Annotated in this window: 110 protein-coding genes (2 of these 110 only partly in view); 68 read left to right on the top strand and 42 right to left on the bottom strand. The window is 41.5% G+C overall.

The window, feature by feature from the left end; all coding sequences use genetic code 11:
• From mnmG to ybeY, 3 genes are all read right to left on the bottom strand, one after another.
• A protein-coding gene (gene mnmG / locus ACH3Z1_RS04905) for a tRNA uridine-5-carboxymethylaminomethyl(34) synthesis enzyme MnmG (RefSeq protein WP_490820744.1) crosses the window boundary here: on the bottom strand, nt 1–362 show its start. 1,507 nt of this gene lie to the left of the window's left edge; only the first 362 of its 1,869 coding nucleotides appear in the window; it begins with the start codon at nt 360–362; the stop codon falls past the left edge of the window.
• A gap of 30 nt (nt 363–392) precedes the next feature.
• A complete protein-coding gene (locus tag ACH3Z1_RS04900) occupies nt 393–1,007 on the bottom strand; it encodes a hypothetical protein (protein WP_490820743.1) in 615 nt (204 codons plus the stop codon).
• A 355-nt stretch (nt 1,008–1,362) separates the two neighbouring features.
• Nucleotides 1,363–1,797, bottom strand: coding sequence for an rRNA maturation RNase YbeY (ybeY, locus tag ACH3Z1_RS04895; RefSeq protein ID WP_490820742.1), 435 nt, complete (start codon nt 1,795–1,797; stop codon nt 1,363–1,365).
• An 82-nt stretch (nt 1,798–1,879) separates the two neighbouring features.
• On the opposite strand from ybeY, the gene ACH3Z1_RS04890 reads away from it, so the two are divergent.
• The 3 genes from ACH3Z1_RS04890 (at nt 1,880) to ACH3Z1_RS04880 (ending at nt 5,275) form a co-directional block, all read left to right on the top strand.
• Complete coding sequence (locus ACH3Z1_RS04890) at nt 1,880–2,107, top strand: FeoA family protein (RefSeq protein WP_490820741.1); 228 nt, start codon at nt 1,880–1,882, stop codon at nt 2,105–2,107.
• A 29-nt stretch (nt 2,108–2,136) separates the two neighbouring features.
• Entirely contained in the window at nt 2,137–2,712 is a 576-nt protein-coding gene (nadD, locus tag ACH3Z1_RS04885; protein ID WP_490820740.1) for a nicotinate (nicotinamide) nucleotide adenylyltransferase, read from the top strand.
• 115 nt (nt 2,713–2,827) lie between these two features.
• On the top strand, nt 2,828–5,275 hold the full coding sequence (locus ACH3Z1_RS04880; protein WP_490820739.1) for a S9 family peptidase: 2,448 nt from the start codon (nt 2,828–2,830) through the stop codon (nt 5,273–5,275).
• A 60-nt stretch (nt 5,276–5,335) separates the two neighbouring features.
• On the opposite strand, the gene ACH3Z1_RS04875 is transcribed toward ACH3Z1_RS04880, so the two are convergent.
• Both ACH3Z1_RS04875 and ACH3Z1_RS04870 read right to left on the bottom strand, forming a co-directional pair.
• Nucleotides 5,336–5,842, bottom strand: a complete 507-nt coding sequence (locus tag ACH3Z1_RS04875; protein ID WP_490820738.1) for a DUF2480 family protein — start codon at nt 5,840–5,842, stop codon at nt 5,336–5,338.
• Nucleotides 5,843–6,019: 177 nt separating this feature from the next.
• Complete coding sequence (locus tag ACH3Z1_RS04870) at nt 6,020–8,107, bottom strand: peptidylprolyl isomerase (protein WP_490820737.1); 2,088 nt, start codon at nt 8,105–8,107, stop codon at nt 6,020–6,022.
• A 638-nt stretch (nt 8,108–8,745) separates the two neighbouring features.
• Between ACH3Z1_RS04870 and nadA the strand changes: the two genes are divergently transcribed.
• The 27 genes from nadA (at nt 8,746) to ACH3Z1_RS04735 (ending at nt 35,035) form a co-directional block, all read left to right on the top strand.
• Nucleotides 8,746–9,753, top strand: a complete 1,008-nt coding sequence (gene nadA, locus ACH3Z1_RS04865; RefSeq protein WP_490820736.1) for a quinolinate synthase NadA — start codon at nt 8,746–8,748, stop codon at nt 9,751–9,753.
• A 101-nt stretch (nt 9,754–9,854) separates the two neighbouring features.
• A complete protein-coding gene (locus tag ACH3Z1_RS04860; RefSeq protein WP_490820735.1) occupies nt 9,855–10,685 on the top strand; it encodes a maleylpyruvate isomerase N-terminal domain-containing protein in 831 nt (276 codons plus the stop codon).
• 218 nt (nt 10,686–10,903) lie between these two features.
• Nucleotides 10,904–12,790 carry a gamma-glutamyltransferase family protein gene (locus ACH3Z1_RS04855; RefSeq protein ID WP_490820734.1) on the top strand — a complete coding sequence of 629 codons (1,887 nt, stop codon included), beginning with the start codon at nt 10,904–10,906 and terminating at the stop codon, nt 12,788–12,790.
• A 56-nt stretch (nt 12,791–12,846) separates the two neighbouring features.
• A complete protein-coding gene (locus ACH3Z1_RS04850) occupies nt 12,847–13,434 on the top strand; it encodes a Crp/Fnr family transcriptional regulator (protein WP_490820733.1) in 588 nt (195 codons plus the stop codon).
• 88 nt (nt 13,435–13,522) lie between these two features.
• Complete coding sequence (locus ACH3Z1_RS04845; protein WP_490820732.1) at nt 13,523–14,284, top strand: alpha/beta hydrolase; 762 nt, start codon at nt 13,523–13,525, stop codon at nt 14,282–14,284.
• 111 nt (nt 14,285–14,395) lie between these two features.
• Nucleotides 14,396–15,127: an HNH endonuclease gene (locus ACH3Z1_RS04840; protein WP_490820731.1), complete on the top strand. Its 732-nt coding sequence runs from the start codon at nt 14,396–14,398 to the stop codon at nt 15,125–15,127.
• A 350-nt stretch (nt 15,128–15,477) separates the two neighbouring features.
• Complete coding sequence (locus ACH3Z1_RS04835) at nt 15,478–16,782, top strand: hypothetical protein (RefSeq protein ID WP_490820730.1); 1,305 nt, start codon at nt 15,478–15,480, stop codon at nt 16,780–16,782.
• A 96-nt stretch (nt 16,783–16,878) separates the two neighbouring features.
• A complete protein-coding gene (locus tag ACH3Z1_RS04830; RefSeq protein ID WP_490820729.1) occupies nt 16,879–17,730 on the top strand; it encodes a ChaN family lipoprotein in 852 nt (283 codons plus the stop codon).
• Between the two features lie 397 nt (nt 17,731–18,127).
• Nucleotides 18,128–19,138 carry a recombinase RecA gene (recA, locus tag ACH3Z1_RS04825; RefSeq protein WP_490820728.1) on the top strand — a complete coding sequence of 337 codons (1,011 nt, stop codon included), beginning with the start codon at nt 18,128–18,130 and terminating at the stop codon, nt 19,136–19,138.
• A gap of 199 nt (nt 19,139–19,337) precedes the next feature.
• Entirely contained in the window at nt 19,338–20,273 is a 936-nt protein-coding gene (locus ACH3Z1_RS04820; RefSeq protein WP_490820727.1) for a 1-acyl-sn-glycerol-3-phosphate acyltransferase, read from the top strand.
• Between the two features lie 50 nt (nt 20,274–20,323).
• Nucleotides 20,324–20,791 carry a methylglyoxal synthase gene (locus ACH3Z1_RS04815; protein ID WP_490820726.1) on the top strand — a complete coding sequence of 156 codons (468 nt, stop codon included), beginning with the start codon at nt 20,324–20,326 and terminating at the stop codon, nt 20,789–20,791.
• Nucleotides 20,784–21,290 carry a GNAT family N-acetyltransferase gene (locus ACH3Z1_RS04810; RefSeq protein WP_490820725.1) on the top strand — a complete coding sequence of 169 codons (507 nt, stop codon included), beginning with the start codon at nt 20,784–20,786 and terminating at the stop codon, nt 21,288–21,290. The genes ACH3Z1_RS04815 and ACH3Z1_RS04810 overlap by 8 nt, the downstream gene beginning before the upstream one ends.
• A 20-nt stretch (nt 21,291–21,310) precedes the next feature.
• Complete coding sequence (ypfJ, locus tag ACH3Z1_RS04805; RefSeq protein ID WP_490820724.1) at nt 21,311–22,153, top strand: KPN_02809 family neutral zinc metallopeptidase; 843 nt, start codon at nt 21,311–21,313, stop codon at nt 22,151–22,153.
• 128 nt (nt 22,154–22,281) lie between these two features.
• Nucleotides 22,282–23,934 (top strand): amidase, encoded by a 1,653-nt coding sequence (locus tag ACH3Z1_RS04800; RefSeq protein WP_490820723.1) that lies wholly within the window; start codon nt 22,282–22,284, stop codon nt 23,932–23,934.
• 71 nt (nt 23,935–24,005) lie between these two features.
• Nucleotides 24,006–25,859, top strand: coding sequence for a sensor histidine kinase (locus tag ACH3Z1_RS04795; protein ID WP_490820722.1), 1,854 nt, complete (start codon nt 24,006–24,008; stop codon nt 25,857–25,859).
• Nucleotides 25,856–26,464, top strand: coding sequence for a response regulator transcription factor (locus ACH3Z1_RS04790; protein WP_490820721.1), 609 nt, complete (start codon nt 25,856–25,858; stop codon nt 26,462–26,464). Before ACH3Z1_RS04795 ends, ACH3Z1_RS04790 begins: the two co-directional genes overlap by 4 nt.
• Before the next feature lie 51 nt (nt 26,465–26,515).
• Entirely contained in the window at nt 26,516–27,304 is a 789-nt protein-coding gene (locus ACH3Z1_RS04785; protein ID WP_490820720.1) for a carboxylesterase family protein, read from the top strand.
• 100 nt (nt 27,305–27,404) lie between these two features.
• On the top strand, nt 27,405–28,541 hold the full coding sequence (locus ACH3Z1_RS04780; RefSeq protein WP_490820719.1) for an esterase-like activity of phytase family protein: 1,137 nt from the start codon (nt 27,405–27,407) through the stop codon (nt 28,539–28,541).
• 2 nt (nt 28,542–28,543) lie between these two features.
• Nucleotides 28,544–29,134: a peptidylprolyl isomerase gene (locus ACH3Z1_RS04775; protein WP_490820718.1), complete on the top strand. Its 591-nt coding sequence runs from the start codon at nt 28,544–28,546 to the stop codon at nt 29,132–29,134.
• A gap of 261 nt (nt 29,135–29,395) precedes the next feature.
• Entirely contained in the window at nt 29,396–29,833 is a 438-nt protein-coding gene (locus ACH3Z1_RS04770) for a hypothetical protein (RefSeq protein ID WP_490820717.1), read from the top strand.
• A complete protein-coding gene (locus ACH3Z1_RS04765) occupies nt 29,817–30,206 on the top strand; it encodes a hypothetical protein (protein ID WP_490820716.1) in 390 nt (129 codons plus the stop codon). The genes ACH3Z1_RS04770 and ACH3Z1_RS04765 overlap by 17 nt, the downstream gene beginning before the upstream one ends.
• Nucleotides 30,203–30,988, top strand: a complete 786-nt coding sequence (locus tag ACH3Z1_RS04760; RefSeq protein ID WP_490820715.1) for a hypothetical protein — start codon at nt 30,203–30,205, stop codon at nt 30,986–30,988. Before ACH3Z1_RS04765 ends, ACH3Z1_RS04760 begins: the two co-directional genes overlap by 4 nt.
• Before the next feature lie 168 nt (nt 30,989–31,156).
• Entirely contained in the window at nt 31,157–31,711 is a 555-nt protein-coding gene (locus ACH3Z1_RS04755) for an RNA polymerase sigma factor (RefSeq protein ID WP_490820714.1), read from the top strand.
• Nucleotides 31,708–32,481, top strand: coding sequence for a HEAT repeat domain-containing protein (locus ACH3Z1_RS04750; protein WP_490820713.1), 774 nt, complete (start codon nt 31,708–31,710; stop codon nt 32,479–32,481). The genes ACH3Z1_RS04755 and ACH3Z1_RS04750 overlap by 4 nt, the downstream gene beginning before the upstream one ends.
• A 94-nt stretch (nt 32,482–32,575) precedes the next feature.
• A complete protein-coding gene (locus ACH3Z1_RS04745; protein ID WP_490820712.1) occupies nt 32,576–33,349 on the top strand; it encodes a DUF4097 family beta strand repeat-containing protein in 774 nt (257 codons plus the stop codon).
• Nucleotides 33,350–33,369: 20 nt separating this feature from the next.
• A complete protein-coding gene (locus ACH3Z1_RS04740) occupies nt 33,370–34,104 on the top strand; it encodes a hypothetical protein (protein WP_490820711.1) in 735 nt (244 codons plus the stop codon).
• Between the two features lie 349 nt (nt 34,105–34,453).
• Nucleotides 34,454–35,035 carry a DUF4136 domain-containing protein gene (locus ACH3Z1_RS04735; protein WP_490820710.1) on the top strand — a complete coding sequence of 194 codons (582 nt, stop codon included), beginning with the start codon at nt 34,454–34,456 and terminating at the stop codon, nt 35,033–35,035.
• A gap of 19 nt (nt 35,036–35,054) precedes the next feature.
• On the opposite strand, the gene ACH3Z1_RS04730 is transcribed toward ACH3Z1_RS04735, so the two are convergent.
• The 5 genes from ACH3Z1_RS04730 to ACH3Z1_RS04710 form a co-directional block, all read right to left on the bottom strand.
• Nucleotides 35,055–36,320 carry an RNA polymerase sigma factor gene (locus tag ACH3Z1_RS04730; RefSeq protein ID WP_490820708.1) on the bottom strand — a complete coding sequence of 422 codons (1,266 nt, stop codon included), beginning with the start codon at nt 36,318–36,320 and terminating at the stop codon, nt 35,055–35,057.
• Complete coding sequence (locus ACH3Z1_RS04725; protein ID WP_490820707.1) at nt 36,317–36,655, bottom strand: YciI family protein; 339 nt, start codon at nt 36,653–36,655, stop codon at nt 36,317–36,319. The genes ACH3Z1_RS04730 and ACH3Z1_RS04725 overlap by 4 nt, the downstream gene beginning before the upstream one ends.
• Before the next feature lie 124 nt (nt 36,656–36,779).
• A complete protein-coding gene (locus tag ACH3Z1_RS04720; RefSeq protein ID WP_490820706.1) occupies nt 36,780–37,946 on the bottom strand; it encodes a hypothetical protein in 1,167 nt (388 codons plus the stop codon).
• A gap of 129 nt (nt 37,947–38,075) precedes the next feature.
• Nucleotides 38,076–38,888, bottom strand: coding sequence for an energy transducer TonB (locus ACH3Z1_RS04715; RefSeq protein ID WP_490820705.1), 813 nt, complete (start codon nt 38,886–38,888; stop codon nt 38,076–38,078).
• A gap of 15 nt (nt 38,889–38,903) precedes the next feature.
• Nucleotides 38,904–40,004, bottom strand: a complete 1,101-nt coding sequence (locus ACH3Z1_RS04710; protein ID WP_490820704.1) for a PAS domain-containing sensor histidine kinase — start codon at nt 40,002–40,004, stop codon at nt 38,904–38,906.
• Nucleotides 40,005–40,136: 132 nt separating this feature from the next.
• Here ACH3Z1_RS04710 and uvrB point away from each other — a divergent pair, with 132 nt between their 5' ends.
• The 4 genes from uvrB to ACH3Z1_RS04690 all read left to right on the top strand — a co-directional run bounded on the left by uvrB (nt 40,137) and on the right by ACH3Z1_RS04690 (nt 45,630).
• Nucleotides 40,137–42,176 carry an excinuclease ABC subunit UvrB gene (uvrB, locus tag ACH3Z1_RS04705; protein WP_490820703.1) on the top strand — a complete coding sequence of 680 codons (2,040 nt, stop codon included), beginning with the start codon at nt 40,137–40,139 and terminating at the stop codon, nt 42,174–42,176.
• 132 nt (nt 42,177–42,308) lie between these two features.
• Nucleotides 42,309–42,881, top strand: coding sequence for a 1-acyl-sn-glycerol-3-phosphate acyltransferase (locus ACH3Z1_RS04700; RefSeq protein ID WP_490820702.1), 573 nt, complete (start codon nt 42,309–42,311; stop codon nt 42,879–42,881).
• Between the two features lie 14 nt (nt 42,882–42,895).
• Nucleotides 42,896–44,536, top strand: a complete 1,641-nt coding sequence (locus tag ACH3Z1_RS04695) for an AMP-binding protein (RefSeq protein WP_490820701.1) — start codon at nt 42,896–42,898, stop codon at nt 44,534–44,536.
• 182 nt (nt 44,537–44,718) lie between these two features.
• On the top strand, nt 44,719–45,630 hold the full coding sequence (locus ACH3Z1_RS04690) for an OmpA family protein (protein WP_490820700.1): 912 nt from the start codon (nt 44,719–44,721) through the stop codon (nt 45,628–45,630).
• An 84-nt stretch (nt 45,631–45,714) separates the two neighbouring features.
• Here ACH3Z1_RS04690 and ACH3Z1_RS04685 read toward each other — a convergent pair whose 3' ends face one another.
• Nucleotides 45,715–46,398 (bottom strand): hemerythrin domain-containing protein, encoded by a 684-nt coding sequence (locus ACH3Z1_RS04685; protein ID WP_490820699.1) that lies wholly within the window; start codon nt 46,396–46,398, stop codon nt 45,715–45,717.
• Nucleotides 46,399–46,639: 241 nt separating this feature from the next.
• Here ACH3Z1_RS04685 and ACH3Z1_RS04680 point away from each other — a divergent pair, with 241 nt between their 5' ends.
• Nucleotides 46,640–49,030, top strand: coding sequence for an ATP-binding protein (locus ACH3Z1_RS04680; protein ID WP_490820698.1), 2,391 nt, complete (start codon nt 46,640–46,642; stop codon nt 49,028–49,030).
• Here the strand turns inward: ACH3Z1_RS04680 and ACH3Z1_RS04675 are convergent.
• Nucleotides 49,001–49,699 (bottom strand): alpha/beta fold hydrolase, encoded by a 699-nt coding sequence (locus ACH3Z1_RS04675; protein WP_490820697.1) that lies wholly within the window; start codon nt 49,697–49,699, stop codon nt 49,001–49,003. The genes ACH3Z1_RS04680 and ACH3Z1_RS04675 overlap by 30 nt on opposite strands.
• A 215-nt stretch (nt 49,700–49,914) precedes the next feature.
• Between ACH3Z1_RS04675 and ACH3Z1_RS04670 the strand changes: the two genes are divergently transcribed.
• Nucleotides 49,915–52,377, top strand: coding sequence for an outer membrane beta-barrel protein (locus tag ACH3Z1_RS04670; RefSeq protein ID WP_490820696.1), 2,463 nt, complete (start codon nt 49,915–49,917; stop codon nt 52,375–52,377).
• A gap of 68 nt (nt 52,378–52,445) precedes the next feature.
• On the opposite strand, the gene ACH3Z1_RS04665 is transcribed toward ACH3Z1_RS04670, so the two are convergent.
• The 3 genes from ACH3Z1_RS04665 to ACH3Z1_RS04655 form a co-directional block, all read right to left on the bottom strand.
• A complete protein-coding gene (locus tag ACH3Z1_RS04665; protein WP_490820695.1) occupies nt 52,446–53,324 on the bottom strand; it encodes a helix-turn-helix domain-containing protein in 879 nt (292 codons plus the stop codon).
• A 71-nt stretch (nt 53,325–53,395) separates the two neighbouring features.
• Complete coding sequence (locus ACH3Z1_RS04660; RefSeq protein WP_490820694.1) at nt 53,396–54,127, bottom strand: murein L,D-transpeptidase catalytic domain family protein; 732 nt, start codon at nt 54,125–54,127, stop codon at nt 53,396–53,398.
• A 185-nt stretch (nt 54,128–54,312) separates the two neighbouring features.
• The gene (locus ACH3Z1_RS04655) at nt 54,313–54,891 is read right to left on the bottom strand and encodes an adenylate kinase (protein WP_490820693.1); all 579 of its coding nucleotides are present in this window, start codon (nt 54,889–54,891) and stop codon (nt 54,313–54,315) included.
• A 179-nt stretch (nt 54,892–55,070) separates the two neighbouring features.
• On the opposite strand from ACH3Z1_RS04655, the gene msrB reads away from it, so the two are divergent.
• Nucleotides 55,071–55,640 carry a peptide-methionine (R)-S-oxide reductase MsrB gene (msrB, locus tag ACH3Z1_RS04650; RefSeq protein WP_490820692.1) on the top strand — a complete coding sequence of 190 codons (570 nt, stop codon included), beginning with the start codon at nt 55,071–55,073 and terminating at the stop codon, nt 55,638–55,640.
• Between the two features lie 78 nt (nt 55,641–55,718).
• Here msrB and ACH3Z1_RS04645 read toward each other — a convergent pair whose 3' ends face one another.
• The 6 genes from ACH3Z1_RS04645 to ACH3Z1_RS04620 form a co-directional block, all read right to left on the bottom strand.
• Nucleotides 55,719–56,060, bottom strand: coding sequence for a hypothetical protein (locus ACH3Z1_RS04645; protein ID WP_490820691.1), 342 nt, complete (start codon nt 56,058–56,060; stop codon nt 55,719–55,721).
• Complete coding sequence (locus tag ACH3Z1_RS04640) at nt 56,047–56,412, bottom strand: hypothetical protein (protein WP_490820690.1); 366 nt, start codon at nt 56,410–56,412, stop codon at nt 56,047–56,049. The genes ACH3Z1_RS04645 and ACH3Z1_RS04640 overlap by 14 nt, the downstream gene beginning before the upstream one ends.
• Nucleotides 56,413–56,501: 89 nt before the next feature.
• Nucleotides 56,502–56,780, bottom strand: coding sequence for a YtxH domain-containing protein (locus tag ACH3Z1_RS04635; RefSeq protein WP_490820689.1), 279 nt, complete (start codon nt 56,778–56,780; stop codon nt 56,502–56,504).
• A 103-nt stretch (nt 56,781–56,883) separates the two neighbouring features.
• Nucleotides 56,884–57,579, bottom strand: coding sequence for an FAD-binding oxidoreductase (locus ACH3Z1_RS04630; RefSeq protein ID WP_490820688.1), 696 nt, complete (start codon nt 57,577–57,579; stop codon nt 56,884–56,886).
• 259 nt (nt 57,580–57,838) lie between these two features.
• Entirely contained in the window at nt 57,839–59,014 is a 1,176-nt protein-coding gene (locus ACH3Z1_RS04625) for a threonine aldolase family protein (RefSeq protein ID WP_490820687.1), read from the bottom strand.
• Nucleotides 59,015–59,058: 44 nt separating this feature from the next.
• On the bottom strand, nt 59,059–60,315 hold the full coding sequence (locus ACH3Z1_RS04620) for a DUF5690 family protein (RefSeq protein ID WP_490820686.1): 1,257 nt from the start codon (nt 60,313–60,315) through the stop codon (nt 59,059–59,061).
• Between the two features lie 310 nt (nt 60,316–60,625).
• Between ACH3Z1_RS04620 and ACH3Z1_RS04615 the strand changes: the two genes are divergently transcribed.
• Both ACH3Z1_RS04615 and ACH3Z1_RS04610 read left to right on the top strand, forming a co-directional pair.
• On the top strand, nt 60,626–63,829 hold the full coding sequence (locus tag ACH3Z1_RS04615; RefSeq protein WP_490820685.1) for a WD40/YVTN/BNR-like repeat-containing protein: 3,204 nt from the start codon (nt 60,626–60,628) through the stop codon (nt 63,827–63,829).
• A 263-nt stretch (nt 63,830–64,092) separates the two neighbouring features.
• A complete protein-coding gene (locus tag ACH3Z1_RS04610) occupies nt 64,093–65,358 on the top strand; it encodes a pyridoxal phosphate-dependent aminotransferase (RefSeq protein WP_490820684.1) in 1,266 nt (421 codons plus the stop codon).
• Nucleotides 65,359–65,438: 80 nt separating this feature from the next.
• Here the strand turns inward: ACH3Z1_RS04610 and ACH3Z1_RS04605 are convergent, their stop codons facing one another.
• Complete coding sequence (locus ACH3Z1_RS04605) at nt 65,439–65,639, bottom strand: hypothetical protein (protein ID WP_490820683.1); 201 nt, start codon at nt 65,637–65,639, stop codon at nt 65,439–65,441.
• A gap of 244 nt (nt 65,640–65,883) precedes the next feature.
• Between ACH3Z1_RS04605 and ACH3Z1_RS04600 the strand changes: the two genes are divergently transcribed.
• Both ACH3Z1_RS04600 and ACH3Z1_RS04595 read left to right on the top strand, forming a co-directional pair.
• Complete coding sequence (locus tag ACH3Z1_RS04600) at nt 65,884–66,999, top strand: glycosyltransferase (protein ID WP_490820682.1); 1,116 nt, start codon at nt 65,884–65,886, stop codon at nt 66,997–66,999.
• 23 nt (nt 67,000–67,022) lie between these two features.
• Nucleotides 67,023–67,904, top strand: a complete 882-nt coding sequence (locus ACH3Z1_RS04595) for a DMT family transporter (RefSeq protein WP_490820681.1) — start codon at nt 67,023–67,025, stop codon at nt 67,902–67,904.
• A gap of 63 nt (nt 67,905–67,967) precedes the next feature.
• On the opposite strand, the gene ACH3Z1_RS04590 is transcribed toward ACH3Z1_RS04595, so the two are convergent.
• On the bottom strand, nt 67,968–68,462 hold the full coding sequence (locus ACH3Z1_RS04590; protein ID WP_490820680.1) for a SixA phosphatase family protein: 495 nt from the start codon (nt 68,460–68,462) through the stop codon (nt 67,968–67,970).
• 39 nt (nt 68,463–68,501) lie between these two features.
• Between ACH3Z1_RS04590 and mnmH the strand changes: the two genes are divergently transcribed.
• Complete coding sequence (gene mnmH / locus ACH3Z1_RS04585) at nt 68,502–69,602, top strand: tRNA 2-selenouridine(34) synthase MnmH (protein ID WP_490820679.1); 1,101 nt, start codon at nt 68,502–68,504, stop codon at nt 69,600–69,602.
• Here mnmH and ACH3Z1_RS04580 read toward each other — a convergent pair.
• From ACH3Z1_RS04580 to ACH3Z1_RS04560, 5 genes are all read right to left on the bottom strand, one after another.
• Nucleotides 69,583–70,758 carry an NRAMP family divalent metal transporter gene (locus ACH3Z1_RS04580; protein WP_490820678.1) on the bottom strand — a complete coding sequence of 392 codons (1,176 nt, stop codon included), beginning with the start codon at nt 70,756–70,758 and terminating at the stop codon, nt 69,583–69,585. The two genes, mnmH and ACH3Z1_RS04580, sit on opposite strands and share 20 nt — an antisense overlap.
• A complete protein-coding gene (locus tag ACH3Z1_RS04575) occupies nt 70,755–71,498 on the bottom strand; it encodes a 5-oxoprolinase subunit PxpA (RefSeq protein WP_490820677.1) in 744 nt (247 codons plus the stop codon). The genes ACH3Z1_RS04580 and ACH3Z1_RS04575 overlap by 4 nt, the downstream gene beginning before the upstream one ends.
• Nucleotides 71,499–71,542: 44 nt before the next feature.
• A complete protein-coding gene (locus ACH3Z1_RS04570) occupies nt 71,543–72,523 on the bottom strand; it encodes a 5-oxoprolinase subunit C family protein (protein WP_490820676.1) in 981 nt (326 codons plus the stop codon).
• Complete coding sequence (gene pxpB, locus ACH3Z1_RS04565; protein ID WP_490820675.1) at nt 72,520–73,221, bottom strand: 5-oxoprolinase subunit PxpB; 702 nt, start codon at nt 73,219–73,221, stop codon at nt 72,520–72,522. The genes ACH3Z1_RS04570 and pxpB overlap by 4 nt, the downstream gene beginning before the upstream one ends.
• A gap of 104 nt (nt 73,222–73,325) precedes the next feature.
• Entirely contained in the window at nt 73,326–73,829 is a 504-nt protein-coding gene (locus ACH3Z1_RS04560) for a hypothetical protein (RefSeq protein ID WP_490820674.1), read from the bottom strand.
• 229 nt (nt 73,830–74,058) lie between these two features.
• On the opposite strand from ACH3Z1_RS04560, the gene ACH3Z1_RS04555 reads away from it, so the two are divergent.
• Both ACH3Z1_RS04555 and ACH3Z1_RS04550 read left to right on the top strand, forming a co-directional pair.
• Complete coding sequence (locus ACH3Z1_RS04555) at nt 74,059–74,670, top strand: hypothetical protein (RefSeq protein ID WP_490820673.1); 612 nt, start codon at nt 74,059–74,061, stop codon at nt 74,668–74,670.
• A gap of 68 nt (nt 74,671–74,738) precedes the next feature.
• On the top strand, nt 74,739–75,581 hold the full coding sequence (locus tag ACH3Z1_RS04550; RefSeq protein ID WP_490820672.1) for a hypothetical protein: 843 nt from the start codon (nt 74,739–74,741) through the stop codon (nt 75,579–75,581).
• Between the two features lie 242 nt (nt 75,582–75,823).
• Here the strand turns inward: ACH3Z1_RS04550 and ACH3Z1_RS04545 are convergent, their stop codons facing one another.
• Nucleotides 75,824–76,621 carry a Cif family virulence factor gene (locus ACH3Z1_RS04545; protein WP_490820671.1) on the bottom strand — a complete coding sequence of 266 codons (798 nt, stop codon included), beginning with the start codon at nt 76,619–76,621 and terminating at the stop codon, nt 75,824–75,826.
• A gap of 257 nt (nt 76,622–76,878) precedes the next feature.
• The gene (locus ACH3Z1_RS04540) at nt 76,879–77,001 is read right to left on the bottom strand and encodes a hypothetical protein (RefSeq protein ID WP_490820670.1); all 123 of its coding nucleotides are present in this window, start codon (nt 76,999–77,001) and stop codon (nt 76,879–76,881) included.
• Between the two features lie 486 nt (nt 77,002–77,487).
• Here ACH3Z1_RS04540 and ACH3Z1_RS04535 point away from each other — a divergent pair, with 486 nt between their 5' ends.
• The 9 genes from ACH3Z1_RS04535 (at nt 77,488) to ACH3Z1_RS04495 (ending at nt 83,875) form a co-directional block, all read left to right on the top strand.
• Nucleotides 77,488–78,120 (top strand): response regulator, encoded by a 633-nt coding sequence (locus tag ACH3Z1_RS04535; protein WP_490820669.1) that lies wholly within the window; start codon nt 77,488–77,490, stop codon nt 78,118–78,120.
• Between the two features lie 292 nt (nt 78,121–78,412).
• Nucleotides 78,413–79,045: a c-type cytochrome gene (locus ACH3Z1_RS04530; RefSeq protein WP_490820668.1), complete on the top strand. Its 633-nt coding sequence runs from the start codon at nt 78,413–78,415 to the stop codon at nt 79,043–79,045.
• Between the two features lie 10 nt (nt 79,046–79,055).
• On the top strand, nt 79,056–79,877 hold the full coding sequence (locus ACH3Z1_RS04525) for a hypothetical protein (RefSeq protein ID WP_490820667.1): 822 nt from the start codon (nt 79,056–79,058) through the stop codon (nt 79,875–79,877).
• A 214-nt stretch (nt 79,878–80,091) separates the two neighbouring features.
• Nucleotides 80,092–80,277: a hypothetical protein gene (locus ACH3Z1_RS04520; protein WP_490820666.1), complete on the top strand. Its 186-nt coding sequence runs from the start codon at nt 80,092–80,094 to the stop codon at nt 80,275–80,277.
• A gap of 128 nt (nt 80,278–80,405) precedes the next feature.
• Nucleotides 80,406–81,005, top strand: a complete 600-nt coding sequence (locus ACH3Z1_RS04515) for a NifU family protein (RefSeq protein WP_490820665.1) — start codon at nt 80,406–80,408, stop codon at nt 81,003–81,005.
• Between the two features lie 177 nt (nt 81,006–81,182).
• Nucleotides 81,183–81,716, top strand: coding sequence for a DinB family protein (locus tag ACH3Z1_RS04510; protein WP_490820664.1), 534 nt, complete (start codon nt 81,183–81,185; stop codon nt 81,714–81,716).
• Between the two features lie 121 nt (nt 81,717–81,837).
• Entirely contained in the window at nt 81,838–82,509 is a 672-nt protein-coding gene (locus ACH3Z1_RS04505; RefSeq protein ID WP_490820663.1) for a DUF4377 domain-containing protein, read from the top strand.
• Nucleotides 82,510–82,568: 59 nt separating this feature from the next.
• The gene (gene pnuC / locus ACH3Z1_RS04500) at nt 82,569–83,201 is read left to right on the top strand and encodes a nicotinamide riboside transporter PnuC (RefSeq protein ID WP_490820662.1); all 633 of its coding nucleotides are present in this window, start codon (nt 82,569–82,571) and stop codon (nt 83,199–83,201) included.
• Nucleotides 83,202–83,281: 80 nt separating this feature from the next.
• A complete protein-coding gene (locus tag ACH3Z1_RS04495; protein ID WP_490820661.1) occupies nt 83,282–83,875 on the top strand; it encodes an AAA family ATPase in 594 nt (197 codons plus the stop codon).
• A 1-nt stretch (nt 83,876) separates the two neighbouring features.
• On the opposite strand, the gene mtgA is transcribed toward ACH3Z1_RS04495, so the two are convergent.
• The 6 genes from mtgA to ACH3Z1_RS04465 all read right to left on the bottom strand — a co-directional run bounded on the left by mtgA (nt 83,877) and on the right by ACH3Z1_RS04465 (nt 89,355).
• On the bottom strand, nt 83,877–84,602 hold the full coding sequence (gene mtgA, locus ACH3Z1_RS04490) for a monofunctional biosynthetic peptidoglycan transglycosylase (protein WP_490820660.1): 726 nt from the start codon (nt 84,600–84,602) through the stop codon (nt 83,877–83,879).
• Between the two features lie 18 nt (nt 84,603–84,620).
• The gene (locus ACH3Z1_RS04485) at nt 84,621–85,181 is read right to left on the bottom strand and encodes a hypothetical protein (RefSeq protein ID WP_490820659.1); all 561 of its coding nucleotides are present in this window, start codon (nt 85,179–85,181) and stop codon (nt 84,621–84,623) included.
• A 53-nt stretch (nt 85,182–85,234) separates the two neighbouring features.
• A complete protein-coding gene (locus ACH3Z1_RS04480; RefSeq protein WP_490820658.1) occupies nt 85,235–85,882 on the bottom strand; it encodes a LysE family translocator in 648 nt (215 codons plus the stop codon).
• Nucleotides 85,883–85,963: 81 nt separating this feature from the next.
• The gene (locus tag ACH3Z1_RS04475; protein ID WP_490820657.1) at nt 85,964–86,584 is read right to left on the bottom strand and encodes a peptidylprolyl isomerase; all 621 of its coding nucleotides are present in this window, start codon (nt 86,582–86,584) and stop codon (nt 85,964–85,966) included.
• Nucleotides 86,584–88,116 carry a GH3 family acyl-acid amido synthetase gene (locus tag ACH3Z1_RS04470; RefSeq protein ID WP_490820656.1) on the bottom strand — a complete coding sequence of 511 codons (1,533 nt, stop codon included), beginning with the start codon at nt 88,114–88,116 and terminating at the stop codon, nt 86,584–86,586. The genes ACH3Z1_RS04475 and ACH3Z1_RS04470 overlap by 1 nt, the downstream gene beginning before the upstream one ends.
• 60 nt (nt 88,117–88,176) lie before the next feature.
• A complete protein-coding gene (locus ACH3Z1_RS04465; protein WP_490820655.1) occupies nt 88,177–89,355 on the bottom strand; it encodes a glycosyltransferase family 2 protein in 1,179 nt (392 codons plus the stop codon).
• A gap of 89 nt (nt 89,356–89,444) precedes the next feature.
• On the opposite strand from ACH3Z1_RS04465, the gene ACH3Z1_RS04460 reads away from it, so the two are divergent.
• The 4 genes from ACH3Z1_RS04460 (at nt 89,445) to ACH3Z1_RS04445 (ending at nt 93,561) form a co-directional block, all read left to right on the top strand.
• Complete coding sequence (locus ACH3Z1_RS04460) at nt 89,445–90,227, top strand: inositol monophosphatase family protein (protein ID WP_490820654.1); 783 nt, start codon at nt 89,445–89,447, stop codon at nt 90,225–90,227.
• Between the two features lie 203 nt (nt 90,228–90,430).
• On the top strand, nt 90,431–91,465 hold the full coding sequence (gene thiL, locus ACH3Z1_RS04455) for a thiamine-phosphate kinase (RefSeq protein WP_490820653.1): 1,035 nt from the start codon (nt 90,431–90,433) through the stop codon (nt 91,463–91,465).
• Nucleotides 91,466–91,470: 5 nt separating this feature from the next.
• Nucleotides 91,471–92,949 carry a S41 family peptidase gene (locus ACH3Z1_RS04450; protein WP_490820652.1) on the top strand — a complete coding sequence of 493 codons (1,479 nt, stop codon included), beginning with the start codon at nt 91,471–91,473 and terminating at the stop codon, nt 92,947–92,949.
• 153 nt (nt 92,950–93,102) lie between these two features.
• Nucleotides 93,103–93,561 (top strand): SRPBCC domain-containing protein, encoded by a 459-nt coding sequence (locus ACH3Z1_RS04445; RefSeq protein ID WP_490820651.1) that lies wholly within the window; start codon nt 93,103–93,105, stop codon nt 93,559–93,561.
• 38 nt (nt 93,562–93,599) lie between these two features.
• Here the strand turns inward: ACH3Z1_RS04445 and nagA are convergent, their stop codons facing one another.
• The 4 genes from nagA to ACH3Z1_RS04425 all read right to left on the bottom strand — a co-directional run bounded on the left by nagA (nt 93,600) and on the right by ACH3Z1_RS04425 (nt 97,276).
• Complete coding sequence (gene nagA / locus ACH3Z1_RS04440) at nt 93,600–94,697, bottom strand: N-acetylglucosamine-6-phosphate deacetylase (RefSeq protein ID WP_490820650.1); 1,098 nt, start codon at nt 94,695–94,697, stop codon at nt 93,600–93,602.
• Between the two features lie 317 nt (nt 94,698–95,014).
• Nucleotides 95,015–95,809, bottom strand: coding sequence for an amidohydrolase (locus ACH3Z1_RS04435; RefSeq protein WP_490820649.1), 795 nt, complete (start codon nt 95,807–95,809; stop codon nt 95,015–95,017).
• Nucleotides 95,810–95,823: 14 nt separating this feature from the next.
• Nucleotides 95,824–96,759, bottom strand: coding sequence for a lipid A deacylase LpxR family protein (locus tag ACH3Z1_RS04430; protein WP_490820648.1), 936 nt, complete (start codon nt 96,757–96,759; stop codon nt 95,824–95,826).
• A 31-nt stretch (nt 96,760–96,790) separates the two neighbouring features.
• Nucleotides 96,791–97,276, bottom strand: a complete 486-nt coding sequence (locus tag ACH3Z1_RS04425; protein ID WP_490820647.1) for a regulatory protein RecX — start codon at nt 97,274–97,276, stop codon at nt 96,791–96,793.
• Between the two features lie 59 nt (nt 97,277–97,335).
• On the opposite strand from ACH3Z1_RS04425, the gene ACH3Z1_RS04420 reads away from it, so the two are divergent.
• From ACH3Z1_RS04420 to ACH3Z1_RS04385, 8 genes are all read left to right on the top strand, one after another.
• Nucleotides 97,336–97,752 carry a response regulator gene (locus ACH3Z1_RS04420; protein WP_490820646.1) on the top strand — a complete coding sequence of 139 codons (417 nt, stop codon included), beginning with the start codon at nt 97,336–97,338 and terminating at the stop codon, nt 97,750–97,752.
• Nucleotides 97,753–97,865: 113 nt separating this feature from the next.
• Entirely contained in the window at nt 97,866–98,981 is a 1,116-nt protein-coding gene (gene dnaN, locus ACH3Z1_RS04415) for a DNA polymerase III subunit beta (RefSeq protein ID WP_490820645.1), read from the top strand.
• 277 nt (nt 98,982–99,258) lie between these two features.
• Nucleotides 99,259–100,080 (top strand): sterol desaturase family protein, encoded by an 822-nt coding sequence (locus ACH3Z1_RS04410; protein WP_490820644.1) that lies wholly within the window; start codon nt 99,259–99,261, stop codon nt 100,078–100,080.
• 145 nt (nt 100,081–100,225) lie between these two features.
• A complete protein-coding gene (kdsB, locus tag ACH3Z1_RS04405; protein WP_490820643.1) occupies nt 100,226–100,954 on the top strand; it encodes a 3-deoxy-manno-octulosonate cytidylyltransferase in 729 nt (242 codons plus the stop codon).
• Nucleotides 100,955–101,036: 82 nt separating this feature from the next.
• Nucleotides 101,037–104,015, top strand: a complete 2,979-nt coding sequence (locus ACH3Z1_RS04400) for a PAS domain S-box protein (protein WP_490820642.1) — start codon at nt 101,037–101,039, stop codon at nt 104,013–104,015.
• A gap of 49 nt (nt 104,016–104,064) precedes the next feature.
• Nucleotides 104,065–104,436 carry a response regulator transcription factor gene (locus tag ACH3Z1_RS04395; RefSeq protein ID WP_490820641.1) on the top strand — a complete coding sequence of 124 codons (372 nt, stop codon included), beginning with the start codon at nt 104,065–104,067 and terminating at the stop codon, nt 104,434–104,436.
• Between the two features lie 25 nt (nt 104,437–104,461).
• Nucleotides 104,462–105,724 carry a YaiO family outer membrane beta-barrel protein gene (locus ACH3Z1_RS04390; protein WP_490820640.1) on the top strand — a complete coding sequence of 421 codons (1,263 nt, stop codon included), beginning with the start codon at nt 104,462–104,464 and terminating at the stop codon, nt 105,722–105,724.
• Nucleotides 105,706–106,902, top strand: coding sequence for a hypothetical protein (locus ACH3Z1_RS04385; protein ID WP_490820639.1), 1,197 nt, complete (start codon nt 105,706–105,708; stop codon nt 106,900–106,902). The genes ACH3Z1_RS04390 and ACH3Z1_RS04385 overlap by 19 nt, the downstream gene beginning before the upstream one ends.
• On the opposite strand, the gene ACH3Z1_RS04380 is transcribed toward ACH3Z1_RS04385, so the two are convergent.
• Together ACH3Z1_RS04380 and ACH3Z1_RS04375 are read right to left on the bottom strand one after the other, a co-directional pair.
• The gene (locus tag ACH3Z1_RS04380; protein ID WP_490820638.1) at nt 106,903–110,478 is read right to left on the bottom strand and encodes a sulfatase-like hydrolase/transferase; all 3,576 of its coding nucleotides are present in this window, start codon (nt 110,476–110,478) and stop codon (nt 106,903–106,905) included.
• On the bottom strand, nt 110,475–111,608 hold the full coding sequence (locus ACH3Z1_RS04375) for a HEAT repeat domain-containing protein (protein WP_490820637.1): 1,134 nt from the start codon (nt 111,606–111,608) through the stop codon (nt 110,475–110,477). Before ACH3Z1_RS04375 ends, ACH3Z1_RS04380 begins: the two co-directional genes overlap by 4 nt.
• Before the next feature lie 186 nt (nt 111,609–111,794).
• Between ACH3Z1_RS04375 and ACH3Z1_RS04370 the strand changes: the two genes are divergently transcribed.
• From ACH3Z1_RS04370 to ACH3Z1_RS04360, 3 genes are all read left to right on the top strand, one after another.
• Nucleotides 111,795–112,868 carry an iron-containing alcohol dehydrogenase family protein gene (locus ACH3Z1_RS04370; RefSeq protein WP_490820636.1) on the top strand — a complete coding sequence of 358 codons (1,074 nt, stop codon included), beginning with the start codon at nt 111,795–111,797 and terminating at the stop codon, nt 112,866–112,868.
• Nucleotides 112,869–112,942: 74 nt separating this feature from the next.
• Nucleotides 112,943–113,245, top strand: coding sequence for a hypothetical protein (locus ACH3Z1_RS04365; RefSeq protein WP_490820635.1), 303 nt, complete (start codon nt 112,943–112,945; stop codon nt 113,243–113,245).
• Between the two features lie 46 nt (nt 113,246–113,291).
• Nucleotides 113,292–115,343: the 5' portion of a TonB-dependent receptor gene (locus ACH3Z1_RS04360; protein ID WP_490820634.1), read on the top strand. The gene runs 99 nt beyond the window's last position; only the first 2,052 of its 2,151 coding nucleotides appear in the window; its start codon is at nt 113,292–113,294; the stop codon falls past the right edge of the window.

The following is a 115,343-nucleotide window of genomic DNA, read 5'->3' as shown; positions in this document are numbered from 1 at the left end:
TCCTGGTAGAAATCTACATTGGGCGTGTTCTCCAACATTTCCCTCCACTTGGAAGCAAAGAGCATACGGTCGTTCTGGGTACGCGGGCTCCACATAGCCGGACCCTTACTCCTGTTCAGCATACGGAACTGTATGGTGCTAAGGTCAGACACGATACCACTATAACCACCGAGGGCATCTATTTCGCGAACGATTTGTCCTTTGGCAATACCACCCATGGCCGGGTTACAGCTCATCTGGGCGATGGTTTGCATATTCATGGTAACCAATAATACCTTACTGCCCAGGTTGGCAGCCGAGGCGGCCGCTTCACAGCCAGCATGACCGGCACCCACTACAATTACATCATATTGCGGAAACATAGTTTGCAAAGATAGTTCAGGCCATAGGCATTAGCTGAACTTTTTGAGGATTTCGCGTTCAAGAAGGATTTCGGATAATTTCATTCCAGCATTATACCGGCCAAACTCTTCTGGCGAGAGATCGGCAATTTGTTCCAGCCAGTCTTTGTTCTCTATTATAAAATGCTCAATTGAGGCATTGCTTTCAATGTTGGATATTTCCAGTGTTGCTATTTTCTCTAACATCTTGAGGCAGAGGGAGAAAGAGGTCTTGTTGTATAGGTCCTGAAAATAAGGACGTACAGAAATAATGTCAACCCGGTTTCCCCTATTCTTGTTTTGTTCTATTCTCTCGGCCCGGATATTTATAAAGCTCCAGCATAGTTTTAGGTCCTCTTCAATAGAATAGTCGAAATAAGTGGCCGGAACAATATGATCAAACTGCCAACTGGTTCCGAAGTTTTCCCAGTTAAGGTCGTCGGAGAATTGTATTTCAAACCATTTTCTAAGAGATTGGGCGTCTAATCCAAAATAAGGGGCATATACTTCGCTTGGTGCGCCCTCTATTACATATCGACGATACGCTAGTTGCCACTTTCTCTTTTCGCGGAAACGAAGCAAAGAGTCGGTAACTTCTTCCTGCGGTGTCCATCTTTTTCTTGCCATACCTCAAAACTAAGTAATGTTTCAGGATGAAACTGGGATTCGTGGAACAAATCTCATTTTAATGTTTCATCCCGAAACTGTGTTTTGTGGAACATTCGCGGGAATCGTAAGGGATTGGTTTTTATAGCCATTAATAATATTTGCTTCAATTTCAATACGCTCAGCAAAACCAACCCGTGTAGTCTTTTTCCGAAGAGAACGAGAAGAAACAAGGTTTACGCAGAGGAGTGAAACCGACGGGTGTAAACTATTTAGCATTGCTTATTGCCGAAGACCGGAGAAGCATCCAAAATAAAAGCACTTCGACATTGGCTATTCAATATTCCTCTGTTCTTCTGTTTGCTTCGAGCAGCTCCTATATCTTTTTAGAACTGAATGCCCGGAGATAATCGTCTTCTTTCTTTCTCATAAGGAGCACATCCGCTCTTTTCTTATCCTTGTACCCACACAAATGCAAAGCGCCGTGAAAGATGACCCTCAACATTTCATCACGGAAGGACACACCCACCTGTTGGGCATTATCCTTTACGCGGTCTGTGCTGATATAGATTTCAGCCTCTATCGGCTCACCGGGCTCCGATAAGCCAAATGTGATAATATCGGTATAATAATCGTGCTGCAAAAAGCTACGGTTAATGTTCAGGAGATATTCATCAGAGCAGAAAACATAATTAATCCCGGCGATCTTTTTCTTCTCTTTCCGGAACAGGGTTTCAACAAATGCACGGACAGCTGTTTTCTGTGGTAGGCTCAACTGCCGGTCTGCGTAACGAAATATAATCCTGTTCATAATCCTGTCTTCTAATACTCCAAAATTCGTAACAAAAAGGCATCACAGCGTCCTACCTTTATAAAATATTTATAACCAGGCGATGAAACGATTGTCAGATTTAGAAGCAGGACAGAGAGCGGTGATCAGTTCTTTTGAAAAAGACGAGATCTTTATCAAACTCATGGAAATGGGTTGTGTTCCCGGCGAACTGGTACAGGTAGAACAAGTGGCCCCTATGGGAGATCCCATCTCCATCTCAGTAGCCGGTTATCACCTCAGTCTCAGGTTAAGTGAAGCCAGAAGTATATTTGTGGAGGATGCGAAATAGTCATAACAAATTGACATTCAATTAATTAGATGAATATCGGACTCTATTTTGGCTCTTTTAATCCCGTCCATACCGGACACCTTATCATTGCCTCACATGTAGTGAACCAAACCGATATTCAGCAGGTATGGCTGGTGGTCTCCCCACAAAATCCTTTTAAAAATGCTACAGGCTTGCTCAATGAATATGACCGGCTTCACCTGGTAAACCTCGCCATCGATGATGAAACACGTATCCGGGCTTCAGATGTTGAATTCAAATTACCAAGACCCTCTTATACCATCGATACACTTACTTATCTGCGTGAAAAATATCCGCAACACCGTTTCAGCATTATCATGGGCAGCGACGGTTTTCAGAACCTGCCTAAATGGAAGAACGCCGATTTGCTGATTCGCGAATACTCCTTTGTTATATATAAACGTCCGGGCTTTGATATTACTGAAACATGGAATGCTTCAGTAGAAATACTCGATGCACCAATGCTTGACATTTCTGCCACACTTATCCGAAACAATATCCGCGAAGGAAAATCGATCCGCTATTTGGTGCCGGATAAAGTGAGAGAAGAGATGGAGAGAAACAACTACTACAAACTTGGATAGGCCGGATAGACTTTGATTATTCTCCTCCAATCATACCCATCCCAGTTCACCCTTCTATAAAATTCATTTTCTCATCCGCTTCTCATACAATAGATTTATCCGATAAACCAGACGAATGAAAAATAAACTGCTGCTCGTCGGCTTGCTACTGGCCGGCATCTCTGCTTCTGCTCAATTGACTGTTGAGAAAATCATGCGCGATCCGAAATGGATTGGCTCTTCTCCCTCCAATGCTTTCTGGAGTGCCGACAGTAAAAAAATCTATTTCAGTTGGAACCCCGATAAAAAAATGTCGGACTCTACGTATGTGTTTACACTTGGTGCTGCTGCTCCGGTAAAAGCATCTTTACAGGAAGTTCAGTTGGCACAAGCCACCAACAACGCGGTATATAATGACAAGCGTACAAAAATGCTGTACGCCTTACGCGGTGATTTGTATATAGTCGATATTGCTTCCAAAAAAACAACACGTATTACCCAAACCCAGGAACAGGAGTTTGCACCCCGTTTTATTCTGAATGATGAATGGGTTGTTTATAACCGCAACCAGAATTTGTATGGCTGGAATACCCAATCAGGCATAACACTTCAGTTAACAAATATTGTAAGAGGAACAGAAACTGTTGTGCCATCTGCGGGATTGGCTGGTGCAGGTCGTGCTGGTTTTGGCGGCGGTGGGGCTGGTCAGTCAAGACCAACACCGGCAAGTTCTGGTACGCTTACCCAAACTCAGGAACCCTGGTTGCGTCAGCAGCAACTGGACATCTTTGAAGTATTAAAAGAAAGAAAAGAAAGAAGAGATGCCCGTGCTGATTTTCTCCGCGCCAATCGCGATACCGATACACTCAAATTAATCGGCATTGGTGAAAAACAATTACAGAACTTATTGATCAGTCCCGATGGACGATTTGTAACCTATCGTTTGTACACCGCTCCTGCTTCTGGTAAAAGCACCATCGTTCCCGATTATGTTACAGAAACCGGTTTTACTACCGATATTCCGGCGCGTACAAAAGTGGGCGCTCCGCTGGGTCGTTATGAGTTTTTTGTTTTTGATAAAACAAAGGACAAACTACTTTCCGTTGTGGCCGACTCAGCTTCTATTCCGGGTATTATGGATCAGCCCGATTATGTGAAAGACTATCCCAAACAATTTGGTAACCGCCGTCCACCTGTTCGTGGGGTAATGATCAATGGTCCATACTGGAACAATTCGGGGTCTGTTGCAATTGTTGATATCCGCTCACAGGATAATAAAGACCGCTGGATTATGCAGCTCGATGCAGAAACAGGAAAACTGAAATTGCTCGACCGCCAGCGCGATGAAGCCTGGATTGGTGGACCCGGTGTTAGTGGCTTTGGCGCAACGCTGGGCTGGATGGATGATGCACAATTTTATTATCAAAGTGAAGCCACGGGCTACTCACACTTATATGTATACGATGTAAAGAGTAACACGAAAAAAGCACTGACTTCCGGAAAATACGAAGTTCAGTCTGTGTCGCTCAGCAATAATAACCAATATTTCTACCTGCTTACCAATGAAGAACATCCCGGTAAATTAAACTGGTACCGCATTAATAAAGATGGCAGCAGCAAAGAAAAAATTACAGATAAAACCGGTGGTTATGAAGTAAGCATGTCGCCCGATGAAAAATGGATTGCTTACCGATATTCTTACAGCAATAAACCATGGGAGTTATTTGTACAGGAAAACAGCGCGGGCAAACAGTCAACACAAATAACCAATAAAGCGGTTTCCGATGAATTCAAATCATACGCCTGGAGAGATCCGCAGATGATTACCATTCCTGCCAGAGATGGCCAGCAGATCTATGCAAGATTATATGAGCCTGCGAAAGCGAAAAAGAATAAAGCAGCCGTAATATTTGTACATGGTGCCGGTTACCTGCAGAATGTACACTATTGGTGGAGTTCTTATTTCCGTGAATACATGTTCCATAATTTATTGGCAGATCAGGGTTATACTGTTATTGATATTGACTACCGCGCGAGCAGCGGTTATGGCCGCGACTGGAGAACCGGTATCTACCGTCATATGGGTGGAAAAGACCTGGATGACCATGTAGACGCAGCAAAAATGCTGACAGAGAAATATGGCATCGATGCGGGGAAAATCGGAATCTATGGAGGAAGTTATGGTGGCTTTATTACGCTGATGGGACTGTTCACCACACCAGATGTATTCAAAGCGGGTGCTGCATTAAGACCTGTAACAGACTGGGCCCATTACAACCATGGTTATACATCGAATATCCTGAACGAACCATTCAACGACAGCATTGCCTATGCAAAATCTTCTCCTATCAATTTTGCGAATGGCCTGAAGAACAACTTGCTGATATGTCATGGTATGGTCGATGTGAATGTTCATTTCCAGGATGTGGTACGTTTATCACAAAAGCTGATTGAAATAGGAAAAGACAATTGGGAGCTTGCCGTGTATCCGATGGAAGATCATGGTTTTGTAGAACCCAGTAGCTGGACCGATGAATACAAGAGAATACTAAAACTCTTTAATGAAAAGCTCTTAAAGAAATAGCTTATTGAAATAAAAGAGCCGCTGAAAATTTCAGCGGCTCTTTTATTTATACACTCACTTTTATTTTTTCTTGAAAATTGGAACCGTACTGCAAGGCTCTCCATACATAATACTTTTAGCAACCGGGCGGAGCTTTTTGGTGATGGCAACATAAGCCGCTTCGGGAATGGCAATATCACCACAGCCTTTCACTACAATTCGTTGATCTGCAAATTCGCTGGCATCAATCGCATCAATATTTTTTAGTAATTCCTGATTAATCAGTTCCTGCTCTGTGCCAACAATTACGGTATGCGCTACTGGTTCAAGATAACTGGCTACCAGCATATAGGCCCACATGGGGATAATGGCATCCGCCGAACAGGTTATCGCCACATCAGCACCCTTATAGTCGTTCCAGTCAATCTGTAAAAGAGCGGCCCGGAAATCTTTTTCTTTTAAAATCAAACCCATGAACAAATGATCTTTAAGGTCAAATACTTTTCTGGGTGATGCGGGATAATATTTTTCCAGGTCGAAACTGATCAGTCCGCTTTCTGCCACTTTATTAACAATCACATCTGCCATACACTCAATTTGAGTATAAAATTAGGATATCCTGCCAATATCGGTTTTCGCTTTACGAAAACCTTGTACCCCATCTCTTCTCTACTTGTTGCCCCGGAATTAATTCCGGGGCAACAAGTAGAGAAATAAAAAGCCCCGGCTCACTTGCCGGGGCTTTACATATGTTTTCAGTTACGATTAATAAAACTTGAATCGGTTGTCTTTAATAACCGCTGCACTTCTCAAAGCCTGCACGCCACGGAAAACAGCAACGCGGTTGCCCTGCATCAGTGTTTGTCTGATGGTTTCTGTATCCATCATTCCGGCACGAGCGCTGTTGCTTTCCACTTTAACAGCAAATACACCTGTTAAACCGGCAATCGGTGCACTTGTTTTACCCTGCAGTGATTTATTGAAAGCAGCACCTACAATTTTAGGCTCGCTTCCCACATTCGGGAGGAATGGCGTAGAGAAACTCAGACTGTCAGCGCGCAGCACCGGAGAACCAATAGCAGCAGAAATCGCTTCCAGTGAATTACCCTTGAATTTACCCTCAAGTATTTGTTTTGCTTTTTTCTCATTGCGTACAAATCCCTCCACCAATGGTCTTGCTTCAGCAGGTGACATGGTTCCGGCAGGATTAATACCAGATACAATGGCTACCACATAGCGGTCTCCAACTTCAATGGGTTCCGATACATCACCTGTTTTATTTTCATACACCCAACGAACAAGTGTGCGACTCTGTCCAATACCATTCACGTTAAAATCATTCTGTTTAATATCAGCGGCGGTAAGCACTGTCAGATTAGATTTCAATGCGGCAGCATCAAATTCTTTTTTGCCTTTTGACGCCGAAGCAAACTGTGCAGCAGCCGTGCTGGCAGCACTAATGGTTTCACCACTTGATAAAATTGGTTTTGATAAATAAGCAATTTTATAGGCAGGGTTGAAATTTTTCTGACCCAGTACTTCTATATAATGGTAACCAAATTCGGTTTTCACTACACCTTTTGATCCTACTGGTTTATCGAAAGAAAAATCATTGAAAGTGCCAACCATTTTTCCCTGTTCAAAATAATCATATACACCACCGGTGTTCTTGGTTCCGTCGTCAGAATATTTAGCACACAATGCAACAAAGTCTGCACCGCCCTTGATTGCTGTTTCGATACTATCGATCAATTTTTTAGCCAGTGTATCGGGTCTGATTACCTGGTTGGTTTGCGGGTTAAAAGTAGAAACTAGGATATGACGTACTCTTGCGCTATCTGGCCAGTTCTTAATTCCCACCATTTTTGCAATGGTAAAATTACCCCCATCCTGGTAAGGACCATATAAAGCACCAACCGGTGTTCTGGTAATAGAATCTTTATTGGGCTGCTGCATTTTAGATTTGCTGAAATAGCTGTCGTAGTAAGGTAATTCCGTACCCGCTTTGGTTAAGAAAGCACTTACATCAGAAGTGGTAGCAAATTCTTCTCTCAGACTCATCAACTGGTTCAGTGTATTCAACGTATCAGCTCCGCTTGGAGAAGCATTGAAATAGACATAATTGATAGAACGTGATTCTTCTTCTTTCTGGTATTCTTTACTATGCTTCTTTACATAAGCAGCAATATCCGCATCAGTTACTTTCACGGCGCTGTCAGAAATAGCAGCATAAGGCATATATACATAAGAGATGTTAGCGATGGCATTATTATCTGCCTGCTGTTTTTCTACCAGCCATTTTGGTACATAAGAAGCCTGTTGTAAAAGAGCCAGGTATTTACTTCTCAAGGTTTGTTCAACAGTAGGTTCTATATAGGCTTTGTTCACCATCTCTACCTGTTCTTTATTGGTGCTTTTCTTTAACTGGTTGAAAGCCTGTCTGGCTTCGGCCACTTTAAATTCACCGGTATTAGGATCTGTGAATTCCTGACGTAAAGGAGAGTTGGGTCCGAATAAAATATCGCTCAGTTCTTTAGGGGAAACCTGTAAACCAAGTTTAGCATATTCCTGGGTCAACACCAGTCTTTCCACTTCCTGCATCCATAAAGCACCGATCAGTTGATCGCGTTGTGCTCCCTGTGCTCCATACATACGTTCCTGCATGGCGAGTTTTGATTCGAAATCAAGTCGCTCAATTTTTTCTCCGTTTACTTTACCAATAACAGAAGTATTGGAAAAAGCACTTCCGCCTCTTCCCACACCATCCTGGAGGATAAAAGCAATCAGGGCCAATGCAATAATGGCAAAAACGATCCAGGCACCCTTGTCACGAATTCTTTGAATAACAGACATAAATCAGTTTAATTGGTACAATAAATAAAGCCGCCACATCGGCGGGAGGCAAAAATAGGGGATTAAAGCATTTGAACAAATTGTGGAAAACCTAATTTAATGCAGACAGGACAATGGTTAGGAGAATACAGAATTGGGGAATGAGGTAATTTGAAAATTTGAAAATTAATTTTTGGATCTCAGATGGCAGATGTCTGATGTATATTTCAAATCAGACATCTGCCATCTGAGATCCAAAAATCCACATCCCCTTGTTTATAACCTTCATTTTCGGTGGAAAACTGAGCTTTTTCAGGTTTCAAATGTGGAAACTGCTCGAACAAATACCACTAAATCCGACATCTGACATCCGACATCAGCAATTTTTCCCATTTTGCCCCGTGTTAACGCACAGTGAAATAAACGTGAATATCAAAAATCAGGATATGTGTATTGGTTTATCAACCTATGTGGGTTAATCAGACTTTTCCTGTATTACCGGAATGTTAACCCGTGGAAAAACATGTTAATTAGGGTGGATAAACCACAACAAGTTAACTTTGCTCTCTGGGGATAAGTAAGTTATCCCGAAATCCACAGCCCTAATAGTAATAAGTGATTTATATAAATAAGTATTATTAAATATTATTACCGTGATTATGAACATTTCAGAAGCGAAAGGAAAATTACACGAAAAAGGATTCCTCGATATAGAAATAGATGCCCGTCTGGATATTTTTGCCGAGATTGAGCGACTTAAGAAAGAAAAAAATGCTGTTATACTCGCACACTACTACCAGGAACCAGATATTCAGGACGTGGCAGACTATATTGGAGATAGTCTTGGGCTGGCCCAAAAAGCCCGCGAAACCGATGCCAGCATTATCGTATTTGCCGGCGTACACTTCATGGCCGAAACAGCCAAAATCCTTAATCCAACCAAAAAAGTATTACTCCCCGATCTGAAAGCGGGTTGTTCGCTGGCCGACAGTGCCCCTGCGGGTCCATTTAAGGCCTTCAGAGAAAAACACCCGGATCATATCGTCATCTCCTATATCAACTGCACAGCAGAGATAAAAGCCCTCTCAGACATTATCTGTACCAGCAGTAACGCAGAGAAGATTATTGAAAGTGTTCCAAAAGATCAACCCATCATATTTGCACCGGATAAAAACCTGGGTGCCTACCTGGCTAAAAAAACAGGCCGCGATATGGTATTATGGAACGGAGCCTGTATGGTGCATGAAATATTCAGTCTCGAAAAAATTACCAAACTCAAAATAAGACATCCACAGGCTAAAGTAATTGCACATCCCGAGTGTGAAGAGGCAGTACTGGCGGTGGCAGATTATATTGGCAGCACTACCCAGTTATTAAAGTACTCACAAACAGATAGTACGAAAGAATACATTGTTGCAACAGAAACCGGTATTCTTCACCAGATGCAACAGGCCAGCCCGAATAAAACATTTATACCCGCACCACCTAATAATAATTGTGCCTGTAATGATTGTCCGCACATGAAACTGAATACACTGGAAAAACTGTATTTGTGTATGATGTATGAACAACCCGAAATTCATATGGATGAAACCCTCCGTCTCGCCGCCAAAAAACCCATGGACAGAATGCTGGAAATCAGTAAAGCTGCTGGGTTGATAGGCTAGGAAACAGACGAACAGAGGAATATCCAACTTCCAAGTATTTAGACATTCGAAGTTGGATATTCCTCTGTTTCTCTGTTCGTCTGTTTCATTATCTTCCATTAATGAATATTCCAGGACCAATATTAATTACCGATCGCATTCCTACCCTTGATCAGAAGCTGATTGAATTACTTGAAACCCTTTCTCCTGAAGACTGGAAAAAACAAACCATTGCACCGAAATGGAAAGTGGAAGATGTAGTACTGCATTTACTGGATGGTAATATCAGAACATTATCCATACAACGCGATGGTTATTTTGGTGTACCTCCTGAAAACATAAATAGCTACAACGATTTACTTGCTTATCTCAACCAGCTTAATGCCGATTGGATTAAAGCGGCAAAAAGAATGAGTCCGAAATTGGTCATTGAATTATTAAGAAAAACAAACAAAGAAGTTGCCGATTATCTGCAAAGCATAGATCCGTTTGCACCAGCAATATTTTCTGTAGCCTGGGCAGGAGAAGAACAATCGGCCAACTGGTTTCACTGGGCGAGAGAGTATACAGAGAAATGGCATCACCAGCAACAGATCAGACTGGCGGTTGGAAAAGAAAAAGAATTGTATACAAGAGAATGGTATCATCCGCATCTTGAAACATCTATGCGGGCATTGCCATATCACTACAGAAATTTTCCTGGAAAGAAAGACGAAGTATTGTCATTTGAAATTACCGGAGAAGCTGGCGATATCTGGCATTTATACCATAATGGAAATAAATGGAAGCAGGTAGAAAATGTAGAACCAGGAGAAAATATGATAAGTATTGATGGAGAAATTGCCTGGCGCTTATTCACCAAAGGAATATCAAAAGAAGCAGCAGGAATTAGGGTACAAGGAAACAAGCCAGCAGGAGAACATCTGCTTTCTATGCTTGCTGTAATGGCGTGATAAACTGGAGAACAAAATAGTGTCTCCGAAAGAAGGTTGTTTTCATTTAAGACCTCCGTGTAACTCTGTGCCTTACTCTGTGAAACTCCGTGGTAAAAAACACAGAGGTAAAGGAGTAAGGCACAGAGTTACACGGAGGTTTTGTTATTAATAGTATCTTCTTTCGGTCTCCCAGACTCCGGACTTTCAGACTTATATTTACACAACAATCCATAGAAATGAAAAAACTCCTCGTTGCATCGCTGTTTATTTCATCATTCACATTCGCACAACAAACACAAAAGCCACCATTACATGGAAAGAACTGGATGGCCATTACAGGTAAACCATTGGCTGCCACAGCAGGCTCAATGATATTTCAGAAAGGAGGCAATGCCGTAGATGCTTCCTGCGCTATGCTGGCTGCAACCTGTACCATGTGGGATGTGTTGAGTTGGGGAGGAGAAACACAGGCGCTCATTTATAATCCCAAAACAAAAAAAGTCATTGCCATCAATGCCATGGGTGTGGCGCCTACCGGAGCAACGCCGGAATTTTTTAAGAGTAAGGGCATGAATTTTCCACCGCAGTATGGTCCGTTAGCTGCAACAACACCGGGTACTCCCGGCGGCATCTGCTATATGCTGGCAGAATATGGAACCATGAGTTTGAAAGAAGTATTGGCACCGGCAATGGATCTGGCAGCGGGTTATCCGATAGAAGCACAAACAGCCAATAGTATAGAAAGAGGAAAGGACCAGATTAAACAATGGCCATACAGTAAACAGGTATTCTTAACACACCAGGGAGAAAAAAGAGAAGCGCCGGAGGCAGGAGAAATTTTTGTACAGAAAGATTTACTGAATACACTCAACAAAATGGTAGAGGCTGAACAAAATGCATTGAAAGCCGGAAAGAACAGAAAAGAAGCCATTTACGCGGCATACGATCGTTTTTATAAAGGAGATATTGCTGATGAGTTTGTAAGAGGTGCGCAGGAACAGGGTGGTCTTATTACCAAAGCAGACCTTGCCAACTGGAAACCCATTGAAGAAGAGCCGATGCAAACAAATTACAAAGGCATTGATGTGTACAAACTGAAACAGTGGACACAGGGTCCCGTTTTATTACAGGCCTTGAACATACTGGAGAATTTTGATCTCAAGAACATGGGATATAATTCTGCCAAATACATACACACTGTTTACCAGGCCATGAACCTGAGTTTTGCGGATCGTGATTTTTATTATGGCGACTCTTACTTTGCTCCGGAAGAACCCATGAAAGGATTGTTGAGTAAAGCCTATGCAAAACAAAGAGCGGCGCAGATTCGTATGGACAGAAACGATGCCAATGCGGGTCCGGGAGACCCATATCCTTTTGAAGGAAAAACAAATCCCTATATCAACTTATTAAAGAGTCGCGGTTATGATGTAAAAGATACCAGCAGCAAAAGAGGTTTTGCACCAACACACGATCAGCGACAAATGGCATCTATTAGCGATGCCGAATACAAGGATGCATTATGGATGGGCACCACATCGGTAGAGGCGGCCGATAAAGAAGGATGGGTCGTGTCTATTACACCCAGTGGTGGCTGGTTACCTGCCTGCATTGCTGGTAAAACGGGCGTGGGTATGAGTCAGCGCATGCAGAGTTTTGTATTAGACTCCAGCATCAATCCATTCAATGTAGTAGCACCCGGAAAAAGACCACGTGTAACGCTTACACCATCACTGGCATTAAAAGACGGAAAACCCTGGCTCTCATTTGCCGTTCAGGGAGGAGACACACAGGACCAGAACCTGCTGCAGTTTTTTTTGAACATGGTTGAATTTGGTATGACGGTGCAGGAAGCAAGTGAAGCCGCGAACATCAATACCAACCAGTTATGGTTATCATTGGGAGGAAATAAAACAGCAGACCGGGCACCGAAAGCGGGAAATCTTTTACTCCATAGTAATACGCCTGATTGGGTACGTAAAGAACTGCGCAGTATGGGTTACACACTAAGTTTTGAAGACCGTACCAGCGGCCCCATCAACGCCATCTGGTTCGACTGGAAACATGGCAGTTTCTGGGGAGGCAGCAGCAATCATGGAGAGGATTATGGTATTGGGTGGTAAAAAAGCTGTGAGCTTCCAGCTACTAGCTTCTAGTTTTTAGTAATAAAAATCATTGTATGACATCCATCGAACAACTGGGAATGGCCGTAAAGCAGTTTGCTGCTTTGGGTGAAGAAGAGTTTGATCTGTCATTGGAATATTGGGAAGAAAAGAGCTATACAAAAGGAGAATACTACAATGAGCAACGCTCTGTTTGTAAATGGCTCGGATTTATAACAGACGGAATTTTCCGCTCTTATATTATTGATGGAAAAACAGGAGAAGAAAAAAATGTTTTTATTTATTCGCAACAGCAATTTATAGCCACATTCAAAAGTTTTGTGCACCAGATACCCTGCGATTATCACACACAGGCTATGACAGATGCGGCGATGTTGCGCATACGTATTGATCACCTGCTTGAACTTTATCAGCAAAGCCATGCCTGGGAAAGGTTTGGCCGACTCCTGGCGCAAGCCGCTTTTACCATTGCGATGGAAAAAACAGAAGGCTTTTTATTCAAGACTCCGGAAGAACGATACCTCGATTTGCTGAACCAGCACCCGGATATTTTTAATGAAGTACCGCTTTATCATATTTCCTCCTACCTGGGCATACAGGGCCCATCGCTAAGCCGTATCAGAAAAAGAATTTCGGGGCGTTGAATCGATTTTAACCTGGGTTAAGAAGATCGTCATGAGCAGTTTGGAGCTTTGTGTTATCAAATCAAACACAAACCAAAAACACAAAATCATGACACACTCAAAAACCATCTTATTTACACACGGACTGTTTGTAAACAACAAAAGCTGGAACCAGTGGAAAGCCTATTTTGAAAGCAAAGGTTACACCGTATATGCTCCGGCCAACCCACACCACGAAGGAGACCCCGCTGACCTCAGAAACAATATTAATCCTGCGCTGGGAAAAGAACGTTTTGAAACGCTGGTAAGAAAGCTGGCAGATTTTATTGATACCCTGCCCGAAAAACCCATCGTTATCGGACACTCCCTGGGCGGACTCACCACCATGAAGCTGGTAGAAATGGGAAAAGCTGCCGCTGCAGTAAGTATTAACGGAGCTCCACCCAAGAACGTATTTGCGCCCTGGCAAACCATTAAAACAGTGTTTCCTGTGCTGAACTTTTTTGCGGGCGATAAAATCTTCCGCACCAATAAAGACTGGTTTCATCATGCATTCGGAAATAATTTAAGTCGCACAGAGAGCGATAAAGTATACAACGAAATCGCAGTACCGGAAAGCAGAACAGTAGCAAGAGATACATTGTTACAATCATTCTCAAAAGTAGATTTCACCCAACCCCACGCGCCCTTGCTTTTTGTTGGCGGAACCAATGACAATATCTTCCCTCCAACGCTCACACAAAAACTGGCAAGGTCATATAAAGACAAAGCCGATGTAAAAATATTCGAGGGACGTAGCCATAATACCGTTGGGGAATACGGCTGGGAAGAAGTAGCGGATTATATTTTGGAGTGGGTGGAGAGGAAGTAAAATAAGTATATAGGTTAATTAAGATACAAAAGCCACCACAAACACTCCGTCTCAGGCGAATTATATTGCCTAACTGTACTATCTTGTAACTAGTGAAATAGCTATCAAGAAATGAGAAATCCTAAATGGCATAGAGACGAAATTATTTTAGCCCTCGATTTGTATTTTGATAAAAATCTTGGTCCGATTGATGCAAGAAACCCCAAAATTGTAGAACTATCAACATTATTAAACAAGCTACCGATCTTTCAACTAAAACCGGATAAAAAAACATTTAGGAATCCCAATGGAGTGAGCTTAAAACTATCTAATTTTAAAGCAATAGACCCAAATTATACAGGGAAAGGAATGGAAGCGTATAGTAAGCTCGATAAAGAAGTTTTTGAAGAATTTAAAACAAATCTAGACAGATTAAAATACGTTGCTCAAGAAATAAGAAAAACGGTAGAAAACGCAGAATTAGCGGCAGAGGTTTCAAAGATAGAAGATGACGAAGAAACGGCCACCGATACCGTAACAGAAGGTCAGGTATTATATAAGCTTCATAAAGTGCGCGAAAGAGAAAGAAAAATTATTGCAGCAAAAAAGAAAAAAGTGTTGAAAGAAACGGGAGCATTAAAATGCGAAGCCTGTGGATTTGACTTCAAAGAAACGTATGGCGAATTGGGCAACGGTTTTATTGAATGCCACCATTTAATCCCACTTTCCAATTTTGAATCATCAAAAGAAACAAAGCTAGAGGATCTTGCTTTATTATGTTCGAATTGTCATAGTATGATCCATAAAGACTTTAGCATTTCCTCTATAACCCAGTTTAGGATGAGGTTAAATGGCCTCCAATAGTTTTCATTTGAATGCGTAAAAAGGATTCTTAAATAAAACGGCCATAAAGAAAGGCGTCATGTTGCTAAAGAATTGCAGGAACCCCGTCCTGATATAAAAAGATTTTCGCGAAGCAATTTAGTTAACGCAAAAAAATTACATCGGGTTTACAAAAATGAAATAGTCTAACAACTTGTTGGACTATTGAATGAGGGGTTTGAAAATAAGTCAATACAACAGCTTGTTACTGGAACAAAGGGAAAAAGAAATAGCAAAGGAAGAGGTCGCCCTGCAGGATAAACAAATAAAAACGGGATAATATGAATCTAAAAATTCAATAAATTCATACGACCAACCACAACCAACATTGTATGACCACGAACACGCAATGGAGCTTCATCCAAAAATTCCTCTTTCGTTTTTTCTTTGTCTATTTCATGATCTCTATTGCCCCGTGGACATGGGTTAGCAGCCTTCCATGGGAATGGGCCGGTTATCTGATTCAACCCTGGCAATGGCTCGAAAACCTGATCGTTGAGTTTGCCAATAAGAATATCTTCAAAGTCTACAAAGAACTGGTTCCACTCAACGGTAGCGGCGACACTTCCTGGGCATGGACACATCTCTGGTTTTTTACACTGTTCTCTTTGTTTGTGGCGATGGTTTGGACGGTGAGCGACAGAAATAAACCCGCCTATCCCAAATGGAATTACCTGCTGGTAACCATTGTTCGATATAATGTTGCCATGACGGCATTTGGTTATGGCATCATCAAAGTGTTTGCCCTGCAAATGTATTTTCCATCGCTAAGCCAGCTGGCCACACCGTTGGGAGAGTTTTTGCCGATGCGTTTTTCCTGGTTATTTATTGGTTACTCCACCCCCTACCAGGTATTTTCCGGTGTAGCCGAAGTAATTGTTGGACTTCTGTTATTCAATCGGAGAACGGCCACTGCCGGGGCTTTGATGGCTTTCGCAGTATTTACCAATGTGATGGTGATGAACCTCGCATACGACATACCGGTAAAATTATTCTCCACACATTTAACCCTGATGTCATTGTTTCTCGTAGTACAGGAACACAAACGCCTTACTGCATTTTTTTTACAAAACCAGCAGGCACCGGCAGGAAGTTTGTATGCACTCACGCTTACAAAGAAATGGCAGCGCATAACCCGTTATGTATTAAAAAGCCTGTTTGTTGTACTGATTATCATCCTTCCTTTTTATAATTCGTATCAACGTTACCAGGATATGCAATCCACCTCCGATCAGAAACCCATTCGTTCCGGTGTGTATGATGTAGCGGATTTTGTTGTAAACAATGATACCATTCCCGCCATCATCGGTGATTCTACACACAGATGGAGTCAGCTCATTTTTCAACCCGGCACAACGGGTAGTATGCTGAGCGCCGATACCATGTTCAGACGTGTATATGGAAGGGCTTATTTCGGATACTTTGTAGATACCATCAAACAACAAATGACATTCCGGTGGGCTGGTCCAAAGTCGGATAGCCTGTTTACGTTGCAATACAGCATACCCGACAGTACAACCATAACACTAAAAGGTCCGGTAAAAGGAGACTCGCTGTTTATAAGATTAAAAAGAACCAATAAACAGTTTCGTCTTGCAGAAAAACAGTTTCATTGGTTGAGTGAGTACAATAGATAAAGCGACAAGCTTCAAGCCGCAAGCTACAAGGGGGAGAAATATTCTTGTAGCTTGCGGCTTGAAGCCTGTAGCTAAAATTCCTTAACATTGCCTGTTATGAAAAAATCAATCCTGTTCCTTTTATTATTTGCAACAGTCTCCGTCCTTGCGCAAAAGAAACAGCCGTATGTACTTTACAATGCAAAAGGAAAAAAAATCAGCTATGAAAAAATGCTGAAGACAATTGCCGATAAAGACATTCTGCTGTTTGGTGAGTTTCATAACAATGCCATCGCTCACTGGTTACAGTTAGAAGTAACCAAAGACCTCAAAGAAAAACGTAACCTGGTACTGGGTGCAGAAATGTTTGAACAGGATAACCAGGAAGCGCTTGATCTATATCTCGCCGGAACCATCAAACAAAAACAACTGGATTCGATGGCGAGACTCTGGAAAAACTACCCGACCGATTATGCACCACTGGTAAACTTCGCCAAAGAAAATAAAATACCATTTGCTGCCAGCAATGTACCACGCCGGTATGCATCGATGGTATCACGCGGCGGATTTGCAGTGTTGGATACTTTATCTGCAAAAGAGAAAGCCTGGATCGCACCATTGCCCATTGCATATGATGCCGAATTACCAGGCTATAAAAAAATGATTGAAATGATGGGCGGACACGGAGGTGAAAATCTTCCCAAAGCACAGGCCATCAAAGACGCAACGATGGCGCATTTTATGTTGAAATATTACCAGCCCGGATCTTTACTCATTCATTATAACGGCGCTTATCATTCTGATTTTTATGATGGGCTTAACTGGTACCTCAAAAGACAAAACCCGGCGCTCAAAATTGTAACGATCAGTACCGTCTCACAAAAAGACATCCACAAACTCAGCGCCGAACACCTCGGCCGGGCAGATTTTATTATTTGTGTGGATGAGGATATGACGAATACTTATTAGCGCCGGAGTCCAGGAGTCCGGAAGACCGCAAGTCGGAAAGTCCGAAAGAGAGTTGATTTAGTAAATCGCCCTCCGTGAAACTCTGTGCCTTACTCCTTTACCTCTGTGGTTAACCACGGAGTTTCACAGAGTACGGCACAGAGTCACACGGAGTTTTTGTTGATGGAAGACGGACTTTCGGACTTTCCGACTTTCGGTCTTCCAGACTTCCCCCAACTATGTGCAAAACTCCCACCCAAATCAGGTATAAATACGGTACCCCGGGAAAAAACAAACCCCTACTTTAGCACAATAAGGACAAACTAAAGTCGTTAGTAAAAAAAATACTAAAAAAATTAGTTTATTTCATTTCCGGGAACTATTTTTACAGTCCCATTAAAATTCAAAACAGCATACCATGAGTAACGCAGAAAAATTAAAGGCCCTCAAGCTGACGATCGATAAGATCGACAAGGATTTCGGAAAAGGCAGTGTGATGATGATGAATGAAAGAAGCCAGGATGCCATGGAAGTAATTTCAACCGGCTCTATTGGTCTTGATACGGCATTGGGCGTAGGCGGTTTACCGAAAGGAAGAATCATCGAAATCTATGGTCCTGAATCATCTGGTAAAACCACGGTTGCTATTCATGTAATTGCTGAAGCGCAGAAGAAAGGTGGCATGTGTGCTATTATAGATGCGGAACACGCATTCGACAGCTCCTATGCACAAAAACTGGGCGTAGATGTAGATAATCTACTGATATCACAACCCGATTATGGTGAACAGGCATTGGAAATAGCCGACCGTCTTATTTTATCTGGTGCACTGGATGTGGTGGTGATTGACTCGGTTGCGGCATTGGTGCCGAAGGGAGAACTGGAAGGAGAAATGGGCGATAGCAAAATGGGTCTGCAGGCTCGTTTGATGAGCCAGGCATTGAGAAAATTAACGGCTACCATCAATAAAACCAATACGGTTTGCATATTCATCAACCAGTTGCGTGAAAAAATCGGCGTAATGTTCGGAAACCCCGAAACAACAACAGGAGGTAATGCGCTGAAATTCTATGCATCTGTCCGACTGGATATTCGTCGTATGTCACAAATCAAAGATGGCGACGAAGCGGTGGGTAACCGTGTAAAAGTAAAAGTGGTAAAAAATAAAGTAGCTCCCCCATTCAGGGCTGCAGAATTCGATATCATCTTTGGAGGTGGTATCAGCAAAGTGGGTGAAATCATCGATATGGGTGTGGAACTGGGTATCGTTCAGAAAAGCGGATCCTGGTTCAGCTACGAAAGCAATAAACTGGGTCAGGGCCGTGATGCAGTAAAACAACTGCTGCACGATAACCCCGAACTGTCGGCCGAGATCGAAGGAAAAATCAGAGCCAAACTGTCAGAAGCCAAAGCCGCCGCAGAAGCATAAACGTTTTTTTGAGATGGGTTAGTAAATATGAACCGCTCCTTGTCTAGGGAGCGGTTTTTTACTGAAATGCCTTGTTCAATCTTCATTATTTAGTGTTGCTGTATAATTAAACAGAAATAAACTAAATAAACCACTGATTATCACGCAAATTGCCTACCAACTCTCTTCAACATACCTTATTTTAGGGAAAATAAAACCATTGATCTACACGCTGTTAAAACTGCCAATTAGACTTGCGCTGCGTATTTTCTGTGTAGACATTGAGTTGGTAAATCCCCATTTCCATAGCGAAAAAGGTCCTCTTTTGCTGGTGGCCAATCACCCCAATTCATTCCTCGATGCCATCATTATTGCTTCCCGCTTCAGCGAGCCAGTCTATTTCCTGGCCCGGGGAGACGCTTTTCGGAAACCCTGGCACCGCTTTTTACTTGGTCTACTTCATATGATTCCGGTCTACCGGTTGTCTGAGGGAAGAGAAAACCTCCACCTGAACGAACACGCGTTTAAAAAATCACAGGAGCTATTGGCACAGCAAAAAATAGTGTTGATTTTTATTGAGGGCATTTGTCTGAATACACATGAATTACAGCCATTTAAAAAAGGTGCAGCCAGAATAGCCATTACGGCTGTCAATCAAAACCTGCCCTTACAAGTAATGCCCGTATCGATCAGTTATAACAGCTTTACCCGAATCGGAAAATCAGTTCGGGTAGCGCTATCAAAACCACTGGTTGCAAGAGACCTGTTGCCTAACGAACAGGAGGCGATCAATATGCAAGATTTTAACCGGGAAATATTTACCCGGTTAAACAGCATGATAAAACTGCCGGAACTATATCAACGAAAATCAACTGTTTTTCTTCATCCACTATCATTACTCGGTTATTTTTTGCACATGCCGGTTTATCGGCTAATTAAAAACCTTGTCAGAACGAAAACAAGAAAAACGGTGTTTTACGATTCTGTTTTGTTTGGTGTTTTGCTGCTCGCATATCCCCTGTATCTGTTATTATTATTGACCTTGATGATTTTTGTTCATCTGCCGTTTTATATCATTCTCACAGTTATTCTCATTCACCCACTAAGTGCATGGACGGCCGTACACAATAAAATAAAACAACAAACAGTATCATAAAGAAAAGAAAACGGTTACCTTACTGTTGTAAAAAGTATTAAGAGAAAAAGATGTCTTCAATAAAAAAATTAGGGATCAGAAAGCGAATTGCGCTGGTGGCACACGACCATAAAAAAAAGGATTTGATGGAGTGGGTGGCGCATAACAGAGAAGTTTTATCTAAACACGAATTGTTTGCCACAGGAACAACGGGAAAGCTGATTGAAGAAAAAATGGATCGCCCGGTAAAAAAACTCATGAGTGGTCCAATGGGTGGCGATCAACAGATTGGCGCCATGATAGCGAACGGAGAAATTGACATGATGTTTTTCTTCTGGGACCCCATGGAAGCACAACCCCACGACAGCGATGTAAAAGCATTGCTGCGTTTATGTGTGTTGTGGAATATTCCGATGGCGTGCGACAGGGCAACAGCCGATTTTCTCATCACATCACCCTTTATGCACCAGGAATATGAATCGCAATTACCCGATTACAGCGATTACCTGAACAGAACAATTAAAAAACAGGATGACTGATCTCATATTACGTCCCTGGCAAAAGCAGGATGCACAGGCACTGGCGGCTATTGCTAACAACAGGAATATCTGGAATAATATGAGGGACTTTTTTCCCAGTCCTTATACAGTTTCAGACGCATTACAATGGATAACAAAAACCGCAGCCGATAATCCTGTACAGCATTTTGCCATATTATGGCAACAGAAAATAGTAGGTGGTTGCGGCTGTATATTGAAAGAAGACGTTTATAGAAAAAATATTGAAGTTGGCTATTATGTTGGAGAACCATATTGGGGAAAAGGAATAGCTACAGAAGCCTGCCGACTTTTATGCGATTATATTGTGGAGCAGAAAGACATGGTGCGCATAGAGGCTAATACGTTTCAACATAACAAAGCATCCATGCGGGTGTTACAAAAAAATGGATTCTACCTGGAAGCCATTAAAAGAAAAGCAGTATTTAAAAACAATGAATTGATGGATGAATACCTCTGGGTAAAAATGCTTCACCGGTAAAACAATAAATAAAAAATACCATGCGTTGGCAAGGCAGAAGACAAAGCGATAATGTAGAAGACAGAAGGGGCAGTAAAGCACCACTGGCAATAGGCGGAGGTCTTGGTGCCATCGTAATGGTGGTACTTTACCTCATCATGGGTGGCGACCCCAATGAAGTGCTGCAACAGGTAGCACAGCAGCCAACAAGCGAAACAACAAAATTTAGTCCACGAGAACAGGAGCTCGCAGAATTTACAAAAGTGATCCTGGCCGATACGGAAGATGTGTGGGATTCAATCTATTTGGCTATGAACGATAGATACGAACAACCACGCCTTGTTTTATTCAGTGGATCAACGTCGTCTGAATGCGGTTTTGCGAGTGCTGCATCTGGCCCCTTTTACTGTCCGCCCGACAAACGTATTTATATAGACCTTTCTTTTTTTGATGAACTCCAGCAAAAATTTGAAGTAGAAGGAGAATTTGCCATGGCCTATGTAATTGCACATGAAGTGGGTCATCATATCCAGCAATTGATGGGAACCACCACCAAGCTGCAACAAATGCGGCAGGGCGTCAGTGAAGTGGCTTATAATAAACTTTCTGTGCAACTGGAATTACAGGCCGATTTCCTGGCAGGTGTATGGGCGCACCATGCACATAAATTAAAGAATATTTTGGAAGAAGGAGATATTGCATCGGCGCTAAGTGCAGCTAATGCCATTGGCGATGACCGTTTGCAACAGTCTGCCGGACGAACCGTAAACCCAGATGCGTTTACCCATGGCACTTCTAAACAAAGGGTGTATTGGTTTAAAAAAGGCTTTGAAACCGGAGATATCAAAGAAGGAAACACATTTGCCTCAACAGAATTGGAATAAAATTGTTATTGAAAAGAACTCTGCGTAACACACGTTTCTCTTATTCTCTGCAGGGAATATTCTAATATGTTCACCGCAGCAGAATGAAGAACGCAGACGGTTCACAGAAAAAAATATCAACCTTAACTATGAGAAATTTTATTACTGCCAGCTTTTTTCTGATGAGCACTATTGCGCAGGCACAGGATACACTGTCTAAAAAAGATATTCCAGCTGCTGCAAGACTCTTCGACCTCAATTTCACACAGAAAGAAATAGATAGCATGTACGCTGGAGTGAAAGAAAATGTAGGCGTATACCAACGCATGCACAAACAAACGCTGGCAAACAATATTGCACCAACACTTTCACATAGTGCAATATTACCCGGAATGGTTTTTAACGAAAAGCAGGAGAAAATAGATTGGAACATCCCTAAAAATGTTGTCTTGCCAGCAGATAAAAACGAACTGGCCTGGTATTCTGTTTCACAACTGGCATCATTACTGAAAAACAAAAAAATCAGTTCTGTTGAACTAGCGAAATTCTTTATTGATAGAATAAAAAAATATGGCGACAGTCTGCAGTGTGTCATCTCGATTACAGAAAGCATTGCTATGGAAGAAGCGGCAAAAGCGGATGCTGAAATAGCAGCAGGAAAATACAAAGGCCCCTTACATGGAATACCCTATGGATTAAAAGACCTCTTTGCCGTAAAAGGAACAAAAACCACCTGGGGTGCCGAGCCATATAAAAACCAGGTAATTGATGAAGATGCTTTTGTGTATAGCAAGCTGAAAGAAGCCGGAGCCGTATTGGTGGCTAAGTTCACGCTTGGAGCGTTGGCTATGGGCGATTATTGGTATGGGGGCAGAACAAAAAATCCATGGAACACCCGTTTTGGTTCATCGGGATCATCGGCCGGTTCAGCATCTGCTACCGTTGCCGGACTTGTACCGTTTGCCATCGGAACAGAAACATGGGGCTCAATTATATCACCCGCATCTACCTGTGGAGCCACGGGTTTAAGACCCACTTTTGGTGCCATCAGCAGAAGTGGCGCCATGACATTAAGCTGGAGTCTTGACAAAATCGGACCCATTTGCAGAAGCGCAGAAGATGCGGCCATTGTTTTTAATTATATCCGCGGAACAGACGGAAAAGACATGAGTGCGGTAAGCAAGCCATTCAATTATAAACCCAATGCCGACATCAAAAAAATGCGGATAGGTTATGCAAAAAATTATTTCGACCGGATAACCGATACCAGCAGAACAGAATGGAAGGTACTCGAAACATATCGCTCCATGGGCGTAGAGCTGATACCAGTTGATTTTCCTGACAGCCTGGTCTATCCATTCAATATTATGGATGTGGTCATCAGCGCCGAATGTGCCGCAGCTTTTGACGACTTCACCCGAAATGATGTAGATGATCTGATGACACGTCAGGGGCTGAACGACTGGCCCAATACTTTCCGCATATCGAGGCTGGTACCTGCAGTAGAATACATCAATGCGAACAGACACCGGTTTATACTCATGCAAAAAATGAATGAAGTCATCAGTCAGTATGATGTGATTATTTGTCCGACAAGAGGAAGTGGTAACCAGTCTGCCATCACGAACCTCACGGGTCACCCGGTTGTATGTGTACCAACGGGTTTTGATAAAAGAACCAACACACCAACCAGCATTTCTTTTATAGGTAAACTGTTTGATGAGGCCAGTATATTGGCGGCAGCAAAATATTACCAGGATAAAACAGGATGGGATGAAATGCACCCACCGGCATATAAATAGAAATCTTTGAAGCAAAAAGCCCGTGATCCGGGCTTTTTTCGTATTGTTACGCTTGGAACGCGTGCTCAGATATGTTATTAAAATCCAATACTAAAATATCATTCCTGATCATAGGATCGATCCTGTTTTTTTTCTTCATGTTATTGGGATCATTTCAGCTTACCAATTTCAGTCGCTATTACAGTAAACCGGTATTTCTCGTAGCACCAGACTCAACAGCTTGCACAGCAGAAACCGCTCAACAAATTTTACTCGCCAGAAACGAAAAAATAGAAGACGGATTTTTCAACGCAGGTTTTACAAGGCATGCATGGTGGGTAATGGTAAAAACAGCAGCGAATGAAAAAAGCTGGTTACAGATTGCAAACCCGCACATCAACGATATCCGCATCTATGAACAGCAATGGGGCAAATGGGAAGAAGTATATAAGTCGGGTGATTATTATCCATACGAACAAAGATTATTGGATGACCCGGATTACTGGTATCCGATAGAGCCATCCTCACATACATACCTGATACGAATTGATAAAAAAGGGGAATCGCTCAATATTCCTTTACGGCTTGTTAAGGAAAGTTCACTTGCGCCTTATTTATCGGACCGCAGTTTCTTTCATGGCATTTTCCTGGGATGGATTATTTTACTTTTATTACTCAACTTATTTCTATGGGCATCTTTAAAAGATAAAATTCATCTCTTTTACAGTCTCTATGTAACATTCGCTGTGCTCTGGATCATAGCACAATGGGGACTTGGTTTTAAAAATTTATGGCCCGAACTGCCATCGTTTACCAGCAAGTCGAGACCCGTTCTTTCAAATATCTCATACCTGTTTTTGCTGGAACTAACGGCACGGTTTTTTACGATACCCAATACACAAAGACATTATACCAAAACCATCCGTGTATTACAAATATTGCTACTCATATCAAGTGTAGGATTATTGCTTACGGATATTCCAACGAGTGGTCCGCTCTTGCGATACGGTTACCTTACAACAATGAATATTATCTGGATGGTTGCACTTGTTATCATCATCCTGTTTATCTGGAAAGGGTATAAAACGCAAAAATTATTATCTGTTTTTTTCCTGGTCGCTTTCTGTTTTTTCGCTGTGTATATTTTGCTGCTTTTGTTATCGCAGTATAATATTGGTGGCGACTGGATGTTTTATGCCAATATGTATGGCTCGCCTGTTGGCTTTTTGGGAGAGAGCACCATTCTTTCATTTGGTTTAACACAGCGTTATAATTTTTATAAAAGTGAAAAAGAACAGGCCATGCAGGCGCTGGAAAAAGAGAAAAGAGCTGCAGCAGATAAAATTATACAGACACAGGAAGAAGAGAGAAACAGGCTGGCAAGAGAATTGCATGATGGTTTAGGAGGTTTATTGGGTGGCATCAGGATGGGAGCACATCATCGTTTGAAACCTTATCCTGCTGAACAGGAATGGATAGCTGAACAACTGGATCTTGCCGTAACCGATCTCCGAAATATTGCACACGACCTGATGCCGGTGCAGTTACAGGAACAGGGACTCGACAGGGTCCTGGAAAAAGCGGTGGCCAGATGGAATATGGGAGAAGAGCTAAATGTAAACTATAACAGTTCCATCCAACACAGGTACCCGTTGCGAACAGAAGCGGCCTTGTACAGGATTGTGTTGGAATTAATGCACAATATCAAAAAACATGCTGCTGCATCGGAAGTAAATATTGAAATTTGGGAGGAAGAGAAAACGCAAAGACTTACTTTACTCGTAGATGACAATGGAAAAGGATTTGAACCGGGAAAAGATGAAGGAATTGGATGGAAAAGTATCAGACAAAGGGTGCAGTACATGGAAGGTAAAATAAACATCGACAGTAGCCACAAGGGCACCACGGTGATCATAGAAATATTCATGGAAAAAGAAAACGCATGAAAAAAATTAGCATTGCTATAGCAGACGATCACAAAATATTTGCCGAAGGCATACAAAGTGTTACAAAAGACATCGGTTGGCTCAACTGGGTAGGACAGGCATATACAGCGAAAGAAGCGATATCGTTATTCAGAGAAAAACGCCCGGATGTACTATTACTGGATTATCACCTGCCCGACGGAAAAGGTGTTGATGTGGCCAAAGAAATACTGAAAGAATACCCATCCGCTATCATACTGATGCTGAGTATGGAGAATGATAACGATATCATTTACCAGTGTAAAACGATTGGTGTAAAAGGATATCTCATTAAAAACCTTTCATCAGACGAATTATTGTCTGCAGTAGAAGACGCCATCTCAGGATCAACCGTATTCATGTGGTCAGCCGAAAAACCGGCACCCAAACCTCAGGCCGATGTGCTGAGTAAAAGGGAAAAAGAAATCATACAGCTCATCAGACAGGGATTAACCAGCCATGAAATAGCGAATCAGTTATTTCTCAGCACCTATACGGTTGACACACACAGGCGAAATATACTCCGTAAGCTGGATCTGAAAAATACGGCGATGATGGTATTGTATGCGCAACAGCATCAGTTGTAAAATTTCATGACAACTAACAGGATGTTTGTATATTTAGTCAAACGATTCCATATGAAAAACAGCCTGTATTTACTGCTGGTTCTCTTGTTTTCGTCACAAGTAAAAGCACAGGACCTCTCGGCCTTTGAATCGAAACAGTTTATTGTAGGAAATGATACGCTTCGTTACCGTATTCTCTATCCCGAAAAATATAAAAAGAACAGGGCCTATCCCTTGGTCATGTTTTTACATGGCGCGGGTGAAAGAGGCAACGATAATGAAGCCCAGCTAAAACACGGAGCTGCTTTGTTCCTGAAACCAGAGAACAGAAAATATTTTAAAAGCATTGTCATCTTCCCGCAATGCCCGACAAACAAATCCTGGTCGAAATTTAAACGTGTTGATGGAAAGTTCGCCGGCAGCGATTCAGAATCGGAGCCGCCGGTTGAACAACAATTGGTAAAAGCACTGATGGACAGCATGTTGCTAAACCGCCATATTCTCGAAAGACAAATCTACCTGGGGGGCTTATCAATGGGCGCATTTGGCAGTTATGATATGCTGATTCGTTATCCTGAATATTTTGCCGCCGCCTTTCCTATTTGCGGCGTAGCCGATATTCCAACGCTTGTTCAAAAAGCAAAAGATGTTCCCATGTGGATTTTTCACGGGGAAAAAGATCCTGTTGTATCACCGGAACCCAATCGTGAATTATATAAAGCATTAATGACAGCGGGTGCAACAGATATTACCTACTCTGAATATCCCGGCGTGGGACATGATAGCTGGACCAATGCTTTTGCCGAACCCAAATTATTACCCTGGGTTTTTTCGCACAAAAAGAAGCTGAAGAAAAAATAGATCTTGGATCGATTTGAATTTTTAAGCCACAGATTCACAGATTATTCCTTTATAATCTGTGAATCTGTGGCTTAAATTGCATCATCACAATCTTAAAATCTTGAAACGATTTCTAATTCCAGCCTTACTGTTACTAATACTTGCCTGTAATACCATTAAAAAAACAGGACGGTTAAATGTTCCGACATCGCTGCAACTAATAGACGTGTACACTATTTCACACGACTTCCGATTTAAAGAAACAACTGTTGGCGGCTTATCGGGTATAGATTATGATGCAATGTCAAATTCCTTTTATACCATCAGCGATGACAGATCTGACCGGCAGCCGGCCCGCTATTATCGTTTTACTGTTTCCTATTCCGCAAAAAAAATTGACACGGTAATTTTTCAGGAGGCCGTTAGTTTATTACAGCCTAATGGAAAAACATATCCATCCATAAAAGAAAATGGCGCCTTAACGCCCGACCCCGAATCTATCCGTTACAACCCTGTAACAAAAGAGCTTGTCTGGACAAGTGAAGGAGAAAGACTGATCAACGCCAAAGACAGTTTAATACAGGACCCCGCTATTCATTTTGTCAATAAAAATGGTAGTCATATCCGAACGCTGCAATTACCTGACCAACTGAAAATGCGAAGAACAGAAAATGGTCCGAGGCGTAACGGTGTTTTAGAAGGGGCGTCTTTTTCGGCAGACTATAAAAAATTATACGTGAGCCTCGAAGAGCCAAGATATGAAGATGGTCCACAGGCGGCACTCATTCCCAATGATGCCTGGATACGTGTTTATGCATTCAATACAAAGGATGGAAAAAACACGGCACAGTATGCCTACAAACTAGATCCCGTTGCTTATGCGCCTAATCCAGCAGGGAGTTTTATGGTAAATGGTATTCCGGATATTTTGTATGCAGGAAAAGATAAACTACTGGTAATGGAAAGATCGTTTTCAACGGGGCGACTAGCCTGCACCATTAAAATATTCAGTGTTGATTTGAAGGATGCACAGGATATAAAAGAGAGTCATTCACTAAAGCGGCAGCCACCAGCTAAACCATTGCAGAAAAAATTATTGCTGAACTTAGACGATCTCGGTATTTATACCGATAATGTGGAGGGCATGAGTTTTGGCCCAACCCTGCCCAACGGCAAAAGAACTTTATGGATGATAGCCGACAATAATTTTTCAGCACTGGAAAAAACACAACTCTTTTTATTTGAAGTGAACGATTAATCATGAAACAGTTTCTTCTGATATTTTTTGTATGTCTATGCTTTTTAAGTTGTAAAGAAAACAGCAACAAAGGAAACCCTGTTGTGGTGATAGAAACAAAATATGGGGAGATAGAAATTGAACTGTATGTTGATAAGGCACCTAAAACGGCAGGGGCATTTTTAAGCTATGTAGATTCAGGATTTTATGAGAACACATCATTCTACCGCGTGTTGAATATGAATAACCAGCCATCCAACGCAACCAAAACAGAAATTTTACAGGGTGGACTATGGCGTACAAAAAATGAGAAGGCAAGAAGTATTCCCGGAATTCCGCATGAAAGTACCGGAACAACGGGAATCAAACACACAGATGGTGTTATATCGGTAGCAAGACTGGCACCCGGAACAGCCAACTGTGAATTTTTTATTTGTATTGATAACCAGTCCGGGCTCGACGAGGGAGGTGAAAATGTAGAAGACAGGCTGGGTTATGCTGCATTCGGGAAAGTAATCAGAGGCATGAGCGTAGTCAGGAAAATATATATGCAAAACGACCGCAACCAATATCTTGATCCGCCGGTGGCTATTTATAATGTCAGGAGGAAGTGAGGAATAGGCTATGAGCCCTGAGCGATGGGCTTCGAGTTTTTTGGGGATGTATTAAAATAACCGAAACAACTTCTATAGGTAATATTTTCTGGCTCACAGCTCGTGGCTCAAGTCTCATAGCTGCTTAGCAAGTTTCCAAAGTTTCCCAGAAAAAAATCTTCATAAACTACTCATTTTCAGGTATTTTTTGTAAGTTAACAGTAGCCTAATTTTACTATAATGCATACAGGGGGATTTCGGCTGCGCTTATTTCTATTCATCATGCTATTTGCGTTGTGCAACGCAGGTCTTTTTGCACAGGAAACCGATACCACAAAGCAGGTCCAGACCGACAACAAGTTTGCCGATACAACAGGGGGTTATGGGTATATGTACCTGTCGACCACCTGTATTGAATGTAATCCAAAGGGTTCCGCGCACTATAAAAAATTTGCCATCATCAGTGGCATTTATAAAGCAAAGGATTTTTATAGTGCTGTAGCAACACGTTCGGTTGGGCATTTCAGGAACAAATTTGAAAAGCTGGGTTATTTCAAAAACAAAGTGACGCAGACCTGGAAATCGCCACGGTTGTTTGCATCGCTTGAAGAGATCCTTGAATATAAAAATGACCTGATTGCTAAACTGAAATCAGAAAACTATGTAGTGGTTTCGTTTGACGATCGCATCAATACCGAGGAGCTTGAACGTGAAGAATAGAACATTTACAAGGGTTGGCTTCATCATAGTACCACTGATGCTTGGAACATGGATCTATCTGAAAGGAAGAAAATATCCTGTGTTGTTTGAAACCTGGTTCTATCAAACCAAAGAAACAAGTTCTTTACCCGGGTCAGGATGGATACCAGATTATTTATGGTGTGTTTCGCTTTGGTCATGCTTTGTATGGCTGTGGAAGGGCTGGAATAATATCCCGGTTTTGTGGAAAGGGTTGTTGTGGCTGTTGATTATGCTGACCGAACTGATGCAATGGACGGGCATATTACAGGGAACGGGCGACTGGATTGACCTGGTGATGTATCAATTGGCATTTTTTACCGTATATATCCTACATAAATCTGAACTGATATGAGAAACAAAACAAACCTGCTGGCATCACTAGTAATTGTGGCTTATGCTGCACTGTATATCGCCAGCTCCGGCCCCAAACAGGCCGAAGCACCACCTGTTCCAACCATTAAAGCGCCGAATTACGATTTTGAACCACCTGAAAAAGCACCTGCCAAATCTGCTCAGGTCGTGTTCCTGCTTGTAGACCCGGCCTACCAGGAGAAATTTGCGTATTCCAACTACAAAATTTTCAGCGACTTCTCAAAAGCCATGGCGGCAGATTACAATGAATCACTGACCGCAAAAGGGTATTCAGTTCGTGGACCTTTTGAATATTACGATCAGGTAGTGTATAACGATAAGAAAGAAAGCGATCTGTTGTTACAGGTGGAAATCGATTTTGATATCAATGGTTCCAATGTAAACTGGAACTCTTTCTCCGAGTATATTTCGGGTAAAGGACGATATGCTACTTACAGAACAGCCTATAAATATGCGGGCTTCTTTATCCTTTCTGGAAAGGTAAACCTGGTAGCGGCAGAACCCCTTACCAAAGAGAAACTCTGGGCAAAAAGTATTCCGCTGAAACAAAAACAGGTGTATATCGCGCCCGTATATAATACCCTCGAAAGAACCTATAATGTTGGTTTCAGCCGCGATCCGGGTGTTATCAACCCTATGATTGAAGCTTTACAGGATTATTATAAGCAGGTATTCAATACTTCCTGGAATCACCTCGATCCCAATGAACTTGCGCCTTTGAAGAAAGAAGTGCTGGAAATCAGGGAGAAGAAAAAGTACTAACCCAACATGCAATATCTTCTTTTGCCCCGGATGTAGATCCGGGGCAGGGATGAGAAGGGCGGTCATTACAGACCGCCCTTTTTTATGGGCAAAAAAAATGCTGGTAATTTGTGTAACATAGAGAAAGATCCTGCGATTAGATAACTACAAGTACTCAGGCAAACAGATTTGGAACAGGTTTTCACAATAAAACACGATGAGGTAGTGGAAAGGTGTAAAAGAGGCGATACGTCTGCTTTCACACAGTTGTACCACCAACATTCAAAGGAAGTGTATAATACCATTTTCCGCCTGGTACCACATACCGGGGAAGCCGAAGACCTGTTACAGGAAGTATTTGTGTCGGCTTTTCAGGCCATACACAAATTTGAAAATACGGGTGGGTTCAGGGCCTGGATCAAAAGAATTGCCATCAACCAGTCCATATCTTGGATCCGCAAACAGAAACTGAGAATGGTAGAACTCGATGACACAAAATCGGTTGTTGCAGAAGAAGAAAGTATTGATGAAGCACAGTTCAGTTTTAAAGTAGAGGAAGTGAAAAAAGCCATTGAAGAGCTACCCGATTCTTACAGAACCATTGTACAACTCTACCTGTTTGAAAATATACCACAGGAAGAAATTGCGACCATGCTGGGTATCTCTTACAATAATGTGCGGATACAATACCACAGGTCGAAACAAAAAATATTGAAAAGCCTTACAAACGGAGCTGAAGCATGAAAACGAAACTGGAAAAATTTATAGAAGACAACAGGTCAGCTTTTGATGACCGTGTTCCAGGTGCTGATGTGTTATCACGCATTCAACAAAGAATGGGTCATACAGCAGCCACTCCAGCCAGAAAAGGAATCGTCATTTCTTTTAAAGCCATTCGGTGGGCGGTTGCGGCATGTGTAATTGTTTTAGCTGGAATAGGTGTCTGGTGGATGAATATCGATACAAAACAGGCAGAACAACAAGTGCTGGCAGGTGTTAAACCGGAAAGCAAAGGAACAGGCATACAGGGCGAAGCGGTGAAAGAACAGCAAACAAGTGAACGGGAGCCAACAATACAACCGTCGGAGACACCTGTCTTTGCGGTATCAAAAGCCGATCAGCGCAAGGAATTGTTGTTTGCAAGTCTTGGTAATATGGAATCGGCGAGCACAAGAATAGCTGCTGCCATGAAAGCATATGATATGAAAAATGCAGACAAAGAAATCGTGGATGCATTATTACATACCATGAACAGCGACCCCAATACCAATGTCCGACTCGCAGCACTGGAAGCGCTGACAAAGTTTCGCCGCGAGCCTTATGTAAAAAAACAGTTGACCGCTTCACTCAAAAAACAAAAAGACCCGATGGTGCAGGTGGAGCTTATTCATGTTCTTACCACCATGAAACAAACAAGTATCCTGAGTGAACTGGAAAAACTGGTAAAAGATGTTAATACCAGTGAAGCGGTAAAAGACAGGGCCTATTCAAGCATACTAACATTAGGATCATAACAATCAACATACAAAGATCCGGGAGCCTGTCGGTTCATGCATGACGATACTATTCCGGAAATCCCCATCTCAAAACATAAAATAAAAACAGAAAATGAAAAAAATCATATTCAGCACAATCGTAGCATTGTTGGTAACAGCTACATCGTTTGCACAGGAATACAAACTGGCAAAGTCAACAGGTAAAATCATCATCACTACACCCGGTGTAACTGTAGAAGGGTATGATGGTAACGAGATTATTTTCACCGGTCGTGAAAAATCTGGTGACGAAGACGAAAGGGCCAAAGGTCTTCGCCCCATCAATGCCTCAGGATTACAGGATAATACCGGTTTGGGTGTTAATGTAGTAGACAAAGGCGCTACCGTAGAAGTAACGCCTGTGGGTAAAAGCAGTAATAAACTGAAAATTAAAATACCCAAGGGGATGTCTGTATCCTACTCGTTCTCCAAGGTAATGGAAAACAGTACCGCATCATTTAAAAATATTGAAGGTGAAATTGAAGTTTCTGTTCAGTATAACAAAGTTGATCTTGAAAATGTTACTGGTCCCTTAACCATCAAAGCAGTATATGGTGGTGTGGATGTGAAGTTTGGTCAGAACATCAAAGGTCCTGTTTCACTGGTATCGGTTTATGGTCATGTGGATGTATCAATGTCGCCTGCAACAAAAGCCAATCTCAAAATGAATACCTCATGGGGTGAAATACTGGCTTCTTCAGATTTCAAGATTGATATTGAAAAATCAGGTTCAGGTGATATGGTAAGCTACAGTGATAACCACATCAAAGGAAAACTGAACGGCGGGGGTGTAGACATGACACTCACATCGAGCTATGGAAAAGTGTACCTCCGTAAATCAAATTAATCACCCCCCAATCAACGGTCATGAAAACAATCATATTGACCCTGTTATGCTGTATTTCATTATACACATTACAGGCACAGCAAACTATTACCAAAACTTATCCGGTTAAACCCGGTCAGGAACTGGAGTTTTCTTTCGACTATCCCAGAATTGTAAAACTAAGCACCTGGGATAAGTCTGAAATATCAGTTACTGCAAGTGTTAGTATCAACAGCGGAGAAAGCAACGATGCATTTCAACTGATTGAAACAACCAACGGTAACACGCTTTCCATCAAGAATATCATCAAGGATATAGACAAGTTACCCAAAAGATATACGGTTATTCATGAAGGCAAAAAAACAGTTTATACTTCCAAAGAAGATTTTAAAACAATGACGGCTGGCATGAAAGGAGCCAGGTCATATTCGGAAGGTGTTGATCTGGAAATAACAATCGAAATTAAAGTGCCGCAAAGTCAACTATCCACTTTTGTAAAAGCCAAATACGGAATTGTGGAACTGGCTAATTATAATGCACCTATAAAAGTTGACGCCACTTACGGGGGTATTGATGCCTCCGTTAATGAAGCTGCAACCGGTAAGTTATCGGCAACAACACATTACGGACAGATTTATTCAAACCTTACCCTGAATATTACTGACAAGGAAGAAAAAGATTTTTATACATCGATTACCACGGCACTTGGTAAAGGTCCCGCATATGCGTTGAAATCAACTTATGGTAATCTCTATCTGAGAAAATCATTGAAATAACTCCATTACCAACTGTTTCTACAGACAGTAATAGTTCTCATGTGTATCCTAAAGCCGCTTTTTAAAGCGGCTTTACTTGTTATATAGTTCAACTACAGAGTAACACGGAGGGTAACCAGTTTGTACGAGTGTTTAAAAAAGGCAATAGAACCTCTGTGTCACCCTGTGTTCAACTCCGTGCAACCCTGTGGTTAAAAAACTTCTCCTCATTTTAAACCTTCAAAAAACCAAGAAATAGAAATTTTTAACGCAGACTTGACAAATATTTAGGTTGTTTTTTGCAATTGCAGGCACGATGTTGGATATATATATCAGTGTAAACAATCCTGATTAATAAAAACAACATCGTATGAAAAAGATACAATGGGTGGCTGTCACCATTATGACCGCCATCGTACTGGTAAGTTGTGGGCGAACAGCGTATGTGCAGAAAGATGCTGATGTTGATTTCAGCAAAATAAAAACATATAGCTGGGTAACTACACAGGCAAATAAAGAGGTTGCATCAACCTCAACACGGAATGATGATCTCACCAACCGGAAAATCCGCCAGTCCATCAATAAAAACCTGGCAGAAAAAGGCTGGAGAGAAGTAAAGAAAAACCCCGACGTATACCTGGTGTATGATGTAATGATTGAAGAAGCAGACAAAACAGTTACTACGCCAGTTTACTCACAATCATTTACACGCTGGTTCTTTAATCCAAGAAACCGTAGATGGGTGCCGGTATTTTATCCATCCCAATTCATGGGTTATGATGAAGACATACAAAAAACAAAAGAAGGAACCTTAACCCTGACATTGATGGATGCTGATACCGATAAAACCATCTGGCAGGGTTGGACTACTTCTGAAGTATCGGGCAGAAAGTTAACAGATAGACAAATAGATAGTAAAGTAAAAGCCATCGTCGCTAAACTGACGAAATAAAAAACGCTGTGCAAAGGAATCAATTATTTGAAACAAGGTCGATACGGGCCTGCAATAATTTTTGTTCTGCCGGCGAGCGTGTTAAGGATTTTGCTTGTTGCAGATATGACAATGCCTTTATGCGGTCGCTCAGTTTCATGTACAGATAGCCTAATACAGAAGCGTATTGGTGATCGGTACGGATTAATTGCTCAATACCCCCGATTGACAATACCTGGGCGATCGCTTTTTCGGTTTCACCGATTTGAGATAATACAATGGCTCTGTTAAGAAAAACTGCCGGTGCGGGGCATGCTTCAGCCAAAAGGTCGTAAAGCGAAAGAATACGCGCCCAGTTAGTAGAAGCAAATTTTTTAGCAATACTATGTTCAGCGGCAATGGCAGCTTCAATATGATATTGGCTGATGACGGGCGCTTCTGATGCACGATTCAGATAACGATATCCCACTTTCATCAGTTCAACATCCCATAAATCACGATCCTGTTCCTCTAATAAAATCAATTCGTTTGAGTCAGACACACGGCTGTCGAAACGAGCCGCATGTAAACAGAGTAATGCAAGTAAGGCATCGTTGATCGGATCTTTGGTAGCTGGATGTTCGGTGATGATTTTTGTACAACGAATGGCTTCCATACAGAGATCCTGCCGGATGATCTCATCTTTTTTGTGAGACAGATATCCTTCGTTGAACAATAAATACAAAATGGTTCTTACGATAGCCAGGCGTTCCAGTAATTGTTTGCCTGAAGGAATTTCAAGTTTGATATTACCCGTCTTCAACTGTTCTTTTGCTCGGATAAGTCTTTTCTGGATGGCAGCATCTGACAGCACAAGGGCCCTGGCAATTTCGCTGACAGAAAAAGAGAACACAAGTTTTAAGGTTAATGCTACCTGGTCTTCTTTTGAGAAGGAAGGGTGACAGCAGGCAAATATCATTCGCAGCTCACTATCGTTCATTTCCTGTTCATGAAAAAAAGAATCAAGTTTATAGGTTGTAACAAGAGTTGTTTCTGACTGAACATATCGTGTATGATAGTTCAACCGGCGAATAAGGTCAATAGCTTTGTTTTTGGCAACACGCATGAGCCATGCAGACGGGTCTTCGGGAACGCCTTTTATTTTCCAGTGCTGCAGGGCACTCATAAAAGTATCCTGTACAAGATCTTCCACTAAGTGAATCTGCTTAAGACCTGCAATATGGCTTAATACAGCAACCATCTTTCCCGACTGGTGCCGGAAAAGATGGTCAATCAATTGTTCTGTATGTTGTGTGGCTTCACTCATTCAAAAACAACCACGTCACGAACTTCTACAGATCCACCGATTTCTAAATCGGGACAGCCTTTGGCTATTTCCAGAGCGGCTTCAAGATTGTCGGCTTTTACTACAAAAAAACCGCCGACCATTTCCTTGCTTTCCATATAGGGTCCGTCTGTAACTACATTGCCTTTGTGCAGGGTTTTCCCTGTAGGCATTAATGCTTCACCAGCTACATAAGTACCCGATGCCTGTAATTGGCCTACCCAGGCAAACCATTTTTCCATGTTTTGCTGCATGGCTTCAGGAGAAGCGGTGAAAGGGTCAAGACCTCCGCGGAAGAGGAACATAAAATTGCTCATAAAAGGTTTTTTAATGATGAAATGAACTGTTTACAGTAATGTGACGAACAGCCGGAAACGGATCAGACAAAAAGATAAAAAAAGTTTTTCCACGAAACCGTGGTAAAGGATGAATGGAAAATACTCAGAAAGGCTTATAGGCGTATACTACTTCATAAGCCTGTTTTTTTAGCGAAGGGAGTAACTGACCAATTTTCAGGTCTTTTTTCTGTGGTGTAGGCTCACAAACCCAGTATGGCTCTCCATTATAAACAATAGGTGTACCCACGGGTTTATCAAACTGAACAGCAACAGTGATATGTGTGGGATACGATAAAACGATCATCGGAAGTCTGTAAATTTCTTTGACCAGGAAAAAGAAAAAAGCAGAACGATCTTCACAATCACTGTATTCATAAAACAGGGTTTGCTCTGCTGATAAACGTTTCTCTTTTCCGTAGGCTTTGGTATCTGTTTCAAACAAAAATGCAGAACGGGTAAAATGCATCAGGTAGTCAACACCCTGTTGCTGATTCATGTTTTTTACCGCATCGCGTAATAAGGGTACCAGTGAATTATAAGTGGTCTGGCTTAATGGAATACCAAACTGTGCGGCATAATCAACAACCGGATAGTTGGTAAAAATTTTCTGTACCTGCTGGTCCAGTAAAACATCGAACTTATATTCTTTGTTTTTATAATCAAACTGTAATTGCTTAACAGTATAATTATTCTTCTTGATCTCTGGCAGTTGTGTAACCTTATACGAAAATCGGTTGGTACCGCCATCGTAAAGAGAAACAGTGGTAAAGGATTTTGCATCAACATCAACCCTGTTATTATAATCATGATAATTGAGACAAACATATTGTTTGTCGTTTACCATATAGAATGGAATATCATAAATATTTTCCTCGCTCCTTACATATAATAAAAGCGTATCGTTCCTGTACCTTAAGGTAGAACTGTAACCCGATTCGTTCAGTAAAAACCATTTGTACAATGTATAACGATGGTAATTGGCTGCTTTCGGGCTTAGTTTCTCTGCCGTTGTTCTGATGAGCTGGTAATAAAACCAGTCGTCCAGCTTTTTATGATCGCGATATTGTAACAGTTGCTGAATGATGGGTTGATAAGCGCTTGTTTTCAGACGGGTATAAAAATCTGTAATCCCGGCTTTTGAAATGGGTTCTTTTAGTTCAACCTGTATAGAAGCGTCTTGCGTTAAAACCAGTGAGTCGCCATAAAAATCCAATACCATATCCTTGCCGGAAACGGCATTTTGTGCATACGCGGTGGAAATGTATAACACAGTGGAGATGAATAATATAGACAGATTTTTTAGCAAATTCAGGTGCTTTAAAGCATCATGAATTTACGAAATGGTAACAATTACTTAATATTAAGTTTTTTAAAAAACACCTAAACCGTTGATTTACAATCAATATGCGTTATGTGTAACACTTTGTTTATGCCGATAAATAACTGGCTGACCGTTCTGGTAGGCGGGGGTCCATTTGGGACTTTCTTTTAATACCCTTAAGGTTTCTATATCAACCGACCATTCAATGGAATGATCAATATATGCGTCAGATACTTTTCCTTCTTTATCAACGGTAAAAACGGCAATAACTTTTCCCCTACCGCCACTACCAACAATATCTCTGAAACGACCCGGCGTATGAAGGTTTTTTTCGAGGTATTTGGTCCAGCCATCGAGTCCGCCTTTAAACTCAGCCGGACGCCCGTCTCTTTGTGCATTAATAGCTGCCATTGAATCTTTATACGCTTTTGAATTAAGGTCTATGATTCTTCCATCGGCATAGGTTGTGATGTTGCTCGCAAAGTTTCTGGTCCATATGCTGCTTCCGTTCTCAAAGAACATACTTATGGCCATAGATCCATCGGGTTTTCTGAATTCCCAATAACCATCTTTTTTGCCATTGCTCACCATGCCCATACTATCGATCGTGCCAGACTGGTTATACCATGCAAAACGACCATGTGGAATTTGAAGATTTTCATCTTTATATGTCTCACATTTTACCATGGGACCCTTGTTCCGGTAAAAGCGACAAACATAAGTCGTGTCATTTTCTTTAACCCGGTGCATAAAATAGGTGGCTGCGTTAATATTATTAATAGGCGACCAGTCTTCACGGAAGGCAAAAAATGCTTCTTTGCTGTTTTGGGTAATACCAGATAATCCGGAAAAAAAGAAAACGAGAAAAAAAAAATATTTTGTGCGCAACATAAAATCAGCAGATAATTAAAATGGTTTTTTAGCAAAACGGATGATAAAGGATGTTCCTTTATCGGGCTCGCTGTTTACTGTTATTGTTCCATCCATAATCGTAACATGATGTTGTACCAGGTATAAACCAATTCCCTTGCTGTCGTTGTGTTCATGAAAACGCTGGTGCATACCAAAAATGCGGTCCTTTACTTTTTCCATATCAAACCCCCGCCCGTTATCTGTAATACTTAATAATAACTCATCGTTTTCTGTCCAGCTATGTAATTCAATAACAGCGGGCCTTCCGGGGAAGGCATATTTAATGGCATTGGTGATCAGGTTCAGGAAAATACTTTCGAGATAAGAGCGGTTGAAATAAACAGCGGGTAGTGAGTCGAAGTCGGTGTGAATGCTCACTTTTGAATCGCTGATAAGTGTTTGTATGGATCGGGTAACTGTTTCAAACACATCAGTAAAAGAAACTTCTTCTTTTTCGATTTTGAGGTGCTGGTTTTTACTTAACAGATCAACATAGTCGTTGAGCGTTACTTTTAGTGTTTCTGTTCCTGATTTAAGGATGGCTAAAAACCGGTGAACTTCTTCGTCTTCAATAGTATGTTTATTGAGGAGGCTAAAAACACTCAGTAGGTTATTCACGGGTGATCGAAGATCATGCGATGTGGTATACGATAATTGCTTGAGATCTGCATTGAGATTACCCAGTTCGGTAATGAGTTTATTACGATCGGCCTCTTCCGATTTTTTATGGGTAATGTTTTTGGCGATGGCATACACCAGTTCTTCTTCCGGAACCGGCATCGAGGTCCAGGAGAGCCATATAATTTCTCCTGTTTTCGTCACATAACGGTTTTCAAAATGAAGAAGGGGCTCTCCGTTGAGCAGTTCATCCCTGTATCGGGCTGTGATGGCCCTGTCATCCGGATGAATAAAGTTGGCAATGGGAACCGCCATCAATTCTTCCCGGGTATATCCCAGTGTTTTTGAAACAGCATTGTTGGTTTTTCTGAAAAAGCCATCGTAACCAGCAATACAAAATAAGTCGGCGGACAGTTCGAAAAAATGTTCGAGATTGAAAGACGGGGGTTTCACGTTTTCATCAAATTCGGCGCGCATAAACCAGAAATATTATTAGAAGGGGTCAATCTATCATAAATATACAAAACGGAAGCTTTCGCTGTTTCACAAGTTTTAGCATTGAAGAAAATATTTACACAGTAACTTTATCGTTTGTTTAAGTGAACAGTTATGCCATTCAAGCTTCATTCCTCCTATCAACCTGCAGGTGATCAACCCTCTGCCATCGCACAACTAACCGATGGTATACTGGATGGCGAACAATACCAGACATTACTCGGCGTAACAGGAAGTGGTAAAACATTTACCATGGCCAATGTGATCAACAATGTACAAAGACCCACACTGGTACTTACACACAATAAAACACTGGTGGCCCAGTTGTATGGCGAGTTTAAACAGTTCTTTCCCGAAAATGCCGTTGGTTATTTTGTAAGCTACTACGACTACTACCAGCCCGAAGCTTATATGCCGGTAAGTGATACCTATATTGAAAAAGACCTCAGCATCAATGAAGAGCTTGACAAACTCCGTTTACAGGCCACATCGCAATTGTTAAGTGGCAGAAGAGATATTATCGTGGTAGCAAGTGTGAGTTGTATCTATGGTATGGGTAACCCCACCGAATATGAAAACGGTATCATCCGTATTCATAAAGGACAGGTGATGTCGCGACAGGGATTTCTGCACCAGTTGGTAAACGCCCTGTACAACAGGAGTCAGGAAGAATTTAAAAGAGGCACATTCAGGGTAAAGGGCGATACAGTAGATATTAACTTACCCTATGTTGACTTTGGCTATCGTATCAGTTTTTTTGGCGATGAAATTGAAGAAATCGAAAGCATTGAAACAGCTACCAATAAACGGATTGGCTTAATGGATACGGCAGCCATCTTCCCCGCCAATCTTTATCTCGCACCCAAAGACATGATTCAGCAGGTAATGAACGAGATACAGGATGAAATGATGGCACAGGTAGAATATTTTAAAAATACCGGGAAGTTCATAGAAGCGCAACGCTTAAAAGAAAGGGTGGAATATGATCTGGAGATGATCCGCGAACTGGGTTATTGTAATGGTATTGAAAACTATTCCCGTTTTTTTGATCGCCGGAAACCCGGTACCCGTCCCTTCTGTTTACTGGATTATTTTCCCAAAGATTTTCTCTGTGTAATTGATGAGAGTCACCAGACCATTCCACAGGTTGCAGGTATGTATGGAGGCGACAGAAGCAGGAAAATGGTATTGGTTGATTATGGTTTCCGCCTGCCCAGCGCCATGGATAACCGCCCTCTGAATTTTCATGAGTTTGAATCGCTTGTGGGGCAAACCGTTTTTGTAAGTGCCACCCCAGGCGATTATGAACTGGAAAAAACAGGAGGTGTAGTGGTGGAACAGGTGGTTCGTCCAACTGGTTTGCTCGATCCTCCGATTGAAATAAGACCCAGTGTAAACCAGATTGATGATTTGCTTGATGAAATTGATAAACGTGTGAAGAAGGGAGACCGGGTACTGGTTACAACACTTACCAAAAGAATGGCTGAGGAGATGGATAAGTATCTCGGACGAATTAATATTAAATCGAAATACATTCACAGTGATGTAGATACACTTGAGCGTGTGGAAATTCTGCGTGACCTTCGTTTGGGTGTTATTGATGTGTTGGTAGGTGTAAACTTGTTAAGAGAAGGACTCGATCTTCCCGAAGTTTCGTTGGTGGCCATTCTGGATGCAGACAAAGAAGGATTTTTGAGAAATGAAAGATCACTCACACAGACTGCAGGCCGTGCAGCAAGAAATGTAGATGGACTGGTTATCTTTTATGCAGATAAGATGACAGAAAGCATGCAACGTACGATTGATGAAACAAGCAGAAGAAGAGAAAAACAGATAGCATACAATATTGCCCATAATATTACACCCACAACGGTCATCAAAAGCAAAGAGCAGGTGTTTGCACAAACATCGGTGCTCGATATTAAAGGATATGATCCTTCCAACCCTTACGCGCTGCAAAAAGATGAACAGCTGGTGTCTGTGGCGGCAGAGGAGCAGGTAGAATATAAAACCATCCCACAAATAGAAAAAGCCATCGCATCAACCAAAAAACAAATGGAAAAAGCCGCCCGCGATCTCGACTTTATCGAAGCCGCGCGTTTACGAGATGAGATGTTTGCTTTGCAGAGGAAATTTGAAAATTTGAAAATTTGACAATGGAGGAATTGGCATCTCCTTTACAACATACCTTAAAAAGAGCCTAAAATGAAGGCCGAAGGCCTCTTATCATTTTCAAATTTTCAAATTCCCGAATTTTCAAATTATCTTGTCTCCAACAGCTTGCCCATGAGACTACTCTGGAAAATCTACCTCTGGATAACAGGATGGAAGGTGCAAACCAATTTCCCCTATCATATTCCTAAATGTGTAGTCATCGTTGCGCCACATACCAGCGCCTGGGATTTTGTCATCGGACTTGCAGTGAGAAGTGTATTGCACTTACAGCACGTAAAATATTTAGGCAAAGCAGAATTATTTGAAGGTCGTTTTGGCTTTTTCTTTCGCCGACTCGGCGGTTATCCGGTCGACAGGTCCAACAAACACCGTATGGTTGATCAGGTAGTAGAACTTTTTAACCAACATGATCGTTTTGTATTGGCTCTTTCCCCTGAAGGCACCAGAAAAAAAGTAGACCGGTTAAAAACCGGATTTTATCATATCGCCAAAAAAGCAGGTGTACCCATTATCATGACGGCATTTGATTTTAAAAGGAAAGAAGTTTATTTCGCCGAGCCTTTTTATACAACGGATGATGAAGCGGCTGATTTCAGAAAAATCATTTCTTTTTATGCCCCTGTACAGGGAAAGAAGCCTGATCAGGGGCTGGCACATTTATTAACCGACACAACGATTCATTGATATAAACCCCCCCTATGTACTACCCGAATATCATTGAAAAATTCTGCCAGTATGAGCAGTCACAACCAGATAAACTTTTTTTAGCGGAACCTGTAAAGGGTGTGTATAAAACCTTTACCTGGCAAGAGGCGGGTAAGCAAATACGCAGCATGGCTGCGGCTTTGAATGCCATGGGCTTTGGTAAAGATGACAAGATTGCTATTCTCAGTAAAAACTGTGCACACTGGATCATGGCAGATCTCGCGATTGGTATGGCTGGTTGTGTATCGGTACCATTGTATCCGAATATCTCCGCCGATACCTTGCAGGAGATCATCATACACAGCGAGAGCAAAGCTATATTTATCGGTAAACTTGATCAGCCCGAACAAATCAGGAAAGGGGTTCCTGATTCACTTTCGCAGATCAGTTTTCCTTTCTATCCCAACAGCGGATGTATGAATTGGGATGAATTGGTTGTACAACACGCACCACTTACGCAAATTCCGAAACTTGATCCACAGGCATTGGCCTGTATTGTTTATACATCAGGCACAACAGGACAATCAAAAGGTGTGATGCACACTTACCACGCGATGGCATTTGCAGTAGAAGCATTCCTTAAAAATTTTCCCGCTATACGAAAAGAAATATTCTTTTCGTATTTACCACTCTGTCATGTAGCAGAACGCATGCTGGTGGAATGTGGAACCATTTTTACAGGGAGCACGGTTTATTTTGTAGAATCGCTGGATACATTTGCAGCTAACCTGGCACATACACAACCAACGGTTTTTCTGGCAGTACCGCGTATCTGGGAAAAAATGCAGGAGGGCGTACTGAAAAAAATGCCGCAGCAAAAACTCAATCGTCTTTTAAAAATTCCATTGGTTTCTGTACTGATTAAAAAAATGATCCGTAAAAAATTAGGACTGGCAAAAGCAAGACACATTTTTACGGGCGCATCACCCATCAATCCAGCTCTATTAAGATGGTATAAACAATTGGGAATAATTATACAGGAAGCGTATGGTATGACTGAAAATGTGGCGCTCTCTCATGTCAATAAAAAAGAGAATGCAAAATTTGGAACCGTGGGCCAACCTTACGCCGGTGTACAGGTACGATTGGGTAAAGACAACGAAGTACAGGTAAAAAGCGATGCATCAATGCTGGGTTATTATAAGGAACCAGCATTATCAGCACAATGTTTTGAAGATGGTTACCTGAAAACAGGAGATGAAGGCTCCATTGATGCAGAAGGATTTCTTACCATCACGGGTCGAATCAAAGACCAGTTTAAAACAGGTAAGGGAAAATATATTACGCCGGCACCCATGGAAAACCAGCTGCTGGCACATCAATTTCTCGGACAGGTTTGTGTGGTAGGATCGGGTCAGCCGGCTGCCATGGTACTTTGTACTCTAACGGAGCAGGCAAGAGATATGGATACGGTAGTTGTGAAAACTGAATTAGCTGAGTTATTGCAAACCGTGAATAGTAAACTTGAACACCATGAGCAACTGGCAAAAATGATTATTTGCAGGGATGAATGGACAATTGTGAATGGACTGCTCACCCCAACACTTAAGATTAAAAGAAAAAATATTGATCTGCAATACGGGGAACGTTATCCCGACTGGTATCGTACTACCGAAATGATTGTTTTTGAGTAGCTTCTCAGCGTATCCTCCCGTTCTCCCCTTCTCCTTGTTTAAAAAGTCCAGCAAATTCGGGACCTACTTTTAGGCAGACGCTATTAACAGGGGGAAGGGGAGAACGAGAGAAGCGGTTTTTAAAACCATACAATATTCTGGTATGGTTTTTCGTTGTATAGCAGGATAAAAAATGTAGAATCATGAGAACCAATCGTTTCATCGTGGCTGTGGCATCGTCTGTGCTGCTGTTTTCCTGTGTAAGTACCAAAAAGTTTAAAGAATCTGAAGCAAAATATACACAGTTAAGTGGCGCTTATCTGGAGATGCAGGGTAAATACCGTGAACTGCAGGATGAGATCAAAGACCTGGAAAACCAGCTTGCCAAATCAAAAGGGCAGAACAGCGATCTCAATACCCGCAAACAGGCACTGGAAGCACAGATAGCAGATTTGAATAAACAGATTGAGTTCCTGAAACAAAACAATACAACTGTTTTAAATCAGTTAAAAGATCTGTCGGTAGTAACGGGAGCACAGGCAGAAAGCATCAAAAAATCGCTGGAGAATATTGGCGCAAAGGATCTTTATATCAGGGATCTGCAAGGCTCTATTGCGCGTAAAGATTCGCTGAATATGGCATTGGTGATGAACCTGAAAGGTGCTATCGGCAATTTGAATGATGAAGACATCAATATTAAGGTAGATAAAGGTGTTGTGTATGTTGATATTTCTGATAAACTACTTTTCAAAAGTGCCAGCTATGAAGTAACCGACCGTGCCAAAGAAGTGTTGGGCAAAGTAGCAAAAGTGTTGAACGCACAACCTGAAATTGAATTTATAGTGGAAGGACATACCGATTCACTTCCTATTAAAACTTCCATAATTCAGGACAACTGGGATCTGAGTGTGAGAAGAGCTACAACAGTAGTACGCATTTTACAGGAAACTTATGGTATTGATCCTAAAAGAATGACTGCGGCAGGAAGAAGCCAGTACATTCCGTTAAAAGACAATGGAACTGCTGATGGAAGAGCAGCCAATCGCAGAACAAGAATTGTGATTCAACCCATGCTCGACCAGTTCTTCAAATTGCTGGAAACAAAACCTCAATAAGGCTTACTTACTAACCGACCATATACCAAAGAAGCCCTCCAGTATGGGGGGCTTCCTGTTTATATAGATGGGTAAGTAGATATTTTATACAAGCTCAACGCTAATGGCTTCCTGAATGGTATTGAATTGTGAGGCAGGTAATGCAGATGCAGCAAGTTCCAACATCTGATCCAACACAAAAGAAGGAGCTGTTGCCTGGATGGCTTTAAACCAGTCAACGATTTCATGTGTTGACAGTCCTTTCAGCATCCAGTAACTGTAACGTGCATTTTTCTCAGGAGGCAGGTTGGCAACAATCTCCATAGTAAGCGCATGCAGTTGTTCATCGGTAAAGTGCTGCCATAAAAGTTCTTTTATGATGACCTCTTCCATATTCATATGGCTCAGGTTAAATGCGGTGAACTCGGCTAATGAAAACTGAAGCTGCCGGCCCGCAAAAATTTTATCAGATGGCTTTCTCGCTTCCTCGTATTGCTCAATACAACCCTGTAAATGAGCGGCCAGCATATGGTCTTTATCATGCTGTTTTTCAAAATCATCAATTGTTTCGGGCGCTATTTTCTGGATAAGACTAAAAACTTTTGTGTCTTCAGTATGTGCGTGACTTTCAAAAAGCCAGATAAGTTCTTTTAGCGAAGCTATGGTTGTGGCAGCGCTGTTATCATCCGAAAAATTGGTGTGTTGTACCTCAAGGGAACAATGATACAGCATGGCGCGCAGCCCCTGGTGTATCTGGTGAAAAGGATTGTAACGTGTTTCGTGATTCATATGTAGTTTTTTATGGAATGGAACACAAAACTGTGATAAAGAATACGGTGCAGAAACCACATAAGAATGTGGTTGATGATCAGTGGTCGAAACAGGAGGAGACCGGCAGAATGACTACAGGAATGAAAGAAAAAAACTTTTGTATGAAAACAGGTTGATTAATTCGATATTTAGCAGAAGTTTTGAGTAAATTTAAAACGGAAGTGCTGATTCCCCCACAGCCACCTTCATAAGCAAGTCGATGAAACTTTATCCAAGATCCGAAAACCGTTATAAACTGGTTTTCATCCTTCTTTTATCCCTATGTTGTTCCGGCTTTTTGCAGGCACAGAAGCCTGTTGCAAAAAATGGACTGATTGATCTGAGAAATACCGATCTCAACAATCAGACAATTGCACTGGATGGTGAATGGGGTATATGCTGGCAACAACTTTGTGAGCCCGGACATACCGAGCAAATGACAGGTATGACTCCATTTCCCAAAAGATGGGATGATACACTAATCAACGGAAAAAAATTAACTGCTAAAGGGTATGCTTCATATGTACTTACAATCCTGCTCCCAAAAAATGCCAGAAATCTCGCGTTGGATGTACCAGATACCTATACTAGCTATAAACTTTTTGTAAACGATGACCTTTTTGTTCAATCGGGCGAACCGGGCACTACACGCGAAACAACCATACCTAAATGGCAACAGTTCACCAGAGAACTTTTTTCGAAATCAGATACCGTAAAATTAATTCTGCAGGTTGCCAATTTCGAACACTCAAAGGGGGGGCCTTATAAATCTCTATTGATTGGTAATAAAGAAACACTTTTTAAGCAAAGGGCAAAAAACAATGCACTCGATTTTATTTTAACGGGAAGTATCATCATGTGCGGCCTCTTCTTTTTTGGCTTGTATTTTTTTGGCCGATACGACAGAACCATACTTTATTTCGCTCTTTTCTGTATCACGTATAGTTATCGGATAGTTGGGGCTTCCCAATATGCACTGCATAGTTTTACAGCGAATGTTCCATGGATTGTAACAGTACACCTTGAATACCTTTCTTTATTTATCAGCGTAATCTTTTTTACACAGTACACCCAGAAACTGTATCCCGAAGACTCCAATAAATATATTACGGCCATTGAAACCTGGGCCTGTATAATTCTTTCGTTGATTACAGTATTCCTTCCACCAGCAATATTCACTACACTGATTAATCCGTTTCTGGTGGTAATGTTTAGTGTAATTGCCTACGCTGTTTATGTTTACATAAAAGCGTATCGGAAAAAACGACTCGGGGCCGGATATGCTTTACTAAGTACGGGTGTGGTAATGATTGTATTCATTATTATCAACCTGCAGTATTTTGGTTTTGTAGCACCACAAAAAGAATTACTCTTTGTTGGATATATTTCTTTCTTTTTTCTTCAGTCACTGATTCTCTCCTACCGGTATTCCTATTTACTCAATAAAGCAAAAAAAGAAGCAGAGCAAGGTCTGGTGGCCAAAAGCGACTTCCTGTCGAACATGTCGCACGAAATCAGAACACCACTTAATTCAGTAATCGGCATATCTCATATTTTGCTGGAGAACAAACCAAGAGAAGACCAGAAAGAACAACTGAATGTGTTGTTATTTTCAGCCAATAATCTTCTCACCATTGTCAATGATATTCTGGATTACAATAAGATAGAAGCCGGTAAAATTAATTTTGAATACATCGATATGGATCTGGTCAAAGTATTTCAGGATCTTTTATCGGGCATTAAAGCAGTAGCTGATGAAAAAGGGATAGACCTGATACTCGAAAAAGATCCTGCATTTAATACACGTATTATCTCCGATCCTACACGTATCAGCCAGGTAGTAGGTAATCTTTTGCAGAATGCCATTAAGTTTACCAGAAAAGGACATATAAAACTGGTGATTCGTCAGGAGAAAAAAAGCAAACAACATGTAACCCTGACCATACGAATAGAAGATACAGGAATTGGTATCGCAGCAGAAAAACAGAAACTTATTTTCGATCGCTTTACCCAGGCAGATACTTCTACCTCAAGAAGTTTTGGTGGCACGGGTCTTGGACTCGCGATCTGTAAAAAAATACTTGAATTACAGGGATCGCAGTTGCAACTGGAAAGCGAACCGGGAACGGGATCAACTTTTTTCTTTACACAAACCTTCCCGGTATCACAGGCATTTAATTTTAGTCAGGAAGAAACGCCGGTGGTAGAAATTGAAAAAGGAAGACCACTCAGTGGTATGTCGATGCTCATGGCGGAAGACAATGAACTGAATGTGCTGGTAGCCAAAACATTCCTTGAAAAATGGGGTGCGAATATTGATGTAGCGGTGAATGGCGAAGAAGCGGTAAAAAAACTAAACCCCGAAAAACACAAGCTGGTACTGATGGATATGCATATGCCAGTGATGGATGGCTATGAAGCGATTTCTGTTATAAGATCAAAAGGAATCGATATACCCATTGTGGCTTTAACGGCGAGTCTGCCATCTGAAGTGGAAGAAAAGGCAAAAGATTTATCCATTAACGCAATTGTTACCAAACCCTTTGAGCCGGAAGAGTTTTTAAAACTGCTGCTGAAAATATTACAAGGCCACACTGAAAAAGAAGGATAATATTTTTCCTGACAGCATCTTAATATCTATCTGTTCAACCGGATGAGCCGTGTTGCTGAGTATTTCTACAGAACCTTTTTGTAGCTGTTGTGCCGTATCGGTGGTTTCTTTCAGCGAAACCATATTGTCTTTATCGCCAATCAGTAACAATACTTCTGAAGAAATTTTTTCTAACTGAGCCCTGTTCAGTAATGGATGATTACCCAGTTGCAAAAGCATATCAGCCGTAGCATGTAACAGGTTTTTCCAATTGGCATCTCCATGTCTTCTGGCCAAAGCTGCCGCGAAAGCAGGAATTTTTTCTTCAATAATTTCAGGACGAAGCATTTTAACTTCTTTTGCCGCTATTTCAGGAGACCATTCGTATTTAGTACCCAGGGTTATGATTTTTTGAATCAATCCGGGATACAGCGCAGAAAGATACATGGCCACATATCCTCCCATACTATAACCAAATACGTAGGGGTTCTTTAATTCGTGGTTATTAATATAGGCTAGTGTTTCTTCCGCAAACAGTTCCATCGAAATGGGTTTACTGATTGATCTGCCATCATGCCCTGAAAAATTAAAACTGTGTACCTCATATTGCAAAGAAGCCAACTGGTCACGCAAAGGGCGTAACTGTTCTTCAGAACCAATGGCACCATGAAGTAAAAGAATCTGTTGCATAAACAAATATAATCAACTCGCCCCGGCCCTCTCCACGGTATAGAGGGGGGGTACATCCCCTTCTTCGCGCAAAGAGAGGGCTGGGGCGAGATCATGTAAATAAACGACACAATCATTTACGAAGCTTTCCGTTGATCAGCCTTCTTTTGCAACTCAACAGAATACAGGGGCAGCGGCTCTTACTGAAACAGATATTTGGTAGACAAACGGAACTCATGAAAAAATTGTACCCCCTGCTATTAGCAGTAGTATTGATTTGTGCATATACGAATACCCAGGCTCAACGCAATGGTAAAATAACAGTAACAATTCAGAACGAGCAGCAACAGGCCATAGAAAATGCAACCGTAGAATTGTTGCGATCAAAAGATTCATCATTGGTAAAAGCAGCCATAACCGATAAAACCGGAGCGGCTTATTTTGATAACCTGGTTTTCGCAGCATACCGTATACGAATATCGGCAGTAAGCTATACTACGAAATATACTTCTCCCATTGAGATAACAGCACAACAAACCGAACAGCAAATAGGAACCATTTCACTGACTGCCAGTGTTGCTGCAGCAAGTGAAGTAACTGTTACCAGCCGTAAACCATTTATCCAAAAGCTAACCGATCGTATTGTTGTGAATGTAGAGAACAGTATTGTAAGTGCAGGAAGTTCGGCACTGGATGTACTGGAAAGAGCACCAGGTGTTACGGTAGACCAGAATGATGCAATTGGCTTGAGAGGAAGACAGGGTGTGATTATTATGATTGATGGAAAACCCTCACCCATGACAGGTCCCGATCTGGCCAATTACCTGCGCGGACTTCCTTCAAACACGATTGAAAGAATTGATATCATCACCAACCCCTCTGCCAAATACGATGCAGCAGGCAATTCTGGCATTATTGATATCAGGATGAAAAAAGACCAGCGCATGGGAACCAATGGTACATTAACCATGGGTTATGGTCAGGGTGTATATCCAAAATCGAACGCAGGTATCACATTCAATCATCGGACAAAAAAAGTAAACCTGTTTGGAAATTATTCATACGGTTATCGTATGAACCTTAACCACCTGATACTGGACAGAAATTTTTACGACAACAATAAAGTATATACAGGAGGCGATTTAAAAGACAACTATACCAAAACCCCTGTTCATTTTAATAATACAAGACTGGGACTCGATTTTTTTCCATCCAAAAAAACCATCATCGGCGCTGTTGTAAGTGCCAACTTTAATAAAATAGGAAGAAGAAATGTAAATGGATCTGACGTGTTGAATGCGCAGAGACAAAAAACATCCACATTTCAAACCCTGGCTACCAACAACGATCATGCAGATAATGTGGTGGCAAATATTAACCTGAAACATTCATTTAATACCAGCGGAAAAGAACTAACTGCTGATATTGATTATGGTGAATACAATTCTGCATCACTTTCGCGTGTAGCCACCAAATATTATAACCTGAGTGGTGGCAGCCTGCAGCCCGATTATATTTTAGATGGCGACCAGGACGGAAAACTGATTTTGAGAACAGCGAAGGTTGATTATGCCAATCCATTAAAAGCAGGTGGTCGTTTTGAAGCAGGAGCCAAAACAAGTTATGTTTCGGCAGACAATGATGCAAAATTTTTCGACGTAAGTACCGGAACACCCCAGGATGATATCAATAAAACCAATCGCTTTAAATACAATGAGTATAACAATGCGGGGTATTTGAATTTCAGCAAAGAGTTTAAAAAATTCAGTCTGCAGTTGGGTCTTCGAGGAGAACATACAAAAATTAACACACACCAGATAAAAGGAGATATACGTTTTGATTCTTCTTATTTTCAGCTATTTCCAAGTGCTTTCTTTAACTATAAACTGAAAGAAGACCAGACACTGGGTATTTCTGTAAGCCGCAGAATCGACCGCCCCGGCTATTCACAACTAAACCCGTTTTTATTCCTGATAGATGTGACTACTTATTCTACAGGCAGACCGGGTTTGCTGCCACAGTTAACCTGGTCGTACGAGTTGAGTTATACCATGAAGAATATCAATTTTACATTGGGCTATAGTCATACCAAACAAAACCAGAATGTAGCCATTGCTCGTTTCAAAGATGTATTTCCGAATATTCCATCAGACGATAATGTTACCGTTCAGATTCCGGTAAACCTGCGTTCGCAGGATTATTATGGCTTAACGGTTTCTGCACCCTTCCGCATCAATAGCTGGTGGAACATGATCAATAATGGAAACGTATTCTACAACCATTTTAACGGAAGACTGGGTGGTACCACGCTCAATAATGGAAAACCCGCTTTTGATGTAAGAACAAATAATAATGTCATTTTAGGTAAGGGCTGGGTGAGCGAGTTCAATGTGAATGTTAATTCGGGCGGTCAGTATGGATTCATGGTCCTCGACCCACAATGGGGTGTAGCATTAGGCATACAGAAAACGATGATGAATAAAAAAGGAACACTTCGTTTTAACATCACAGATATTTTCTGGACCAATCTCCCTAAGGCAGTGATTACTTATAATAACTATATAGAAAAATGGAGGGCTTATCGTGAAACAAGGGTAGCCAATCTCACATTCACTTATCGCTTCGGAAAAAATACGGTGCAGGCTGCCAGAAGAAGGGCCACGGCATCGGAAGAAGAAAGAAGCCGGGCAGGGAACTGATTTAGAATAGTGAGGAGTGAGTAGTCAGTAGTGAGTAAAGGGATATTTCACTCACTACTCACTATCTTCTACCTGCCTACCAGCTCCTCCATCCTATTCTTACTATGCAATTTCTCCAGCAACTTCAGATGAGGCTGTAATTTTTTGAGCGTGTTTTTTTGCAGGAAACTTTTCAGGTGTTTATAGAAATGGCTATGATCGTAATAGCCATAATCGGCACTTTTAAAACTATCGGGTTCATTCACCAGATGTTCGGTGGCTTTGCGTATCCGCATGATCTGTATCGCGGTTTTGGTACTGATGCTGGTGGCCGTTTCAAAATAACGCTGTAATGTACGCGATGAAATACCATACTGTTTCGCAAAATCTTCAACAGGTGTAATAAAATCGCGGCTGTTTTCGCAATGTGCAAGTATTTCAGAAACAATCTGTATGGGCTTTAGTGAACCCGAATATTGCTGAATAATTTTTTCGAAATACTGTGTCAATAACTGCACACGCTCTTCAAAACTATTGGCTTTTTTTACCTGTGAGAGAATACTGGCATCCATGAGATAACTCAATGGGAAAATATATTCCCTGTATTCAGAGAAATTGATCTTCTTTTCAAAAATAACAGGTGATATCTTGAACTTGATGCCAAATAGTTTATTGCCTGGCTGGTGATAACATTCAATGGCGCGGTGACGGGGAAGAAAACCATCCGTCTTCATATCAAATTTTCTGTCGCCAATCTGCATCACAAAGGGTGTTCCCAGGTTGAGCAGATAGGTATAACCGGTATTGGGAAATAAAGCGTCTGAAAATCCTTTGGGATATTGATCCCATAGCGCGTCAAACTCGGTCTCCCAGAAGAAGTCGATAAAATAGGAAATAGACTCACCAGCTTTCTCCCGCCGATAGTTTTGGTTGAAATGTTCGGTATGAAAAAATTCTACGTGTTGCACCTTGTATTAAAGGTAGACAGGCGAACGAGGCAAAAACTTGTTAAAATATGATGTTCGGTTAAAACGAATGATTAAACCAGCTTTGACTGTTTTGAGTAAATAACCGCCGGCGAATAAATGAAGAGGCAGGAACCATTTTGAATGGTTTGAATAAGTTCCTGATGAATTTCCTGGGGTACTGCCGGACAACCCTGGCTTCTCCCGAGATAACCCTGTTGTTGGGCAAACCTTTCACTTGCATAATCGGCGCTGTGAATTACTATGCCTCTTTGCAAAGCCTTGTCATTAATTCCTTTTTCTTTACCGATCAGACGAAGCGACAAACCATGTTTACCGAAATAGGTATTACCAGTGGTGAAAAACCCCAGACTGCTTTGGTAGCTGCTGCTGCGATTGGAAAATTTATTGGCCATCAGTTTGCCGGAATTCTTTCCATGAGATACATATGTGTGGTATAGCAGACTATTACTGCTCATGTCTATCACAAAAAAACGTTTTTGTGTAGAGGGTAAACTAAAATCGATAACAGAAAGAACGGTATTATTCAACAGTTCTCCTTTTTCCTGGAGTTGTCTGTATCCTTTAAGTGCATATAAAAATGCCTTTCGGGAAAGCCCTAACTTTTCAAGATCCAGCGATTCATATAAACTGAGCGCTTCGTTGTTGGGTGTGACAGCGGTAACTGTTTTTTCAATGGTGGTTGATGTAACTTTTTCAGTATGAGCCGTTAATCCAAATAACAGACACATAAGAAGGCCGGAAAAAATAAAGTTGAAAAGGGAGCTTCTTTGTTTGTTCTTCATACACACGTTTTATCCGCACCACAAAAGAAGGGGGGGACGGCAAAAATAGGGTTGATGAACAATCTGAAAACCAAATACACAAAGCTTTAACAAGCTGTTGGCGGATTTGTACATAAAAAATCCCGTCATAAAAGGATATGACGGGATCGCAGTTGGTTGTTGGTTGTCAAACTTATATACAATAATTAAGACAGTCTTTGGTCGATCTCGCTGCGTAAGGATGAAAAAATTTCATCAACTGTACCTTCTCCTTTAATATGCACCACTTTATCGAAACCTGCGTAATAGTTGGCTACTACCATGGTTTTATGCTGGTATTCGGTAATTCGGGCACGAATCACGGTTTCGTTGGTATCATCACTGCGACCGCTTGTTTTACCGCGGTTGAGCAGGCGTTTCACCAGTTCTTCTTCGCTTACATCGAGTGCCAGCACCACACCAATCTCTGTATTCTTGAGTTTCAGCAACTTATCTAATGCTACGCTCTGGGCTTCCGTACGTGGAAATCCGTCAAACAAAAACCCTTTGGCCTGCGGATTTTGGTCGAGGGAAGAGCTGATCATACCAATCACCACTTCATCGGGTACCAGTTGCCCCTTGTCCATAAAAGACTTAGCTTCCAGTCCGAGAGGAGTCTGGGCTGCTATTTCACTACGTAATAAATCGCCGGTAGATAGATGTTTTAATCCGTACGTTGCGATGAGTTTCTCACTTTGCGTACCTTTTCCACTGCCGGGAGGTCCAAACAGAATAATATTAAACATGAACAAACTAACCTTGCGTGAACTACAAATATAAGCGCAACGGCTTAAAAAACATTTAACATCTCATTAAATCATTGAATAAAACCTGTTTGTAAGGAAAAAAACAAGTGTTCGTCAGTAATAAAGCAAACTTTTCGGCCCCTATAAACGTAATTTTAATGTATCAAAAGTTTTAGCATATGAAGTTGTTAGCTATGATTGCCCTGTCAACATTCATTATCCAGGGTTGTTATTCTCAAAATAACCAACATAAACAGACAAAAATGGACAGCACACAGAAAAATAATAACCCGGTATACTCCCGGACCGACAAATCGAAAGTGGTGTTGAAAGAAGAGGAATGGAAAAAAATTCTTTCACCTGAAGTTTATTATATCGCCCGCCAGAAAGGAACCGAGCGCGCCTGGACGAGCAAGTTTGAAAACTTTAAGGAAATAGGAACATACTATTGTGCGGTATGCGGTAATGCCTTGTTTAAAAGCGATACCAAATTCGACAGTGGTTGTGGCTGGCCCAGCTTTTACGAGCCCATTACAAAAAACTCCATTATTTATTTGCCCGACAATACACATGGAATGGTGAGAACAGAAGTACAATGTGGTCGTTGTAAAAGCCATTTAGGACATGTATTTGAAGATGGTCCGCCACCAACAGGTTTGCGTTATTGTATTAATGGAGTGGTGCTGGATTTTGAAAAAGCGGAAGAGGCAAAGAAAAAGTATGATGCTGGGAAAGACAAGAAGGGTTAATAAAAGAAACCTGCAGAGACTATCTGGGAAGAATGTATTATACGGTTTTTCAGAAGGAAGAACTTTAAAAGTATACAATCATTCTTCTTTAGTTATTTTAGGAATTTGCGAGATCAGACTGGTAACACCAAACATGACAATTGTACCAAGAAATTTTTTAAAAACACTTTTCGACCCGGACTCGATGAGTTTTTTGGATAAATAACCTGCGGAAGCGCCGATAAGAATAGTAGCGATGCTGTCTTTTATTTTCCCCGACTCAGCCACATTACTGAGTGTTTCCTTGATGATTTTGATCGGCCTGAAACCATCTACTACATCTTTGAAATGCTGACGTAATTGGATGCCTTCCTGCTTATGTACAGATTCCATTTCAATAATTGTCTGTTGTAACTCTCCAAGAAGATCAGGCTTTTCCATGTTTATTTTTTGAAAATATTTTTTCGATAATCAGATTGGCAAGTGGCCTTTTAATACACTTATGCATAAAGAAATAAGCAAGGATGAACAATATCAGATAAAAACCAGCAACAATAAAAAAACCATAGGATAGCTTGTCTAACAGTTCACCTAAAAAAATGGCGACACTTATTGACAACATCAGAAAAAAGAGAAGTAGTATTAAAATCGTTCCCGAAGCAGCCATAAAACCTGTAAATAATACAATGGCATCCCGAATAATTTTCAGCTTAGACAACTCAAAACTTTTTTTGCCATATAGTTCAATTTTTTCAATCAGCTTTTCAATCGTAATATCAGAATCTGTGGTCATGGTTTTTAAATATTAATGCCTGCTCAACAATCGGCTTAACTTTAGCTGATAAGCTTCCTGTATGTTGCAGGCATATGATTTTATTCGTTTTAATGGATTGCAGCGCGTATCTCGTCTTCTGCTTTTTCGAGTTTTACCTCACCATTGGCAGCCATTTTTTTAGCTTCGGTTTTTATAGACTCTAATTTTTTGCTGATAGCGTCAATAAAACTGTCGAATTTATCGCTCAGTTCATCTGTGTAATCGTTGCCCTTGTCAACAATTTTCTTTCTTGTTGCTGAACCCTTATCGGGAGCAAATAAAATACCCAATGCAGCACCCACCACCGCACCAGCCAAAACGCCCACCAAAACTTTTCCGGTCTTCATAATTTGTGTTTTTGTAATAATGATTAATTAAAGGCAAGGTGGTTATAATTCCCCGATTGTCTCTTACATCATGCATCAAAAGAATTGTATATCTCACAGGTGTTTATTCAAGAATAACCGGATTGCCGAATATCTTTTCAGTAGTAATACAATCTTCGGCCACACCCAGCTTCATTAGTTGTTCCTGAACAGCATCCATCATACCAGGGGGACCACAGACATAGTATTTCCTGTTTTTACCGCCATTATTTGCGCCGATAAAATTTTCGGTGATCTGCCCATTCGCATAGCCCGGTACTTTTTCTTCAGAAAGTATATTGATAAAATTGGTACCAAGTATGGTGCGAAACTCTTTCTCGAGAATAATATCAGCCTTTGTTTTGTTGGCATATATAAGCCTGTTACTTCCAACCTGCTCAATAGCTTTGAGCTGTCTGAAAATGGAGATAAACGGCGTTACTCCGGCTCCTCCTGCTATAAAAACACCCTCACCTGTATACTTCAAGGTTCCAAAAACGCCATGCAGTACAAGGTTGTCGCCCGCTTTAAGGCCGAGTAGTTTTTTAGTAAAACCATTGTGATCAGGATAGGTTTTAATGGTAAACTCGAGCAGGTGTTCTGCAGGTAGAGAAGTAAATGTAAACGGACGCATCTCCGATGTATCTTCAGACTCAGGTATCGAAATATCGGTAGCCTGCCCGGGGAGAAATATAAGATCATGAGGTTTTTGTGTAACAACCCTGATCACATCTGGCGTCAACGGTTCGATGCTAATAATTTTTACAATAGTATCTTTCATAGTTATAATAAAACATTTCACGGTTTCAAGACGAAACGTGCTAGCTTTTCACTATTAAAGATTGGAAAGAAACAGATAGAACAGTTGTAATAGTCAGACAAAGAGTTTCAAAATTCACAGGTTTACTGATTAATCAGAGTGTTTATACACCCAGGCAACAAAATGTGTAAAGAAGGAACATTCTTCTACTCTCTGCAATAAATTGTGAAACCCCATATTTGCACCCACGAAGGAGGCTATACAAATACAGGTGGAATACTTATACCACGGCTTCATTAAACGCCTTTACTATCTCTCCCAAAGACTGGTATAACAATGTTTCATTTACGGAGATGAAAACCTCGTTATTAGCATCGGGTCTCCCCAGTCGTATATTAAATTGTTGATTGAGCTTGCTTTGAAAATTTTTGCCATCAATATTTTTAGCGAGCGATAATCGATAAATATTGGTGCCGTTATCCAGGGGTTTCACCGTAACGTGACCTGTTTTATTCAGCTCAGTAAAAAGTTGTTCGCCTCTTACCTTTGCATCTGTAAATCTTTTTTCAACGCCTTCCATTCTATGCAGTGCCATAGCAGCATTGGTCCAGTTACCGTACATGGAACCACCATGTATTTTAATGAGGTGAGTCATTTGATCAATGACAGCAGCATCACCACAAAGAATAGCACCCGCACTTGCACCAAGGTATTTATACAGTGAAATATAAACGGAATCGAAATACTGACTATACTCTTTAATCGAAACACCCGACCATGCAGCGGCCACATATAAACGTGCACCATCCAGGTGCATGGGTATTTTTTTCTCCAGACAGTATTTTCTGATGCGTTTGATTTCTTCCAGCGGAATCATTCTGCCATCAGCTCTTCTTACCGGGTTTTCAATGGAAACCGCACCGATGCCTGTATTAAAAGCTTCGGCAGTGCTCATTTCATCAATGGCTTTTTGTAATTGTGCAGCAGTAAAACAGGTTTCATCTTTAGCGAGCGGCATCAGTCTTTTCTGAAAGACCGTTTGTCCGGCATCTGCTTCATCGCGATACACATGACTGGTTTCCTGTACAAAAACCTTACTCCTGTTACCACTTAATACAGCAATGGCGAGTTGATTAGCCATGGTGCCGCTGGGCATGAAAATGGCTTTTTCTTTACCGGTAAGCGCCACAAACTTTTTTTCTAAAGCCTCTACTACTCCACCAACACCGTAGCGGTCTTTTACTATGGCAACAGTTTTATCAGCTTCCTGTAATACACGTATATAATCTGAAGGCTCATACATTTCACCATCACCAAAAAATTTTACCACAGGCTTTGCGGGTAAATCGATTTCTGTTTGGTGCTTACTGGCTAATAAACCCGACAATGGTAATACTGCCGGAATGGCAAGACCGCCTGAACTGCGTAGAAAATTTCTTCTGTTGATGAACGACATAAAACTAAAATTGAAATATGGTGAACAGAACACAGATTACTTGCTTATTGCGCTTTCTTTTTCCAGAAATACCATCCCGCATAAATGGTAATCACCACACCTACCACCGATAATATCATTACACTGTTAGAAAAGAAAGCCACCCAGTTCAATTGCACTTTAAAAATTTCTTTGCTGAGCAAAACGCCCACGCTACCTAAATAGCCAAATGAATCGGCGAGATAAATTAAAAAGCCAACGTTACCGGTAAACCGGAAAGCAGCAATCATTCTTTCAAAGAAAACAGAATTGAATGGAATGTATACCATGTAAAGACCAAGTCCAACAAGAATCATCCACCACATGGGTGGTATCATTTCTTTGGTGAAGAGCCATGTGCTTAAGCCAGCCAATACAAATCCCAATGCAATCAACACATGTGCCACCATCAGGGCTTTGAAACTGTCTTTTATCATGACCATGCTGCCGATCAACACCAGTATGATGAGTGTGATGGGGGTTTCTGTTTTGGAGAAAATGGCAGGCTGGTTCAGGTAACCCATTTCCTTCCACATATCGGCACTGAAATTATCGCGGATATCACGAAACAGCGTAGCAAAAGCATAGATTAAAACACAGGCAATAATGCCGGGAAGAAACTGTTTTACAAATGTCTTGCGCTGCTCTGCACTCATGGGTGTGCGGCTCATACGGGCCATTTCATCCTGCGCATCGGGCGGTGGAATACGTTCCATCAGATAAATGAATAACAGCAGTGGTAAGGCAAATACCAGCCCGGTACAAAAAGGAACCCAAAATTCGGAGATGCCGGATTGTATCAACCATCCTCCCACCGACTTTACAAAACCGGAAGAGAAAATAAAACTTACTGCCAATGCAGCGCCAATAAAATCAGTACTTCTTCTTCCCTCTACATAGGAAAACACCACCCCCCATAACATACCCAATGGAAAACCATTGATAAATAAAAACGGAATATTATACGGTGCGGGTATCAGCGCAAAACATAACCAGGCCATCCAGGCAATGCCTACCAGAATGAGTATGATTTTATTGCGTCCGAATCTTTTTAGTTCAGCGATGAATTTGATGCCATAGAATTTGGCTGCGAGGTAACCCAGCATCTGGCTGAGTACGAGAACGGTTTTATAACTGAGGCTTCCGACTGTCATACCATCGAATGTGCAGACGGTAAAAGATTTCCGGAAACCAAAGATCATAGTATAAGTAAGAAAAGCTGCCAATGCCGCATAGAGGCCTACTTGTACAGGAGATCCTTTTACAAAATGGTTTTTATTCAATCGTTGGAGTTGAAGTTTAAATATAAGATGAAAGTCCGAAAGTCGGGGAGACCGAAAGTCGTCAAGATAGTTGATTTACTAAGCCGCCCTCCGTGTAACTCCGTGCCCTACTCTGTGAAACTCAGTGGTAAAAACCACAGAGGTAAAGGAGTTAGGTACGGAGTTACACGGAGGGCTTACTACTAATGTATCTTCTTCCGGACTTACGGACTTGCCGACTCCCGAACTCTTTGCTTTTTCAACCAACCATCCCTCATATTTGGCAAACTGGGCTGCTTTTCGGAAATTCCGAACTCCAAAAACCAATTGAATGAGAAAACTACTGTTTGTTGCAATGCTTTTCAGCACTGCAATATCTTCATTTGCCCAACAGGCAGACCTTTCCAAACACTTTAAAAACCTGAAACCCCGCAGTATTGGTCCGGCCGGTATGAGTGGCCGTGTTACATCTATTGATGCAGTATGGGCCAATCCAAACATCATTTATCTCGGCACAGCCAGTGGTGGTGTATGGAAAACCGAGAATGGTGGTGCCAGTTGGGAATCAATTTTTGATGAGCAACCCATTCTGAATATCGGTGCTGTAGCCATCACACAAAGTAATCCAAGTGTGGTATGGGCAGGTACCGGTGAGGGTAATCCGCGTAACTCCATTAGTCTTGGCGGCGGATTGTATAAAAGTATTGATGCTGGTAAGACCTGGAAAATGGTGGGTCTGGAGAAAACCAGTAATATCCATCGTATCATCATCGACCCAACAAACCCCGATGTAGTATATGTAGGTGTTATTGGTAATCCTTTTGCGGCGCACCCAGAGCGTGGTGTGTATAAAACAACGGATGGTGGTATTACCTGGAATAAAATTCTGTATACCAATGAAACATCTGGTGTGGGCGATATGGTGATGGATCCATCCAACCCCAATAAATTATTTGTAAACATGTACCAGCACCTGCGTACACCCTGGAGTTTACAGGGCGGTGGTAAAGGCAGTGGTTTTTATGTAACATATGATGGTGGTAAAAACTGGACTAAACTGGGTAAGTCCAATGGATTACCTGATGGTGATTATGGCCGTATTGGTATTACCATTGGTCGTAATGATCCCAAGCGTGTATATGCAATGGTAGAAGCTACTAAAAACGGATTGTATAAAAGTGAAGATGGTGGACATAACTGGGAGTTGGTAAATAGTGAAGCCGGGGTTGTAACCAATCGCGCGTTTTATTTTCAGGATATAGCAGTTGATCCAACCAATGAAAACAGGTTGTATAATATCAACCAGATTATTACGGTGAGTGAAGATGCGGGTAAGACTTTCAAAACAGTCATACCCTACGCAGGTATTCACCCCGATCACCATGCATTCTGGATTCACCCTAAAGACGGCAATTTTATTATTGACGGAAACGATGGTGGTATTGCTATTACGCGTGATCGTGGTAAGAACTGGCAGTTTGATGAGAAATTACCACTCGGACAATTCTACCATATCAATGTAGACAATAATATCCCATACAATGTAATGGGTGGTTTACAGGATAACGGAAGCTGGCATGGTCCGGCATATGTATGGAGACAAAGTGGTATACGTAATGCATTCTGGCAGGGTGTAGCAGGTGGTGATGGTTTTGATGTAATGCCCGATGCCGAAGATCCAAACTGGGTATATTGTATGAGCCAGGGTGGAAGTGTGGGTCGTTATAATATTGCAACAGGTGAAAGATGGAGTATACGTCCTCCAACAACGGCAACAGGTATACGCCAGCGTTTTAACTGGAATGCAGCCATTGCACAGGATCCTTTTGATAAGAAGACCATTTATTATGGTAGCCAGTTGTTGAATATGAGTACCGATAAAGGTGCTTCATGGTCGCAGATTTCCGGTGACCTCACCACAAACGACAGCGCAAAAATTGACCAGAGTAACAACGGTGGTTTATCAGTAGATATTACCGGCGCAGAAAACCATTGTACCATATTGGCCATTGAACCATCAGCCAAACAGAAAGGTGTGATCTGGGTAGGAACCGATGATGGCAATGTACAGTTAACAACAGATGGTGGTAAAACCTGGACCAATTTCCGTGGTAAAATTCCCGGAATGCCAACAGGTGCATGGGTGCCACAGATACGTGCATCACGCCACAATGCCGGAGAAGCTTATGTGGTGGTAAATGATTACAGAAGAGGAAACAATAAACCTTATTTATTCCGCACCACTGATTTTGGTAAAACCTGGACCAATCTGGTAGATGAGAAGAAAGTAACCGGTTATACTTTATGCGTAATTCAGGACCCCACAGAACCCAACCTGATTTTTGTAGGAACAGAACAGGGATTGTTTGTGAGCCTGGATTATGGCAACAGTTTCCAGCAGTTTAAAAACGGATATCCTTCTGTATCAACCTATGATATGGTGATACAGGAAAGAGAAGCCGATCTGGTCATTGCCACATTTGGTCGTGCTATTTATATTCTGGATGATATCAATCCGCTTCGTAAGCTGGCTGCTAATAAGGGGCAGGTGTTCAGTAATAAGATCACAGCATTTGCGGCACCACCTGCTTACCAGGCCAAACGTAAACTTGCATCAGGTATTGAATATAGTATCTGGGGAAGTTATGAAGGCGAGAATAAAAGAGCTGGAGCACCTATCAGTTTCTTTGTGAGCAAAACAGCAAGTGATACAGGCAGAAACAGAATAAGTGATACCGTAACCCTTCGTATATATGATTCAAAAAATGAACTGGTGCGTACCCTTCGTACCAGGGCCGATAGTGGATTCAATAAATACTATTGGGGAATGGAAGGAAGAGGTGTGCGCATAGGCGGCGGCGGTGGAGGCGGCGGCCGAGGTGGAGGAGGTGGTGGAAGACCCGGTGGTGCTCCTGGTGGTGGCGGTGGATTCAATGCTGAGCCTGCTGGTTTACCGGTTGACCCGGGAACTTATAAAGTGGTATTGACTTTGGGCAGAAACCTGAGTGATAGTACCATGGTCGTGGTAAACGATGATCCATATGCACCTACACCGAAAGAAGTGCGCGATGCTATTCGTAAAGCCAATGACAGGTTGAATAAAAGTATGATCCGCATGGGCGACTTGAACGACAGGATGGTAGATGCAGAAACGATTCTTAATAAAATAGAAACGGCCTTGCCAAGTCTTGATGCAAAAAGAGCAGATACCATACGTAAAGCCATTAAGCCTATCAGAGATGGCTTAACAGATATTCGTACCATGCTCAATGGTAAACCACAAACCAAACAGGGCTATGGTAATATTCCACAGGTAACTGTAAATGGAATTTTGGGAGAAGCACGCCAGACTGTGATGGGCAAAACAGCAATGCCAGGAGAACAGGAAGACAGATTAATGAAAGTGGCAGAAGATAAAATCACCGAAGTCATCACTAAAGCCAATGAATTGTTTGATGCCAAATGGAAAGCACTGCGTGCCGTGGCAGATACAATTGAATTGAAATTGTTTAAGGATTATAAGACACTGGAGTAATAAATAATCTTTGATTGATTTAAAAGGCCGCAATTTTTTGCGGCCTTTTAAGTTTTCATAAGCCGCAGATTCGCAGATTAATTCAACTAAAAATCTGCGAATCTGCGGCTTTACTATTCTGATTCTGCAGTACCTCACGCAAAGCGGAAAGATGTCAGCTATTCACTTCAACATTCGATATTCAATATTCGCCATTCAATATTTTATCCCTTCACAACCCATCGGAAAAACTTAGTTTTGCGGCCGGATCAAATACTTGAATTATGAGCGCACCGAAACTGAGTCATTTAGCGGAAACACTTTCAGGAAGTGAAATCGTAAAACTGGGTAATGCCATCAGTGAAAGAATCCGTAATGGCGAGAAGATTTATAACCTTACCATCGGTGATTTTGATCCATCCGTTTTTCCTATTCCAACTGAACTGGAAGAGCTGATTATTGACTCCTACCGTAACCGCAATACCAGCTATCCTGCAGCAGAAGGGGTATTGGATCTGCGTAAATCGGTCTCCACATTTATCAAAGAATGGGAAGGACTTGATTTTGACACCAGCGAAATTCAGATTGCATCAGGAGGTCGTCCACTTATTTATACTTTATTCAAAGCCATTGTTGACAAAGGCGATAAAGTAATTTACGGTGTACCATCCTGGAACAATAATCATTATACACACCTGACAGATGCTGAACACTGTGTAATTGATTGTTCACCTGAAAATGATTTTATGCCTACTGTTGAAGATGTGCGTAAACACATTTCAGGAGCCACGCTTATCTGTATTTGTACGCCACAAAATCCAACAGGCACCACGCTGAAAAAGGAAAGCATGGAAGCCATCTGCGATCTTATACTGGAAGAGAATGCCAAAAGAGGTGAAGGACAGAAAAAATGTTACCTGATGTTTGACCAGATGTACTGGACACTCACATTTGGTGATACCATACATTACAATCCACTCGCTCTCAGACCCGCTATGAAAGAGTTTACCATATTTATTGACGGTATCTCTAAAGTGTTTGCTGCAACAGGTGTTCGTGTAGGCTGGGCAATGGGTCCGGCAACAGTGATAGCCAAAATGAAAGCTATACTGAGTCATGTGGGAGCATGGGCACCCATGGCTGAACAAAAAGCGGTGGCGAAATATTTATTGCAGAAAGAAAATATTCAACGGTACCTGCAACATTTCAAAGCAGAAATAGAACTTCGTTTAAGAAATATACATGATGGTTTTAAAGCGCTGCAACAAAAAGGTTATAGTGTAGATGCGATAGCCCCGCAGGCTGCTATTTATCTTACCATCAAACTTGATCTAACCGGTAAAATAACAGTAGAAGGAAAAAAACTGGAAACGCAATCAGATGTCACATCATACATCCTTGCAGAAGCCAAACTTGCTGTTGTTCCCTTCTCAGCCTTTGGTGCCGGCCCCAATAACCCCTGGTATCGACTGAGTGTTGGCACCTGTAAAAAAGAAGAAATTGCGGAAATGATCGGAAAACTGGAAGCGGCGTTGGAGAAACTTAGTTAAGCTGCTAGCTTCCAGCTACTAGCTACTAGTGAATTGTTTATACAAAATCTTCTAGCAGCCAGTAGCTAGAAGCTAAAAGCTCAATTCAAATTATTCACAAACACAAACGCCTTCATCTCCCTTTCCTTTAATATACCCTGCATCAGGTGAGGTTTACTGATGATTTTACGGCGGTTGATATCAAGTATTTCGTGGGCCACACAGAAGTTGGGCCAGCTTTCGGTATGATATAAAATGGTATTCAACAGGTTAACCTGACGATCCAGTTCAGACTGAGTCATGTGGTCGTTTTTACAAAGCAGCCATAGGTCCCTGTTCATATCTTTCATACCAGAACAATGGTTTAACGAACATTGTTGGGGCAGTTGCAACCTCCTTTACCGTTTCTTCCTTTCTGGAAAATACCGCATGAGCTGCCCGCTAATGCAATAACTAACAGTAAAACGATTATTTGGTTTATTTTCCGTTTCATATTTGATGTTCTAAAGTACATCATTCATCCAGAAAACAAGAGCCGTATCAGTTTTGTCTGCCGATTTTAACATACAAACCATACTGGTGGCCCCGCTCGACTGGGGCCTGGGTCATGCGACCCGCTGTATTCCTCTGATCCGTGCACTTACTGATCTGGGTCACCGGGTCATTATTGCAACTGATGGCCCCCAGGAAAACCTGCTTAAAAAAGAGTTCCCGCAACATCAATTCCTGAAGCTTCCTGGTTATCAGATACGATATAGTCGTTCAGGGGGTTGGCTGCCTTTTAAAATAATACAGCAATTACCGGCTTTGTGGCAGGCCGTTCAAAGGGAACACCAGTGGTTACAGAAGGCAATAAACCAGCATGATATAGACCTGGTCATAGCTGATAACCGTTATGGTTTATGGACAAATACCATCCCTTCTGTATTCATCACACACCAACTTACCATTAAAGCTCCTTATGGCTGGCTGGAAGAATTGATTCAAAAAATAAATTATCGTTATATCAATCGTTTTACGATATGCTGGGTACCTGATATAAAAGAAAATGACGGCCTGGCGGGCACACTATCGCATCCCATCAAGAAACCAACAATACCGGTTGAATACCTGGGCTTACTTACCCGCTTTCAGGGGAAAGCAACAATTGATAAGAAACAGGTTACCGTGCTGCTTTCGGGCCCCGAACCACAAAGAACATTGTTGGAAGAAAAAATAATTGAACAGGCTAAACAAACGGAACAGCCAATAACATTGGTACGCGGACTGCCAGCAGCAAAGCAGGAACTTATCTTACCATCTTATATACAGCAGTTTAATCATCTTGAAACAGAAGACCTGCAAAACCTGCTGCTTCAATCTGAAATGGTCATTGTACGAAGCGGTTATAGTAGCGTAATGGAATTGATGCAACTGGAAGTAAAAACAGTGCTTGTTCCTACACCGGGTCAGACCGAACAGGAATACCTGGCGGAAATATTGCAGGAGAAAGGTTTTGCTGTTCAAATGATGCAAGCGGATTTTGACCTTACAAAAGCCATTGCCCTGGGCCGGTCTCATGTTTACCGTTTTCCCCAACTTTCATCTTTTGATAGGCAGAAAATGAAATGGTTAATCAGCGCTATTTCAAATCATCGTAATTCGAAAAAACAAGGCGAGTAGAAAAAACTATTTTTGAGCTTTCTATGACCAAAAATACAAAAGCACATCTTGCGGTTTTGGGAGCCAACCTCATTTTTGGATCGGGTTATGCCGTGGTTAAAACAATTACACCGGAATACATAGCCCCATTTGCCCTCAATGTAGTGCGTGTATTATCGAGTCTTGTTTTATTCTGGTTGGTATTCCTGATGAATCCGGGTAAAGCAGGAATCGATAAAAAAGATTTGCCACGTTTTCTGCTTTGTGCAGTAACAGGTGTAGCCATTAACCAGTTATTCTTTATCAAAGGACTTTCGCTTACAACTGCTATTCATAGCTCTTTGCTGTCGCTGGGCACGCCCATTTTTATTACCATTATTGCAGCCTGGCTACTCAGAGAAAGATTAACCATGCAGAAACTTATTGGTTTGGCATTGGGTATTGGTGGAGCTGCCATGCTGATTCTATCAAAAGACCAGCAGCAAAACGGGAAAGATGTATTACTGGGCGATCTGATGATCATCATCAATGCTATCTCTTATGCTTTTTATCTTGTTCTTGTTCGCCCATTGATGGAAAGATATAAACCCATTCATGTATTAAGATGGGTATTTACATTCGGCACATTTATGATTCTGCCCTTTGGTATAGAACAGTTTATTGATACAGACTGGCAGGCATTTGGAACGGCACAATGGATAGCATTATCGTTTGTGGCCTTGTTCCTCACGTTTATTGCTTATCTGTTGAATGTATATGGACTGGCAGTGCTCAGTTCTTCAGCAACAGGTTCGTATATTTATACCCAGCCTGTATTTGCCGCTATCATAGCCATGATTTTTATGGGAGAACATTTCACCCTAACCAAAGGACTGGCAGCACTTTGCATTTTTGCAGGAGTATTCGTGGTAAACAAGCGGAAATAAATTTGGGATGTCTGATCTCAGATGTCTGATTTGAAATATACATCCGACATCAGCGATCTGACATCATATATCTAATTTCGGGTAATCAAAAAACCAGAAGCGCTTTTTTGCAGAATCAAAATCTTCCCAGCGATCGCTTTCAATTTGTATGGCGAAAATGCCACAGGTTGGCATATTATCAATATGTGTTTCAGTTAAACTGTTTGCAAAATCTGTGATACCAGGGTTGTGCGAAAAAACAGCCACAGTATCCATTTCAGGTGAAATGTTTTTAATGACTGTAAAAAAAACAGGCGCTGGTGCATGGTATAATTCGGGAAAGAGCAGGATATTTTTTTTTGTTTTACCATAGGCTTCTGCAAAATAAACGGCCGTAGTTAAGGCTCTGTTGGCGGTGCTGGACAGAAAAGCCTGAATCGCCACACCCCTTGCTTTCATTTTTTCTGCCATACGTGGCGCATCCCTATGACCACGGTCATTCAAAGGGCGTTCAAAATCGCTTGTAAAAGCATTGGCCCAACTGCTTTTTGCATGACGTATGATCAAAACCTGTTTCATTGCTGAAAAGTTACAATAAAGTCCGTTTACTTTGTATATATGCCGATCACCCGATTACTGATAGAAGACTTTATAACACAGGCAGAGGGACAGCCTATCTTCGACGTAAGAAGTCCGGGAGAATACGACCATGCACATATACCATCGGCCAATAGTTTGCCTTTGTTTACCAATGAAGAAAGAAAAGTAGTAGGAACGGCTTATAAACAGGAGAGCAAAGAAAAAGCCATTAAAATAGGGCTCGAATATTTTGGTCCGAAAATGGTAAAAATGGTGGAGGAAGTAGAACAGGTTATAGAGAAGCGCCATACAAAGGAAAAAAAGCAGCCGGCAGAAAAGAAAATATTTGTGTATTGCTGGAGAGGTGGCATGCGAAGTGCAGGTGTGGCCTGGCTACTAGATCTCTACGGTTTTAAAGTGTATACACTGGTGGGTGGATATAAAGCATACCGTAACTGGGTTTTAAAACAATTTGAAAAAGAATATCCCATATCTATTATTGGTGGTTATACAGGAACCGGCAAAACAGAAACCCTTCATCGTTTACAAGCCATGAAAGAAGCTGTCTTGGATCTGGAGGGAATAGCCAGTCACAGAGGCTCGGCTTTTGGCAGCCTGGGTCAACCACCGCAACCCAAACAGGAAATGTTTGAAAACCTGCTGGCAACAAGATTGTATGAATTGATGGTATTACAACAGGTCACACATATCTGGACCGAAGACGAGAGCCAGCGTATTGGTGAAGTGAATATTCCGATAAAGTTTTATTCATTCTTAAGAACTAGAAACCTGTATTTCATGGATGTTCCTTTTGAAGAAAGGGTAAACTACATCACGGAACAGTACGGGAAGTTTGAAAAAGAAAAACTCATCAGTGCAACGGTACGTATACAAAAACGATTGGGCGGACTTGAAACCAAAACAGCGGTAAACTGTTTAATAGAAGACGATATTAAAGGAGCATTTGCCATACTACTCAAATACTACGACAAGTTCTACAATAAGAGTATGCACAACCAAAGAGAAAATGTGGAACTGTTGATGCACAAAATAGAGATGCAGGAGGTAAACCCTTCGATGAACGCGGAACTGGTCAAACGGGCATACAGGAATCGTGTTCCTAGCTCAGCCAGCCTTTGATGGTAAGAAAACTCATATAAGTCATTAATCCCACAACGATCCAACCGAAAATGGTTAACCACGCAGGATGTGAATACCCATCTATTTTTTTTCTGCGGATAACCAACAGCATTACTGCAAGCGCAACGGGCAAAATCAAACCGTTTAAAGCACCCACGGTAACAAGAATTTTTACAGGATTTCCAATGAATACATAGATAAGACCCGATAAGAGGATAAAAGCAGTAATAAGCCAGCGATAATTTTTTTCAATCCATGGATGAAAAGTCCGTAGAAAAGAAACAGAAGTATAAGCGGCACCCACAACAGAAGTGATAGCGGCGCACCACATAACCACGCCAAAAAAGCGATAGCCCATTTCTCCGGCAGCAATTTTAAAAACAGAAGCAGGTGGATTGTTTCCGTCCAGCAGATTACCCGCACTCACTACACCCAATACTGCTAGGAATAAAACAATACGCATGATGGCCGTAACACAAATACCGGTTACGGCACTTTTTGTAACAGCCGGAACAGCATCCACACCCTTAAAACCGGCATCAAGCAAACGATGACCGCCAGCAAAACAAATATAACCACCCACCGTTCCACCCACTAATGTTACAATGGCTTTAGCATCAATGCTGAGTGGTATAAAACTGCGGTACAGTGCATCTGTTAAAGGGGGCTGCGAAATAATGGCTACATACAATGTAAGCAGCACCATGATGATACCCAGTATTTTGGTAAAAGCATCCATGATGCTTCCAGCCTCTTTCATCCAGAAAATAAACAGGGCAATACCACAACTGATGATAGCGCCATAAATATTGGGCAACCCTGTCAACACTTCAATACCCAAACCACATCCACCAATATTCCCGATATTAAATGCAATACCACCGATCAGAATAAGTGCAGCAAGACCATATCCCAGACCGGGTAACATGTCGTTTGCAATATCCTGTGCACGTTTTCCGGTGACTGATAGTATACGCCAGATATTTACCTGCGCAATAATATCGAGCAGAATAGAAATAAGGATCACAAAACCAAAACTGGCCAGTAATTTTTCTGTGAAAACAGTGGTTTGTGTGAGAAAGCCGGGTCCAATGGCAGAAGTAGCCATCAAAAAAGCGGCACCTGTAATCGCTGTATTTTTTGGTATTTTTTTCAAGGATGAAAAGATCGTAAATCTATCTGATGTTTTTGCAGCAACTGGTTAATTTGTCGGGCGAATAGTACAGCTTGTTCGCCATCTCCATGAATACAAATAGTGTCGCAACTGATGGGTATTGTTTTTCCATTGATGCTGGTTACTTCTTTTTTAAGGATCATCTGTAAAACCTGTTGTTCTGCATCTTTATGATTTGTTATGAGTGCATTGGCCTGTTTACGTGGGGTGAGCGAGCCGTCATCCTGGTAAGTTCTGTCGGCAAATACTTCACCGGCTGTTTGGAGACCAATATCTTTTGCTGCCTGAATACTTTCACTGCCACTCAATCCGAATAAAACCAATTGATCGTCAATTTCATAAACAGCATTGGCGATGGCAGCAGCAAGTGAATAATTCTTAGCCGACATATTATACAGGGCTCCGTGTGGTTTTACATGTTTGAGTTGACCACCCATCGCAAAAACAAGATCAACTAACTGGTATACCTGTTCGGAGACAATGGAAACAATATCTTCTTCCGGAAAATCCATTTCTGTTCTGCCAAAATTCTCCCGGTCGGGGAAACCGGGGTGAGCGCCAATGGCTACATGGTGTTGCAATGCCAGCTCAATGGTTCGACGCATCGTGTCTTCATCACCTGCATGAAAACCACAGGCAATATTGGCACTGCTGATCAATGGCATCAGTTCAGCATCATTGGCCATGCCTTCACCCATATCGCAGTTGAGGTCGATGTACATGATAGGAGATTTAGGATATCAGATCGCCGATGTCGGATATGATATCATACATCCGACATCGGCGATCTGATATCTGCCATCTGTAATTTACAAGCAATTTCTGTTTGTGTCAAATACAAATCCAATTCCTTGAGCCGGTTATGTGCTTCTGCGATGCTAATTTCTTTGAAACGAATAGTTTCACCCGGTTCAAATTGAGCGAGTTTTGGAATATCGGCACTGATAACATGACCGATTCTCGGATAACCACCAGTAGTTTGGTGATCGGCCATTAACACAAGTGGCTGTCCACTGGGTAACAACTGTATGGTGCCTTTGGTAACAGCCGTAGAAATAAGCTCCGTGGGTTCTGTAAGAAAAACAGGATCTCCGGTTAAACGATAACCCATGCGATTACTGTTATTATCTACCTGGTAAGTATTCTGTTTGAATTGATTGCTCATTGTCTCATGCAGGAGCGTCCACTCTTTGCCAGTGGTAAAATGAATGGTTTTATCAGACAGATCAATCGGAGATTGAACATACCAGGAGCAAATACTCGTAGCAGGTATTGTTTTTGAGAATAATTTTTTATAACCCAGAACAGACCCCGTTGTTAAAACTTGTCCGCCATGATTCAGTTGTACATGAGTACTGATACTGTTGAGCCAGGGTATTAAATCGAAACCATGCTGAACAGCCAGATAGATACGTGCGCCGGAAATCTTTTTCTGAAAAGAAAGTTGGCTGCCTGCTTTTGCAAATACGGTTCTGTTTACAGGAACTGCTGTGTGTTTATCTAAACAGGCAACCACATCAGCCCCGCTAATGGCAAAACAGGTATCTTTTTCAAACTTCAGTATAGGAGCCGGCCAGTGCATTTCAATTACTGCCTCATGTTGATCATTTCCCACCAATGCATTCGCCAATCGCATGGAAACAACATCCATTACACCAGTAGGATTAATACCCAGGTGCTGATGGCCATACCTTCCCCGATCCTGTATGGTATCCAGTAAACCTTTTTTAACGACTCGGATACTCATGCGGAAAAATTTTCAAGGGGAACCGGATAAAACTGTACTTCATCACCCGGTTTTAATAAACAGGGATTTTCTGCCTGCACATCGAACAGGGAGACGGATGTTCTGCCGATTAATTGCCAGCCACCAGGCGATTCGAAAGGATAAATGCCGGTTTGATGACCGGCAATGCCAACACTGCCGGCAGGTACTTTTTTACGGGGACTGGCATGACGCGCTGTTGCAATACGATCATCTACGGTACCCATATAAGCAAAACCCGGTAGAAAGCCATTCATAAATACACGGTATGTTTTCTGCGTGTGTAATGTGATTAGTGTATCGATATCTATATGATGCTGTTTGCAAAGAGTTTCAAGATCGGGCGCCAAGGAAGGATGATAACAAACAGGTATGCGAATAATAGTAGCGGATGAGGTAACCTCTATATTTTCCGCTTGCTGGAGAGCAGTGGTACAGTATTCACGAATAAGAGATGCGGGATCTGTCTTGCATTTAATGAAAGCCAGAGGATTGTATACAATTGTAACACTACTATAAGCAGGAATAATGTCGAGTATATATGGTTTTCTGTTTTCCTGAAGCTTCTGGAACAGATAAATGACAATGCGATTAATGTTTATATCAATCTGCTGTCCAAAATCAAGTGTAAAAGCATGATCACCACAGGCAAAAAACGCATATGCAGGAGAAATACGCATGCCACAATTTAGTACATAATCTTTGCTATCCCTCTCTCCCAGTTCTCTTTGCTCACCTTGCCCCGGATTTAAATCCGGGGCAAGGTGAGCAAAGAGAACTGGGGTTAATTACCCAGGTATTTTTTAGCGATTTGTTTTTTTGAATCACCATCCCAAAAAACAGAAACAACATAAAATCTTTTTCCATCATTAAATAACTGAATACTGTTGATGCCCTGCACCTGTTGAGCATTGCCGTTTACCGTGAAGTCAGACTGATATGTAGAAAACATATGTGTTACAGCCCCATGTGTTTCTGTAATACGGTGTAATTCTTTTTCAACGAATCCTATTTCCTGTAAACGTTTGCCGTTTCGCTCAATATATTGTTCGGGTGTAATGGTGCGGATAATGGTACCGCTGTCTTTATGTGGAACAGCCGTCATCATATGGGCATCTTTTCCAAAGAGGAAACGAAAACGATCCCAGTCGCGGGCCTTATTGGTGGGTCCGGAAATCACATCATACAAAGCTTTAACAATGGCATCGGCAGAATGTACATCCTGCTCATATTGTGCATAGCTGTGTATGCTAAAAAACAAAGCGAGTACGAGGAGGGCTTTTTTCATATCGGCATATTTTAAACAAATTACAGATTAGGGTTTTGTTTAAGAAATGTAAAATACCAGGAAAAATCCCGCTCAAATAAACCAGAGCGGAGTCTGCTTCGTACATATCAGGTTTTCTTTTACCCCGAAAGCATTGATAACAAAGCGGTTCAGCCAAATTTTAATTTTTGGCACGGTACTTGAAAAGATGAAACTGTAACACCAATTGATCACCAAAAATCCATCTATCATGAAAACAATGATGAAAACCACAGCAGCATTAGCCGGTCTTTTCTTCTTTCAGACCGCAGAAGCACAATTAGGATTGGGTGTACGCAGCACTACTACTGCCACCACACGTGCAACCGTAAATGCTACCAGGGCTACTACTGCAGCCACCAATGCCGCAGTAAGAACAACAGCCACTGTTGGTAAAGCGACCAATGCAACTGTTAACGCTACAAAACAAACAGCGTTGATGGCAAATGAGTCTGTTCAGCGTGTAAAAACCAACACAAATGTGAACGCGAGTGCAGACGTAAAAACTTCATCACAGGCTGAACTCAACAGTAATGCAGGTGGAGAAGACAGAGGTCTGGTACGTGCTGGTGCCCGCTCTGAGGCTGAATTAAACGCCAGTGCCAATGCTAAACTCCCTTTACGTGAAGGAGCTGAAATGGTAGGCGAGAAAAAAGAAATGGCCAAAGACAAAGTAGCTGACGCAAAAGTAAAAGCAGAAGCTGCCAAAGAAGCCAGTCTGAACAAAGCAGCAGAGGCTAAAGCAAAAGCCAAAGAGGTAAAACCATCTGCTTCTGCAGCCGCTGAAGTAAAAGCAACCGGTAAAGTAAAATCCGGCAGCTAACAACTATCCCACACACCTTGTACATTTTTGAAAAGCCGCTGACTTAAAACATACTAAAACGAATTCTTATGAAACTGTCCAAAAGCAGGCAAATGCTTTGGCTAGCCATTGTATTGCCCATTCTTTCACTGGCCCAGGAGGCGGGTGAAGAAAAACAAACAAAGAATGAATTCAATGCCTCTTTTAATTATCAATCGGCCCTGCATTTTTTTGGCCGCACAGATAGTTTACGAAGCAGTGGGTTATTTCCAACACTTGGATTTCAGTTAAAGAATGGTTTATATGCCCAGGGCAATTTTATATTCGTTCAAAACAGTATGCAGTCAGCGGCTTATACAGGCGCTACCATGGAACTGGGTTATCGTTTTCCGCAGACAGATCACTTTTCCGGTAACCTGTTCTTTTCACGCTTTCTGTATAAAGACCAAAGTATGCTGGTACAATCTGCATTGAAATCACAGACCGGAGCCAACCTCAGTTACCTCAATAAGGTGTTGAACCTGAATGGAGGCATCAGTCTGATGTTCAGCGATAAAACAGATGTGAATACGAGTTTGGGTGTAGATCATTTATTCATTTTCAATAAAGGCATGAACAACGCTGCCGTTGCATTGGCTCCATCTTTCACCGCCAATCTTGGTACACAACAGTTCAGCAATACTTACCTGGAAAAAAAGAATGTATTGGGTATACCGGTAACACAGCAAACAACTGAAAACGTTACCCAATTCAACATATTGTCCTATGAATTAGCCATGCCGGTTGTGTTTGTAAAAGGCAAATGCAACCTGGCCATAACCCCCGCCTATGTGATGCCACAGAACCTGGTAACCGTTGCAGGCAGACCCGATTTATCGGAGAGAGGAAAGAATATGTTTTATGTAACGCTGTCGGCAGGCATTAGGCTGTAAAATGATGAGTATCGAATAATGAATGTTGAATTTCCAATGATAGTGTTCTGTTACCATTTGTGTACAACTTCGACATTGGATATTCAATATTGAAAATTCGATATTAAAGAGTCTCTCTGTTTTCCATAGGTTTCCCGCCAGGGAAGAGCCCGGTAGTCTTGCCGGGCTTTTGTATTAGTGAGTAGTGAGTAGTCAGTAGTGAGTTGGTGATGTATACACTCACTGCGACTACTCACTATTCACTAAACCACCTGCAGCAACAACACCCAACCCGATGCCTGTTTTGCCCATATCCGGAGATAGGGGCTTTTATCTGATTTGCCGTAGGTGAAAGCGAGATCATGGGAAGAAGCGATACCGCCATTTACATATTGAAGAATGGGGGTTGTGGGACTGTTTTTTAATAGATTACCAATATCCCTAGCACCCATTACCGGCGCATGATTATTTATATTGAACCAGGATTGGGCAGTAAGGTAAGGGCCATAAGCTGCATTTCCTTTTTCTTTTAATTCTTCGTTGAGTTGCCGATCAATGTTTTTTACCTCTTCCAGCGTAAATGTTTTTGTGCTTACCTTTTTCAGATCAAGTTCTGCCGCATCATCAGGAATAGACCGTGTATTTGTATAACGTATACCCATATCGGCTAACACTTTCCATTCACCCTGTTGATTAATATGCCATACGCTGCTGTATTGTCCGCGGCCGCTGATGGTATCTTTGTCAGATCTCCGTAAATGATAAGGTCCGGTGGTAAAACCAAAATCGCCGGATGCGCTGATGACAGCATATTCGGGACCCCATTTGAGTGATGCAGCATTACCCGGCGATTTACGATGGAATTCAATTCCGTTTACGGCATCTGCGGCAGGAAAAATCACACCTGTACTATCGAGGAAGTGTAAGAAGCCATTTTTGATGCCGTTAGATAAAGTATAAGAAGAAAAAGAGCGTTCTGAGTGAATTAGGGCTGTGATATTTTTTTGTGCCTGACTCGATACACTCAAAAAACATAAACAATAAAAAAACCAATACTTCATTGCAGTAATTTTTTATAAAACTAAATGGAGCCGAAAAAGGAAAAGAACAATAATCGATGAGTGGTCTAAAAATGAGAACAGGTTACACACTTGTTGTGTAACCTGTTGCTCTGCTTCTAACATACTGCTTATAAAAACCCAAACTTGCCTAATGTTGGTCTCGCCTGAGGCGAGATAGATTCAGGAACACTGTCCTGAAGCCCTTTTCAGGGGCCCTGCTTACGGGCAGGGCCGGTATATTGCTATCGATTCCTGGATTAAAGAGCTGTCGCTTTTTTACCACCAGCTATCACTGCAATAATCAGTGCCGTGGTAATGAATTTTCCTTTCATGTTTTTTCTTTTATTGATGTTGGTAACATGGAATTTGCCAATAAGCATTTCTGCCGTTATCAAACCTTGTCGTGGCGCATTTCATGTGCTTTATTTGTTTGTTTGATGATGCAAAAATGCATTGGAAAAACAGCCTGTTCAACCGCATATGAATGTGAAAGATGCGGCCTGCATGATTGTGCCGGAATGCTTTTTTAACATGCAATTCTTTTCATCCTCATTTCCTGCCGCTTGTCAGTGAAACACAGGTTTCATGTTAAAAAAAGCATCACATATCTATGTGGTTTTAGCAGTAGAAATTTTGGGAATGCAGCAGGGAGTGGTAACTTTAAAAGAGGGGAATGGTGAATCGTCAATAGTGAATATATGTGCTGGTTGTAGCTATTCACTTCTGGGTTTGTTTTAAGGCTGGTTAGTACAGTCTAATTTATCTATCCCCCATTGACGATTGACCATTCACCATTCACGAACACATCATTATGCGATAGGTTACAAAGCACCCATCTGTTAGCTTTGTACAAGTAAAAGGACCTTATGACCAAATTATTGATTTACGAAGACAACCCCCAGTTACGTGAAGGATTGACCATGCTCATAAACGGGTCTGACGGATTTGAAGTATTATCTGCCTTTAAGAACTGTAATAATGTAGAAGATGAAGTACGGGCATTTAAACCCGATGTGATCCTGATGGATATTGATATGCCCGGCACCAATGGTATTGAAGGACTTAAAAAAATACGTGAAATAGATACGGATGTAAAGATCCTGATGCTGACCGTATTCGACGACAACAAAAATGTATTTGACGCCATCAGCAACGGCGCCAATGGCTATGTACTGAAAAAAACACCGCCTGCACGTTTACTGGAATATATACAGGAAGCGCAAACAGGCGGCGCTCCCATGACTTCTTCTATTGCCACACAGGTATTGAAAATGTTTTCATCGCTTAACAACGAAAAAGGGGAAGACTACGATCTCTCCGAGCGTGAAAAAGAGGTATTACAATTATTGGTAAACGGCTATAGCTATAAAATGATCGCTGCAGAAATGTTTATAGCCATTGATACGGTTCGCTCCCATATCAAAAAAATCTACGAGAAACTACATGTGAACAGTAAGAGTGAAGCAGTAGCGAAGGCATTCAGGAATAAGATTGTTTAGGACGGACAGGGAAGTCAGAAAGAAAATATCTTTCTGTAGGGTTCACCACTATCTATCGCAATTTTCTTTGGACATTCGGTCTTTTCCGACTTTCGGACTACCCGATCCCGTTCTTTCAGACTAAAATCAACCTCCTTCGCCATTCACCATTCCTCCTGCACCTCTCACCCCTCTCATCCTCCCCTCATCCCAACCACATTTTTGTGTGATAGTTTGCAGGCTTTTGCGGGTTTATGTTTGTCTCTGAATCGAAATAGAACCGATTTCAGAGAAATACCATAATAACAACAACATGACACTAAAAAACAAAACCCTTCAGTTGACAATCGTCGTATTGTCGATTATGGCCACTGTAGCAGCCTGCAGTGAAGCAGGGAGCAACCAGACAGAAACCAAAAAAGAAGACATCACCGAATTCCGCAAAAAAGAGAAAGCAGAACTCATTGCCCGTGGAAAATACCTTGTAACCGTATCGGGATGCAACGATTGTCATTCACCCAAAATCATGACCCCAATGGGCCCTGTTCCGGATACCACCAGACTGATGTCGGGTTATCCATCTGAAAAAGGCATCCCAACATTGAGTGAAGCATTGGCAAAAGACCAGAGCTGGGTAAAAATGTCGCACGATATCACTGCTTTTGCAGGACCATGGGGTATGACATTTGGCGCCAACCTTACACCTGATGCAACAACAGGTATTGGTAACTGGACGGAAGATGTATTCATTAAAACCATCCGTACCGGTAAGCACCTGGGTCAGGAAGGGGGTCGCCCGGTAATGCCGCCCATGCCATGGTATATGGTGGCTAAAATGACAGATGAAGATTTGAGTTCGGTGTATCATTACCTGATGTCGTTACCTGCCATCAGCAATCGAGTACCCGCGCCAATTCCACCAACTGAAATTAAAGTAGTTAAATAGAAAGCTGAATATGAAAACAAGTTGGAGAAAAATAAGCAAAGCAATAGCCGGTTTATTAACCGTTATGTTATTGATCGTTGGCTGTACCAAAGAGTTTGATCCGGATGTACCCGTTGATCCCGGTACACCTAATAACCTGAAAAAACTGAGCAAGATCAGTTATGATGATGGCAGTTATTTAGCCATTCTCTACAATGCAGCAGGAAAGCCTTCCAAGATAACCAGTGTTGTAAAAACCAGTAATGGTGATGATACCAATGTGTATCTGCTTACCTATAACGGCGATAAGCTGGTGGACATGGCTCTAAACGATGGAACAAAATATAAATACACTTACACAGGTGCCGACATTACCAAAGTAGAAGTGGTAACGCCCAATAATGTGGTGATTGCTTACTACGAATACACATACAAAGAAGGCCGCTTATGGAGAACGGATATTTATAGCAGTTTTGGTGGACCGATCGGCACCACTCCTGGTATGCGTTTTGAGGTGGATTACTATAGCAATGGTAATATTAAAACCATGAGTACCTGGTACAAAGATTATACGAGTGGGGTTTTGGAAAAAACAGATGTGTATGAGATAGATACCTACGACAATAAACGCAATACAAGTTTATTGTTTGAAAACAATCCTTATCTCCCTTCATTGGTGGCCATTCCCAATAATCCATTAACCGAAAAGCATTACGATAAAATGGGACAACAATATGCTTCGGTAACACATACATATACCTATGATGACCTGGGTAATCCAGTAAAACGCAAAACAGTTATCAAAGAAACAGGAATGCCTGATGATGTATCTGAAACCACATTTCAGTATTAATAATTTGATTTTCAATTAATTATATCATTTATATCCTATCTAAGCTAACCCCGACGCTACCGTCGGGGTTCTTTATGTGGTTTTAAAACCGGCAAAAACATGCATTTCACATGTTTGTGTGGTTGCAAAACGGCATAAACAGGAATACTTTTGTCGGGTAATTAAAATAGATATGAAAGCAGCATTACAAAATTTGGTACTTTACTTGCTCTGCATGGCAAGTGTTGTATTGGCTGCCCCCAACCAATCAACCCTGTGCACGCAGTCATCTGGCAGAGCTTCTGTGAGTACATTTTCGCTTCCCCGTTCGGTGGAACGTCCTGTTTTTACCCAGGCAAAAGAGCGGGTAGGAAGAGACGCTTCTATTCTGGAGGGATCTACCAGATTTGAGCTCTGGTAAGTATTTCAGGTTTTCGATATCCGAAAAAAGCCCCCCGCTGATATCCTGAAAACCTTCCCATGCCCCCGCTTTTGATTATTTTTGTACAGCGATAAGTATTAGCTTACCGATTGTTAAAAGAATATTGTATGATCAAAACAGGTAATCCCGTTATCAGTATTTATACGGAAATGACCCCGAATCCGGAAACCATGAAGTTTGTGGCCAACAAACTCCTGTACCCCGGTAAAAGCATCGATTTTGCAGAAGAAGCACTGGCGGGCCCCTCACCATTGGCAAAGGAACTATTCAGCTTTCCTTTTATCAGGAGTGTGTTTATCGCCAGCAACTTTGTAACACTGACGAAAACCGCAGATACCGAAGACTGGCAGGACGTAATTCCTACCATCAAAGAGTTTTTGAAAGAATACCTTGAAAATGGTGGTGTGGTCGTGAATGAGGAAGAAGTGGCCAAAGTAAAACAGGAGGCCAGCAATACCGTTAGTGCCGATGATGATGATATCGTGAAAAGAGTAAAAGAACTGCTGGAAAACTATGTAAAACCTGCTGTAGAAATGGATGGTGGTGCCATACAGTTTAAAAGCTATAATGAAGGCGTGGTGAATCTGATGCTTCAGGGAAGTTGCAGCGGATGCCCTTCATCCATGATTACCCTGAAAGCGGGTATTGAAGGAATGATGAAACGCATGATACCCGAAGTAAAAGAAGTGGTGGCGGAGGCTGAATAAAATATTGTGTTTGGTTTTTTTAAGGCGTTGTATTCTAATGGATACAACGCTTTTTTATTGTAATCGGCAACGGCAGGGTAAAGTCTATAAATCTTATGATCTAAAAAGCCACTTTGTACAAGCAAAGCCCAACATCATTTATATTTGTCTGGTTCCAAACCCTGCAAATTATAATACATGGAGAAAGAAGCAATGATTGCGTTGCTGCAACAGAACTATGCGCAACTGATAGAACAGGTTTCTCGACTAGATGATCGTGCATTAGTGTATGCTCCCTCCGAAAAATGGAACGCACTACAACAGGTAGATCACCTTATCAAGAGCGTTGCGCCTGTAAACATGGCATTCGGGCTTCCTTCATTTATACTTAGCTGGCGTTTTGGGTTGGCCAACCGGCCTTCCAGAAGCTATGATGCATTGGTTGACCGCTACCATATTAAACTGCAGGCAGGTGGAAGAGCATCTGCCCCCTTTATTCCAGCCCCCGTTATTACAGTTGCAGACAAAGAAAAATTATTGCAGCAGTTGGATAAACTAACCAGACAACTTGTTCGCCGTACGAATAAATACAAAGAGTTCGCATTAGATAAATATATATTACCACACCCCCTGCTGGGTATGATAACCCTTCGCGAAATGATCTATTTTACCGCCTACCATGCATCTCATCATGGAAAAAGTATCCAGCATGGACTTATTTCGCTTGTATAACGGTCTTCCAGACCAGCAATACTCAATAAAATGAATTGTTTCTGCGTTTTAGCTAAGAGAATCTGTTAAAAGAAGCCAAGGGCATCGCTTATGGTATGCTGTTTGCTAATATTGGGTTATAATGAAGACGAAGCTCACCATATTTTTATTCTTCTGTATTTCTTCACTGGCAGCACAGCGTATGACTTTTTATGTGGCCGATACAAAAGCAGACTGTTATGGCGTGAGCAGCAAACCCTGTTTACAGGTAAAGGAAAAACCAGGAGAACCCTATGCTTTGTTTTATTCAGGCATCGACGGTTTTGCATATGAAGAAGGGTACAACTATAAACTCGAAATCATGCGGGTAAAAAGAGAAAATCCACCCGCAGATGCATCGGCGTATACTTATTACCTGATTAAAGTGCTTAGTAAAGAAAGGTCGAAGACCTATGTGCAGAAAACCATTCCGATACCCGACCAGGTAGCATTACCTCTGGCAAGGATCAGCAAAAATGGAAAAATGGAACTCGTAAGCGGTAACAGTATTCCGGATATTTTATTTGATAAAAGAACCGGAAAAATATCGGGCAAAGCAGGCTGTAACCGTTATTTCGGGAAAGTAGTAATTGAGAACGGACGATTATTTATATCGGGGGTAGGTTCTACTCAAATGGCCTGCATGAATAAGCAGATGGAATCACTCTATTTAAAACATCTTTCCGTTGTAAACCGTTACCAGTTTAACAGCGGTATATTACAACTATACAAGGACCAGGAATTACTCCTGCAGTTTACCATCCCCGAAAATTAAAACAGCACTGCGGCCCTCTTTCGAACAGATTAACGGTTGAATCTGTATTTTGCTGTACCATGATGAGTTTCCAGGAAATAATCGATCAGTTTATCAGCGGTATTCAGCAAACCGGCCCTCTCGAATTTATTGCCGTGATAGCAGGCATTGCCAGCGTATGGTTCAGCAGGAAAGAACATATACTGGTGTATCCTGTCGGACTCATCAACACCATCATTTATATCTACCTCAGCATAAAAGGTCAACTATTCGGCGAAGCAAGTGTAAACTTTTATTATTCAGTCATGAGTGTGTACGGCTGGATACTCTGGACTCAAAAAGATGTCCATACAAAAACACTGGTACTGCATATTACAAATAGCTCAAGAAAGGAATGGATACAACAGTTGGCTTTCTTCGGTACTTTCTACCTGTTGATTTTTGGATTACTCACCTGGCTGCAGAAAGGGTTTGCCCCCGAAGCCATTCCCTTGGCCGATGCATTTGCCAGCGCTTCTGCCTATACAGGCATGTGGCTGATGGCGAGAAAAAAAACAGAAAGCTGGATCTGGTGGATTGCAACAAATATGGCATCTATTCCGTTGTATTTTGTCAAAGGCTATGTTTTTACAAGCGTTCAGTTTTTCATCTTACTAATCCTCGCAATTGCGGGTTTAGTTGAATGGAAAAAACGCGCCCGAAATTTTAGTTAATCTATTTCAGTGTATTCTGTGCCCTCAGTGGCAAATAATATTGCCACTGAGGGCACAGAAGAACACAGAATCAATATCGAATGATTCATAAAATCGTAATACTAGGACCAGAGTCGACCGGCAAAAGCACACTGTGCGAATTGCTGGCACAGCATTACAACACACAGTGGTGCCCTGAATTTGCGCGTGAATATTTGGTAACAAATGGAATGAATTATACTTACGAAGACCTGCTCACCATTGCAAAGGGGCAATTGGCACTTGAGGCAGAATATGAGGCTATGGTCCACGGTCCATGGTCCATGGTCGAAGGGCTATGGATCAACACTAAAACACTTCGCTCACAAAAACATGCACCTCTTTTATTTATTGATACCGATATGTACGTGATGAAAGTATGGTGCGAATACGTATTCCAGCAATGCCATCATTTTATTCTGGATCAAATCGTGAAAAGACCTGTTGATCTTTACCTGCTTTGCAAACCCGATCTTCCCTGGACACCTGATGTATTAAGAGAATACCCCGATGAAAAACCAAGACAGGAACTCTATCATATTTACCGCGATATTATGATCAACCAGCAAACGACATGGGTAGAAATATCGGGTGATTATGATGAACGTTTACAACAAGCCATTGTAGCTGTTGAAAAAATGATTGCTTCAACCTGAACTATTTTGATTTTAACAACTGTTGCAGGTCTTCATCATCTTCAATATTCTGCATCTGTTTTAATATCTGCGGGTAACGCCATGCAACACGACGGCTCATCGGTTTGGGTAAAAACTTCTTTGGGTTGGGTAAACTGGCAATAATCATGGCCGCTTCTGCACGCGATAGTTTGGCCGCCGGTTTGCCAAAATATTTTCTGGATGCAGCTTCTACACCAAAAACACCAGGACCCATTTCAATTACATTGAGGTATACTTCCAGGATACGCTGTTTGCCCCAGATCCATTCAATCATTTTGGTAAAATACAACTCGGGCACTTTTCTTATGTAGCGTGTAATACCACCACCCTGCCAGAGAAAAACATTCTTGGCTGTTTGTTGCGTAATCGTACTGGCGCCACCGCCCAAAGGAATTTTTGTTTTCTTGCCTTTCTTTCTGGGTTTCATACTTCTCTCAATGGCATCCCAGTCAAAACCACCATGATCAGGAAAAGTCTGGTCCTCGCTGGCAATGGCTGCCAGTTTAATATTATAAGGAAGGTTATTCCATGAAATATAATCACGCTTCAACCCATAAGAAAAACTATTGGATACCTGTGTAATCGTAATGGGAGGCATGATCCATCGGCAAATAATGATATAAGCAAGAGAGGTGAGAAATAGCCACAAACAGGTACGCCAGGTAAAACGCCAGATTCTTTTTGCGAGGGATTGTTTTTGTGTCATGAAGGAACAAGATACTATTTAACCTTTTTGCCCGGAAATGATCTGCATAGAATATTTCTTTCCCATGCGGACATAAGATTTGTATTTGAGCGATTGCAGATGGCCCAATAAAAAAACACCTGCAGCAATACCGATGTTTCGAAGATTATGTGTAGCAAAAACAGCTTCTCCGCTCTCGAGACTATTGAATAGGTTGAGAAAAGTATAACCGGCACTGCCGATTTTTAACAAGGAACCATTGGTAAACATACCGCTCTTATAACGATTACCAGGCATACCAATGATTTCCGACACATGAATACCCATTAACCCAAACCAGGAAGTATCAACGGTAGGAAAACCAAACTGGTTGGGTATCTGCCGCGTGATATAACAGTTCACAAAAATGGAATCATTGGCTATGCGTTTGATCTTTCCGTCCAGCCATTGAGTAGTTACATACTGGAAGTGAATAAAATCGTCCTTCACCCAACTCTGTATATTCTGGTTTTTCTTTTTGAACACAAGTACATCAGACTGTGCCCATGTATGAAGATGGAAAAAAGAGGAAACAACGAACAGCAGCAGTACTGGTCTCATGTAACGGAAAGATAAAAAGGAAATGGATGATTTTCTTTAAGCCTTTGTTAAACCTATTTGCCCAGTGCTAAAACACCCCAGCAAAGTGCCACACCAAAACCAATCAGGATAAGGCCGGATAGTTTATTGATAAAGTGAAGATTTTTTGCATTGAGCCGTGAGCGTAATTTTCCGGCTAATACCACTTTCGCAATATCTGTCAGCAATACAAATACGAGGCAGGTAGTAAAAACAATAAAACGATATTCACCAGGGTGCGCAGCCGTTTGAGAATCGGTCATGATGAGGGCTGTCCAGGCAAACCAGAAAAGAAAAACACCCGGGTTGAGCATATTCATAAAATACCCGGAAAGAAAAATGGCGGCATAATCTCTTTTTCTGAAATTTTTAATGGCGAGCTTATTCTCTTCGTCTACATGTACTTTTTTAAAGAACAGGGTATAAATACCCACTGCAATCAAAAAAATGCTACCGGCAACAGCAATAGGCGTTTTGTAGGAAAGAGCCATATTAAACAAACTGGTAAAAAAATTGCAGACCAGTACCAATGTAATATCACTGGCCGAAACACCCGCCACAAAAAGATAGCCAGCTTTGTGACCGTTGTTGATACTTTGCTTGATGATCGCAAATATTACAGGGCCTACAGAAATACTGAGAATAACACCCAGTATCAATCCTTTTATCAGCGGAGCTATCATTATTCAGTGTTCATTAGGTTGTGCACCTAAAATAAGCGGATAATTTTAAAAAACAGCCGCTGTTTTGATTAGCGGAAGAACTCACCGGATAATTTTTGCAGAGAGAATCATATCCAGTCCCGGATAATGCTCAAATAAATAGGCATTACCATGCAGGTAGATCGAGTCCTGAAACGTAGCCACTTTCCTTCCATATTCGCCATTAAGCTTCAGCAGCACATTCCAGCCTTTGATTACTTTTCCAATGGGTGTAAATCCTTTCACGCCCTCACGAACGGTGGTGTCGAGCGAGGGGTTATCTTTCAGGTTGATGAAAAGCTGAGTGGCCCTGCTATTGGGCAGGTTACGTACAAAAGCAACGATTCCTTTTTTATGTGGCTGTAACACAGGTTCATCTTTGAGTTTTCTGGTATGCCAGAAATAATTCGTTTCAAAATCATCCGAAATACCAAACTGTGCTACATAATTCGGTTCCACCCGGAAGAAAGCATTGAAATTGTAATAACCGGTGAGAACGAGTTGATACAAACGATCTACACCCAGTGGCGACCATCTCCTGTAGGCTTCCAGGATAAAATTACCCTTTGTCGTTCTGAACAACACCTGGAAACTCTCGGGGGCTTTTCTTTTTAAGATAAGCGGATTGGGCTGTGCACCTGCATGGAGTGAAACGAGTAACAATAAAAAGAAAAAATATTTCATCAGGATACCAGTTCTTTTTTTAGGAATGCCTGCCAGTCTTCGAGCATCTTTCCTTTTAATACACGTGGAAATTTATGCTGACCGCCTACTTTTCCTTTTGAACGCATAAATTCCATGAACTGTTCTTCTGTGAGTACATCAAGCAGTACTTCTTTGAGTGCGCTTTTACGTTCAACGGCATAATCATCGTTCAGTTCTTTCAGCTTATCATCAATTAAACGAACCAGTTGTTTTTTATCCACCTCATCGTTGCAGGCTACAAACCAGTGATGCGCAAAGAAACTGTCGTATGGCACACCGGCCACTGTAAATTCAGGAATACAGATATTCATCTGCTCACTGGCTATCTGAATGGCTTTGTTCATATTGTCGACACTCAGGTGCTCTCCCACAAGACTGAGAAAATGTTTGGTACGGCCTGTGATGACAATTTCGCATTTCTCTTTGTCAACAAAACGAAGTGTATCGCCAATCATATAACGCCAGGCACCTGCAGACGTGCTAATGAGTAATGCATAATCTTTTCCTTCCTCTACTTCATGAATCATGAGTGCTTCCGGATTATCAATCATATCACCATTCACATCAAAATTCTTATCATCAAACGGAACGAACTCCATGAAAATATGTTCACTTGTTACCAGTTTCATGCCTTTTGCAAACTGGCGGTCCTGGTAAGCAATAAAACCTTCACTGGCCAGATAGGTTTCAATATAAGTGATGGGTTTGCCGAGTAATTTTTCGAATCCTTTTTTATACGGTTCAAAGCTTACGCCACCATGTACAAAGAAGGCAAGGTTGGGCCACATTTCGTGAATATTGTTGAGCTTGTAACGCTCAATCACCATTTCCATACACATCTGAATCCAGGCAGGAACACCTACGAGGAAACCGATATCCCATTCAGGCGCTTTGTCAACAATTTCTTCCAGTTTTTTATTCCAGTCTTTCTGTTTGGCAATTTTTTTCCCGGGTTTATAAAAAGGCTGAAACCAGAAAGGTGCTTTTTTCTGTGTAATACCACTTAGGTCACCTGCATAATAACCAGGACCTTCTTTCTGCAAATCGGTACTGCCACCCAGGGTGAGCCATCCCTTACCAATAGAACTGTAGGGAATATTTTCATAAGTACGCAGACTCAGCAGTTGTTTGATCATTACGATCTTGTTACCACTCAGCAGGTCGTTGGTAACGGGAATATATTTACTGGCTGCTTCACTCGTACCACTGCTCAATGCATAATAACGGATCTTACCCGGCCAGCAGATATCGGGAATACCTTCCAGCGTTTTATGCCACCACTCTTTGTGTATCTTATTGTAATTATAAGTAGGTACCAACTCCTGGAATTTTTTCCCGGGGTGTTTTGATAACAAAATTTCATCAAAACGAAATTGCTGACCAAAAGAAGTAAACCTCGCCTTACGCAATAGTTTTTTTAATACCCTGATCTGTTGTCTGCGCGGATTGTTCTGCGGCAGCCTCAATGCTTTAAGAATACGGTTAGGCAATTTTATATCAAGGATAGACATCGTTAGACTCCTAATTAATTGAATATACGAAACTACAGCAAAAGCGCTAAAACTATTGTATCAGTTGTTAAAAGGCAATGATTCAGACCCCGAAAAGACAAACCGGAAAAACAATCCTTTTTGACGTTGCATAATTTGTGTGGCTTCCTGTAAAGAAAGATCGGGTATACCAATAATCAGTTGTTTGATCAGGTGTTGCTGACACAATAAACTAAGTTCTGTCAGCCGACCCATTTCTAATGCATTGGTTTCGTTAACACTTATACAACCTTTAATAATGTCAGCCTGTGCTCTTTCTGCAAGAATGGCCATGGCCTGGTTATACGCCTGACTATTACCAACAAAAAAAGCTGTTCCGGGTCTGTTTAACATGGATAAAACAGAATGGGGCGGAAAGAGCCATTTCCGGAATGAAGCCATCCACTGTGTGATAAAAATAAAAGGACCAAGTAACCAACCCGCTTTATAATGTTTGTTGACAAATAAACGCATGGCGGTATAAAAAAGATGATTCTGTTTTTGTGTTCGGTTGTGCGAACTCTGTCCTTTATAATGAATAATAACAACATCACCGAGGTAATAAATGGAGTGTCCCAGTTGTTGAATGCGTACCGACAGATCAACATCTTCTCCGTACATAAAAAAATCGGTATCGAAACCCTGTAGCTGTTCCAGTATATTTTTTCTCACCATCATAAAAGCGCCGGCCAGCACATCAACGCGGTGTTGCCCGTAAACAGTTAGATGTCCGAGTGCATAGCCGTTAAATAAGGCAGAACGTGGAAACAAGGAAGCCACGCCTGTTAATTTAAAAATACTATTGGCGAGTGAGGGTCTTGCTCTTTTGCTTTCGGGCAGGTATTTGCCAAAACCATTAATCATTCTTACCCCAACGGCAGCACAATGATCGTGTTGTTTTAAGAAGTTTACACAATGCGCAAGCGTATTTTCCGGAACAAGGGTATCGGGGTTCAGGAAAAGTACATAACGTCCCTTTGCAGAACTTAAGCCAAGATTATTGGCCCTGGCAAAACCTGTATTCTCGGCAGATCGTATAAAATGCACATCCGGAAACAGGGGGCTCAATTGTTCGATACTGTTATCTGCTGAAGCATTGTCGACCACAATAATTTCACCCGAAACCGGTTGCAGGGCGGTCTTCACACTGATAAGACACTGTTCCAGGAAAACGGGCACCCGATAGTTTACTATGATAACACTTAAGTCCAGGGAATTCATTTATCCTGCAATAATAAGCAGCTTTACCGACCCATGTATCCTGAACCTTGCTCCTTGGTCTTAACCACAGGTTCGTTACTTTTGTGCCTATGTTGAAGCAAACACTCATCAAAGCAACCGAAGCCGGCGCTGCGGAATTACAGCGGTTTTTTAATGGTCAGTTCAAGATCAGCAATAAAGAAGGTATCAATAACCTGGTAACCGAAGCCGATCATGCGGCCGAGAAAGCCATTTTTGAGGTCATCAGACAAGACTTCCCCGATCATTTTATATTAAGTGAAGAAACAGGAGAAATTGTACAGGACTCTTCTTATAAATGGATCATTGACCCGATTGACGGAACGGTAAATTTTGCCAATGGTATTCCCATCTGCTGTGTAAGCATTGGTATTGAACAGGACGGACAGATGATATTGGGAGCGGTATACAATCCTTTTATCAACGAATTTTTCTTTGCGCAAAAAGGTTTTGGTGCTACACTGAACGATAAGAAAATTCAGGTAAGTGATAAAACAGAAGTCATCAAAAGCTGCCTGGTAACAGGGTTTCCTTATACCTATCTCGATATGGCGAATGGTCCATTACAGGTATTTGAAAAACTCATCAGAAAAGGTGTACCGGTAAGAAGACTGGGTAGTGCTGCGATTGATCTCTGCTGGGTAGCTGCCGGTCGTTTCGACGGTTTCTATGAACACAAATTGCAGGCCTGGGATAGCGCAGCCGGATTTTTAATGGTGGAAGAAGCAGGTGGTAAAGTAACAGATTTTAATGGCGATACCTATTCTCCCTACCAGCCACACATCATTGCTACCAATGGAAAAATACACGATGAACTGGTGGCAATTGTAAATGGCGCTCCGGTTGGGGAATGAAGAATATAGAATATTGACTAATGAATTTCGAAGTTGGACTTTCGACATTGGTTATTCGATATTTATTATTGCTCCCGACCTTTGAAAAAATGTGGTAAGAAATTTTTGGAACAGTAGAACAGAGAAATATCCAATATTGTCCAAAGAATCCCCTCGGGGAATTTCGAAATTGGACATTGGATATTCATTATTCAATATTAATTATGAGTGAAACAAGAACAGAAATACAAAACCTTGGTGAGTTTGGTTTAATCGATCATCTCACACGCAATTTTGAAACACATAATGCTTCTACCATACTTGGCGTGGGCGATGATGCAGCGGTAATAGATCATTTTGGTAAACAAACCGTTATTTCAACGGACCTCTTACTGGAGGGTATTCATTTCGATCTCATGTACACACCGCTCAAACACCTCGGGTATAAAGCGGTGATGGTAAACCTGAGCGATATCTATGCCATGAATGCCACACCCACGCAAATTACGGTGAGCATTGGCATGAGTAACCGCTTTAGTGTGGAAGCCATAAACGAATTATATGACGGTATTCATATTGCCTGCGAAAAACATGGGGTTGATTTAATTGGTGGCGATACTTCTACTTCTCAGAAAGGACTGATTATATCTGTAACTGCCATTGGTGAAGTAACACCTGACCAGTTCGTGAAAAGAAGCACGGCTTCAAAAGGCGATCTGATTTGTGTAAGCGGCGACCTCGGTGGAGCTTTCCTGGGCTTGACTTTAATGGAAAGAGAGAAGAAAATTTATTTAGAAAATCCACAGGTACAACCCGATCTGGAGAATGAAAGTTATATCGTAGGCAGGTTATTAAAACCGGAAGCGAGAAAAGATATCATTGCATTTTTTGAAACCAACAAAATCATACCCACCGCCATGATGGATGTGAGCGATGGTATCAGCAGTGATGTGTTACACCTCTGTAAACAAAGCAACCTGGGCTGTCGTATTTATGAAGAGAAATTGCCGATTGCAGATGACAGCAGGAAAGCCGCTTTTAAATTCGGTCTCGACCCAACTGTTTGTGCGCTGAATGGCGGAGAAGATTATGAACTGATTTTTACGCTGAAACAGGAGGATCATGATAAAATTACACTGAACGAAGAGATCAGTGTAATAGGTTATATGACCGAACTGGAAGAAGGTTGTAAATTACTTACCAAAGGAGGCAACAGTTTTAATATTACTGCACAGGGCTGGAATGCTTTTCAGCAATAACACTTATGAAGACAGCCCGCATCATTGTATCCATTCTTGTATTAACGACAGGTTTGTTGAAACAAACTGATGCCCAGCGTCTTCCGCCACCCTTACCCAAAATGGCTCCGGCACCACTGGTAAAAGATATCGTGTTGCTGAAAAAAATACTGGAAGCCAATCACCCCAGTCTGTATTGGTATACATCGAAAGACAGCATGGATTATTATTTCCGTGAAACCATGGCGGGTATTACCGATTCATTGAATGAGAACGACTACAAAAACAGATTATCGAAACTGATTGCACACATCAAATGCGGACATACCACCGTTCGTTTTTCAAAAGCCTATGGAAAGGTAGCGGCCATGTATCGATACCCGCAGTTTCCGCTTGCGCTTAAAGCCTGGGATGATAGTCTGGTGGTATTGGGAAGCGCTTACCGCAACGACAGTATTTTTAAAAGAGGCACCATCGTAACAGCTATCAACCAGCGAACACCCGTGCAGTTGCTCGATACCATGTACCAGTATATCAGCACCGATGGTTATGGGGTAAATCATAAAAGCCAGATCATCAGTGGTAATTTCCCCGGTTGGTATAAAACCATTTTAGGTGATGCCGATTCCATCTATACCATTCGTTATATTGATTCAACCGGTGTAGAAAAAGAAACCACGGTGAAAGCATACAGACCTATTGTAGATACAAGCAGACAAAGGGTACAAGAAACAAGGGGACTAAGGTTAACAAGAAGAGAAATACGACAACTCAACCTGCTCAATAAAAGAAGCATGGTAATTGATACCGCAGCAAGTACTGCATTTATCAGGCTCACCACATTTACTGGTGGCAGATTAAAAAGTTTTTTCAGGAGATCATTTAAAACACTCTCTAAACTATCCATACAAAATCTGGTGATCGATCTACGGGAGAATGGTGGCGGCAATGTAAGCAACAGTATCAGGCTCACTCAGTATTTGGCAGATAAGCCTTTTAAAGTAGGTGATACGGTAGCGGCCATCAGCCGGAAATTTGAGTATGGCCGTTATATTAAACCAACTCTGATTTACTGGATGGCGATGAATTTTGGCGCACGAAAAGAAAAAGATGGCAGGATACATTACAGAAGATATGAGCGGCATTATTATGACCCCAAAGAAAACAACCATTTCAACGGAAAATTATATTTAATACAGGGCGGTTATACTTTTTCTGCCGCCACCATGTTTATTGCCCAGCTACAGGGGCAGGCCAATGTAAAGGTTTTGGGAGAGGAAACAGGCGGTGGCTATTATGGTAATTCAGCTATGCATATTCCTAAAATTACTTTGCCCAATTCTGGTATTGTAGTGAGTTTACCCATGTACCGGCTGGTGATGGACAAAGACCGCCCCAAAGGTCGCGGCATCATACCCGATACCATGATCAAACCCTCATCGCAGGCCATTCGGGAAGGGTATGATATTAAGATAAAGGAAGTGAGGAAGATGATAGGGTTATAGCCTATGGACCATCGACTACAAACTAGTATTCCCCTCCATTGCTTCCCATTCTCATCGCTTATTTTTATCTTTCCTATGTGTAAGCGGGCGCAGGGTTTCTCCTGCCTCGGACAAGCCGCACAAGATAAACACCATAACAAAAAGTAAAACAGCATGAAAAAATTACAATTCAAAATAAGCATTCATGCACATGTACATAAAGTTTATGATTTGATGCTTGGCATGAGCAATAAGTCAACCTATGAACAGTGGACAGCCATGTTTAACCCCACATCTACCTATGAGGGAAGCTGGGAGAAAGGCGACAAAATATTATTTGTAGGAACAGATGAGAAAGGCGAAAAAGGAGGCATGGTTTCTGAAATAGCGGAGAACATACCCAACCAGTTTGTCTCCATCCGGCATAAAGGTATTTTAACAGGCGGTAAAGAAATAACAGAAGGCCCTGAAGTGGAACAATGGTCGGGTGCGTTGGAAAATTATTTGTTTGATGAAAACAAGGGCGTTACTGTAGTTACGGTTGAGCTGGACACAACAGAAGATTTTGTAGACTATATGAACGAACACTATCCGAAAGCGCTGAATAAGTTGAAGGAAATATGTGAGGGATAGTCCACGGTTTATGGTCTATTAACTATTAGCTCTCCCCCTCACTCATCCACCACCTTCAACACTTCTAAAGTTTCAGTAAGTCCTACCATCGCCACATTATACCCCTTCTCAATTCTTCCTGTTCTATGTGAAAGACCCATTACCTGTGCCGGATATAAACTGCACATACGCAATGCTTCATCAGAAGGAATATGTGCTTTTTGTACGAGGTTGCGGGCACAGCCGGCCATATTAAGTGCGGAGCCGCTGAGGGTGCCATTCGATTCGTATTTATCGCCATTGAGCTGGTGCGGATAAGGTCCGGCTGTGGTCGTGGTAACAGCATCGGTTATGGCGAATAGTCTTTCATTCAGCTGTTTTTTTGCAATACGGATGGACGCAAAATCTACATGATAACCATCGGGTACAATACTGCACATCACTGTTTCATGGTCGAAGATGGCGCCTACCAGTCCGGGCTCACGGTGTTGCAGGGCACTCATGGCATTAAACAAATGTGTGGCTGTTGGAATACCATTGTTAAAAGCATCGATACCCTGCTGGTAAGTGGCATTGCTATGACCCGCAGAAATAACAATACCATAGGAGCGGATCAGGTTGATGATTTCAGTGGAACAGGTTTCAGGTGCAAGGGTAATCATGCTGATGATGCCTTTGCCATATTCAAGTAAAGCGGTTACTTCCTCAACCGTAGGAACATGAATAAACTCTTCCAGATGCGCCCCTCTTTTTACCGGATTGATCCAGGGGCCTTCAATATGCAAACCGATACAACCCCTGCCTCCGCTTTTCTGATACGCCGCTACGGCATCAATGGCTTTTTTAAACACATCGTAACTATTGGTGGCCACCGTAGGCTGAAAATAAGCGGCACCACCTTCCCTGCAATAATTGTATAACAATTCGAGCGAAGCAGGGTCAGGATATACTGACAGCAACCGGTCGTAAGCACCATAAATCTGAATATCCATAAATGCAGGTGCAATAATGGGAAACTGTGCCGTATAGGGCTCATGTATCACTTTTGCCGGAACAATATCTATAATGGCACTTCTTTCTGTAACAACAACCTGTTGTTCCAGCCAGCGGCTACCGGTGAATAAACGATTGGCGAAATAGGTATTGCGCTCGCGCATAAAGTTTTCTTATTTTTTTGATCAATCCTGCTTCAATTCATTTTTCGCTCCAGGCCGCTGGGCCTCGTGCCTGTGTCCGGGCTGCATTGGCCTCTGATCAGATCTGCTGCGCACAATCTGATCTGTCATCGCTGCGCTCGACACCGAACCCAATGAGGCCCTTCCACATGCACTGGTAAAGAGTAGCGGTATAAACATACTCAAACTCATAAACCTTTTTAGAAAGAGGGCAATAATGTCCAATATCAAATGTCCAATGTCCAACTTCGAAATTCAATATTGGATATTTCTCTGTTTTTCTGTTTTCTCCCTCTCTCCTAGTCTTGTGCTATATAGAAATTGTCCGCGTCTTTCCAGAAAGGAAATTTTGTTCTCACGTCATCCACTGTTTCTTTCTGAAGCGTAATCGTGAAAATATCTTCTTCATGTTCTTTGTGATACAATGCTTCACCCAATGGATCAATCACCATGCTGTTGCCGCTATGGTAAATATTGTTTCCATCATTACCCACCCTGTTCACACCTAATACAAATGCCTGGTTTTCGATGGCGCGTGCGGTGAGTAGGGTTTTCCAGGCATGACTCCTGCGCTCGGGCCAGTTGGCTACATAGATGAGTGCATCAAACTCAGGTCCGTCAGCGCTGCTCTGCTGACGCGCCCATACAGGGAAACGCAGGTCATAACAGATCTGCAGGTTAATCTTCCATCCCTTCACCTGTGCAATCAGGCGTTTATTACCCGCCGAATAATGCTCGTCTTCACCTGCAAAAGCAAAACGGTGTCGTTTATCGTAAAAGCCTAGTTCACCATTCGGTAATACCCATACTAAGCGGTTGTAAAAATTGTCGCCATCCTGTATGATCAAACTACCGGTGAGAACAATTTTCTTTTGGGCTGCCATCTGTTTCATCCACTGAATGGAAGCTCCATCCATGGTTTCGGCGAGTTGTGCAGGACGCATACTGAATCCTGTACTGAACATTTCGGGCAGCACAACGATCTCTGTTTTTTCAGTGATGCGGTTGATCTTCTCCTCAAACATGTTGAGGTTGGCTGTTTTGTCTTCCCAGAAAAGTGATGACTGAATAATAGAAAAACGAAGCGTCGACATAACTGCAAGTTAACCTAAAACATACGAAAGCTCATTTGTAAGGACCCATAGTTTTGTGCCTGTAACTGACTGCTGGCTTCTTTCGATTGATGAATGAGTTCAATACGGCTGCTGAACCGGTTGTTGGCAAAACAAATACCCCAGCGTTGTTCAAATACCCATGTTTCAGGATCGGCCAGTATGGCCCCGTTTCCTTTATGTAGCAAACCACCTTGTACAGTGGCATTGTATGCCTGTGCCATAACCGATGGATACACATACATAAATAGTTCCATTTTCTTTTTGGGCGCAGCATAACCCGAACTCACCCTGGTATTAAAAAGCGCAGAACTTTTGTTGCTTTCATATGAACCAATACAAAGAAGGGCCCCTGCCCTTGCATGGGTAAAATGTGTGCCCAGTGTTGCTTCCGCCATCGGAACCACTTTAAATAAGTCCTGGTAATTAAACAGTGTTTGTATAAAAGAAGCATGCGCATTGAGGCCTATATCATTTCTTACCTGGTATTTCCATCCTTCAAAACGTTTGAAACCAAATAATTTATGGTAACTGTTTTGGAGTGCTTCACCCAGCGAAGCATTACCCACCACACCTAAGCTGCCACCCCATTGAAACAGCGCATCATTTTTATAACTGTTCAATGCTATATAGCGTGCAAAAAGATAACCACAATAGGGGCGGTCAATTTCATTGCCTGTTTCTGCTTTTCTGGAAGACGGTGTGAATATTTTTTGTCCGATTTCAAAACTGTGAATTTTTTTTCGCAGGCTGGTAGTATCGGCGATGCGGAAGTTGAGAAAAACACCATTGGTATAATAAGCGTCTTTTACCTGTAAAAGAAAAGCATCGTTATCTGAAGTAAATGAAAATTCCCTGCGCAGCACCTGGCCCTGTTGTGCAAAACAATAATGCACGAACAGCCAGCAGACAATCGTTGACAATAACTTCATCAGGGGTAAACTTTCTTTAACTAAGATAAAATTATTCTTTTACCGAATGCCGAATTTGTTCGATGGCTTCCTGTATAAGGGAGGATTCATATCCTTTTTGCAGCAGGTATTGTGTGGTCTTTGCCCGGCGGTTGAGGTGCTGTTCATTTTTTAACATACGCCATTTGTTTTGTGCCAGTTTCAACAAAACATGCCTGTAATCATCCTCATCAATTTCTTTTAAGGCAGATTTAATATTTGCTGTACTGATTCTTTTCTGCTTTAATTCATAAACAATTTTTACCCTGCCCCACTTTTTTAACCGGAAATGCCCACCGGCAAATTGTGTGGCGAAACGGGCTTCATTCAGGTAATCTTCTTCAATTAAGCGGCTGATGAGTAGATCAACATCGGTTTTGCGTAGACCAAAGCCAAACAGTTTTTCGTTCACTTCATAATGGCTGCGTTCCTGGTAGGCACAATAGTGCCTGATTTTTTGCCAGGCCTGTTCAGGGTTGAGTTTACTGCGAAGTGTCATGCAGACAATAATTTGATATATTATTAGTTATATTTGTTCGTACACCTGAACCCGTTTTCATGAGCCTTGTTCAACACTCCGTTTGTTTGATTGATGATGATAAAATCTATCAGTTCACAGCCAAAAAAATGCTGGAAGCAACTGGTATGACAAAATCTATCCAGTCTTTCTACGACGGTAGTGAAGCACTTGCTTTTTTCACGGGTGAAAATAGCAAGGATGAAGCGAATTTACCCGACGTGATTTTTCTGGACATCAATATGCCTGTGATGAATGGCTGGGAGTTCCTGGAAGAATATGAAAAACTCTGTAGCCGCTTTTCTAAAACGATGTCGCTCTATGTGGTAAGTTCTTCTGTAGATGATGCGGATATTCGTCGCTCACGCCAGTTTGGCTCCGTTACAGACTATATTGTGAAGCCTATTACCCGGATGCGTTACCAGGAATTGCTGGAAGGCATTCGTCCTGTTTCCTGATCCAATTCACAACTGATTCACATTGTTGTTTTTTTCCCGGCCACTACAGGCAATTTTGGTTACGGAATGTTAACATTTTGCCTTAGGTTTGTTGCGTACCTAAATTCCGTAGAATGAAATTTATTGTTTCTTCCTCTTCTCTCTTAAAACACCTGCAGCAGATCAGCGGTGTGATTAATGCGAATACGGTGTTACCGATTCTGGAGGATTTTTTATTTGAAATACAGGACAAAAAACTGAATGTAGTAGCCACCGATCTCGAAACCGTCATGCGTGTTCAGATGGATGTGGAAAGTAAGGCAAACGGAAAGGTTTGTATTCCGGCAAAAATACTGATGGATTCTTTAAAAAACATTGCAGATCAACCACTTACGTTTAATATTGATAAGAATTTTGCCATCGAAATCACCAGCGATAATGGTAAGTATAAAGTAATGGGGGAAAACCCCGATAACTTCCCCAAAGAACCCGCTGCCGATGATACCACCGGTTTTGAAATGACCAGCAGTGGTTTATTGACCGCTATCAACAAAACCCTGTTTGCCGTAAGTAATGATGACCTCAGACCTGCCATGACAGGTGTGTTTTTTGAACTGTCTAAAGACGGCGTTCAGTTTGTGGCTACCGATGCGCACCGACTCGTAAAATACAAGCGTACCGATGCAAAAGCATCTAAAACAGATTCATTCATCGTTCCCAAAAAACCATTGAACCTGTTAAAAAATGCGTTGCCCGATAATGATGATGCCATTACCGTAAGCTATAACAGCAACCATCTTTTTGTAAACCACGGGTCTACACAAATGATCTGTAGACTGATTGATGCCCGTTTCCCGGATTATAAAGTGGTGATTCCGGCCGACAATCCCTATAAGCTTGTGGTAAACAAATCTGATTTTCAGAATGCTTTACGTCGTGTAAACGTATTCAGTAATAAAAGTACCAATCAGGTGGCTTTGAGCATTACCGGCAGTGAATTACAGATGGCCGCACAGGATATCGATTTCAGTTTTGAAGGAAATGAAAGAATGAATTGCCAGTATGATGGTGAAGACCTTCAGATAGCTTTCAACGCAAAATTCCTGATTGAAATGCTGAGTGCTGCTGATACAGAAGATGTAAAAATGGAGCTGTCTACACCCACCAAAGCCGGTTTAATTAAACCAACCGAACAGGCAGAAGGCGAAGACCTGCTGATGCTGGTAATGCCTTTGATGCTGAATAACTAAGCTTCTATACCTACCTATAAAAAAGCCCCGGCAGTGATGTTCGGGGTTTTTTATTGGGGAGCAAGTCTGGAAGTCCGAAAGATTTACTAAACCGCCTTCGTGTAACTCCGTGCCTTACTCAGTGCAACTTCGTGGTTAACCACAGAGGTAAAGGAGTAAAGCACGGAGTTACACAGAGGTCTTAGAAGTATTCAAACCCTCTTCCGGACTTTCGGTCTTCCCGACTTCCAGCCTACACAATTAATTTGTACATTGAATCAACAATTGCCTGTCTGTTATGATCGAAAACATCATTCAATATTTCAGCACCATTCCCAGTTTACACCGGGCGCTGATACTTGCCGGCGGAATTACTTTTTTCTGGCTGATAGAAGGTGCCATACCCTTATTCGGTTTTCACTATAATAAATGGAAACATGCATCCATCAATATCTTCTTTACCATTACCACCATCGTCATCAATTTTGCTTTTGCTGTATTAATTGTTCAATCGAGCGACTGGGCAGTGGCCAATGGCTTTGGTTTGTTGCAATGGCTCCATGTAAACGACTGGTTGTTCTTGCTACTTGGTCTCCTGTTACTTGATCTCGTTGGTGCCTGGTTTATTCATTTTATTGAACACAAAATTAAATGGATGTGGAAGTTTCACATGGTTCATCATGCCGATACGCATGTAGATACTACTACGGCTAATCGGCATCACCCCGGTGAAAGTGTGTTCAGGGCTGTATTTACAACAATTGGTGTTGTATTGTGCGGAGCACCTATGTGGCTGGTGATGTTATACCAGAGTATGAGTGCCGTACTGTCGCAATTCAATCATGCCAATATCCGTTTACCCTTATGGCTCGATAAAGCCATCAGTTGGGTCATTGTTTCGCCCGATATGCATAAAGTACATCACCATTATGTAAGACCACAAACTGATTCCAATTATGGAAATATTTTTTCTATCTGGGATCGCCTCTTTGGTACTTTCAATTATACCCCCGTTGAGCAGTTGCGTTATGGACTCGATGTACTCGATGATAGCACCGATGAAAATTTAACCTACCAGTTAAAGATACCCTTCGATACTAAGGTGAAAACAGACTATTAAAACAGAGAAATAAGGAACAGAGAAACAGAGGAATGTCCAAAGTGGGTGTTCTCTTACCTTCACTTTCTCATTCCTTATTCCTTATTTCTCCGTTCCTCTGTTTTTTATTGATTACATAAACCGCATCTTTGCTCAAATTTGGTTCATGAAAATTGCGGCTTTTATTCCTGCACGTTATGCTGCCACCCGTTTTCCGGCAAAACTCATGCAAATGCTGGGTCCGAAAACAGTGATCAGACATACCTATGATAATACGGTATCAACAGGTTTGTTTGATGATGTATATGTGGTTACCGATAGTGATATTATTTTCCAGGAAATAACTACGCATGGTGGTAATGCCATCATGAGTAAAAAAACACATGAAAGTGGCAGTGACCGTATTGCGGAAGCAGTAGCTGATCTTGATATCGACATTGTGGTAAATGTGCAGGGAGATGAACCCTTTGTAAAACCGGAGCCACTGAAACAATTATTAGCCGTATTCAATGGCGAGGCAGGAAAAAAAGTGCAGGTAGCATCGTTGATGCAGGTGCTGAAAGAAAAACAGTTTATTGAAGACCCCAACTATGTAAAAGTAGCAGTTGACAGAAACTACAATGCATTGATGTTTTCAAGAAGTATATTGCCTTATCCACGCAGTACAGAAGTGCCGGTAACTTATTATGAGCATATCGGCGTTTATGCTTTTCGTAAACAGCCTTTACTCGATTTTACCCACTGGCCTGTTACGCCACTGGAAGCAGCCGAAAAAATTGAATGCCTTCGCTACCTCGAATATGGTGTTGCAATAAAAATGGTGGTAACTGATTATATGGGTGTGGAAATTGATACACCTGAAGACCTTGAAAGGGCCAGCAGGATGCTAAGCTGAAAAAGGGCTTAAAACCATGCAACAGTGGGTAGCAAAACCTATCTTTACAATACCCCGGTCTTTACCCATAACTGATTGAAGCATGAGTACTTCCCTAAAGAGCAAGGCACCTAAAATGTATGGCAGGGTACGTTGGTTATTCTTTTTCTCCGTTCTTACCCTGGTTTTTCTTGGCGGGGTGTTATACCAACAACAAAAAGACCTTTCGCAGGCCAGCTATTGGTTGAACCATACTTATTCTATCCTGAAAGAAGTGGCACAGTTGAAATCATCTGTGGCAAGGGCCGAGTCTTCTACACGAAATTTTATTCTCTCAAAAGATACTGCCTGGAAAACACAGATACTGAAAATTCAGGCCGAATCGGAACAGTATACCCGGCAACTGGAAAAGCGTTTCAAAAAAGATACGGCTTTTTCGGTTGATCAACTGGAGTCTGTAAAGGATCTGATAGCCAATAAAAGTTCCTTCCAGTTAAGTGTACTACAAGGTAAAGAGACAAGCGAAGACATCCGGGAAAGAGTAGGATACAGCGGTGAGGGCACACAGTATTCGCAGGCTATTTATAAAATACTCGATGGCATGACGGCTGTCGGAGAAAAATTACTGGTTACACGTGCTACTGCAAATGAACGAAGTTCTTCGAGTATCGGATACACATCATTGATTGGTGGTATAATTGCTTTTATTGTGGTATTTATTCTCATCATTCAATTAAACAGGGATGTAAGGCTTAGAAAAAAAGCAGAAGAAAGTGTTGGTTACAGCGATGAAAAATACCGGCACATCATTGAAAACGCCAGCGTGGTAATGTATACCACCGACGAAAATGGTACCATCACATTTGCCAACAACCAGGTAGCAGATTTAACAGGTTATACAGTAGACGAATTGATCGGCAAAGATTTTTCGTTTTTGCTGCACCCCTCCTGGTTACAACAGGTATTTAATCATTATACCAACCAGTTTCAGCATAGAATTCCATCTACCACACTTGAGTTTATTACCAGAACCAAAAGCGGTCAGCAAAAATGGGTGGAGCAAACGGCGCAATTGCTGATGAAAGATGATCATGTACTGGGCTATCAGTGTATGGTTAAAGATATTACTGAGAAGAAAAAAATAGAACTGGAGCTTAAAGAATCGGAACAGCGCAGAAATGAAAACCAGTTGCGACTGGAAGCTATTCTGGAAAATACCACATCGCTCATCTTTATTAAAAACCTCGACGGTCGGTATATCATGATCAACAGAAGATTCAAGGATGTGATGGGTGTTACGGATGAAATGGTGATCAATAAAACCGATTATGATTTCAGCGAAAAAGAAACAGCCGATCATTATAAACGACTCGATGATGAAGTCACCAGCACACGCAAACCCGTTGAATCGGAAGAATGGGTATATGGTCCGGAAGGAAGAAAAAATTTACTGGTGATCAAGTTTCCTTTGATTGATCACAGAAGAAAAATTTTTGGTATCGGTGGGATAGCCACGGATATTACCGACAGGGTATTGTATCAGCAAAAATTAATTGAAGCAAGGAAAAATGCAGAAGAAGCCAAACAGATGCAGGAGCAGTTTCTGGCCAATATGAGTCATGAAATACGCACACCGATGAATGGCATACAGGGTATGACCAACCTGCTGATGCAAACAGAACTCAACAGCCAGCAAAAAGAGTTTACCGGTATGATTAAACGATCGGTGAATAACCTGTTGGTGATTGTAAATGATATACTTGATTATTCAAAGATTAAAGCTGGCAAACTAACCATCGACAAAACAGCATTCAGTATCAGAGAAGTACTGAATAATGTTAAAGCACAGTTTGAGCACGAAGTATCCAGAAAGGAACTACAACTACTGATAGACTATGAAACAGGTGTGCCCGAAACAGTTTTGGGTGATCCTTACAGGTTGAATCAGGTTTTGGTAAATGTAGTGGGTAATGCCATTAAGTTTACGGTAGCAGGTGAAGTACGTATAAAAGTAGAACAGTTAAACCCGCAGGATAACAAGTCAAATTTTGTATTTACAGTTTCAGATACAGGAATCGGCATACCTCAAGATAAAACCGATATCATTTTTGATGCATTTACACAGGCCGGACCAGATATTGCCCGTAATTATGGTGGTGCTGGTTTGGGATTGGCTATTTGTAAAGGCTTGGTAGAATTACAGCAGGGTAGTATTTCGGTATCAAACATACCCGGAGGAGGATCTGTCTTTTCAATAAACCTTTCTTATGAGGTACCGGTACAGGAAACAAATGATACGGTAACAGATGAATCATTGTTGCTGAAAGGAAAACATTTTTTAGTAGTGGAAGACAATGAGGTGAACCAGAAGCTGGTTTCTTATGTATTGAAAAAAGTAGGGGGTGCTGTAGATATTGCGAATAATGGAAGAATGGCCATTGACTTACTGGAAAATAAAACAGTGAATTATGACCTTATTATCATGGATATACAGATGCCAGTAATGGATGGATATGAGGCAACAGAATATATACGAACTGTATTACAATTGAAGACGCCCATTATTGCTATGACAGCCACAGCCCTGAAGGGCGACCAGGAAAGGGCAGAACAGGTGGGTATGAATGAATTTATGTTGAAGCCTTTTGATTTTAACGATCTGTATAAAAGACTGGTTAAACTGCTTTCCACCAAAAAAGAATCCATCACCGAAAATATTACTACTATGAGTGGTGAAAAATTATATAACCTTTCACTCCTGGAAGGATTAGATGATAAAGAATCATTACTGGATGTATTGAACCTCTTTCTTGAAAATACACCCAACCAGATCAAAGAACTATCGGCACTGGGTACAACAGACCAATATGATGATATATACAAACTAGCCCATAAATTAAAGGGGGCATTGGCCATGTTACAGGCATCAAGTATCTCTGAGTTGTTGGGCCGCATTGAAGCCGATGCCAGGGAAAGAAAAGAGACGGATGCCATACAGGATAAAATAACACAAGTGTCTCGTCTTTTTGATCAGATGCAAACGCAATTATTGGCGGAAAAGGATCAGATCATGGGTCAATAAGAGAAAACACGTACTTTTAAATACAATATCTATAACAGCCAGACTGAATATGAAAATTCTTGTTGCAGAAGATGAACCCATGTTATTGAAAACCATTGAGCTAAAGCTGAAGAAGGAAGGGTATGAGGTAATTACAACACATGATGGACGGGAAGCCATCGCTAAAATTGAAGAGTTTGCTCCTGATCTGGTGATATCTGATATTATGATGCCCTATGCTTCCGGTCTGGAAATAACAGCACTATTAAAAAAGAACAGGGAAAAACAAATACCTATTATTATTTTATCTGCTATGGAACAGGAAAAAGTAGTAATGGAAGCGTTTGAGCTGGGGGCCGATGATTATATTACAAAACCTTTTAGCCTGAACGAATTATCTATCCGGGTAAAAAGACTGATGGCCCGTTCGGGAAAATCCTGATCATACATAACTTAGTAAGCACGTTATGCGCCTACCAACACTCTTTACATACTGCTGTTTTATCTTCACGATGTTTACTGCTGTTACAGCAACAGCTCAGCTTGATACTTCGAGTTCAGATGGTTTACTGCAGGCTGCAAAAACAGCTGCATTTGATGAAGACAATTATCCCAAAGCAAAAGCCTACCTCTACAAAGCCATCGCGAAAAGCCCAAACTATGCCGACCTGCGTGTTTTTCTCGGGAGGATTTATACCTGGACCAAAAACTATGACAGTGCCCGTATCTGTTTCGAGGAAGTACTGAAACAAACACCGGGTTATGAAGATGCCTGTATGGCCTATGCCGATATGACATACTGGAACGATGAGTATAAAAAATCATTGGCTGTATCGGAAGAGGGGCTTAACCATCATCCAAAATCGGAAGGGTTGCTTTTGAGAAAAGCAAGAGCATTAAATATCATGCGCAGGTTCCAGGAGGCAGATAAAACTGTTCAGGAACTGGTCAAACTGAATAAGAACAATACAGAAGCACGTGCACTGGCCAACCGTATCAGGGAAAATGCTACCAAGAATAAAATTGGCGTGAGTTATGACTTTGTAACTTTTGATAAACAATTTGCTGACCCATGGCATCTGGTGAGTGTAGATTATGGCCGTACAACTGGTATTGGTTCTATTACGGGAAGGGTTACCTATGCCAACCGTTTTAAAACAGATGGTTACCAGTATGAGCTGGAAGCATATCCACGTATATCCAATACATTTTATAGTTATGTAGGATTAGGATACTCAGATCAGGTAGGTGTGTTTCCGCAGTGGAGGGGTGGTTTCTCCCTCTATGCCAACCTTCCCAAAAGTTATGAAGCTGAACTGGGAGTACGTTACCTGAAATTTTCGGGTGATCCTACCTGGGTGTATACCGGTTATATTGGTAAGTACTATAAAAGCTGGCTCTTTGGTGCAAGAACTTATATTACACCGAGTACATTTACCAGTACCGTTTCATCTTCTTACAATGTTTCTGCACGTTACTATTATGCGAGTGCAGATGATATGATAGGCTTTAATGTGGGTTACGGTATTTCCCCAGATGACAGGTTTAATGCCATTCAGCTTAATGGCAATACAAAACTTATTTCCTACAAGGCCGGTATAGTATTCAGAAAAAAAGTAGCACGATTTAATGTATTTACCATTGATGGAAGCTGGTTCAACCAGGAATACCTGCCCAAAACCATCGGTAATCAATATCAATTCAGTGTTGCATGGCTCAGAAGATTCTAGGACAAAAGTCCAACCGCGTTAAATTATCCTGGAGAGGATTTCTGGCTCTTGCAATATTCCTGTTTCCTTTCTGGATGCTGCTGGTATGGTTTTTTACACCCAACCGGAAACTACTGATTGCGATTGTAGACAAAACAGTGATTGAGCATCCCGGACAGGAACACCTCTCTCTGCATTGGGTATTGAACCAGGAAAAATTCACCAAAAATAATAATGATCGCTACGATCCCAATATCGATTATTTTGGATTCTTTCCGCTGGACAATGAAAAATACAAATTAAATGGACTGGAACGTTTTGACTCGGCCCAGCTCAACGACCTGAGTAACCGGGCCGACGCAGCATACATTACAGATGCTTATGGTGTTTTCAAGAATGAGTGGTTTAAAGTGGGTAATGAACAGGATCGCTCCGGCATTGTATATGGAGGCATGAGTAAGCAAGATCTTTATTTGCTGCAGAAAATGAAAGAAAAAAAGAAACTGATCATTACAGAGTTCAATTCTATAGGGTCGCCAACCGATTCGTCTATTCGGAACCAGTTCCAGCAGATGTTTAATATTACCTGGTCGGGATGGATCGGCAGGTATTTTGAATCCTTTGATACAACGGTGAACAAAGAATTACCTGCATGGCTTATCCGAAATTATAAACGTACACACAACAATGAATGGCCATTCAAGAACAGCGGAGTTGCTTTTATTCATGCAGCCAACGACCAGGTAGTGATCCTGGAGAATCAAACCCATTTAAACAATGAGTTGCCCTATATCTACACTTTTACTGAAGGAAAAGAACATTATGGCATGCCAGATAAAATAAAATATTCATTCTGGTTTGATATCATCAGTGTAAATGAAAAAACAAATGAAGTGTTATCAGAATTTGTGATCGATGCAAATGCTGATGGGACACGTGAACTGGCAAAGTATAATATTCCTTCCCGTTTCCCGGCCATTACTGCGCATGTAGACGATGATTACCGCTTTTTTTATTTCTCGGCCGATTTCTGTGATAACCCTGTATCACTTACTTCATCCTATTTTAAAGGGGTAGGTTTTTTCAAATGGATGATGTACACCAGAGGAGAGCCATTGGAAAGAAAAAGTTTTTTCTGGAAACTTTATCGACCATTGGTTACAACTATCCTGAATGATTACTATGATAAACAAAACTAACTAGTACCTGCCATATTGTTTAATCAGGCTATCAGGCAATAACCGACCACTTATTATAAAATCCTGGTTTTTCTTTTTAAACCTGTTGAAGGAAGATTTGAGCGAAAACTTTTTCTCGGGTGCATTTTCAGGCTCCAGGTCCATATTCGGCATAATCTTAAATACGTTGTCTGCATTTAACATATAATCGCCACGCACAAAATCAATTAATTCAGGTTTGGTTTGCTTAAGTGGAATAGCATGAATATTCCTGAAATTTTTTGCTGTATCTATTCCTGTTCCAACCCAGGCATTCATATCGGGCATATGCATGCCATAACTGTATTTTAGCCAGGCAGCTAAAGTAGGTGCAATATCGAAATGACTGGAAACAGACGAAAACTTCTGTGCCTGTTTGAGTAGTGGGGAATAAATTAAAAAAGGTACATGATACCGATCAAGTTTGGTACTCATGGGAATTTCAGGCATACGGTGATCACCGGTAATCAGGAAAACCGTATTGGAAAAATCGGGTCTTTGTCTGTATGCATTGATGAATTGCTGGATAGCTTGATCAGCATATAAAATACTTGCATACTGCTTACTGTAATTGCGGTAATTCTTTTTCTGCTCCTGTGAAAATTTCAGTTCATTCATCCTTTGTTCAAAGCGGTTAATATATGCAGCTTCGTTGTTGATAAGGAATGGACTGTGGGTAGCTACAGTGAGTATGACTTTTAAAGAAGGTGCAGATGTATCATTATTGGTAAGCGCATATTTGAACAGGGAGGCATCATCATAACCCCAGCTAAAGCCGGAAGAGGAAGCGGGAAGTTTCTGGTATCCACTACGGGGGAAAGTTTTCTCATCATACACCTGGTCTATACCAGACTTTTTCAGAAACTGGGTCATATTATCGAAGGAGGCATCGCCACCATAGTAAAAAGAGGTTTTATAACCATTTCTACTGAGCAGACTCGCGAGAGAAATGTGTTTTGGCATTTCATCGCCCAACTCATTAAATCCGGTTGGGCCAAAAGGTAAAGAGCCCAATATAGATGGTAATACGCTAAAAGTTCTACCGCTGGTGCTTAAAAAATTCTCCCAGTACAAACTCTTTAGGGATAAGGAATCAAGAAAAGGCGTAAAACTTCCCAGGTAAGCATTTTCATTGGTAAAAGCACGACCCAGACCTTCTACCAGCACAATCACAATATTGGGTGGAACAGAATCAGGTGCAGTAAAGAAAGGAGCCAGTACATTTTTTGTACTGTCTGACCTATGTAAGAATGGATAGTTGGTTTTATCGATCAGTTTGTTTTCATAAACAGCATTGGCAAAAAAATCTTCTCTGTAAATATCTTCCTCTTCGGGTGATGGAAAAAAATGGTTATATGATGCTTTGTAAAAGAAATACGATTTGTTCAAAGAAAGATTATTACTGAATTCATGACCCGGCATCATGTTGCCAGTCACCTTAGTAAGATCTCGGATGCCGCCCGTTACAACCATCAATATAAAAAACACCACCAGTCCATCATTGGGTAATAAGCGGTGGGGTATTTTAATAAGCGCAAAAACAAATAAGCAGGCTGCAACAACAAGTAAAGCAATACTAATCATGTTCAGTCCACCGGAAGCACCTACCGTTTGCTGAATATCTGTCCATGAGTAAATCCAGAGATCTGCGCCGAGTGGTACAAGTGAGGTTACAAAGTATTGTGATAAAACAATCTGTATCAATGTCAGCAATGTTCCAAAAACAATAAAACTCACATGTGCAGTCTTCTTACCAATTAAAAATAAAAGGGTAAATGGAATATAGCCCCAGAGTGTAATGAGTGTTGCAAATGCTACATCTTTCGCCAGACCATATAAAATAATTTTATCGAGGTATTGTGGTTTGCCGTGTTCAAAATAATCAATACCCAATTCTATACCACGTGCCACAAACAATAATAAAAGTAACACCAGCATGTGCCCTACATAGTACCGGAACGATTCAAATAATACATCCGGTACTTTTGTAATAAGGGGTGCAATCTTTCTTTTGTAAAAAGATTCTTTTTGTACCGGTGCTGTTTCTTCGATTACAGGTTCTGGTACAACAACGGGTTCTGGTACAATAACAACCGGTGCAGTATCGATCAGTACTGGCGCCATTTCTGCAGGTTTTTGTGCAAAACCCTGTCTCGTCATTTCACCCCAGCTTTTTTTCTTTCTGATATAATCGATATAGCCTTTAATGGCACTCCATACCACAAAGGGATGAAAATAAAATGGCTCGGTTAAAGCCGTAAGCATGAGTATAAGAATATCCGTTCGTCGCTTATACTGGTTGTAGGTAATAACTTCCATTAAAATAGCAAAAGCCGAATAGAGATAACCAAAGGATACAATAAATAGCAGGTAGGAAAAGAAGAAACCCCAGTCGAGTAAACCAAATGCTGCAAAAATAAAAAAGCACACAAAGCCAAAGAACTCAATCACAGGTGCGCACATTTCAAAGAAAAACCAGTAAGGATAGCTCAGCATACCCAACAAACCATACTTGGGGTTGAAGAACATTTTTTTATGAAACTTCAATGTTTCAATGGTTCCTCTGGTCCATCGGTTTCTTTGCCGGCCAAGAATATTAAAAGAATTCGGCGCTTCTGTCCAGCAAAGCGGGTCGGGAATATAGGTTACACGATACTTCTCACCCCTTTCTTCCATATACCTTCGCATTCTCACTACGAGTTCCATGTCTTCCCCAACAGTTGAATGATCATAACCTCCACACTTGATGGCAATCTCTTTATCAAAAGCGCCAAAAGCACCCGAAATAAGCATTAGGCCATTCAGCCTGCTCCAGGCCATCCTGCCCAGTATGAATGCGCGGATATATTCCAGTATCTGCATTCTTGGTAGATAATCGGTGGCCAGTTTTACTTTTACCAGCTTGCCGTCTTCAATGATACAGGAGTTGGCAATACGAACTACGCCACCTGAAGCAATCACTTTCTCTTCTGTTTGTTCGAGAAAAGGTTTTACCATTTTCAGGAGCGCATCCTGCTCCAGAATACAATCCACATCAATACAAACCAGGTATTTATTGGAGGAAATGTTGATACCCACATTGAGGGCATCTGCTTTGCCACCGTTTACTTTATCAACTACCAGTAGTTTGTGGAATATAGGATTGCGACTTTTATAGACACCTCTTACTTCTTTTGTTTTTATTTTATAGTCAACAAAATAATCGATCTTCTCAAGGTCATAAGCCGTGATCATTTTTTGCAGACAGTCATCCTTACTTCCGTCGTTGATCACAATTAATTCGAGGTTTACATAATAGATCGATAATAATGACCTGATATTTTCTACAATGGTCATGCCCTCATTATAAGCAGGCGCAAGAATGGTTACAGAAGGGGCATGAACAGAAGAAGCGAGGATACGGTAATCGGTAAAACTGTTTTTATGAACATATTTACGCGTTTCGCCGATAGAGAATATGGCAATAGCGATATAAGACAATAAGAGAAAGGTGGAATAAATAAATATTCCGTAGGTGAGAATGTCGAAGATGATATCAATCACTAAGTTCCAGTTCATTTTACAGTTTTAACATGCCTGAGAATCCTTTCGAAGGGTTCGGGTTCCTGTGCTGCTCTTTTTTCGAGTATGGTTAACCCGTTTGTACAGTTATTGGCTAATACGATAGCTGCTTTCAGTTTGATAATATTGTCAGGTGCATCTAGTAGTCTTTCGAGGAATGGAGCCTGTTCATCTGAAGCCATGGTTGCCAGGTTGTCTAGTATATGTACCTGGTTGTCGAAATTTTCTTTGGAGAAATATCCCGTCAATATAAAAGGTGTTTGTTCATCGGCCAAAGTGATCAGTGTTTTTATAGCTCTGGTACGAACTGCATCTGAAGGATGAACAAGACAGTTCATAATAGCATCCTTCACCGCGTATTGTTGGTATTCAGCTGCAAGCCGCAGCGCAAATACAACAACAGTATCATTCTTCGACTGAAACCATTTCGGTAAACGGTCGGATAGATCTTCTTTCTTGCCAAACAACCTCAATTGTTCCAGTAGTTTAATCTGTTGCCAGAGGGTGAGTGGATAAGATATTACATCAAGAAAACGAAGCCCGTTAAAGCCTGTCATATAAATAATGGCGATCTGTGCTTCAGAGCGAACAAAGTCATTTTTACTGTTGGTTTCACGGTAAATTTTTGTGAGCAGGTTTTTCTGATCCATCAGGTATAGTTCCTGTATACCCCTGGCCTGCAGGTACCATTTTCGTTTGTTACGCATTTTTGCGAGCGAATCTTCGCGGAGACCAAGCTGGTTGTATAAGGCAACAATGTTTTCGGCAACAATACCGGAAAAATTCTTTTTACAATTGGTAAGTTCATCAATGGCAACCTGCCGTGCTTTCGGATCCTCCAGTAGCCGATAGAACTTTTTGGGGATTTCTATTCCTTCCACAGATTCTTCCAGGATAATATGGCTGATCCATACTTCTATATTGTTCCTGATACGTTCAGTATAGAAATACATTCGCTTTTTGGCAAGCAGTTGTGCATACACAAGTATAACAATCAGTAAAATACAGATACCCATGATCTGCACACCCGTTAAAAGATTTTCGGGACTCATAAAAGTCAGAAAATCTTTCCCAATCGTACTATTCAGGAACTGACCGGTGAACATTTGTTGTAAAATGACTGTCATGAAATGAACCCCAAAACTTTAAACAGTAAAATACGTCAATCCTGTAAAAGGAAAGAAAAAACCCGCAAATATCTGCCAACTTGCCTATTGTCACTAGTCTCTTGTGGCCTTACTCTCTGTCTTTCATTTTTTTGAAGTAAATCCTTCTAAGTATGTTTGCAGTATTCTTTATTTAAAACAGTTGTCATGAGTTTCCGGAATTTTAAAATGGTCGACTATGTGGTATTCGGTCGTGGTGCATTTAACCAGTTGGATGAAATACTGGCACCCAGGAGAAAAGGCGATGCACCCATGATTTTTCTGGTGGATCATTTTTTTGAAGGAAAGCCTTTGGCAGAAAGGGTTCCACTTCGTGGTAAAGACCAGGTAATTTTTGCGGATGTAACCTATGAACCCAAGACGACGCAGGTAGATGCGCTGGCCAACAGCTTGAAAGAACAATTCGGAACCGTAAGTGGTATTATTGGTATTGGGGGTGGATCTACGATGGATCTTGCCAAAGCTGTGTCGCTTATGATGACCAATCCCGGCTCATCAGCCGATTACCAGGGATGGGATCTCGTGAAATTTCCCGGTGTATATAAAGCAGGTATTCCCACACTCAGTGGAACCGGTGCCGAGGTAAGCAGAACAACCGTATTAACAGGCCCTACCCGTAAACTGGGTATGAACAGCGATTTTACACCGTTCGATCAGATTGTACTGGACCCGGAGTTAACCAAAGACGCACCGGTAAACCAGCGTTTTTATACCGGGATGGATTGTTATATACACTGTATTGAAAGCCTGGAGGGCACCTACCTGAATGAGTTCAGTAAAAGTTATGGAGAGAAAGCCCTGCAACTGTGTCAGAAAGTATTTGTAGACAAAGATCATTGGGACGATGAAAGCGATGACCAGTTGATGATGGCTTCTTATGCAGGTGGTATGAGTATTGCCTATTCGCAGGTGGGTGTGGCACATGCCGTAAGTTATGGCTTGAGTTATCTGCTGGGAACCAAACATGGTATTGGTAATTGTATTGTAATGAATCACCTGGAAGAATATTATCCGGCCGGCGTAAAAGAATTCAAATACATGGTTGAGAAAAACAAGATCGAAATTCCTGCTGGTATTTGTAAAGGATTAACCGATGAACAGTTCGATACCATGATCAATGTATCCATTGGCATGAAACCACTCTGGGAAAACGCGCTGGGTAAGGACTGGGAAAAAATCATGACAAGAGAAAAATTGAGAAAACTCTACGAAAAATTGTAAATCCATTTACAGGAAAAAACAGGTCATTTGCAATGTCCTACAACCTTTATTGTTGGCGGATTGGTTATCACTACATGAAAAAAACAGTTGCTTTCATATTATTACTCATTACCCTCACGGCAGTATTTACACCCTGTTGTGAATCGGATGAGTGTAATGAAACAATGATGGCAGAAAAAGAACAGCATGATAATGAACAGGGAGAAAACTGTTCTCCATTTGTTACATGTGGTTATTGTTCCGGGTTTACACAACTCAATATCATACAGGAGTTGCCCGTCATATCGCAGGTGATCATTGCGCATTATTCAAAAGATACAGACTGGCTTTCCGCTGCCTACACCGACCAGTTATTACAACCTCCGAAAACTGTTTAAGTTTCTCAGACAGCATTCACTATTTTTTATTCATTTCAACAGCACTATGAAACATATACTTTCATTGTGTATGCTGTTATTTGTATGTACAAGTATACATGCACAGCATACGATTCAATTATCGGTTAAAGACAAACATGAAAAAACTCCATTGGCGGGTGCAACGGTTACGATCCTCCAATTGAAGAAAACCACAGTATCAGATAGTCTGGGAAAGGTGGTATTCAACAATATTCCGGAAGGAAACTATGTGATCAAACTATCTTATGTAGGTATGGAAGACTTGGAAACATCCATCAGTGTACCACAAACCAGTGAAACAATATTGTTTCTGGAAGAAGCCGAAGAACACGAAGAGGAAGTGATAGTAACAGCTACGAGGATCAGCAGAACCATCAGCGATATTCCTACCAGGGTAGAAACCATATCGGGAGAAGAGCTTACCGAAAAAGGGAATATGAAACCGGGTGATATCAGGATGTTGCTGAACGAAAGCACAGGTATACAGACACAGCAAACATCGGCCACTTCTTACAATTCCAGCATCCGTATTCAGGGTCTGGACGGAAGATACACACAGGTGTTAAGAGATGGATTTCCGCTTTATGCCGGCTTTTCGGGGGGATTGAGTTTAATGCAGATAGCGCCACTCGATTTAAGACAGATAGAAGTGATTAAAGGTTCTGCATCTACCTTATATGGTGCAGGAGCCATTGCGGGTCTGGTAAACCTTGTGTCCAAAACACCGGGTGAAAAACGAGAACTCAGTTTTATGGCGAACGGAACAACAGCTGGTGGACTTGATCTCAGCGGTTTTTATAGTCAGCGTTTTGAAAAAACGGGAATTACCGTTTTCGGTTCACGCAATACGGCCATGCCATTCGATCCGGCAAAGTCAGGGCTAACGGCGATTCCAAAATTTGAACGTTATACCATTAACCCCAGGCTGTTTTTTTACGGAGAAAAAACAACAGCCAATATTGGACTCAGCTATATAACCGAAGACAGAACCGGTGGTAGTATGGATTATATTAAAAATGGAACAGCCGGTTATTTTGAACAGAATAATACCGATCGTTTCACTACACAGGGGCAGCTAACACATAGATTGAGTGAAAAAGCACAAGTCAATTTTAAAAACAGTTACAGCCGTTTTAACAGGTTTATTCAAATACCCGGCTATGCTTTTAAAGGTTTACAACAGTCAACATTTTCAGAAGCAACCTATAGTACCAAAACGGAAAAAGCAGACTGGGTGATTGGCGCGAATATGATAACAGACCGGTTCAGCGAAGACAAACAAAGTAGTAATGTGTTGCGTAACTATTCTTACAATACTGCCGGTGTGTTTGTACAGCATAGCTGGACACCCTCTTCGGTCTTTGCCATTGAAACCGGGTTAAGAGGCGATTATATAAAACAATATGGTTTTGAGTTATTACCAAGGATATCAATTATGCTGAAACCCAGTTCCAGCCTGACATTAAGACTGGGCAATGGTCTTGGTTACAAAAACCCGACAGTATTTAATGAAGAGTCGGAGAAAGTACAGTTTCAAAGAATACTGCCCATTAATGAAAACAGTACAGTAAATGAAAGATCGGTGGGTACCAATTTCGATATCAACTACAGAACACATATCGGAGAAGTGTCTGTGGCCATCAACCAGTTGTTTTTTTATACAAGGTTGAATAAACCACTGGTATTAACCGCTAATGGATCGGGCGATCAGGTATTTCAGAATGCAAACGGATACATCGATACAAAAGGTATGGAAACCAATCTCCGTTTCAGTTACAGCGATCTCAAACTCTTTATCGGTTATACCTATGCAGATGTAAACACCCATTATAACAATACAAAAAACTGGTTCCCTTTAACGGCGAGACACCGCCTGAACAATGTGCTGATGTATGAAAAAGAAGAAAAACTAAAAATCGGTCTGGAAGCGTATTTCTTTAGTCCGCAGCAGTTAAGCGACGGAACAAAAGGAAAATCGTACTGGATATTTGGTCTGATGGCAGAAAGATCATGGGAAAGATTCTCTCTTTTTATCAATTTTGAAAACCTTACCGATACCAGGCAGACGAAATTCGGT

The sequence above is a fragment of the Sediminibacterium sp. FW305-C-49 genome (genome assembly GCF_058231085.1).
This window is presented reverse-complemented; position numbering and strand designations above follow the sequence as displayed.

Excerpts from the sequence above, each read along its gene's own strand:
- ACH3Z1_RS04695 (WP_490820701.1), top strand. The coding sequence starts at position 42,896 with ATGTACTACCCGAATATCATTGAAAAATTCTGCCAGTATGAGCAGTCA.
- ACH3Z1_RS04775 (WP_490820718.1), top strand. The coding sequence starts at position 28,544 with ATGAAACAGTTTCTTCTGATATTTTTTGTATGTCTATGCTTTTTAAGT.
- ACH3Z1_RS04540 (WP_490820670.1), bottom strand. The coding sequence starts at position 77,001 with ATGCTTATTGGCAAATTCCATGTTACCAACATCAATAAAAGAAAAAAC.
- pxpB (WP_490820675.1), bottom strand. The coding sequence starts at position 73,221 with ATGCGTATTTCTCCTGCATATGCGTTTTTTGCCTGTGGTGATCATGCT.
- recA (WP_490820728.1), top strand. The coding sequence starts at position 18,128 with ATGAGTAACGCAGAAAAATTAAAGGCCCTCAAGCTGACGATCGATAAG.
- ACH3Z1_RS04670 (WP_490820696.1), top strand. The coding sequence starts at position 49,915 with ATGAAAAAATTGTACCCCCTGCTATTAGCAGTAGTATTGATTTGTGCA.
- ACH3Z1_RS04365 (WP_490820635.1), top strand. The coding sequence starts at position 112,943 with ATGAAAAAAACAGTTGCTTTCATATTATTACTCATTACCCTCACGGCA.
- ACH3Z1_RS04675 (WP_490820697.1), bottom strand. The coding sequence starts at position 49,699 with ATGCAACAGATTCTTTTACTTCATGGTGCCATTGGTTCTGAAGAACAG.
- ACH3Z1_RS04575 (WP_490820677.1), bottom strand. The coding sequence starts at position 71,498 with ATGTACATCGACCTCAACTGCGATATGGGTGAAGGCATGGCCAATGAT.
- ACH3Z1_RS04450 (WP_490820652.1), top strand. The coding sequence starts at position 91,471 with ATGAAGACAGCCCGCATCATTGTATCCATTCTTGTATTAACGACAGGT.
- ACH3Z1_RS04420 (WP_490820646.1), top strand. The coding sequence starts at position 97,336 with ATGAGCCTTGTTCAACACTCCGTTTGTTTGATTGATGATGATAAAATC.
- ACH3Z1_RS04480 (WP_490820658.1), bottom strand. The coding sequence starts at position 85,882 with ATGATAGCTCCGCTGATAAAAGGATTGATACTGGGTGTTATTCTCAGT.
- ACH3Z1_RS04685 (WP_490820699.1), bottom strand. The coding sequence starts at position 46,398 with ATGAATCACGAAACACGTTACAATCCTTTTCACCAGATACACCAGGGG.
- ACH3Z1_RS04430 (WP_490820648.1), bottom strand. The coding sequence starts at position 96,759 with ATGAAGTTATTGTCAACGATTGTCTGCTGGCTGTTCGTGCATTATTGT.
- ACH3Z1_RS04630 (WP_490820688.1), bottom strand. The coding sequence starts at position 57,579 with ATGAAAGATACTATTGTAAAAATTATTAGCATCGAACCGTTGACGCCA.
- ACH3Z1_RS04505 (WP_490820663.1), top strand. The coding sequence starts at position 81,838 with ATGAAGACGAAGCTCACCATATTTTTATTCTTCTGTATTTCTTCACTG.
- ACH3Z1_RS04470 (WP_490820656.1), bottom strand. The coding sequence starts at position 88,116 with ATGTCTATCCTTGATATAAAATTGCCTAACCGTATTCTTAAAGCATTG.
- ACH3Z1_RS04835 (WP_490820730.1), top strand. The coding sequence starts at position 15,478 with ATGACCACGAACACGCAATGGAGCTTCATCCAAAAATTCCTCTTTCGT.
- uvrB (WP_490820703.1), top strand. The coding sequence starts at position 40,137 with ATGCCATTCAAGCTTCATTCCTCCTATCAACCTGCAGGTGATCAACCC.
- ACH3Z1_RS04465 (WP_490820655.1), bottom strand. The coding sequence starts at position 89,355 with ATGAATTCCCTGGACTTAAGTGTTATCATAGTAAACTATCGGGTGCCC.
- kdsB (WP_490820643.1), top strand. The coding sequence starts at position 100,226 with ATGAAAATTGCGGCTTTTATTCCTGCACGTTATGCTGCCACCCGTTTT.
- ACH3Z1_RS04425 (WP_490820647.1), bottom strand. The coding sequence starts at position 97,276 with ATGACACTTCGCAGTAAACTCAACCCTGAACAGGCCTGGCAAAAAATC.
- ACH3Z1_RS04830 (WP_490820729.1), top strand. The coding sequence starts at position 16,879 with ATGAAAAAATCAATCCTGTTCCTTTTATTATTTGCAACAGTCTCCGTC.
- ACH3Z1_RS04380 (WP_490820638.1), bottom strand. The coding sequence starts at position 110,478 with ATGAACTGGAACTTAGTGATTGATATCATCTTCGACATTCTCACCTAC.
- ACH3Z1_RS04640 (WP_490820690.1), bottom strand. The coding sequence starts at position 56,412 with ATGACCACAGATTCTGATATTACGATTGAAAAGCTGATTGAAAAAATT.
- ACH3Z1_RS04370 (WP_490820636.1), top strand. The coding sequence starts at position 111,795 with ATGAGTTTCCGGAATTTTAAAATGGTCGACTATGTGGTATTCGGTCGT.
- ACH3Z1_RS04855 (WP_490820734.1), top strand. The coding sequence starts at position 10,904 with ATGAAAAAACTCCTCGTTGCATCGCTGTTTATTTCATCATTCACATTC.
- ACH3Z1_RS04395 (WP_490820641.1), top strand. The coding sequence starts at position 104,065 with ATGAAAATTCTTGTTGCAGAAGATGAACCCATGTTATTGAAAACCATT.
- ACH3Z1_RS04710 (WP_490820704.1), bottom strand. The coding sequence starts at position 40,004 with ATGCGCGCCGAATTTGATGAAAACGTGAAACCCCCGTCTTTCAATCTC.
- ACH3Z1_RS04795 (WP_490820722.1), top strand. The coding sequence starts at position 24,006 with ATGTTATTAAAATCCAATACTAAAATATCATTCCTGATCATAGGATCG.
- ACH3Z1_RS04890 (WP_490820741.1), top strand. The coding sequence starts at position 1,880 with ATGAAACGATTGTCAGATTTAGAAGCAGGACAGAGAGCGGTGATCAGT.
- ACH3Z1_RS04750 (WP_490820713.1), top strand. The coding sequence starts at position 31,708 with ATGAAAACGAAACTGGAAAAATTTATAGAAGACAACAGGTCAGCTTTT.
- ACH3Z1_RS04475 (WP_490820657.1), bottom strand. The coding sequence starts at position 86,584 with ATGAAATATTTTTTCTTTTTATTGTTACTCGTTTCACTCCATGCAGGT.
- ACH3Z1_RS04785 (WP_490820720.1), top strand. The coding sequence starts at position 26,516 with ATGAAAAACAGCCTGTATTTACTGCTGGTTCTCTTGTTTTCGTCACAA.
- ACH3Z1_RS04655 (WP_490820693.1), bottom strand. The coding sequence starts at position 54,891 with ATGTTTAATATTATTCTGTTTGGACCTCCCGGCAGTGGAAAAGGTACG.
- ACH3Z1_RS04520 (WP_490820666.1), top strand. The coding sequence starts at position 80,092 with ATGGCAAGTGTTGTATTGGCTGCCCCCAACCAATCAACCCTGTGCACG.
- ACH3Z1_RS04730 (WP_490820708.1), bottom strand. The coding sequence starts at position 36,320 with ATGAGTGAAGCCACACAACATACAGAACAATTGATTGACCATCTTTTC.
- ACH3Z1_RS04625 (WP_490820687.1), bottom strand. The coding sequence starts at position 59,014 with ATGTCGTTCATCAACAGAAGAAATTTTCTACGCAGTTCAGGCGGTCTT.
- ACH3Z1_RS04555 (WP_490820673.1), top strand. The coding sequence starts at position 74,059 with ATGAAAACAATGATGAAAACCACAGCAGCATTAGCCGGTCTTTTCTTC.
- ACH3Z1_RS04445 (WP_490820651.1), top strand. The coding sequence starts at position 93,103 with ATGAAAAAATTACAATTCAAAATAAGCATTCATGCACATGTACATAAA.
- dnaN (WP_490820645.1), top strand. The coding sequence starts at position 97,866 with ATGAAATTTATTGTTTCTTCCTCTTCTCTCTTAAAACACCTGCAGCAG.
- ACH3Z1_RS04700 (WP_490820702.1), top strand. The coding sequence starts at position 42,309 with ATGAGACTACTCTGGAAAATCTACCTCTGGATAACAGGATGGAAGGTG.
- ACH3Z1_RS04525 (WP_490820667.1), top strand. The coding sequence starts at position 79,056 with ATGAAAACAAGTTGGAGAAAAATAAGCAAAGCAATAGCCGGTTTATTA.
- ACH3Z1_RS04745 (WP_490820712.1), top strand. The coding sequence starts at position 32,576 with ATGAAAAAAATCATATTCAGCACAATCGTAGCATTGTTGGTAACAGCT.
- ACH3Z1_RS04735 (WP_490820710.1), top strand. The coding sequence starts at position 34,454 with ATGAAAAAGATACAATGGGTGGCTGTCACCATTATGACCGCCATCGTA.
- ACH3Z1_RS04570 (WP_490820676.1), bottom strand. The coding sequence starts at position 72,523 with ATGAGTATCCGAGTCGTTAAAAAAGGTTTACTGGATACCATACAGGAT.
- mnmH (WP_490820679.1), top strand. The coding sequence starts at position 68,502 with ATGCCGATCACCCGATTACTGATAGAAGACTTTATAACACAGGCAGAG.
- nadD (WP_490820740.1), top strand. The coding sequence starts at position 2,137 with ATGAATATCGGACTCTATTTTGGCTCTTTTAATCCCGTCCATACCGGA.
- ACH3Z1_RS04410 (WP_490820644.1), top strand. The coding sequence starts at position 99,259 with ATGATCGAAAACATCATTCAATATTTCAGCACCATTCCCAGTTTACAC.
- ACH3Z1_RS04840 (WP_490820731.1), top strand. The coding sequence starts at position 14,396 with ATGAGAAATCCTAAATGGCATAGAGACGAAATTATTTTAGCCCTCGAT.
- ACH3Z1_RS04605 (WP_490820683.1), bottom strand. The coding sequence starts at position 65,639 with ATGACTCAGTCTGAACTGGATCGTCAGGTTAACCTGTTGAATACCATT.
- nagA (WP_490820650.1), bottom strand. The coding sequence starts at position 94,697 with ATGCGCGAGCGCAATACCTATTTCGCCAATCGTTTATTCACCGGTAGC.
- ACH3Z1_RS04725 (WP_490820707.1), bottom strand. The coding sequence starts at position 36,655 with ATGAGCAATTTTATGTTCCTCTTCCGCGGAGGTCTTGACCCTTTCACC.
- ACH3Z1_RS04690 (WP_490820700.1), top strand. The coding sequence starts at position 44,719 with ATGAGAACCAATCGTTTCATCGTGGCTGTGGCATCGTCTGTGCTGCTG.
- ACH3Z1_RS04400 (WP_490820642.1), top strand. The coding sequence starts at position 101,037 with ATGAGTACTTCCCTAAAGAGCAAGGCACCTAAAATGTATGGCAGGGTA.
- ACH3Z1_RS04875 (WP_490820738.1), bottom strand. The coding sequence starts at position 5,842 with ATGGCAGATGTGATTGTTAATAAAGTGGCAGAAAGCGGACTGATCAGT.
- ACH3Z1_RS04510 (WP_490820664.1), top strand. The coding sequence starts at position 81,183 with ATGGAGAAAGAAGCAATGATTGCGTTGCTGCAACAGAACTATGCGCAA.
- ACH3Z1_RS04390 (WP_490820640.1), top strand. The coding sequence starts at position 104,462 with ATGCGCCTACCAACACTCTTTACATACTGCTGTTTTATCTTCACGATG.
- ACH3Z1_RS04715 (WP_490820705.1), bottom strand. The coding sequence starts at position 38,888 with ATGTTGCGCACAAAATATTTTTTTTTTCTCGTTTTCTTTTTTTCCGGA.
- ACH3Z1_RS04790 (WP_490820721.1), top strand. The coding sequence starts at position 25,856 with ATGAAAAAAATTAGCATTGCTATAGCAGACGATCACAAAATATTTGCC.
- ACH3Z1_RS04385 (WP_490820639.1), top strand. The coding sequence starts at position 105,706 with ATGGCTCAGAAGATTCTAGGACAAAAGTCCAACCGCGTTAAATTATCC.
- ACH3Z1_RS04880 (WP_490820739.1), top strand. The coding sequence starts at position 2,828 with ATGAAAAATAAACTGCTGCTCGTCGGCTTGCTACTGGCCGGCATCTCT.
- ACH3Z1_RS04900 (WP_490820743.1), bottom strand. The coding sequence starts at position 1,007 with ATGGCAAGAAAAAGATGGACACCGCAGGAAGAAGTTACCGACTCTTTG.
- nadA (WP_490820736.1), top strand. The coding sequence starts at position 8,746 with ATGAACATTTCAGAAGCGAAAGGAAAATTACACGAAAAAGGATTCCTC.
- ACH3Z1_RS04815 (WP_490820726.1), top strand. The coding sequence starts at position 20,324 with ATGTCTTCAATAAAAAAATTAGGGATCAGAAAGCGAATTGCGCTGGTG.
- ACH3Z1_RS04870 (WP_490820737.1), bottom strand. The coding sequence starts at position 8,107 with ATGTCTGTTATTCAAAGAATTCGTGACAAGGGTGCCTGGATCGTTTTT.
- ACH3Z1_RS04560 (WP_490820674.1), bottom strand. The coding sequence starts at position 73,829 with ATGAAAAAAGCCCTCCTCGTACTCGCTTTGTTTTTTAGCATACACAGC.
- thiL (WP_490820653.1), top strand. The coding sequence starts at position 90,431 with ATGAGTGAAACAAGAACAGAAATACAAAACCTTGGTGAGTTTGGTTTA.
- ACH3Z1_RS04660 (WP_490820694.1), bottom strand. The coding sequence starts at position 54,127 with ATGAAGAACAAACAAAGAAGCTCCCTTTTCAACTTTATTTTTTCCGGC.
- ACH3Z1_RS04680 (WP_490820698.1), top strand. The coding sequence starts at position 46,640 with ATGAAACTTTATCCAAGATCCGAAAACCGTTATAAACTGGTTTTCATC.
- ACH3Z1_RS04845 (WP_490820732.1), top strand. The coding sequence starts at position 13,523 with ATGACACACTCAAAAACCATCTTATTTACACACGGACTGTTTGTAAAC.
- msrB (WP_490820692.1), top strand. The coding sequence starts at position 55,071 with ATGAAGTTGTTAGCTATGATTGCCCTGTCAACATTCATTATCCAGGGT.
- ACH3Z1_RS04485 (WP_490820659.1), bottom strand. The coding sequence starts at position 85,181 with ATGAGACCAGTACTGCTGCTGTTCGTTGTTTCCTCTTTTTTCCATCTT.
- ACH3Z1_RS04375 (WP_490820637.1), bottom strand. The coding sequence starts at position 111,608 with ATGACAGTCATTTTACAACAAATGTTCACCGGTCAGTTCCTGAATAGT.
- ACH3Z1_RS04760 (WP_490820715.1), top strand. The coding sequence starts at position 30,203 with ATGAGAAACAAAACAAACCTGCTGGCATCACTAGTAATTGTGGCTTAT.
- ACH3Z1_RS04545 (WP_490820671.1), bottom strand. The coding sequence starts at position 76,621 with ATGAAGTATTGGTTTTTTTATTGTTTATGTTTTTTGAGTGTATCGAGT.
- ACH3Z1_RS04530 (WP_490820668.1), top strand. The coding sequence starts at position 78,413 with ATGACACTAAAAAACAAAACCCTTCAGTTGACAATCGTCGTATTGTCG.
- mtgA (WP_490820660.1), bottom strand. The coding sequence starts at position 84,602 with ATGACACAAAAACAATCCCTCGCAAAAAGAATCTGGCGTTTTACCTGG.
- ACH3Z1_RS04515 (WP_490820665.1), top strand. The coding sequence starts at position 80,406 with ATGATCAAAACAGGTAATCCCGTTATCAGTATTTATACGGAAATGACC.
- ACH3Z1_RS04595 (WP_490820681.1), top strand. The coding sequence starts at position 67,023 with ATGACCAAAAATACAAAAGCACATCTTGCGGTTTTGGGAGCCAACCTC.
- ACH3Z1_RS04550 (WP_490820672.1), top strand. The coding sequence starts at position 74,739 with ATGAAACTGTCCAAAAGCAGGCAAATGCTTTGGCTAGCCATTGTATTG.
- ACH3Z1_RS04635 (WP_490820689.1), bottom strand. The coding sequence starts at position 56,780 with ATGAAGACCGGAAAAGTTTTGGTGGGCGTTTTGGCTGGTGCGGTGGTG.
- ybeY (WP_490820742.1), bottom strand. The coding sequence starts at position 1,797 with ATGAACAGGATTATATTTCGTTACGCAGACCGGCAGTTGAGCCTACCA.
- pnuC (WP_490820662.1), top strand. The coding sequence starts at position 82,569 with ATGATGAGTTTCCAGGAAATAATCGATCAGTTTATCAGCGGTATTCAG.
- ACH3Z1_RS04615 (WP_490820685.1), top strand. The coding sequence starts at position 60,626 with ATGAGAAAACTACTGTTTGTTGCAATGCTTTTCAGCACTGCAATATCT.
- ACH3Z1_RS04770 (WP_490820717.1), top strand. The coding sequence starts at position 29,396 with ATGCTATTTGCGTTGTGCAACGCAGGTCTTTTTGCACAGGAAACCGAT.
- ACH3Z1_RS04460 (WP_490820654.1), top strand. The coding sequence starts at position 89,445 with ATGTTGAAGCAAACACTCATCAAAGCAACCGAAGCCGGCGCTGCGGAA.
- ACH3Z1_RS04610 (WP_490820684.1), top strand. The coding sequence starts at position 64,093 with ATGAGCGCACCGAAACTGAGTCATTTAGCGGAAACACTTTCAGGAAGT.
- ACH3Z1_RS04495 (WP_490820661.1), top strand. The coding sequence starts at position 83,282 with ATGATTCATAAAATCGTAATACTAGGACCAGAGTCGACCGGCAAAAGC.
- ACH3Z1_RS04800 (WP_490820723.1), top strand. The coding sequence starts at position 22,282 with ATGAGAAATTTTATTACTGCCAGCTTTTTTCTGATGAGCACTATTGCG.
- ACH3Z1_RS04850 (WP_490820733.1), top strand. The coding sequence starts at position 12,847 with ATGACATCCATCGAACAACTGGGAATGGCCGTAAAGCAGTTTGCTGCT.
- ACH3Z1_RS04535 (WP_490820669.1), top strand. The coding sequence starts at position 77,488 with ATGACCAAATTATTGATTTACGAAGACAACCCCCAGTTACGTGAAGGA.
- ypfJ (WP_490820724.1), top strand. The coding sequence starts at position 21,311 with ATGCGTTGGCAAGGCAGAAGACAAAGCGATAATGTAGAAGACAGAAGG.
- ACH3Z1_RS04810 (WP_490820725.1), top strand. The coding sequence starts at position 20,784 with ATGACTGATCTCATATTACGTCCCTGGCAAAAGCAGGATGCACAGGCA.
- ACH3Z1_RS04645 (WP_490820691.1), bottom strand. The coding sequence starts at position 56,060 with ATGGAAAAGCCTGATCTTCTTGGAGAGTTACAACAGACAATTATTGAA.
- ACH3Z1_RS04590 (WP_490820680.1), bottom strand. The coding sequence starts at position 68,462 with ATGAAACAGGTTTTGATCATACGTCATGCAAAAAGCAGTTGGGCCAAT.
- ACH3Z1_RS04860 (WP_490820735.1), top strand. The coding sequence starts at position 9,855 with ATGAATATTCCAGGACCAATATTAATTACCGATCGCATTCCTACCCTT.
- ACH3Z1_RS04740 (WP_490820711.1), top strand. The coding sequence starts at position 33,370 with ATGAAAACAATCATATTGACCCTGTTATGCTGTATTTCATTATACACA.
- ACH3Z1_RS04435 (WP_490820649.1), bottom strand. The coding sequence starts at position 95,809 with ATGTCGACGCTTCGTTTTTCTATTATTCAGTCATCACTTTTCTGGGAA.